Source organism: Paenibacillus sp. FSL R7-0273, from assembly GCF_000758625.1.
Lineage (GTDB): Bacteria > Bacillota > Bacilli > Paenibacillales > Paenibacillaceae > Paenibacillus_AQ.
In genome coordinates this window covers 540475-637500 of record NZ_CP009283.1, presented here as the reverse complement: position 1 = coordinate 637500, position 97026 = coordinate 540475, and the positions used below count along the sequence as shown (strand labels likewise).

Below are 97026 nucleotides of genomic sequence, written 5' to 3'. Positions count from 1 at the left end.
TCTCGTGGTGTGACGGGCGGTGTGTACAAGACCCGGGAACGTATTCACCGCGGCATGCTGATCCGCGATTACTAGCAATTCCGACTTCATGCAGGCGAGTTGCAGCCTGCAATCCGAACTGAGACCAGCTTTGCTGGGATTGGCTCCACCTCGCGGCTTCGCTTCCCGTTGTACTGGCCATTGTAGTACGTGTGTAGCCCAGGTCATAAGGGGCATGATGATTTGACGTCATCCCCACCTTCCTCCGGTTTGTCACCGGCAGTCACTCTAGAGTGCCCAGCTTAACCTGCTGGCAACTAAAGTCAAGGGTTGCGCTCGTTGCGGGACTTAACCCAACATCTCACGACACGAGCTGACGACAACCATGCACCACCTGTCTCCGATGCTCCGAAGAGGGGCACTATCTCTAATGCTTTCATCGGGATGTCAAGACCTGGTAAGGTTCTTCGCGTTGCTTCGAATTAAACCACATACTCCACTGCTTGTGCGGGTCCCCGTCAATTCCTTTGAGTTTCAGTCTTGCGACCGTACTCCCCAGGCGGAGTGCTTACTGTGTTAACTTCGGCACCAAGGGTATCGAAACCCCTAACACCTAGCACTCATCGTTTACGGCGTGGACTACCAGGGTATCTAATCCTGTTTGCTCCCCACGCTTTCGCGCCTCAGCGTCAGTTACAGCCCAGAAAGTCGCCTTCGCCACTGGTGTTCCTCCACATCTCTACGCATTTCACCGCTACACGTGGAATTCCACTTTCCTCTTCTGTACTCAAGCCACCCAGTTTCCAGTGCGACCTCAGGTTGAGCCCAAGGTTTAAACACCAGACTTAAATAGCCGCCTGCGCGCGCTTTACGCCCAATAATTCCGGACAACGCTTGCCCCCTACGTATTACCGCGGCTGCTGGCACGTAGTTAGCCGGGGCTTTCTTCTCAGGTACCGTCACTCCGGTAGCAGTTACTCTACCGGACGTTCTTCCCTGGCAACAGAGCTTTACGATCCGAAAACCTTCATCACTCACGCGGCGTTGCTCCGTCAGGCTTTCGCCCATTGCGGAAGATTCCCTACTGCTGCCTCCCGTAGGAGTCTGGGCCGTGTCTCAGTCCCAGTGTGGCCGTTCACCCTCTCAGGTCGGCTACGCATCGTCGCCTTGGTGAGCCGTTACCCCACCAACTAGCTAATGCGCCGCAGGCCCATCCCTTAATGACAGATTGCTCCGCCTTTCATTCTCCCTTCATGAGAAAAAAGAAATTATCCGGTATTAGCTACCGTTTCCGGTAGTTATCCCAGGCTAAGGGGCAGGTTGCCTACGTGTTACTCACCCGTCCGCCGCTAAGCTTACCCCGAAGGATAAACTCCGCTCGACTTGCATGTATTAGGCACGCCGCCAGCGTTCGTCCTGAGCCAGGATCAAACTCTCCAAATTGGTATTTAGAAAGAGCGATTGCTCATTTTGAAACATCTGACGAGAATTTACATTCTCTACTTTTGGATCTCACCGAAGTGATTTCCGATACTCACTCGTTGTTCAGTTTTCAAAGATCAAGCTCGTCGTCGCTAATGATTATCTCATCAGCAGCAACTCTTATAATATATCACGTTTGTTTCAGAAGCGCAAGCTTTTTTTGAAATTTCTTATTCGGTCAATTTCAGCTAAACTTTGACGCGCTCTAACAACGCTTACCTATAATACCCCACATCTCTTACAAAAAGCAACCCCCCTCGGCAAAAAAAGACCCCTCGCTTAAAAATCTAAGCGGGGGGTCTTGATAAGACTATATATCTTTCGTTATTAATAGAACTTAGCAGCGCTATATTTGCTTGCTACTTTTGTAAGGCCAGCATCTTTGCTGTTCTTAGCCAATCCAGCGTCTACTGTAGTATCAATTGTTACCCATTTACCGTTAAGCAAAACTTCATTCCAGGCATGGTAGGTCGATACATAGCTGGTGTTACCCATAACCAGTTTAGTTGGAATACCTTCACTGCGCAGCATTGTTGCGAATAGTGAAGCATAATCGTAGCAGATGCCCTTCTTAGTCAGCAGTGTGTTGTCATTGCTAGGGATATAGTCCTGTGCTACTGTAGCAGCCAATGTGTTGTCATACTTAACGTTGGCTACGATGTAATTATAAATTGCTTTAACCTTAGCTTCATCAGTAGTCAGGCCCTGTGTAAGCTGCTTAGCTTTCAGTACTGCCTTATCGGAAGAGGTCCATTTAACATTCTGCACGGAACTCAGGTATACAGCGTTAGTATTGCTGAGCTTAAGCTCTACATTCTCTGAGGATACTACTTTGTATTTGTTGCCGGTTGTGTTCTCCAGAACAGATACTTTATATGTGCCGTTGCCTTGCTGCAGCGGGAAGGATTCTGTCGATTGGGAAGCGTACAGGTTGTAAGTGTAGCTGTTGCCGTCTTTAGTGATCATGAGTTTGATGCGTTTATCAGCAGGTACATCATAGGATACTGCAACAACACCTTGGTCTAGCTTCGATGTATTCAACCAGCTTGAGTCTGCAGTTGCAGCAGAAGCTGTGCTTGTCTGAACGGAAGTAACCACTACGAACAATGTTAACAGCATGAAATAGAATTTTTTCATGGATAAAACTCCTTTCGGTAGCTGGCTGCCATCCTTACGGGAAGGCCCTTTAGCTTTGCGTCCCTACCTTTCGATAGGTTTGCCGTTATCGTGTGCAGCTTTATCTATTCTCTCAATCTTCCAAATATACTAGATTCTGGATTAGATAGCCAACAAAAAAAGCCCTTCATTCGGTAGCTGGCTGCCATCCTTGCGGGAAGGCCCTTTAGCTTTGCGTCCCTACCTTTCGATAGGTTTGCCGTTATCGTGCGTGCTTTTATAGTTATATACTACCATATTCCTGCCCAGATACAATACCTAAATTACTAGATTTTCAACATTTTTTATTAAAATTCTTTCTATTATGTGAAAAATCTGTTTGCATATCCGGTCTCAAGTCAATTTAGCATGGATAATCAGCCGGTGCGTAGGGTTAACAAGCGGATCACAGGTAATCAGAGTGAGGATAGAGTCCGTATCATTGCCATTCAGCACCGATACATCTGTCGGCTCCACAATAGAAATATCATATACCTCGTACTCATAAGCCTCTGTACTTGTCTTAATTCTGATAGTATCCCCGATCTTCACTTCATCCAACCTGTTAAAAAGCCTGCCTGCCGTTCTGGATCTGTGCGCAGCAATGGCTGCATTCCCCACCTCACCCAGCGGAGCCGTCTCCTTCATATGAGCAGCAGCATGCTTCAGATTAGCCTTAGTTGCTCCTTCAAGAACAGGCAGCTTCAGCTCAATCCGGTCGATTTCGATAATTCCGGTGATTTTGCCGCCCACTGTAATCTCCTCAGACGGCTTTTCTGACGGCGGTGCCTCTTCCTCCTGTGCCGACTCATCAGCCAGCAGCTGGGTTACCTCAGCATAAGGCTTCTGCAAATCCGGTCCAGGCGCCGGGGCCAGCTCACTGTAAGCCTGCTCTGCTTCCTCCAGCAGCTTGGCCTGCTGCCGGTCGTTGTACCACTCGCTTGCTTTTGGATACAGCATGATAAGGACGCCTGCCAATATGATCAAATAGGACAGCTTGCGCATGAAGATCCCTCCGTTAGTCCGGGACAAGGTCCCCCTTGCCCTGATAATTGCCTAGAACACCCACATACGGCTTCCAATAAAATTAATAATTACGGTAACGCCGGTAACCAGCACCTTTGCAAACAGCACCTGAATCCCGAAGCTGACCGTCAGCATATGCATCAGCAGCACCGAAATTCCCAGCACCGCCAGATTGAGGATGATGAACCTCACCAGCTGCAGCCGGTCAGAGCCGCTCTTACCAGCATCGCGGTCGCGGAAGGTCACTTTTTTGTTCCAGAAAAAGCTGTTGGCTGTACCCGCGCTATAGGAGATAACCTGCGCAGGCGCATTCATCAGCCCCAGTGAATGGAGCAATGTAAATACTGCAAAATCGATTAATGTATTGAGCAATCCTACGGCGTTAAATTTAAGGAACTGGATAAACCCCGCATTCAGCTTTTTATTTTTCATAACGTCTGCCTTCCCGCTTGTCAGGATATTCACCGTCCTCATACCCCCGGGTCTCCCGTACAATATACAGCGGCCGGTCCTTCGACTCATCGTAGATCCGCCCGATATATTCGCCGATCACCCCGAGCAGCATCAGCACGATCCCGTTAAACAGCAGATTGACGCCTACAATGGAGGTCCAGCCGGGAACCGCCCAGGTGGTAAACAGCTTTTGGAACAGGATGAAGAACAGATATAAGAAACTGGAAAAGGCCAGAAAGAAGCCGACATAGGATGCGATTTTGAGCGGTTTATGAGAGAAGGAGGTGATGCCGTCCAGGGCAAACCGGACCATTTTCTTCAGCGGATACTTGGTTTCTCCGGCAAAGCGCTCCTCACGCACATATTCAACCATCGTCTGGCGGAAGCCTACCCAGCTTACCAGCCCCCGGACATAACGGTTTTTCTCCTTCAGGCCGCGCAGCACATCGCATACCTTGCGGTCAATCAGCCGGAAATCACCGGTATCGGTAGGAATCTCCACGCTTGTCATGCTGCTCAGCAGACGGTAGAAGAGCTTGGCGGTCACTTTTTTGAACAGAGTCTCCCCGTGGCGCTTAAGCCGCTTGGCGTAGACCACCTCATAGCCCTCCTTCCACTTCGCAATCATCTGCAGGATAACCTCAGGCGGGTCCTGAAGATCGGCATCAATAACAACCACCGCCTGCCCTTCAGCATAATCCATCCCGGCGGTAATCGCGACCTGATGGCCGAAATTGCGCGAGAAGTCAATCAGCTTGACATTCCCGTCACGGCTGCTGATCCCGCGCATAATCTCAGCCGTACGGTCACGGCTGCCATCGTTAACGAAGACCAGCTCGTAGGAGTCGCCGCATTCGTCCATAACCTTTTTGAGGCGCTCATACGTATGCTGGATGACCTCCTCCTCATTGTACATCGGGACAATTACACTGTATCTGGCTTTCACCTTTGTTCCTCCTAAAAGTTTTATGGAGCTTTACTTCATTGAGATGCTTCGCAATAAAACTCGCTCCGGAAGCATACACTTTGTTTTGTGAGCATGAGCTTCCCTGTATTACTTCGTACAAAACTCGCTTCGAAAGCATACGCCTTAGTTTTATGGAGCTTTACTTCATTAGGGCTGGCTCCTCCCTAGAATACCCAGGAAGGGAACCAGCGCAGCACGATATTTACATAGTCGGCACTAACCTGCATTCCTGACAGCACCGGATAGAACATAATGAAGAGTATAGCCGCCGCAGCCACATAAGCATAACGGATTTTGGAGGCTCCGGGAACCCTGCTGTCCAGCTGTTTCATTACATATACAATAGCCAGGATGATAAACGGCACCATTGCAAAATAGTGATACAGGAACGTCTCGCGCGGAACGAGCATCCATGGCACATATTGCGACAAAAAGGCGATCCAGAGCATGTACAGGTGCTTCTCTTTGTTCCTGATGGTAAGCCACACTGCGCCAAGCATTGCAAAAATCCCGGTCCACCAGATCAGCGGATTACCCATAGTAACAATACTGCTCACCTGGCCCTCCGGCAGTCCTTCACCGCCGCTGAAGAACCAGACCGGACGTTTCATAAACGGCCATTCCCACCAGGAGGAGGAAAACGGATGCGTGGCTACCAGCTGGCTGTGATAGTTATACATGTTCTTCTGGGCATCAATCAGCCCTTTTATAGTATAGCCTTCTGTAGTAACGGACAGCACCGGAATAAAGGACAGGCTATAGACTATTACCGGAATAATGACAAAGAAGCCGACACAGCTGGCAAGTGTAATGATAGTGTTCTTCCAGAAGGATCTGTCGGCTGTCCGGCAGGCGGTCTTGATCTCCTGGTCACCCAGCTTTCCTTCTGCAAGCATACGCCCTGCTGCCTTGTATTCCCTATAGCGGTCGAACAGCGATAACGCGAGCATAACTGCCAGCCCGGCTCCCCCATACAGAACGATCCACTTGGACGCAACCCCTATACCGAAGAAGAGGCCTGCCCAAAACAGCGGAACCAGGGTTTTGCGCAGCGGAACACGGTAAAAGTTCATTGTAAAATAGCGCTGCATGAAATAGAACATCAGCATGATGAAGAATACGCCGTACACATCAATGGTGGAAATACGCGTCTGGGTAAAATGCATGAAATCCAGCGCGAACAATCCGGCTGCCAGCGCAGCGTAACGGGTTCTGCCGAACAGCCGTAGGCCCATCATATAAATCAGCGGCAGCATCGCCGCCCCGAACAGGGTGCCGATAATCCGCCAGCCGAACGGATTGACGCCGAACAGCTCCATCCCGGCTCCGATCAGAATTTTGCCGAGCGGCGGGTGAGTATTTTCGTAAGCTACAATGCCGTGGAAATGCTCATATGCAGTACGGGCATGGTAGATCTCGTCAAAATAAGTGCTGTTCATAAAATTTGAGTGTGCCGGAACTAGCGACTGCTCATCAAACAGATTGGCAGGCTCGCCTCTTTTGGCAGCTGCACCGGCATCCGGAGTTACACCGGCTACAGGCAGCGGGGTTTTGTTCCCTCCCTGCTCATAGAAAGCAATTTCATTCAGAGTGAATCCAGGCGAAGTTACAGTAAGCTTCACATACCTTGCTGCTACGTTCAGCGGCTGGCTTTTCCAGATGAAGACATTGCCGACATCCTCGCTTACATCCAGCGGGCTTCCCCACACGTCCGGCGTTTCGCTGAATTCGAGCTTAAACTTACCGGTACCTACACCGCCGAATATCTTTACATTCTCCAGCTGTCTGCTCTGGCCAAGATCAGCATAGAAGCTCTCGCCGATGGCTGCAGGCTCCCATAACGTTTCCGGCGCCTTAGTTGAACCGAGATTAACCAGGGCAATGACTGTATAAACTGCCGTAATGGCAAGCATCCAGATCCAGTCCTTACGCTGCAGCCTGAACTTGGACTTGCCTGCGGCTTCGAGCGGCCGGATGCTTTCAGCTAGCGCCAGATCAGCTGCATAATGCTCAGCGGCTGTAGCCGGAGGGGCAAGCGGCTTGATTTGTTTGCGGATATATACCATATACCCGGTATACAGCGTATAGACCAGCAATCCGAGATTGGCTATAGATGTAACAATAACAATCCCGTCTGTCGGCGGGTTGCCGCCGGCATTGAGATGAGCCAGGGTATAGCCGACATTAATATATTGCGTCAGCGTAAAGCCCAGGAACATCGTCAGAAACCGCCGGTCCTTGCTCTCCATATAACTGAAGAGGCAGAGAATGAGAGCCGGATAGATATAACGCTCATGCATTTTGGTGCCGAGCACGAAGACGACGGCAATTAGTACGATCGCTATAAAATAAGACTTGGACAGCTCCTTGCGGTCTTTGCGGAATGAATAATAGGCTGCTGCTGCAACTGCGGCCAGGATAAAAATAAAACCCCAGACACGGTAAGTGATGCCCAGCCAGGTTACATCCATCGCTGACCACATCGGCCCGGTGAGGGCATACAGGTTGAACGCATTAACCGTCGAATACGGATATGATGACAAAGTACTCTTATACAGATCGATCAGCCCGATGAAGCCGCCGTTATTCCAGAAGAATGGAGCTGCCAGCAGGATAAAGGCCCCGAGGCCGTACAGCGCGCCGTAGGCCAGCTGCTTCCAGGCCCGGTGATGATAAAAGGCGAACATCAGCACAGGTGTAAAGATCAGCGCCTGGGGCTTAACAAGCACAGCAATAGCAAAGAAGATGGCTGAACGGATAAAGGTTTTGTCCGCTGCCCCCATAATGCTGAGCAGCAGGAAGATCATAAAGAAGGAATCAGCCTGCCCCCAGGCGGAGGAATCCATCAATACAGCCGGATTGAACAAGTACAGCAGCATCAGGCCCATAGCCATTCCGCCGCCCAGCTTCTTGCTACCAATCTTGTAAATGAGCACGCCCAGTACAAGATCCGAAAGAATAGCCGGCATTTTAAACAGCAGCATCTCTCCCGCCGAGCCGTGCGTCAGGCCGAACAGTCCGCGGAGGGCGCTCAGCAGATATAATATGTACAAATAGCCGGGCGGGTAGTCCGCGAAATAGCCTTCCTCGTAGAAGCCGCCCGGCCCCTTGTCAACCAGACGCTGGCCCCAGGCAATGAAGGTGTTCATATCATTTTCGTAGCCTTGTGCAGTAATGCCGATCCAGATACGCAGAATAAAGGCGCCCGCGAATGCCACATACAGCCATCTTGTGTAAACAATGTCCGTCTGGCCAAGCAGCTTGCTGCTGCGCAGCCCTCTATTGTACATCAGGGCAAAAAACACGCTGAATGCTGCCGAGATGAGCAGGATCTTAGCCGGTGAGACCTTATGGGGTACAGTTTCAGTACCACTGTTATCGGCAGGAACGGCTGTCCCGGTATCTAGAGAAATGAAGCCTGCTCCCTCCGGAAGGGTCTCCAGCTGTTCTACAGACAGATCATCGAAATAGGCTTTCCCTTGAATAAGGTTGGCATAGCCGCCTAGGGCTGCTCCAACGGCAAGCTCGGTCTGCTCGCTTCCGGTCTGGCCGATAAACTCAAGATATTGCCAAGCCCCGCCAGTATCCGTTGTGGCGGGGTATCCGCCGCCGATGCCGACCGGAAATATATTGGCGCCGAAGCCTTCGCCGGCAATGCTGGCAACTTTGATATATCCGGAAATCCTGTAGTAGCTGCCCGGTGTGACGGTAAGGGTCTGAACCCATTTCAGGTGATTCGGTTCAAAATTCTCGATAACAGCCGATTTGCTGCCCGAATGAACCTCCTCAGACTGGACGGACAGAATACCTGCGCCATCCCCGGCAATCCAGGCATCCTTCGTCCAGCCGGACGGCGCTCCCTCCTCCCCGTCCTCAAACCCGGGATTCTGCAGCAGATTCCCTTCTGCATAAATACTGGTTACCGGAAGTACGAACATCAGCAGCATAAGCATAAAGACTGCGGCCGCGCGTAGATTTTTCATCGTTCCAACCTCACCTCATCAATGTTAATCCAGCCGTTCCCGCCGGTTATAATAACCTCAGCCAGGTCTCCCTGACTAAGGTTAACAGCCGGAAGCCGTATCTCATGATACGCATCTCCCGCTGTCACTTCCGCCTCAGCCTGCAGATTACCGTTCACAAGCAGACTGATCCTTCCTCCGCTGCCGCCGGCGCTTGCCATAACGGCCAGCGTATATTCTCCCGGCTCCGGCTGGACCGTGAAGCTCTGGGCAACGGTTTTGTCCGCCCCTGCATCCAGATAGGCTAGCAGGCTTCCCGAGTACGGATTATTGCCGGCAACTCCCGTTCCCGCTGAAAACACCCAGCCGGCCGCGCCCTCCTCAAAGCCTCCGTTCAGCAGCCCGCTGCTATCCGGCAGGCCCGGGGAGGAGGCACCCCCTTCATAATCACCGGTAATAAGGACCGTATAATGGGCAAATTCCTTCAAGGTATATTCTCCGTTAAATGCTGCCGGAAGCCCGGAATAGTTACTAATCACATAGGCAGAGTTCGCTTCCAGCACTGCCGGCTTGCCGAAGCTGTACCTGCCAAACTCCGTGACCTGCTGAAATGCGCCGCCGGGGTTACTGTAAACGACAGTATCCTGAAAGTCATGAGGATTAATCCGCTCATAGAACAGCACATAAATATAAGGCATGTTGATATCATCGGTTACGAATATGTTCCATCCGGTGTTCCGGGATGCATAACGGATCGCCTCCCCTGCAGATTCATGGAAGGACGGACCGATTTGTCCGGGATAATCACGGAAATAAACAGTTGCAAAGGAGCCAAACATGACGGCAAAGACAGCAGCGGCCAGAATGCCGGCCGGCTTTATTCTGGAATAGAGCCAGATGAAGCCGGCTGCCGCCAGCATAATCAGCGGATAAAACACAATGTTGATCCGGTTAATATTTACCGTTGTAATAAAGGCCATCAGCACCGCTGACAGCAGCCAGATAAGCAGAACCCCTCTGCCCGCCTCCTTGCGCGGGTGCTTCCGGATTGCCCGGATCATGACAATCAGCCCAAGGAGCGCGAAGGGCAGGGCAAGCGGGTATGCATAACCGTACCAGGATATGGAGTTCCACGGCAGACCGTCGCTTCCGCTCCACAGGATAGACAGAAACTCATGAAAATTCCCTGCTGCAGTCTTAAACAGCTGTCCGCCGAATACAGAAGAAATCTCCTCCACCCGCGGCATCGTAAGCTTCGGAACAGTGAACAGCGGCGTTGTGACCGCCTGCAGTGCATTATAATGATTGATTATTATAAATAATAATATGGGGAGGGACAGCAACACAAACAGCAGGGCATTCCAGAGCAATGTCCGGACTTTAATTGCTTTGCAGTATAATAGAAGAATTGCAGATCCCGCAGCAAACACAGGAACAAAGAAATAGGCCGTTCCGTAGGCATATAAAGATAGGGCCAGCACAGCGGTAAAAGCATAGGTCCAGCGTGAATCCGCAGACTGGACAGACCGCAGCAGGCAGTAGAATGCAATCAAAATCAGGGTGGGGAACAGGTTGGATTCCAAAGCCCATCTCGACATCATAATATGCCAAGGGTTAACGGCTATAAAGAACATGGCAGCGATACCTGCCGTCCGGGAAGGAAATAGCCGTTTCATTATTAAATAGAAGAAAATCATTCCCGCCAGCCCCATAAATACACTGAGTGCCCGCACAGACAGCGGAGTCAGCCCGAACAGCAGAATAAAAGGCATGGACAGGTATGCATAAAGCGCATTTTGCCCGCTGCCCCAGGCTATAAGATGAACTGGCAGATGAACGCCGTTGCGGTCGATCCCGTAATGAAGAATAGCGTAGGCATCATAGCCGATGGATGCCTCATCCTGATTCAAGCCCGGCGGAACCGAGCCTATGTACACAATCCGAACAATTGCCCCGAGCACGAACAGCAGCAGCGGCCAGGGGTTGTTTTTGCAGGAGTTATATATCCTGGACAAGATGCCGGACAACTCACATCACCTCTTCAACAATATAATCTAAATACCGGATGATGGAAAGACCAAGCTGGGCTCAATATTCAGGAAGTGGCAGAAATTGGGCCGGAGTCCGGAAAATAAAAAAGCAGCCCCTTCATCTCTGAAGGAGCCGCCGTGTTGTACTATATAAGGCATTAGCCTGCGCTGCCGAAAAATACATAACGCAGAACAATCAGAACCGCCAGCACCCACATCATCCAGTGGATATCATATTTCTTTTTGCCGGCAATGTTGGCTACACCAGCCAGAATAACATAAGTAACGATACCGAACGAAATCCCGTTAGCGATGTTGTAAGTGAAAGGCATAATCGCAAAGGTCAGGAAGGCCGGAATAGCGTAAACCATATCCTGAAAATCAATTTCACGGATGGATTGGGCCATAAGTACACCAACAACAATCAGAGCAGCTGCAGTAGCCGAACCCGGAATCAGGGCAACTACCGGAGCAAGGAATAATGCGAGCAGGAAGCATACACCTGTAGTTACGGCAGTAAGACCTGTACGTCCGCCTTCAGCAACACCGGCAGCACTTTCTACATAAGCAGTAGTAGTGGAAGTACCGAGCATTGCACCGCCTGTTACAGCGATCGCATCTACAAACATTGCGTTACCAACACGTCTCTTGCCTTCTTCTTTGTTCTTCATAATACCCGCACGTTCAGCAGTACCAACCAGTGTGCCGAAGGTATCAAACAGCTCTACAAAGGTAAAGGTCGCGATTGCCGATACGATACCGGTGTGCATGATGCCGTCCCAGTCAAATTCCAGGAAGTTCAGCTGGGTGAAATCCGGAATCCATGGCGTCTGCGGGCTGCTCAGCGAGCTGAAATCAACCGCGCCCATCAGAATAGCCACGAGCGTTGTACCAAGAATACCGAACAGGATTGCGCCGCGTACCTGCAGCACCATCAGAATGGCAATCAGCAGGAGGCCGATGATAACGAGCTGGACACTGGTGTTCTCCAGGCTGCCCATATGGATTACTGTCTCAAAGGACAGTACGTCTGTAAATTTGTTAGCAGGAATGTCGCTGCCGGCTTCAACGCCGATGGTCATCAGTCCGCTATTTTTAAGACCGATAATAGTGATGAACATCCCGATACCAACTGTAATTGCATGCTTAAGGCTGTCCGGAATTGCGGTAAGCAGGAGCTGCCGGACTCTGGTTACCGTTAACAGAATGAAGATCAGACCGGAAATGAATACGGCGGTCAGACCCATTTGCCAGGTGAACTCATGCTCAGTTGTCTGTGAAGCCAGTATTACGGAAGCGAAATATGCATTAAGGCCCATACCAGGCGCCAGAGCTACCGGGAAGTTGATGAACAAACCCATGGCAATCGTGAATATCCCTGCAGCAAGCGCTGTAGCCAGGAATACGGAATACCAGCCCATGTCGATACGGCCGAAAGCTGTAAGCGTACTTGGGTTAACGGACAGAATGTACGCCATTGCCATAAAGGTGGTGATACCGGCCATGATCTCTGTACGTACGGTAGTGCCGTTTTCTTTCAATTTGAAAAAGCGGTTCAATTGTTTCTCCCCCTAAGGTATGTGTTTGTGTATGAGCGCATAGAAAAGCCGGCATCTGATCGACACCGGCCCGAAAAAAGAGAAGCTCCCTCATCTCCCCTCAGCCTTACGAGCCGAAGGTTTCCATGGAATCGCTCTTTTTAATCGTAGCCAGGTCATTACGGTGACCTCGTAGAGACTTCCAGGCCGATCCCTGAAATTATACGAATAATTTTGCTGCTCAACGCTTTTTTATTTTAGGTGTAACTAACATGACTTGTCAATGGTAAATACGAACATTGTACGTGATGTTTTCGTTATTGTTCGTAAATGAGGCGTTTTTATGAATATGATGAACCATGGGGCTACCGTTTTTTACAACTGCTAAATTACACAATTCATAAAAGGTGTCATATATATTTGACATATTGGATGAATGCAGTTAAGATGTCATTATAAAAGTCACATATATATGACTTTCTAGGAGGGGCTTATGAATAGGGTCGCAGAGTATAGAAAGCTGTCCGGCTTGTCACAGCTTGCCCTGTCAAAAGAGATTGGAGTTGCCAGGCAAACGGTGAACCTAATCGAAAATGACAAATATAATCCTTCTTTGGATTTATGCATTAAGCTGGCACGGGCTCTAAACACTGATCTAAACACACTTTTTTGGGAGGAATCATCATGCTGAACCATTTGGAGAAAAGAATGCTGAAGCCCTTTATCGGCTATTTGGAGGAGAGAGATGAATATCAGCAGGGGGAGATCTATAAGATCCTTGCCGGCGCCTGTATGTATGCCTTCTATCTGACGACCGGTCTTATGCTGATCAGCCTGATAGCCGATACGATAAATCATACTTTTACATTTGGCACTATCGCCTTATTTATGGTGAACCAGTTTTTAGCCTACTACATTCATATCAGGCTCAGAAAAACGGGAATTGCGGAAACGGAGTATGACGCAGAAGCGGATTATGAACAAACGGTTAAGGCCTTGAAGAAGAAGTTCATCTTCGCAGGCGCCCAGTTTGGCTTGACCATGCTGGTTCTAATGGAGTTTCTCCTGCCGACTCTGGCCGGTGAGAAGCTGGATATCCAGCTGGTCCCCATTCTTATCTGGCTCCTTGCCGGTGCAGCCTTTGGGATATGTACATACTTTCTTCAGAAAAGAAATATAAAAATGTTCAAGGAAAAGGGCTGAAAACAGCCGTAAAAAAAACTCTCTTCAATCTGCAGAGCGCAGACTGAAGAGAGTTTGTATTTTCTAAATTGCTTACTATTCCCACTCGATAGTCGCTGGCGGCTTGGAGGTTACGTCGTAGACGATACGGTTAACGTTGTCGACTTCGTTGACGATGCGGACGGAGATTTTCTCGAGCACATCCCATGGGATACGTGCCCAGTCTGCGGTCATTCCGTCGATGGATGTAACGGCACGGATGCCTACGGTGTAGGAATAAGTACGCTCATCCCCCATTACACCCACGCTCTTCATGTTCGGGAGTGCGGTAAAGTACTGCCAGATTTCGCGGTCCAGACCGGCTTTGGCGATTTCCTCGCGCAGAATGTAGTCAGAATCACGAACGATCTGCAGCTTCTCTTCGGTAACCTCACCCAGCACACGGATAGCAAGTCCGGGACCAGGGAAAGGCTGACGCCATACGATCGCATGCGGCATGCCCAGCTCTTCGCCAAGCTTGCGGACTTCGTCCTTGAACAAGGTATTCAGCGGCTCGATCAGGCTGAACTTCATGTCCTCCGGCAGTCCGCCGACATTGTGATGCGATTTGATGGTCTGTGCTGTTGCTGTTCCGCTCTCTACGATATCGGTGTACAGCGTACCTTGAGCCAGGAAGGCGAAATCACCCAGCTTGGCCGACTCTTCGTCGAAGCAGTAGATGAATTCGTTACCGATGATTTTGCGCTTTTGCTCAGGATCGGACACGCCGGCCAGCTTGCCGAGGAATCGGTCGCGTGCATCAATCTTGATCACGTTAATATCAAATTTGCCGACAAAGGTCTCCATTACGCTCTCGGCTTCACCTTTGCGGAGCAGGCCGTGGTCGATAAACATACAGGTCAGCTGATCGCCGATCGCCCGGTGAATCAGCATAGCTACAACGGAGGAGTCCACGCCGCCGCTTAGTGCGCAGAGGACATTTTTGTCGCCGACCTTGTCACGGATATCCTTGATTGCATCCTCGATGAACGATTCCATTGTCCAGTTGCCGTCGCAGCCGCACACCTCGTACAGGAAGTTCGAAATCATCTCGTTGCCGTTCACGGAGTGGCGTACTTCCGGATGGAACTGTACCGCATAGAACTTCTTCTCGTCATTGCTCATTGCCGCAATCGGAGCACTCTCGGTGCCGGCATCCAGCTTAAAGCCGCCCGGAAGCTCAACTACGTGGTCCCCGTGGCTCATCCATACGGTTTGGCTACCGTCAAGACCTGCTGCAAGCACAGAGCCCGGCTGGAAGTCTACGTCCGCTTTGCCGTATTCGCGCTTGGCTGCGCGTTCCACCTTGCCGCCCTGCTGCTGCGCCATAAGCTGCATTCCGTAGCAAATCCCGAAAATGGGCAGGCCAAGCTCATACACAGCCGGATCTACATGCGGTGCATCCTCAGCATACACACTGCTTGGACCGCCGGAGAAAACAATCCCCTTTGGTGAAAGCTCTTTAATCTTCTCTACTGGCGTATTGTACGGCAGAAGCTCGCTGTATACCCCCAGGTCCCGAATTCTGCGCGCGATAAGTTGGTTATATTGTCCTCCAAAATCGAGAACGACGATTATTTCATTTGGCTTGTTCATTACGTGCCTCCCTTGATTATTGGATTCATTATACTCATGGTTAATTCTTACCGTCAAGGAAAGGCGGACTGGCAATTTGTAAGCTTTTGGACCAGAAAAGCCCGGCTCCTCAAGGAAGCCGGACTTCAGCGGATATCCCTGAAAACCTGTTGGAAAAGCTGACCATTTCCGCCTCTGCTCAGGCCAGCCGGAAGGAAATGGTCAGGCACAGGCTGATGAAGGCGGCTGGGCTCTCGGGCGGATCGGACGGCTCCTCGCGGACGGCGGGCGCAGGCGGGACGGACGCCTCCTCGCGGGCGGCGGGCGCAGGCGGGACGGGAGTGCCGTACGCCAGGGCCTCCCACTGGCGTACGAACTGCCGGACCGCGGTGCGCAGCCGCGCGTCCCCGATGGCCAGGGAGGCTGCGTACTCCCTGGCCGTCACGCCTGGCGGCGGCGGGCCGTACCGCGCCGCCAGGCCCCGCCAGGCCAGCGCGGCTGCGCGCAGCTGCCGCTCACGGCCCCTGCTGCCGCCGCGCAGCGCCGCCGGCAGCAGGGCCAGGCTCCGCCGCCAGCGCCAGGCGGCGGCGAGCCCCAGCGCCGCCGCGGCAGCGGGCGGCGCCGGGGTTCCGCCCGCCTGCGGCAGGGCGGGCAGGGCGTCCGCGGCGCTGCGCGCGGACGCCTCCTGCGGCGCGGGGGCCAGCGCCGCTGCATCAGCCGCCGCCGGGCCTGCGGCGGCGAAGGCCGTCCCCGGCGTGGGGTCGAAGGGCACCCAGCCCGCGCCGGGGAAGTAGACCTCCACCCAGGCGTGGGCATCCGCCTGGGTGACAAGAAAGCGCGCAGGCCGGGTGCCGCCGCGCTCGGGAGTGCCCGGCCCGTAGCCCTGCACGTACCGGGCCGGGATGCCGCTGCTGCGCAGCAGGACGGTCATCGCCGAAGCGAAGTGGACGCAGTAGCCCTGCTTCGCGGTAAACAGGAAATCATCCACAAAATCCGTAGCCCCCGGCGGAATCCGGGTATCCAGCGTATACGGATAGGAGCTGCGGAGATAGCTCTGGACAGCAGCAACGGCAGCATACCTGTTCACGGCCCCCGCAGTAAGCTCGGCGGAAAGTGCGCTAACCCGTCCGGGAAGCGCGGCCGGCAGCTGCAGATACTGGCCGGAAATTTCGCGGGGATCTTCCATCCCCAGGCTGCCCAGTACCGCCGGATTATTCTCCGGCAGCAATGATTCCACTTCATAAGCCGTAATTGCAGCGGAGCCGGAGGATTCGGGCAGGCGGAGGCGGCTTTTCTGCGGATCCGCCAGCACATAGCCAAGCTTGCTCCCGTCTGCAAGCTCCACCCGGCTTACATCGGCTACCGCCCCCGCGCTGAAAAGCGGCAGTCCGCCGGAAGCAGGCTCAGCAAGCTCTATCCGCTGCTTCAGTATCCGGCTGCTGTCCGGCCCGGCAGCCGCAAGCTCCCCGGCCATTTCCTCCGAGGGAAGTCCTGTCAGGCTGAGCGGCTCATACATAATCCCTTCCCGGATCCAGCGGCGGCCGTCATAATAGGCCAGGCTCTCGCCCCTCCAGTACACCGGCCGGCTTACGGAAGCGGTAAAGACAGGTGCAGTACCGGGCGTCAGCGGTGCGCCAAGCTCGCCTTCCCCGGTCCCGTAGCCTGTTGTACCGGCATTGCCGGACCCGGCTTCCTCCGCACTGCTTGAGGCCTTATCCGCCAAGTGCTCCAGCCGCTCCATGACCGGCCGCAGGTTGAGCTGACCGGCCGGACGCGCCCCGTACAGCATGCTGCCCGTCACCGCCGCTGCCACCAGCAGAACAGCAGTAAGAAGGGAAAAGCCGGCCCAGCGGTAATACGGCAGGCTGCGCTGCCCTGAATACTCTTTGAGCCGCTGCAGGCCGGTCAGCCCGTGCATCCAGAGAATAAGCAGGGAGGCAGTCATTACATAGCGGGTAGTACTGATTCCAAAGGCAATATCGAGCACAAGCAGATAGCCGGCGGTTACCGCTGTAAAGAGCGAGGTGCTCCCCCGGTACAGTGCGAGCTGCTGCACAGAGGCAACCAGCAGCCCCCAGCCCAGTATAAGGATAAGCAGGCGGCTGTCCTCGCTCAGCTCCGATACCCGGCCTGTAACAAGCCTCGCGGCATCCAGCGGAATCCCTGACACATACGCCCTGACCCAGTCGGGTCCTTCATTCCGGTCACAAGCCCAATACCAGGTCAGCCCGATCATTGCAGACTGCAGCCCGAATTGTATGACTGCAGGAGCCCGGAAGCTGCCCCACAGGAGCAGTGCCCCTGCCGCAAGCATCAGAAGCTCCAGCAGCTCTGCCGTCTCAGGCGCCGGCACTGACTGCTGCAGCGGCATCAGCCAGCTGATAAAGATCCCCATAATAGCCAAAGAGAACAGCAGACGGTAATACAGTGGGGCCCCGGCCCCGCTGTCTGTCTCACTGTTCTCTGCTTGCTCTGCGTCTTGCCGGTATATGCGTACAGGCGGGTTCTGAGGAATCAGGCTGTCCCTCCCTGAAATGGAAGAAGGGGCGCCAGCTCCCTTGCCTTCCGGCGGACTATCCCATTGTGGGTCTCCCCGGAAATTCATGAGCCTCCGCCTCCTTGTTCCGTTCTGACGCATCCGGATAATCCAGACAGTATACCCTCGCACCGAGCCGGGCCAGGCTGGCGCTGACAGTTCCGGCTGTCCGCGGCTTGCATTCACCCGGCCTGCGGTCAGCTGCAGCCGGGCTCTGCAGCTTTGCTGCCGCTGCGCCGCCTGGAAGAGGAGCAGCCTGATCCCACACGTAGTACAGCTCTACCTTCACTCCCTGCACCAGAAACCGGGCAATCACCCGGGCCGCCTCCTCCTCCAGCCTTCCCGTAATGACGGCTACCGTCATGCCGGGAATCCATTGCTGTGAAGCATCCTCCAGCAGCCGGCTTAGGCTTCTTGTCCCCCCGGGCCTGATCTCGGTAAGCAGCTCCTGCACTCTGCCGGGAATTTTGCCGAGCCCTTCATGTCTGGCCATGCCCTCAGGCCAGCCTCCGGTGAACAGCTGCACATAAGCGCCGCTGCGCTCAGCATAGAGCATCAGCCCCATTGCCGCGGATACAGCCCGTTCGAAGGCCGGCTCCGAATGATTCCGCCGGCTGCGCGGAGACAGGGAGCTGAATGGAACTTCATAATCTTCGGCACTGTTAGCCAGCACAATACAGGACATGCGGGCCTCTTCCTTCTCAGGCACCCGGCTCTGCAGCATTCCTTTGCTGGCGCTGCTCTTCCAGTGGATACGGTTCAGCGGATCACCCGGCATATAATTACGGATATCCGCAGCCTCGCTGCTCCCCCGGCCCCGTCGCACCAGGACATCACCGGTGTGTCTGCCGCTCTCCGGCCGGTCTGTACCGATAAAGAGGGGTCTCGGGAGCACCTTCAGGCTATCCTGTCCCTCAAGCCGGCTTTCCCCCGTAAACAGCCCCGCCGGATCTCCCCATGTAATGCGGCTGCCGTGCAGCTGATAAACACCGCGGGGCAGCTCGTGGAGCCTGTAGGAATACCGGAAGGAACGCCGGAAGCCTGGAAACAGCAGCTCCCGGTGCCAGCTGCCGCCCCAATAATCGGTGATGATCATCCAAGGCAGCGGGAGCCTGGCAGCAAAGCTGACCTGCACCTCCACCAGCAGACTGTCTCCCGCTACCGGGCGCACCGGTGTAATACTGCGGGTGATCCGGAACCGCCGTGGTCCAAAAGCCTGCAGCAGAAAGCCGCCGGCCATCAGCAGCCCGCATACCGTCAGCAGGAACAGCAGCGAAGCCCCGCCTCTCCAGATATACAGGCCGCCAAGCAGAAGGGTAACCGCCAGCATCCGTATCCACTCCGCCGCCATGCTGCGGCCCCTGCGAAAAAGCAGCCCCGTCACGTCCGGCGAGCGCTCAGGCAGCTCCCCCTTTTCCGTTGTTTGCTGATTGATTAATGATGAAGAGGACAAATGGCATTCTCCCTTTGTGGGCATAGACTAGCTCCGCTGTACGCAAAGTAGCTTGTACGCAAGAGCCTACTACTGTCTATTCTTGCCACGAACAAGAGCACCCAAACCCTAAATATCCCCTTCATGCCTGTATCACGCCCGGCTTAAAGCGCTTTTATCCGGCGCTCCGCCGCCGTTACCTTAACCTCCAGCAGCGGGTGCCCCGCCTCTTCCAGCAGGTCGCGCAAGGGAAGCCACAGGGAGGAGCCGATCAGCTCCACATCCGACTTTCTCGTTATGAGGGTACCGTCATCCGAGACCAGGGTCAGGCGTTGATTGCCCGCATCAGCCCTAACCTCACGCCCGTTCCACCAGACGCTTCCGCTCCGGCTGGCCGTATCCCAGCCTACCCTGCCGCCCAGGCGCTCAATAACTGCACGCAGCGGAACCTTATACTGGCCTTTGCTGATTTTAAACTCACCGGGATCCAGCTTTATCTCCTGCTTGCCCACTTCCAGAATAAGCGGCTTGCCCGGGCCGAACAGATCCGCATTCGGTAAAATATTCGATGCTATCCAAGCTTCGGACGGTGTATTCCTTCCTGCTGTCTGTGCGTTGGCAGACACTCTGAATTGCACCGGCTCCTGTGCTGCATCCAGAACACCAAACCGGTATCCGGCAGCCTTATACCGGGAGATGATCTGCGGGAGAGCCTTGGCGCTTTCCGCATGCCCGGCCCCGTCATGGAGCAGCAGAATGACCTGTTCCGCCTGCGAGGACACCGACTCCTGCAGGATTTCTGCCGCCGGTACACCCTTGCGCCTGGAGTCTCCGCTGTCCACGTTCCAGTCCACGACAGAATAGCCCGCCTCTTTTAGCAGCTCAAAGTAAGTAGCATCAAAGTGCCCGTAGGTTCCGCCGGGAGCACGCACCAGCCGGGGACGGATGCCGGTTATCTCCCGCAGCACCTCCTCGGTCTGCTTGATCTGCTTCCAGAAGGCCGTGAAGCCGCTGTACAGCTCCTTATAATTATGATTATAGGTATGATTACCGATAGCATGCCCCTGCTCCCAAATCGTGTTAATCAGCTCAGGATGACTTGCGGCCTGCTGTCCCAGCACAAAAAAAGTCGCCTTTACGTTCTCCTTGCGCAGCACCTTAAGCACAGCGGGCGTTACATTGCTGGGACCGTCATCAAAGGTTAGATAAACCGTCTTCTGGCCTGACTTTTGCTCTTTCTTTTGCTCGGTCTTTTGCACCGCAGCAGCGGCTGCTGCCGCATTGGTCCCATTCTGCTGTGCAGCTATAACCGTGCCCTTGACGGAGGACACCGTCTCCCTACGGACATCTTGGGCAATACTATTCTGGGTTACAGCCGGAGTCGCCCTATCTTGCGCCGCGCCAGCCGGAAGTTTATTCTTAAGAGGTACAGGCGCAGCAGCCAAGGCCTGCTGAGAACCCTCTTTCCGTTCAATCAGAGACTGTATGACTCCTAAACCGGCCAAAACCGTTACTGCAACAGCCATAGTGAGCAACCCGCGGACGGCAATCCGGCGGATACGGGTTCTTTTGCTACCCTTCATCTTCTCTACCTCCAGCATTCTATTGGCTTACGACACCATCTGATTGGTAGATTGTATGAAGACAAGCTTTGAAATAGAATTAGGCGCATTGCCTTTGGAGAGTGACTTTATTATGGAAATGCTGAAGTGGATACAGGAGCTGTTCGCCGAATATGGCTATAATGTGCTGTTCTTCGGGCTTCTTCTGGAATTTATAGCGCTGCCCTTTCCGGGAGAAACGACGATGGCGTTTGCGGGATTTCTCTCCTATACCGGAAGACTGGATTTTTTGACGCTGGTTGTGGTGGCTTTTGCCGGAACAACTGCGGGGATGACGATCACTTACTTTATCGGGCTGAAGGCAGGCCTGCCCTTTATCCAGCGCTACGGCAAATGGTTTCTGTTCTCGCCGGCCAAGCTGGACAAAACACAGCGCTGGTTCGAGCGGTATGGCAGCTTTCTGATTTCTATCGGCTATTTTATTCCGGGGGTCCGGCATTTCACCGGCTATTTCGCCGGCATTACCGCGCTGCCCTTCCGTAAATTCGCAATGTACGCCTATGGCGGTGCTCTGATCTGGGTCATCCTGTTTCTGGGCATCGGCAGAGTTTTCGGTCCGCAATGGATGGGCATCTTTCACCTGTTCGAGGTTTATGCCCTCTGGATTGTCAGCGGTGTCGCCGCCCTTGCCGCACTGATTGCCGTATTCCGCTACCGGCGCTTTCTCGCCCTCCATCTGCTGCGCCGTAAGCCGGAGCTTAAGCTGAAAGCCAAGCTGAAAGAAACGTCCAAAGAACGTTAGCTCAGCCTCCCCGTCCTGACAAAACAGCCCCCGCGCCCGGGAAGCTCCCGGAATACACGGCGGCTGTTTTATTGCCGATTACTTTCCATCCCTCTGGCGTTAATGCATCCTCTTCCTCAGCATCCCCCCCCCGCACTGCAGCATATCCGGCCAGCAGCAGCGCAATTAATGTGAACCCGGCCCCCCCGGCCCAGCCAAGCAGCCTCGGCTCTACATAATCCAGCATCCAGCCTGCCCCGAGCATGGAAAGGCCCAGCAATGTGCCGCTTGCCGCGGACAGCATCCCAAAGATCACCGGCTGCAGCCGGGAGGGTGTCTCCCGCATCACCAGCGTATCCAGACAGGCATTGCCCACGCCTCCAGCCAGGGAAAGCAGAATATACAGCATAAATGCCTGTATGAAGCTGCCGCTCGTACTGATTGCCATCAGCAGCACGCCCTCCAGCATAAGCCCGGCCAATGCGGCTGCCAGCAGCCGCTTTTTCAGCAGCCTGTCTGCAAAAAAGCTGAGGCTGAGGCCGATCCCCAGCGCAGCATAAAAGGCGCCCACACCCACATCTCCGGCATGAAATTCCTGCACCGCATACACACTGATCAGCACATTGTCCCAGCCGTTAATCACGGGCACCAGCAGCTCATAGGCAATTACAATCTGCAGAACCAGGCTCCCTTTGGCCAGATGCCTTAGCGTCTGCAGCCGCCCTCCGGTGAGCTGCGCTGCTGCCCGTGGCTCTCCGGCCGCTCCCGCTCCCGGCACATTCTGCGCTTCTAACGGTTCCTGTCCCGTATCCGCAGACTTACGGACTGCCTCCCCCGCCTCCCGCCCTGTGCCGCCAGTCTGCGGAAAACGAATCCCCCACAGCAGCAAAGCTGCCACAAGAAAGGACAATGCATTCACAATAAATGAAGTTTCCGGTCCGAACCACAGCGATACAATGCCTCCGGTAAACGCCCCGAGGATCAATACACTTCCGTTCATCAGCTGCTCCAGAGCGTTTATTCTGAGTAGCGCCGATGAGTCAGCCAAAAGCGGGATTGAGGACTTGCGCACAGGGCTGTAAACGGCCTCTCCCGCAGCCATTATGAAGCTGCCTGTGTACAGCAGCCACAGCCGGTCTTCTCCGTCCACCAGTAAAAAGGATAACGCAACCGGCACCCGCAGCAGATCAACTGCAATCATAATAGCCTTACGCGGCAGCCGGGTTGCCAGCATTCCCCCTAGGGGAGCCATGAACAGATAAGGCAGCACCCTGACACCCAGGGAGATGCCCACCGCCATGCCCGATCCGGTCATTTGCAGGACGAGCGCCAGCATGGCAACACTGCTGAAGCGGTCACCGATTCCGTTGACCAGTCCGGCTGCAAACAATTTTGAATATCCTCCCGGCAGCCTGCCGCCTATACCGGATGTTTCTTTACCCATTAACGTGTACCCCGCAATATAATTAATATAATATCTAATTAGATATTAATCGAATTACTAGCATATAACAATGCTTTCTTTTCTTTCTTCCGTGAAAAATATAATATTAATGGTAATTGCCAATAACAAAGTAGGTGCTGACCCTTGAAAATAGACCGTCTGCTCTCCATCGTCATCCTGCTGATGAACCGCCCCCTGATCCAGGCCAAGGAGCTGGCCGATATGTTCGAGGTGTCTGTACGCACCATTTACCGGGATATTGAAAGCATTAACGGAGCCGGGATTCCCGTCGTGACCTACCAGGGGGCTGGCGGCGGAATCGGCCTGATGGAGGGCTACCGGCTTGACCGCAATATGCTGACCGAGCGCGAGCTCGCTGATATTTTTACTGCGCTGCAAAGTGTCTCCTCCTATGGGGGCACCGGGCACACACTCCTAATGGAAAAAATCAGCAGTGTCATTCCGCCCTCCCAGACCGCCGCCTTCCGCAGCAAAACCGCCCAGCTCATTGTCGACTTTTCACCATGGGGGCTGCAGGGTCCGCTGGAGGAACGGCTCGCCCTGATTAAGGAGGCGCTGGAGGAATCCGCTGCTGTCGCCTTTGAATATGTTGCGGCCAGCGGTGCTGCAAGCCGGCGTTCTGTTGAGCCCTATACACTTGTATTAAAGGGACAGTCCTGGTATCTGTACGGCTTCTGCACCGGGCGCGGTGATTTCAGGCTGTTTAAGCTGCTGCGTATGAAGTCGCTGGTCAAGGAGGACCGCCGCTACGTAAGGCAGGACATCCCTGTGGGTGAGCTGCCCTGGAGCCGCGGCTGGGCAGATCCGGCAGGAACGGTACCGGTTGTGCTGCGCTTCTCTGCTGCCGGCCGGCATCTTGCCGAGGATTACTTCGACTGCAGCGAGCTTCAGCCGGAGTCAGACGGCGGCTATACTGTGACTGTCTATTACCCGGAGGACAACTGGCTGTACGGCTTTCTCCTCAGCTTCGGGCCTGCAGCAGAAGTACTGGAGCCGGAGCACATCCGCCGCAGACTCGGTGAGATTGCTGCCGGCATCGCCGCAGTCTATAGCGAACCCCCGACGCAGCCGGCAAACCGGTGATTACGCCCTGCTTACCTGCAGGGTAACGCATCTGACGCCGTATAACCAACAAAAGGGACATTTCCTGCAGCCGGAAGGCTGACGGAAATGTCCCTTTTGTTTTATTTATTTTACTGGCTGCGCTTTAATGCTCTTGGTTAATACAGGCTCGGCTTCCTCAGTCTTAATGAAGTCTGCCTGCGGCGAGGTCTTCCTGATGAACAGGGCCAGCACCAGAGCCACAGCCGTTACCCATGTAGCCACAGTAAATGCATGTGTAATTCCGTTGATCGTCGCCTCCTGCGTAAGCTTGAGCATAGCAGCCTTATCTGTCTGTGATACGGCTCCGCTTGCTACAGCATCGGCAATATTGCTCTTGGTGCGGTTGGTCATCAGGCTGACAAACAGCGCCATCCCCAGCGCCCCGCCTACCGTACGCAGTGTGTTCGACATTGCCGTACCGTGCGAGCTGAGGCGCTGCGGCAGCTGGTTAAGTCCTGCTGTCACAATCGGCATCATCAGCATCGACATTCCGAACATCCGGGCTGTATAGGTCAGGATCAGGTGAGTGTAAGTGGTGGTGGTGGAAATCTGACTGAACTCCCAGGTCGTAATCGTAGTAATCAGAAGTCCAATAACGGCCAGCCATCTAGCCCCGATTTTATCAAAAATAATGCCTGTGATCGGAGACATAATCCCCATCAGAATCGCACCCGGCAGCAGCATCAGACCCGATTCCATCGGCGTAAAGCCGCGGATGGTCTGCAGATAAATCGGCAGCAGGATCATACCGGCATACATCGCCATAGTAATGATAATATTAATTACAGTAGTCAGGGAATACATATTGTAACGGAAAATCCGGAACTCCAGCAGCGGTGTATCGGTTGTAAGCTCGCGCCATACAAACAGCACCAGCGAAAGGGCCCCCAGGATCAGGCAGGTAATCACGATCGCACTATCCCAGCCGTCGGTTCCGGCATCACTGAACCCGTACAGCAAGCCGCCAAAGCCAAGCGTTGACAGGATGATCCCGATTTTATCGAGCTTTGGAGAGGTCAGCTGCCCAACATTCTGCATCGCCTTCATCCCCAGCAACGTGGAGAATATAGCAAGCGGCAATACGATATAGAACAGCACCCGCCAGGAATAGTTCTGTACAACCCAGCCGGACAGCGTCGGGCCGACCGCCGGAGCGAAGATCATCGCTACTGCCATCAGCCCCATCGCCTTACCGCGTTCTTCAATCGGGAAAATGCGCAGGAACACAATGTTCATCAGCGGCATCAGAATGCCGGCGCCGACCGCCTGCACGACACGTCCGACCATAATCATCTCAAAGCCTGTTCCGACCGCACAAATCAGCGTCCCTATCGAAAACAGGACCATCGATGTTATAAACAGCTGGCGGGTCGTAAACTTCTCCACCAGGTAGGCGCTGATCGGGATCAGCACCCCGTTCACCAGCATGAAGCCGGTTGTCAGCCACTGCGCCGTATTGGCCACAATATTCAGATCCTCCATCATTTTCGGCAGGGCTACATTCATCAGCGTCTGATTCAGCAGCGCGACAAAAGCACCGATCAGCAGTGCGGCGATAATCGGCCCTCTGCGGATCGCTTTGGCTCCGCCCGCAGTATTCGCATGTATTGTACTCATAGTTACTTATTTTCTCTCCCTTGAACTAAAATATTAATAATTTCACCGTGCAGACGCAGCAGCTCTTTGACATCCTCAGCAGGAATATTCTCCAGGGGCTGCAAGTGCTTGCGTATGGACTGCTTGCTGCGCTCCCTGATTTCCAGCCCCTTCCCGGTTGCCGCCAGATGAACAACGCGCCTGTCTGTCTCCGACCGCTGTCTTGTAATCAGGCCTGCCTTAACCATCCGGTCCACTACTCCGCTTGCAGCGCTGTTTCCTAAATGAAGCAGATCAGCAAGCTCGGTAATCCCGATATCCGGATGCATAGCCAGCTTGCGCAGCACCATAAGCTGTGTGGATGTTACGTTAAGCTCTTCTGCATCCTTCCAGAGAAGCTGCTGATAATTATGGGTGATGCAGCGGAATGAAGACAGAATGTCATCCAGCTGCCGCTCTTTTTCCTCCAACCCGGCCACCACGCTTTTCGTTCAGAATAATACTTCGTATACGAACTATTTTACTCTTTACGTATTTTCTCGTCAACACTTTACTGAAAATTACTGAAAACAAAGCTCCATTTACTTGTTATTGCATGATGTATTTTCAAGCTTTAGCTTCACTGTCAGGCCGGGACTGGTGCTGATGCCGGCTACCCGCATAACTTCCTGCACCTGAACAAGTCGATGCAGTGAAGCTTAAGCTGCTGAAGCAGCCGTCTCCCCTCTAGCCGGAGCCGGCAACAAAAAAAGCGGGACAGGAAAATTCCTGCTCCGCTTTTTTGTGATATGTACTTCCTAAATCTATCCTCAACCAGCCCGGTTCCCTTATTCGCATAACTAAGTGGAAAAATGCAACCTAATTCATTCAAAAAGTTCACATGAGAGGATTTAGTTGAAAAAAGGCCACTTAAACATGCGATTTTGACCTCAAAACAGGTTGGCGTCCCAAAATAAATAACGTTTTTCTAACTAATCATTAGAAACTGGATACAATCGTGAATTTTATTGAAGAAAATCCAACTAAATATTATTAAAGCCCCGTCTTCCGATAAAGCCTCCCGGAACAAGACCGGCCGGGCTAAACCCCGCTGCTGAAGGTGCCCAGCTTAACCGGCTTGCTAATGCGGCCGGCCGGCTGCTTGGCCCTGGTGCTGCTGACCGTCTCGCTTGCGATGGACATCATCAGCTTGATCCGGTTCGCCTGATTGACCACGCTGACACCGGCATCATAATCAATCGCCGCAATATTAGCTCCCGGATACAGCTCCTTCAGCCCTTTGATGCTTCCCCGGCCGGTGATATGATTCGGCAGGCAGGCGAACGGCTGGATACAGACGATATTGTCCACTCCGTTGTCCAGCAGATCCATCATCTCCGCTGTCAGGAACCAGCCCTCGCCCATCTGATTGCCGACCGAGACAAGCCGGCTCGCCTTCTCGGCAAGCCCGTAAATGTTCTCACGGCTCTTCGCCAGCCCCGCTTCCTCCAGCGCTACCTTCACCGGCCTGCGGTAGATCTCCAGATAAGAGATCAGCATCGGGTTGATGTATCCAAGCCGTCTGCTTTTGCCGAACTGCTCTGCCTTATAGATCGGGTTATAAATGCAGTAGAAGATGAAGTCCAGGAAATCCGGCATCACCGCTTCGCCGCCCTCTGCCTCAATCATTTCTATAATCCGGTTGTTGGCATCCGGATGAAATTTAATCAGAATCTCACCGACAATACCTACCTTCGGCTTATCATAATCATATACCGGCAGGCGGCTGAAATCGGCGACAATCTCCCGGACCAGCCGTTTATATTCCCGGAAGGAGAAGGTCGACAGGCTGGCCTTGCAGCGCTCCATGCCTTTGCGGTAGAGCGCTTCTGCGCTGCCCGGAATCTGCTCATACGGCCGGAACCGGTGCAGCAGCCTCATCATCAGATCGCCGTAGCAGGCTGCTGCAACCAGCCGGTTCGCCAGCTTGAGGCTGATCTTGAAGCCCGGCTGATTCTCCATGCCCGAGGCATTCAGCGAGATGACCGGAATATGCCCCAGCCCCGAGTCCTTGAGCGCCTTGCGCAGCAGAGATATGTAATTGGTCGCCCGGCAGCCGCCGCCCGTCTGTGACATGATTACCGCTGTACGGCTCAGGTCATAGTCTCCGCCCTTTAGGGCTGACAGAATCTGCCCGATGGTGACTATTGCCGGATAGCAGGCATCATTATTGACGTATCGGAGTCCTTCCTCTGTCTCCTGCGGCCCGGTTGTCTCCAGAATCCTGAGCCGGTACCCGGCATCCTGGAAGACGCGTTCAAACAGCTCGAAATGGACCGGCGACATCTGCGGGGACAGAATGGTGTAGGTCTCCCTCATTTCCTTGGTGAAGGTGACATTGGCCTGCGTTTTGTATAGCAGCTGCGGCTGCACTTCGCCTTTCTCGCGCTCACGCATGGCCGCCAGCAGCGAACGCAGCCGGATGCGGGCTGCCCCCAGATTGCTGATCTCATCAATCTTGATCAGGGTGTACACCTTGTTGTGCCGCTCCATAATCTCCTGTACAGCATCACAGGTAATGGCATCAATGCCGCAGCCGAAGGAAGTGAGCTGTACCAGCTCCAGATCCTTACGGGTGGAGGCCAGCCGGGCGGCCCGGTACATGCGGGCATGATAGGTCCACTGGTTGACCACAGCCACATCCCCTTCGCTGCGGTCAAGATGGCAGACCGAGTCCTCGGTCAGCACCGCAAGACCCATGCCGGTAATCATATCGGCGATGCCGTGATTAATCTCGGGATCAGCATGATACGGATGTCCGCAGAGCAGAATGCCCTTGGTGCCTGTCGCGCTCAGGAACGCCAGCGTCTCCTCCCCTTTGGTCCGCACATCCTTTTTGGCATGCTCTGCTTCAGCCAGGCCGGCTTGAACAGCAGCAATGATTTCATCCTTCGGAATGTCTGTGAAGGTCTTCATCAGCCCTTTGGACAGGGCGGAAATATCATCAAAGGTCAGGAAGGGGCTGACGAGCGGGACTCCCCTTTCCTTCAGACTGTCCATATTATTGCGGATGACTTCAGGATATGAAGCGACCACCGGACAGTTGAAGTGGTTGGTAGCCGCCTCATCCTCCTTTTTCTCGTAGACCACCGCCGGATAAAAAATAAAATCCACACCCTTGCCGACCAGGCTCTGCACATGACCGTGGGCCATCTTCGCCGGATAGCAGATCGATTCGGAAGGAATGGTATCCATCCCGCTTTCGTACAGCTTTTTGCCTGATTTGGGTGACAGAACCGTACGGTAACGCAGCTTCGTGAAAAAAGCATGCCAGAACGGAAAATTCTCAAACATATTCATTGTCCGCGGAATGCCGACAACGCCCCGGCCTGCCTGTTCTTCCGGCAGCCCTTCGTAATCAAAGAACCGCTCGTATTTATACTGCATCAGATTAGGCAATGTATTCTTGGTCTTCTTGACTCCGGCGCCGCGTTCGCAGCGGTTGCCGGTTACGTGAAAGCTCTTATCCGGAAAGCGGCTGATCGTCAGCGCACAGTTGTTGACGCACAGGCTGCAGCGGCCCGGGGATACCTGATATGTAAAGGCCTCCAGCTCCTCCGGCCCGAGCAGAGTGCTGAGCCCGCCGGGAACGGCCTGCTCCTTGGCCAGCAGTGCGCAGCCGTAGGCCCCCATAACTCCGGCAATATCCGGCCTTACCACCGTTCTGCCGGTCAGCAGCTCGAATGCCCGCAGCACAGCCTCATTGTAGAAGGTTCCTCCCTGTACAATGATATTGCGCCCAAGATCGTCGCTATTTCGGATTTTGATCACCTTTTGCAGGGCATTCTTGATAACAGAGTAGGCCAGCCCGGCAGAAAGATCCGCCAGCGAAGCGCCTTCCTTCTGTACCTGCTTCACCTTGGAGTTCATGAATACCGTGCAGCGTGATCCAAGGTTAACCGGCTTGCTTGATTCCAGCGCAGCCTGGGCAAATTCGGCGATGCCCAGCTGCAGCGCAGAAGCAAAGCTCTCCAGGAAAGAGCCGCAGCCCGCCGAGCAGGCCTCGTTCAGCATCAGGCTGTCGATTGCTCCGCCGCGGATCTTGATGCACTTCATATCCTGGCCGCCGATATCGAGAATAAAATCAACCTCAGGCATGAACCTCGAGGCGGCTTTATAGTGCGCCACCGTCTCTACCTCTCCGCCGTCCGTCCGCAGTGCAGCCTTAATCAGGCCTTCACCGTATCCGGTAGCATAAGAGCCTGCAATATAGCAGTCTTCCGGCAGCAGCCTGTAGATTTCCTTAAGAGCATCGCTGACCGACTGCAGCGGATTCCCCTTGTTACTGCCGTAGGAGGTGTACAGGATCTGATCCCCGGCACCGGTTATGACCAGCTTCGTCGTCGTTGAGCCCGCATCGATTCCGAGATAACACGGCCCGCTGTAATCCGCCAGCTCCGCACGCTTGACCGCTGCCTTCCCGTGGCGCTGCCGGAATTCGGCAAGCTCTGCCGGTGTCCCGAATAAAGGCGGCAGCTCGGCGTCCTCGGCACGGTCGGCCCTGAAATCGACTGCGGCGATCCGGGAGATCCATTCTTCCAGCGGCAGTATAAGCGGCTCCGCCTGTGCCAGCGCCGAACCGATTGCCACAAAATACTGGGAGCGTTCCGGGAACAGCACCGCTCCTTCCTCAAGCCCCAGCGTCTTTGCGAACAATTCGCGCAGCACCTGAAGGAAGGTCAGCGGACCGCCCAAAAAAGCCACCCGTCCGCGGATCGGGCGTCCGCAGGCCAGCCCGCTGATCGTCTGGTTCACGATGCTCTGGAAGATAGAAGCGGCTATATCCTCACGCCGTGCCCCTTCATTAAGCAAGGGCTGCACATCGCTTTTGGCAAATACCCCGCAGCGGGAGGCAATCGGATAGATCCGCTCATGCTTCTCCGCGAGCGTGTTCAGACCGGCCGGATCTGTCTGCAGCAGCGCAGCCATCTGGTCGATAAACGCCCCGGTGCCCCCGGCACAGGCAGTGTTCATCCGCTGCTCAATTCCGCCGTTCAAATAAATAATCTTCGCATCCTCACCGCCAAGCTCAATCGCCGTATCACACTCTGGAATCAGCTCACTGATTGCTTTGGTGCAGGCGATAACCTCCTGGACAAACGGAACTCCGCCAAGCTTGGATAAGGACATGCCTGAGGAACCGCTTACAGCCAGCGCAGCCTTTCTGTCCGGAAATTTATCCCGGACAGCGGACAGCAGGGATAGTGCAGCTTTTTTTATATCGCTGAAATGTCTGACGTAATCCTGATAAACAATGGTATTCCGTTCCATAACAACCAATTTGGCCGTGGTTGATCCGACATCAAGCCCTATACGCATCATCATGCCATCCCCTTGCCTTGCTCCAAATTTGAAGTAATATGAGGCAACTATATCATGAGAGCGCCTTATAAAGGCTGTTAGAAATGTTACAGACAATTTCAAATCATTACCAGCATACTTATCTATTTCACCAGCTCTTCCAGTGTTGCTTCCACATGGCCTTTAACACGTACTTTCCGCCACTGCGCCGCCAGTTTCCCCTGTTCATCGATCAGGAAGGTCGAGCGTACAATCCCCATGAATTCCTTGCCGTACAGCTTTTTGAGCTGCCATACACCAAACATTTCGCATACCCTATGATCTTCGTCAGACAAAAGCGGAAACGGCAGGCTGTTCTTCTCAGTGAACTTGCCGTGTGAAGCCAGGCTGTCCATACTGATGCCCAGCACTGCCGCTCCCCGGGCGGAGATTTCATCATGGGCGTCACGGAATGCACAGGCTTCCTGTGTGCAGGCAGGCGTCATATTCTTCGGATAAAAATAGAGCAGCACCCTGCGCCCGCGGTAGTCGCTTAAGCTGATCTCCCCGCCAGTGGAGGCCGGAAGCGTAAAATCCGGGACTTCTTGCCCAATTTCGATGGTTTTCGTCATATGTGTATCACTCCTAATTAGTTACTTTCGGATTATTCTAAAGATTTTGGTGAAATATTCCGAAATTGCTTGTATTCCTAAAAGAAATTATAATGTAGAGAATGTGAATGCGAAAGGAAGAACGAAATGCCTCCAAGAAAGAACCGGCACGCAAAAGCCGGCAAGTCAAACAAGAAGACGCTGCTCTGGACTTTGGCTATTATATTTCTCCTGATTGCCGGCGGCGCCACTTACTACTTCACCAGCCTGTACACACAGCTGGACAACCTGCATAAGACCGGAGAGGATTCACCGTTTGCAGCCGTTCCTACACCTTCAGCTGAAGTCGTGCAGCCTCCTGAATGGGAAGGCACCGAGCCTGTTAACATCCTGCTTATGGGCGTCGATGCGCGCGGTGTGAAGAAAGGCGAAGTTCCCCGCTCGGATACGATGCTGGTTGCGTCCCTTGATCCGCTCAAGAAGAAGTTCTACGTATTCTCCATCCTTCGCGATACTTATGTGGACATTCCCGGGTACGATAAGGAACGCATTAACACAGCTATTACTCATGGTCCCGAGGTAGCAATGCAGACTGTAAGCGACTTGCTCGGTATTCCGGTTCAATATTATGTCTATACCGATTTCCAGGGCTTCATAGCACTGGTAGATGCGGTTGGAGGTGTTGATTATGAGGTCGAGAAGGACATGGTCTACAAGACTATAGCCGACGGACCCGAATACGACATCGATCTTAAAAAAGGCTTCCAGCATCTTGACGGCAGCATGGCGCTGCAGTACGTGCGCTTCCGTCACGACGCCACCTCCGATTTCACCCGGACAGAACGCCAGCGGGGCTTCCTGAAGGCCGTGGCGGATAAGGTGATCAGCACAACTTCGATTATCAAGCTGCCTTCCATTCTGGGCCAGGTAACTCCGTTTATTGATACCAACCTGGATATGAATGATATGTGGAAGCTCGGCACTGTCGGCTATGACAGCTCTATGGGCGGCAGCGTACAGATTCCGCCTATGGAGCTGCTGACAGAAGAAACGACCAGCGGCGGCGCTTCCGTAATTGGTTTCAAGAGCTCCGAGGAGCTGCAGCAGTTCGTGCAGGACACGCTGACCGGCCCAGAGCCGACAGCCACGCCGGAGGCCTCTCCGGAGAGCAGCCCGTCTGCAGCAGCAAATTAATTCACCACTCGGCCAATGGACGGGCGGACAGCGGTATTTCCCCGTTGTTCGCCCGTTCCCTTGCCCGGGGCTACATATGGCACTCCAAATAGCTTAAAATTCTCTATCAGTACGAAAGGATGATTAGAATGAACCGCAGTAATTCAGAGCAATTATATGAGGAAGCCCTTCAGCATATTGTCGGCGGAGTCAACAGCCCGTCCCGTTCCTTCAAGGCCGTCGGGGGAGGCGCTCCGGTATTCATGGAACGCGCTCAGGGCTCACGCTTCTGGGATGAGGACGGCAACGAATATATTGATTACCTCGCCGCCTATGGTCCGATCATTACCGGTCATGCCCATCCGCATATTACCGCAGCGATTACGGAAGCCGCGCAGAACGGTATTCTGTACGGAACGCCAACCAAGCTTGAGATCAAGCTCGCCAAGATGCTTAAGGAGGCCATCCCTTCGATGGATAAGGTCCGCTTCGTCAACTCCGGTACCGAGGCCGTAATGACCACCATCCGCGTGGCCCGCGCCTACACAAAGCGCAGCAAAATCGTAAAATTTGCCGGGTGCTATCACGGCCACTCCGACCTTGTGCTGGTTGCCGCCGGCTCCGGCCCTTCCACACTGGGCATACCGGACAGCGCAGGTGTTCCGGCCAGCATTGCCCAGGAAGTTATCACCGTTCCCTTCAATGACCTGGACGGGCTGCGTGAAGCGCTGGAGAAGTGGGGAGAAGATGTGGCAGCAGTAATGGTAGAGCCGATTGTCGGTAATTTCGGAATGGTTATGCCGGAGCCCGGCTTCTTGGAAGGGCTGTGCAAGCTGGCGCATGATAACGGCTCACTTGTCATCTATGACGAGGTTATTACCGCGTTCCGTTTCCACTACGGCTCCACCCAGACCTATGCCGGACTGGATAATCATGAGGATATTACTCCCGATTTGACCGCCCTGGGCAAAATCATCGGCGGCGGGCTGCCGATCGGCGCATACGGCGGCCGCAAGCATGTCATGGAGCAGGTAGCTCCGCTCGGACCGGCTTATCAGGCCGGAACGATGGCCGGCAACCCGGCTTCCATCTCGGCGGGAATCGCCTGTCTGGAGGTGCTTGGGGCTGAAGGCGTCTATGATGAAATGGAGCGCCTGGCCATCCGACTGACAGAAGGGCTGCTGGCCTCCGCCGGCCGGCACGGCATTCCGCTGACGATCAACCGCATCCGCGGCGCGTTCTCAACGCATTTCTGCGAGCATCCGATTACCAACTACGATGAGGCGCAGGATACGGACAGTGAGCTGTTCGCCAGCTTTTTCCGTCATATGCTGAGCCGCGGCATCAATCTTGCCCCGTCCAAATACGAGGCCTGGTTCCTGACCACAGCCCACACGGATGCTGACATCGATGCAACGCTGGAGGCGGCTGAGGCCTCCTTCCAGGCTATGGCGGCAGAGAAGTAAATCTGCGCTTTCAGCAAATAATGAACAAAAACCCCCGCTGCCGGTGGCAGCGGGGGTTTCCTTATTTCAGGTCATACAGGCTGCGGATTTCCACATCCTGCGGCAGCTTGAACGGATTCTCCTGATTGATCCGGTCATAGAACATAACACCGTCAAGGTGATCCATTTCATGCTGGATAATGATCGCCTGGTATCCTTTAAATTTTACGGTAACCGGCTTACCCTCCAGATCAAACCCCTTCACCTTCACTGTCTCATAACGGGGCACAAAGCCGTGCACCGGTCTGTCTACAGACAGGCAGCCTTCACTTTCAGGCAGGTATACCATGGAGACCGAATGGCTGATAATCCGCGGATTGATCCAGGCATGCTCGACGATTTTTCCTTTTTCATCCTTCGAGTACATCACGAACATCCGCTGCGGCAGGCCGATCTGGTTCGCGGACAGCCCTACGCCGGAACGCAGCTTGTATTTGGCGGACAGCTCCGGGTCCTGGCTGTTCTTAAGGAACTGCAGCATGCAGTTCAGCGCTTCACGATCCTGTGCTTCAAGCGGAAGCTTCACAGGCTCGGCAACCTGGCGGAGCACAGGATCGCCTTCCCTGATAATATCATCCATGGTTATGATATAGTCTGCCTTGAATTTTGTACTAGACAACGAGATTCATCCACCTTTGCTCTTTAAGCTGATTTGGCCGTTATTCGGTCAGGCAATACCTGTTATGGATTAATAAATGCAGTCCGCAGCTTGCTGCTGTAATTCACATCAAAGCCAAGTCCGGTAGCGAGCGCAGCGAGCGGCAGATAGGTTTTGTCCTCTTTGCCCACCTTTTGCAGAAATGCCGGGGTATCAATGGCCTGGTTCACCCCGTTAACCTTGATAAATTTGGAGCCGATCGTAATCACCACGGTTCGCCCGCCGTAAATGATGGTTGCGCTGGACGTTTTGTTGTCCCATTTACCGGTGGCGCCTACTGCATTCAGAATATCCTTCAGGGCCAGAAAATTCTGCCCGTTCTTCAGAATCGGCTTATTCGGGGTATTTAGCTCAACCCCTTTAACAACAATCGACATCGGAGCTGCTGCAGCCCCGGCGCCCGTCATTGCTACAGCTGATGGTGTACGGTACTCCCCCCACTCCAGCTCGGCAAACACCCGGGCAATCTTCTCATAGCCCAATTGGGTTGGGTGGAAATCAGGGTCGCCCGAACCAATAATATGGGTCAGCGATCCCTCTACTCCGGCGAACCTTGCAGCAACATGGGCAGTTAATACCGGTGCTGCCGCTGTATTCAGGCTGGCTGTAACGGTGTCCACAACTGCTGTAAACCGTTCTGCAGCGCTCATCAGAGCAGCATAGTTAGTCCCTAAGGCAATCTTGGGAGCCGGCTGGTACTGATCAGCCAGCAGTATGGTTGCAGCAGGATTGACAGCCCGGATGTTCTCCAGGGCGGCCTTTACATTGGTACCATAAGCCGCAAGGCGCTGTTCCAGCTGTGCTTCAAAATCAGCAGGAGCGATTTCCTTCACATTCAGGAAAAGGCTGCTGACATCATTGCCGCCGATCGTAATGGTAATCAGGTCAGCATCCGCAAGCTCAGTGTGGATAGCCGGCGCAAGTGCAGCGAACTGGCTGATCCGCGGATCCGGCAGCCCTGCCTGTATACCGTCAGGCGTAGTTACAGTGCCGGCCTTAATGGCTCCTGTATAATTAAGTAGTCCCGCCGAGGTTAATCCGAGGATTCCGTAATTGTTCAGAGCACTTCTTCCATGATACCAGCCCTGCTCCAGCAGCCGCTCTGCGTATCCGTATGGCTTTGTATTCGGGTCCGTCATCCCCGGCTCATATCCGGCAGTGACGGAATCCCCGAGTGCCACGATGCGAAAGACATCCTGCCCTGTTCCCGGTCCTGCAGCTGCCTCAGCGGCATCAGCCTGTTTCGTTCCCGGGCCAAGCAGCAGCGTGAACAGAAGCATGCCGCTTGTTCCGGCGGCCCATAGTTTTCTCCATGCCATCAGCATCGTCCTCCTCCTACATTATTATAATTCCATTCTATCATCTGGCCCGCCCGCAGCAAAGGAGCGGCTTCCCGTTAATTGAGAAACCGCTCCTTTGCTGAGAATCCGTTCTATTATGGTCCGCTTCTCGGCCCGCCTGCCGGGCTATCGCCTTTATCCGGCTGCAGCTGATCGCCGAAGCCGGCCCGTTTCAGATATTTATCATACCGGTCATCCAGCTCACTCGCGATTTTGCGGTATCGCAGGGTTTCTTCTACAATCGGATCATGCGTGGTCTGGATCCGGATTTCATATTTGGGTGAAATCTGGCGGACCTCCTTGGCTGTACGGTCACCCTGCTCCATTTCGCCTTCCTGGAGCATTTCACTCAGCATCTCACTCAGCTTACGCTCCAAATCATGATCTTCCATGCCGTACCTGCCTCCTTAAAGCTTAAATCCCGTTGCTTCCGCTGCCGAAAGCGATGAAACCAGGAAATCATGGATCTTGCCGTTGCTTGCCACGATATGCCGGGTCCCGATATCGTAAGGATTGCCGAGGGTGTCGGTTACCTTGCCGCCGGACTCAAGCACCAGCAGCACACCCGCCGCACAGTCCCACGGGCTTAGACCGACCTCCCAGTAGCCGTCAACCCGGCCTGCCGCAACATAGGCCAGATGCAGTGCAGCCGAGCCTCCGGCGCGGACGCCGCGAATCTGCGGCAGAATATGCTGCAGGCCGGCCATATTCACCGGCTGGGCAAAGGTCCGGTCCGGCGGGAATCCCATGGCTATAAGGCTGCAGCCGGGATCTGTCTCCTTGGATACTGCGGTTGGAATCCCGTGCATATAGGCGCCTTTTCCCTTCTCAGCCACGAACATCTCGTCACGGACCGGATCATATATGACACCGACTGCAAGCTCACCGTTGATGGCAAGAGCAATGGACACACAGTAAAAAGGAAACCCGTGCACATAATTGGTTGTCCCGTCTATCGGATCAACAATCCATAAATACTCTTGCTTGATACCTTCCTCCAGGGCAGCTGTAACGGCATCCGCTCCAGGGGTAACCCCCTCTTCTCCAAGGATGGCATGGTCGGGATAATGGGTCAGGATCAGCCGCCGGATCATCTGCTCCACACCTTTATCAACTTCAGTTACCAGATCCTGCGCCGACGTCTTGCTGCCCAGCTCCTTCACCTGTCCCTGTCTGCTCTTGATCCATTCCCCCGCTTTGGCCGCAGCGTTGATTGCCGCCGCCGTATAGCCCTTGCTGGTCACCACATAGGGCTCCCGTTCATTCCGCTTGTCAGAATTCAAAGGATTCATCTCTTCACTCCGCTTTCTTGAACTTGATCGCTCTCCCGTGAAACACTGCCGGTTAAGCAGGCACACTCCTGCTGCTTAAGTTGCATTCAACGTACCCTATTTCATAACACTTATCAAGTCAAACCTGCGGCTCGACATTGATACTGGCCCCGTTAAGGATGGTAATTCCGTTGTCGGCCTCCGCCAGCTCCTTCATGGCATCCATCAGGCTGAACAGTGCCCCGTCCTTGAGCTTCGCCTCGATCATTACATCTACAGCAGGCGTATCGGCAGCAATCCGCTTCAGAAAAGCAAGCAGCGGCGCCGGCTCCACCCCGTCTGCGTGGCTGCGCGGATCAGACGGGCTGCGCGGGCTGGAGACATGGATTTTGGGCGGCAGCACCTCACCGGGTGCAACATCGGTCAGTGCCAGCCTGCTTTTCCACGTATCCAGAATATCCGGCCACAGCTCCCACGGGAGCTCGCCTTCGTTGTTCACCCACTGGTGATGAATATCCAGCACCATCGGCAGGCCCAGGCTGCGGCACACCGCAAGCGTCTCCGCGGCATTGAACGTCTTGTCGTCATTCTCCAGCGTTATCCGCTCCTGCAGCCTCGCCGGCAGCCCGGCAAAATGCGACTTGAAGCGTTCCGCCGCAGTAGGCTTGTCCCCGTAGGCTCCGCCGATATGGATGTTATTCTTCGCAGCCGCCGTAAGCCCCAGGGCATCCAGCATGTCCGTATGATACTGCAGATCACGGATGGAGCTGGCCAGCACCTCCGGGCGGGGCGTGCTCAGCACCGTGAAATGATCCGGATGAAAGGAGACCCGGAGTCCGTGCTTTTTAATATATTCCCCGACTTCGGCAAACTCCCCGGCGAGCGCTGCAAAAGGGTTCCAGTCCTGCAAGTCGGGATGGGTCGAGAGCGGAATCAGCTTTGAGGTCAGCCGGTAGACCTTAATATCCGAGCCGACATTATGCTTAAGAAGACGCAGCGTGTTGTGCAGATTCATCCTGGCAATCTGCTCCAGCCGCCGCAGCCCTGCCTCGCGGTCGCCCAGCTTATTAAAGCTGGCCATGGTCATGGTCTTGGAGGGCGAGCAGTCTTTGATGACGGTTGACATGGCCACATAACCGAAGCGGACAATCATTTTTCTTCCCCGAAGAACATCTCATAGGCCAGTGCAGTCTGCACCCGCGACTCTTCCTCATTCAGCCTGCGCACCAGATCCATCTCCACCGCAGTAACCTCATTGCCCTGAAAATTAATCTCGGCGATGGAGGCTGAAATCTTTACAATCGCCACTGCCACGTTCTCCGGTGTATATGCAATAACCTTCTGGCCGGTCGGGTAGACGCGGAAGCCCTGCTTAACCATCTTGGTGCGTCCGTACTCCAGCAGTTCGTATAGCTCCTGCTCGTTCTTGAACTTGCAGACTGAATTGAATTCCGATAGAAATCCCATTGCTTACGATTCTCCTTCCCGGCCGGATCTGATCCGCCGTCACGCTTTAGATTTTATGATTCGTTGTCGTACTTGAGGCTCTGTCTGAACTGGTAGCGCTCCAGCGCCAGCTCAACCATACGGTCCAGCAGCGACTGATAAGAGACGCCTGTCTCACGCCATAGCAGCGGATACATGCTGAAGGGCGTAAAGCCCGGCATCGTATTCACTTCATTAATCAGAATCTTGTTGTCAGACCTGCGCAGGAAAAAGTCCGCACGCGTGATGCCGCTGCCTTCAATCGCCCGGAAGGCCTGGAGCGCCGCCTCGCGCAGACGGTCAGCCACCTCCGGGTCAAGCGGAGCGGGAATCAGCATCTGCGACTTGCCGTCGATGTACTTGGCTGCATAGTCATAATATTCACCGGAAGAGACGATTTCACCCGGAACCGATGCCTCGGGCTCTTCATTACCCAGTACGGCTACCTCCACCTCACGGGCATCCACGAACTCTTCAATAATCACCTTTGTATCATACCGGAGAGCGAACTCTACAGCCTTGATCAGGCTCTCCTTATCCGATGCTTTGGAGATGCCGACGCTTGATCCAAGATTGGCCGGCTTGACGAATACCGGGTAGCCCAGCTTATCCTCCACACCGACGATCAGCTCGTGGCTCTTGCGCTTCCAGGCTGCGGCGCTGAAATAGCAATACTCGCACTGCTCAAGCCCCGCTTCACCGAACAGCTTCTTCATTACAACCTTATCCATACCTGCGGCAGATGCCAGAACGCCCGCGCCGATATAAGGGATGTTAGCCATTTCGAACAGGCCCTGGATGGTGCCGTCTTCACCGTTCGTACCGTGGAGCAGCGGGAACATCACATCGACAATAGGACCTTCCCCGCTCAGCCCGCTGAATACGGTATTCAGCGCCATCCCCATATCGCCCGCCGGACCCTCCAGCTTAAGCTGCTCGATTCTGCTGTACGGGGCGCCGAGGGTCTCTCCGACCTTCCACAGTCCCTGTTTGGAAATATAAAAAGGAATAATCTCATATTTATCGTAGTCAAAAGCGTTCATGACCGCAAATGCCGTCTGCAGCGAAACCTCATGCTCACCGGATTTGCCCCCGTACACCAGTCCTACGGTACATTTCGTGTTCCCCATGCCCTAACCTCTTTCTGAATTATAAGTAGTCATTAATATGAAAAAAACGGTAGGCCGTTCTGTCGGTCCATGCATAGGAATCCCGATAATCCCAATAGCGGTGTCTGCTTGATACCGTCCTTGCGTTCACAAGCGGCATTCCATCCGCATCAAAGGCGGTGACAATGGTGCTGTGCTGAAAATGGCCGTTGCCGTCCCAGTCGTACAGGATGACATCCCCCAGGCTGAGCTGGTCCGGACGCTCCACCGCTTCGGCACGGAGTCCGCTGCTGCGCTGGCTGCTCAGATACCGCTCCAGGCTGTTCGACACAGCCCAGCTGAAGCTCCACCATTCCTGGGCCCCGTTATAGCCTTTGTACCACCAGCCCGTTTCTCTTTTACCAGTATAGTTGATAGGCGCTCCCCCTGCAAAGAGACATTGGGAGACGTAATTGGTGCAGTCAACGTCAAAAACCTCAAACTCCGGATTGCCGTCCTTCCACCACCGGTCAGCATAGGCAGCCGCCTCTTCGCGACGGTACCGCACCTCTCTCGAGCCGGCGGTTCCGCGCAGAATCCTGCGGTTCAGCAGCGGCTGTGACGGCTGCGGGGCCGGCAGCACCTCGCCCCATTTGGACAGCCGCAGCGCCGGCTCCGCCTCCCCCGTACGGCGCTGGGAGCTTCGCTCAGGCACACTGCGTTCAATATTTACGATTTCCCAGCCGGTCCCCGCCTGCACAAAGGTCAGCCGCTCGGATTCGATTTTATCCTCACGGTGCGTGATTCCGCCCTTTTCATAATAGAGTGCACTGTGCAGGGCCACATCTGCTACAATTTCACCCGGATTCTGCCGCACCGTCCGCAGCGTCCGGACACCGGTCTCGCCGCGCAGCGGGGTAATGCTGCGGCGTTCATACCATTGTGCAAGCCGGCGTGAACGCTCCCCCTGCAATTTGTGGAACCGGAGATCCTTTACGGTACCCTGGCCCTGTGCATATGCGGGAGCGACCCGGCCTTTATTCAGTAGATCAACATAAGCATACAGACTTTTTTTCCACGCCTGCTCCATCTCATAACCGCCTTTCCCTGTTTGGCTGCTGTCCTATATATATGTGCGGAAAGGTGATGCTATACAGGCGGAAACAGGCATATGACGGGTAAAATAGCACGGGGCAGGCCGGCTTCTGCTTCTGGTATTCCAGCCGGTTGCCGGCACTCCGGCAGACTCCTCTCATTGTGTGCAAATTCACATGCTGCAGGCCGGATAAATGAACCGTCCTGCAGGGAAAACTGGGCGAATTAAGCAGCAAAAAAAACTTTACTCTCATCTATGTAACCGTTATACTTTATTTATACGCAATATGAAATGGAGTTTCATCAGATGAAACAAGGAGGCGCATATATGCCAAGCAAGGACCATTTTTCACTGTCCAAGAGCCTGGAATCAGGCGGCAAATTCTACCGCTACTATGATCTGAATTCCCTAGAACAACAGGGCGTGGGCGACATATCCTCACTTCCCTTTTCCATTAAAGTGCTGCTGGAGGCTGCTGTCCGGCAGTATGACGGACGGGCAATTACCGAAGAGCATGTGAAGCAGCTGGCCGGCTGGGCCGGCGGCATTGACCGCAACAAGGAAATCCCGTTTATTCCGGCGCGCATCGTGCTGCAGGATTTCACCGGTGTCCCGGTGGTAGTCGATCTGGCGGCCATGCGCGATACCGTTAAGAAGGCCGGCGGAGATCCGAAGAAGATTAATCCGCTTGTTCCTGTAGATCTTGTTATTGACCATTCCGTCATGGTTGATGCATTCGGTACGGCCGATGCACTCGAATACAATATGAATGTAGAGTTTGAACGCAACGAGGAGCGCTACCGCTTCCTGCGCTGGGCACAGACTGCATTCAACAATTTCCGCGCCGTTCCTCCGGCAACGGGAATCGTCCACCAGGTCAACCTGGAGTACCTGGCTTCTGTCGCGGCCACTAAGACTGTTGATGGTGAAACTGTGGTTTATCCGGATTCCCTTGTCGGTACAGACTCCCACACCACCATGATCAACGGCCTTGGCGTTGTCGGCTGGGGTGTCGGCGGGATTGAGGCTGAAGCGGGGATGCTGGGGCAGCCGCTTTATTTTGTCACACCTGAGGTTGTAGGCTTCAAGCTTACCGGCAGCCTGATGGAAGGGGCTACGGCAACCGATTTGGCCCTGACTGTTACCCAGATGCTGCGTAAGAAGGGCGTAGTCGGCAAGTTCGTCGAATTCTACGGCCCGGGTCTGGCCAATATCAGTCTGGCTGACCGCGCTACAGTTGCTAACATGGCTCCTGAATACGGGGCAACCATCGGCTTCTTCCCTGTAGACGAAGAAACGCTGGCTTACCTGCGCAGCACCGGTCGTCCGGATGAGCTGGTTGAGCTGGTCGGTGATTACTATAAGGCACAGGGCATGTTCCGTACTGCAGATACACCTGATCCGCAGTTCAGCGACGTCATCGAGCTTGATCTGGCCTCGGTTGTTCCGAGCCTTGCCGGACCTAAGCGTCCGCAGGACCGTGTTGAGCTGTCGCATATGAAGGAGAATTTCGAAGGTATTATCCGCACACCGGTCGACAAAGGCGGCTATAGCCTGAGCGACGAGAAGATTGCAGAGGTTGTGGAGGTTCAGCATAAGAACGGCAGCACGAGCAAGATGGGCACCGGAGCCGTTGTTATTGCCGCCATCACCAGCTGTACGAACACCTCCAACCCAAGCGTTATGCTTGGTGCGGGACTGCTCGCCAAGAAGGCTGTTGAACGCGGTCTGACTAAACCGGGTTATGTAAAAAGCAGCTTGACTCCGGGTTCCCTTGTCGTTACCGAATACCTGGAGAAGGCGGATCTGCTGAAGCCGCTGGAAGCCCTGGGCTTCTATCTGGCCGGCTACGGCTGTGCGACCTGTATCGGCAACTCCGGCCCGCTGCCGGATGAGGTCAGCCAGGCCATCTCTGACAATGATATGACGGTAGCCGCTGTAATATCCGGCAACCGTAACTTTGAAGGCCGTGTGCATGCCCAGGTCAAAGCCAACTACCTGGCTTCACCGCCGCTTGTTGTGGCTTACGCTCTGGCCGGTACGGTTAACATCGACCTGCAGACTGAGCCGCTCGGCTACGATCCGCAGGGAGAGCCTGTCTTCCTGAAGGACATCTGGCCAACCTCCGCGGAGATCCGCGAAGCAATCGGCCTGTCGCTCAGTCCGGAAATGTTCCGCCGTAAATATGAGAATGTGTTCACTGCCAATGAGCGCTGGAACGCTATCCCAGTACCGGAAGGCGAGCTGTATGAGTGGGATGACAATTCCACCTACATCCAGAACCCGCCGTTCTTCGAGAATCTGGCAGACGGCATCGGCGACATCAAGGATGTTACCAATGCACGCGTGCTGGCACTGCTGGGCGATTCCGTTACAACGGACCACATCTCACCGGCAGGTAATATCTCCACATCCGGACCTGCCGGGGAATACCTGCGCAGCCACGGCGTGGAACGCGCTGACTTCAACTCCTACGGCTCACGCCGCGGGAATCATGAAGTGATGATGCGCGGTACATTCGCCAACATCCGTATCCGTAACGCGGTTGCTCCGGGAACAGAGGGCGGTGTGACCACCTTCCTGCCAAGTGAGGAGGTCATGTCCATCTATGATGCCTCCATGCTGTACCAGTCGGCCGGCCAGAATCTGGTCGTTATTGCCGGCAAGGAATACGGCACGGGCAGCTCGCGTGACTGGGCAGCCAAGGGCACGCTGCTGCTGGGAGTCAAGGCGGTTATCGCCGAGAGCTTCGAGCGGATTCACCGCAGTAACCTGGTCGGCATGGGCGTACTCCCGCTGCAGTTCCAGGAAGGCCACGGCTGGAGCAGCATGGGCCTGACCGGACGCGAGACCTTCAACATTACCGGTCTCGACAACTATGTGCTCCCGGGCCAGGAGCTTACCGTTACAGCTACCCGTGAAGACGGCACGCAGTTTGAATTCCCGGTAATTGCCCGTCTGGACAGCACAGTGGATATTGACTACTACCGCAATGGCGGTATTCTACAGACGGTGCTCCGCCAGATGCTGGCTGACGCTACTGCTTCAGAAACAGCGCTGCCTGTAGAATAATTCGTCTTGAATCCGGCCTGCCGGCCGGACCCAAATAAAAACAGCCCCCGCTGCTTCCAGAAGAAGCAGCGGGGGCTGTTTTATTTATCGGACCTGTCAAATCTCAATCCGCTCCGAATGAAGAATCCGCTTATATATAAGGGCAATAATCTGCGAGCGGTCGGTCACATTCATTTTGCTGAAAATACGGCTTAGATGGTTTTTGACAGTATGCTCGCTGATAAACAGGGCACCGGCAATTTCTTTATTTGTCTTGCCCTGTACAATCAGCTCAAGCACCTCTTCCTCGCGCCGCGAAATGCCCCATTCCTCTTTGGGCAGGGTCAGTGCGGCACTGTCCAGCAGCCTCGCTCCCGTAATTACCCGTTTCTTGGGGCGTAAATCCGTACGGCTCTGCAGGAACTGCTGAAAGGATGACTGCAGCTTGTCTTCAACAGCAGCAGCGCCTACATCAGGCTCCATTAAGAACCTGGCCGGATCAATCCATTTCTGCTGCTGGCCGGCAGGCTGATTGCGGTCCGCCTGTCCGCCCGTATGCTGCAGAACAAGCACAAGCAGCTTCGCTGGCCCCGGCAGCTCCGGCTTATCAAGCGCTAGCCGCTGTGACCGCAGCTGGTCCGCTGCCTCCAGCAGCTCAAGCTCCCTGTCAAAGAATCCATACTCAGCCAAAAGATCACTGCGGAACGGGGCAAGCAGACAGGCCCGCCGCAGCAAACCAGCCTCAGCCTCCGTGTGCTCCAGATAGCGGGCGAAGCCGCTTGCCAGCTCTGAGGCATCAAGGGAACAATAATAGAGCTGCGGACTATTTATTTGAAGAAATTCGCGGAAGTTAGTCAATAACACCTCTGACTGTCTGGAGTATCTGCTGTCTTTCTCGATCAGGCAGATGGACGCACCGGCCATTTCCGCAATCGTTTCCAGCAGGGTTAACCACTGCTCAGCTTCTCCCCGCTGCCTGAATCCCACCGCGAGCACACCCTTGAATCCATTTCCCGACAATAATGGACATTCTAGCAGCACCTGCCCGGCACCGTCCTCGTGTATTATAGCGGATGACAGAAAGGACTGGGGTGAATAACGGGCCTGCAGCTCCCTGACATAATAATCCTCCGGCTCAGCTGCCCAGCCTCTCGCGCAGTATGTATGGGCGGAATGCTCCCCGTTCTGAAAATGCACCAGTACCGAAGAAGGCGAAAGAGGCAGCCCTGTCACCACATCAAGCAGCACTGTCCCCAGCTCCCGGAGCGATCCGGCACGCTGAAGCTCCAATGCCGCTTCCTTGAGGCGCAGCGCGCCTTCCGCGCCAAGCTGTGCCCGGTGCAGCAGCTGCTCCCCCCGCCGGGATATGCCCAGCAGTGAGGCAATCATCTGCTCCTGCCGCTCTCCGCCTTCCCGCCGGCTTCCGGCCGCACCGGCTGCAAGCAGCAGAGCACGCTGTTCATTGCCGGTCTGAACCGGATAGCAGGATAAATAATCCGGAGGCTCCATGCCCAGTCCGGTAAAAAACAGGGTTCCCGGATCCTTGGATATCTCCCGCCAGTGCCGGGGCTCTTTGCCGAGAATAGCCTGGCCCATAAACCCTTCGCCCTGCCGGAAAACCGCATTCAGCAGCAGCTGCCCCTCTTTGCCTGCAGCGTGGTCAATTCTAAATATTCCTTTATCCGTCTCACGGGCAAAGGCATACAGGCCGTCTCCCGTTGCGGCAAGCAGCCGCAGCACAGCATCAATGTCCAGGAAATCCGTCTCCAGCTGCTCCAGGAGAGAGCTGATGAGCCGGTTATCCTGTTCCTTCTGCGGCTTCATCACCCATCCGGCCAGCAGCCTGCACATAATACGCGCAAGCGTGGTAAAGCTCTTCCTGATTTCAGCGATCCGCTCCCGGGAGAGTTCCGGAGTGGCACGCAGACCGGATATCAGCCGGCTGTAGGCAGGATGCTCCTGCATCCGTGCTTCAAACATGTCCAGCACCTGAGCTTTGGTTCCCTGCTCCATATAGAGCCCTGACCATAAATAGTAGACTTGGCCATAGCCTGCATCCAGCGGAGTAAGAACATACTTTAGTCCGGGAACCCACTCCATGACGGCAGAATCATCTAACTCCTCCAGCCGGTGCAGCAGCTGGTCAAAGCCGCGGGATGCGCTCTGCAGGAATTCCAGCAGCTCCTTGGAGAAGCTGGCCGGAGTTGTGGGGGAGGTAATCATTTTTCCCTCCCGGTCCGTAAGCACGATAGCCTGATCCGCAGCTGCACTGAACGTATCCTGCAGCTGCTGAATCTCTTCCATCAATGTGTCTGGCACTGCCGCAATCATAGAATCACCCCTTGCCCGGATTTAACAATGAACTTATATATGCGCAAATTTCCACTTCCTACTTTTCTATATATAGCTTTTTATCATAGTTCATTTTGGGCGCAGATACAATTTTTCAGTTAGTATAAAAAAACGCCAGCCCACTAAACCGATGGATATCATTTCCTTTTTCCATATCACTCCGGTTTTGACTGACGTTTACTTTTATATACCCTATTTAACCGCTTCCATAACGATTATAAGGGCAGTTTGCGCATTTCACCTCAGCCGATCATCAGACCCATTTCCGCAGCATTTTCCGCAAGAATGACAGCATATTGCTGCAGGGTCTCCTGTGACAGCCGGCTGACGGGCCCTGAAAGAGACAGCGCCGCTACCACCTTGCCGCTGCGTCCGACAATCGGCACCGCTACTGCAGCCGCGCCGGATTCCCGCTCCTCAAAGCTGGTTGCGTAGCCCCGGCGTGTAATCTCTCTCAGCTGCTCCAGATAAAGACTGCGGTCCACACTCTCCGGCCAGGAGGGGTCGGCCAGCAGGCGCACCTGAACCTCAGACGGCGCATAGGCAGCCAGTACCTTGCTGGAGGCACCGACGGACAACGGCAGCCGGGCGCCAATCTGCGCCACACGGCGGATTGCCTGATGACTCTGTACAGCCTGGATGCGCACACGCTCCAGATCATCACGCAGATACAGGCTGACTGTCTCTCCAAGCCGGTCGCGCAGCCGCTCCATTGCCGGAAGCAGCAGCACCGCCGGTTCATCAAGCGTCGGCAGATGGGTGGACAGCTCCCAGACCCGGATGCCAAGCCGGTATTTATCCGTCGCTTCATTGCGCAGCAGGAATCCTTTTTCCTCAAGTGTTGTCAGCAGACGGTGTACTGTACTTTTGTGCAGATTGATCCTTCCGGCAATCTCCGTAAGGCTTAGATCACTATCACGGGTAAAGCACAGCAATATATCGAGCGCCCTTTCCACAGCGCGGACAGTCAGTTTACGGTCCTCCACGTTATTCTCCCCTTACCTGTTTCATTAAATGAAACCCGGTTACATTATTCTACATAGTCAATTCTATCTTAGAGCAAAAGTCCAGGGAAAGTCCAGCATAATAAAGGGGCCGGAAAAGCCTGGGGCCCACTTTACATTTACATTACAAAAGCGGCGAATTCATTGACTTTGCAGGGTCTGCAACCTACGATTAAACATATGAATTATTTTTTTAGGAGTGGACAATATGGATCTGGCAACTCTCCGTACCGGCCCGCCGGTCTCACACAAGCCTGATAAGCACAAGCCGGATGCAGCACATCAGATTTCACTGCGGATGATCCGTTTTAAGCATATTGTTGTAGCATTGCTGCTATCGGTCTTTTTCTTCTTTGTTTTCTGTTTCATTGCACTGCATGCCTATATCGCCTGGGTGCTGTCCAATCCGACGGTAGCCCCGCTCTATTCTACGCCTATGATTGCCAAGGGGCTGGAATATGAGGATGTAAACTTCCCGGCGCTTGACGGCAGCCGCACGATGCAGGGCTGGTATATCCCGTCTGAAGGCTCAACCAAGACCATCGTGTTCAGCCACGGCTACGGGGCGAACCGCGAAGAGACCTGGGTGCCCATGTATGATCTGGCCCATTATGCGCATAGCCTGAACTTTAATGTCGTCATGTTCGATTACGGCTTCGCCGCGCAGGTTAACAAGGACATTGCTACCGGCGGCAAAAAGGAATCCCAGCAGCTGCTCGGCGCTATTAATTTTGCCAAGGAGCGGGGGGCCCGTGAGATTGTCGTATGGGGCTTCTCTATGGGTGCGGGCACTGCGCTTCAGGCCGGGCTTGTAACAGAGGACGTTGATGCCATGATTCTGGACAGCACGTTCCTGCTGGAGCCGGATACCCTTTATCATAATATCAAGCAGAATATTGATCTGCCGCGCCAGCCCTCCCTGGAAATTATGGAGCTTCTGTTCCCTGTGCTGAACGGAACGGGACTGAATCAGATTCCTTACAGCCAAGTTAAAAAGGAGGATTATTCCTTCCCGATCCTGTTCATGCACGGCACTAAGGATGACAAGGCGCCTTATCCGATTGCCGAGGAGCTGGCGGCCAACCAGAGCAATCCTTATTCCGGCTCCTGGATTATTGAGGACAGCCACCATGAGCTGCTGTTCCGCGAGCATCCCCGCGAATATCTGCGCCGTGTCTCTGCTTTTCTCGGCAATGTACAGCTCGCTGATTCGCAGGAGGAAGGCGGAATCCGGGCTGCAAGCAAATGAATAATCAGCATTAAGAGGAAACGTGCAGAGCCGGTATTCTACCGGCCTGCACGTTTTTTGTTCCTTCTCATATTCTCAATTCCCGGCTCATATAATGAACCGTTATTGAGCTAAGACAGGAGGTCTGCGAGCAATGCTGTATGTATACGGGCCGCTGCTGCCTGCGCGTATTCTTGAGGAGATTATATTCTGGAAAACCCAGGAGAAGGAGCATACCGAGGTTATCAAAGGGATTGTTCCTGCACTGGAGGAGCCCTACGTTAAGCTGCTGGACGAGTGGGCTGTCGTCTTCGGCGCCGCAGAGCAGGCTGCACGAAGGCTGCTGGAGGTCTCTCTGGGTCCACCCCCGGGCGGACACACCGGGCTTGCCGGCGATACCGGACAGCTTGTTCACACCGCCTGCGGCCAGTCCCGCGAATTCATCCGCCAGCTCTACGCTCTGCGGGAAGCCAGCCCTGCGGTTAAAGCCCAGCCCCTGGCCGGCATAGTTATCCTGCATATTATCCGGGAGTCTGAGTATTTTCTGGCTGTTCTAGGGTCGCTGAGCGCTCCGGGCCAAATTTCCGGAATGATGAGGGAAGCGGCTATTGACCACCCCGAGCTGCTGGAGCCTGCCAGCAGGGCTGAAGCCAGGGGAGCCCTTGAGCCTCCCGCCTTCGGAACTTCCTTGCCGGAGCTGCGTGAGCCGGGCTCGGTCCCGATCGGCGGCCATACCCTTCCCCCGCTTCCCTACCCCTATAATGCGCTGGAGCCTTACATTGACGAAAAGACGATGGTCATTCACCATGACAAACACCACCAGAGCTATGTAGACGGACTGAACAAGGCTGAGCTCAAGCTGGCTGAGGCCCGCAAGAGCGGCGATTTCGATCTGGTTAAGCACTGGGAGCGGGAGCTTGCCTTTAACGGGGCAGGCCATTACCTGCATACGATCTTCTGGAATGTCATGTCTCCACAGGGCGGGGGACGCCCGACGGGGGCCTTGCTGGATGCCATCGAACGCAGCTTCGGCAGCTACGATGCCTTCAAGAACCAGTTTACTGAGGCAGCCAATAAGGTGGAGGGCGGCGGCTGGGCCCTGCTGGTCTGGAGCCCGCGCAGCCGCAGGCTGGAAATCCTGACTGCCGAGAAGCATCAGAATCTGTCACAGTGGGATGTTGTCCCGCTGCTGGCGCTTGACGTCTGGGAGCATGCCTATTATCTTAAACACCAGAATAACCGGGCCGATTACATTAAAGACTGGTGGAAGGTTGTCAACTGGCCGTATGTCTCCGAGCGTTACGCCGCCGCCCGTAAGCTGATGTGGCAGCCTTATTAAGCTGCATGCACCGCAAATAGGCTTAAGCTGCCGGCTAGGCCAAGCAAAAACAAGCCCGTTCAACACCGGAGTGCTGAACGGGCTTGTTCTATGTCCGGAGCGGACCTGCAGCCTGCTCCATTCTATTCTTTGATCAAGGCCAGGAATTCTGCACGCGCTGCAGCATCTTCACGGAAGCTGCCTCTGGTCGCCATGGTCACCGTCTTGCTGCCGGGCTTCTTCACCCCGCGGGCGCACATGCACAGATGTTCTCCCTCTACCACAACCATCACGCCGTGCGGACTCAGCACCTCTGCCATAATGTCGGCAATTTGCGCTGTGATACGCTCCTGTACCTGCAGGCGCCGGCTCACCGCTTCCACCAGCCTGGCCAGCTTGCTAAGCCCGGCAATCCGGCCGCTTGGCACGTAGCCGATATGCACCTTGCCGAAGAAAGGGGCCATGTGATGCTCACACTGGCTGTAATAGACGATATCCTTTACAATAACCAGCTCTTCATGAGACTCATCAAATGTAACGCCGAGCGCCTCGCGGGGATCTATTGAATAACCGCCAAAGATCTCCTCGTACATCCGCGTGACACGTGCCGGCGTTTCCAGCAATCCTTCACGGCCGGTGTCTTCACCGATTAACTCCAATATTTTCGCAACGTGGTACTCGATCTGCTCACGGTTCACAGATACCTTACCGTTCACATATTCCTTGATGCCCCCCATGAAGCCTCCCCCTTTCGTCCCCGTATCTATAATTATTTATAACGAGAACCTATTATCTGCCCTTGCGGCCCGGTTTCTGTCTGGCTGCCGGAGCAGGCCGTCCCGGCTGTCCGCCGTTATTCTTCAGCATCTGCTGGGCACGCTGCATTTGTTTGCCGTTAAGGTTATAGCCCATTTGCTTAGCCACTTTCTGAAGCATTTCCGGATCATTCTGCATCGTTGTCATTTGTCTGCGCAGATAGAATACACCAATGGCAAATCCGCCGATCAGACCTACAACAAGCGTAATAATAGGCAACGCAATATCCATCTTTAATCCACCTTTATACTCAATTGTCCGCATTACCCGCTTGGGCACGCGATTCTATCATAGCATTTCAACATCAGCACAGCAATTGGTAAATCCCTTTAATTAAAAGAGATAAATACCGGCTCCATCACGGGCTGACTCCCCTGCCTCCAGCTCCAGCAGGCGGCGCTTGATCCCCAGCCCTCCGGCATAGCCGACGAGCGCACCAGCCGCTCCAATGACACGGTGACAGGGGACAATCACAGGAACCGGATTACGGTTATTGGCACCGCCGACTGCACGGACCGCCTTTACGTTCCCTACTGCCTGCGCGATATCCTTATAGGATGCAGACTCGCCGTAAGGAATACTGCGCAGCGCTGCCCATACCTGCAGCTGAAACGGGGTCCCGCGCATATCCAGCGGCAGAGAGAAGTCCCTGCGGTGTCCTTCAAAATACTCAGTAAGCTGTTGCCTCACCCCGGCAAGCTGCTCCTCACCCGGCAACAGCTCCACGCTGCCAAGCTGTGCAGCAAGCCACTGCTCTGCCTGCCCGCGCTTCTCTTCGAACGCGCCGAATTCGATCAGGCACAGCCCCCGTTCTGTTGCATACAGAGTCAGAGGGCCGATCAGCGATTCCATCCCGCTGTAATATACCGCCGCTGCAGTTCCTGCAGCTATACCGGGCTTATTCATTGCCTGTCTCCCCCTGCTTCTGCAGCCTGTCCAGCGCCCGGCCCAGCATCTCCCGCACCACACTGTCCTCTTCCCGCTCAAGCGCCTGCTCTACAGCCGCCAGCGCCTCAGCGCCGCCGATTTTGCCCAGGGCCCAGGCTGCCGTGCCGCGCATCTCCGGACGGGATTCACGCAGCACAATGTCTGTCAGCTTCGGTACAGCAGTTGTCTCCTTAAAATTCCCGAGGGCAATAACCGCGTTGCGCTGGATCGGCTTCTTGCCCCGCCAGGCTGCCGAGCTCAGGCCGAACTTCTCCTTGAACTCCCGGTTGCTCAGATCAAGAATCGGCATCAGCAGCGGCTTGACCACCTCAGGATCAGGCTGTAGCTCGGGACGGTGGTTCCAGTTCTTGCCCCGGTTCTTGGGACAGACAATCTGGCAGGTATCACAGCCGTACAGGCGGTTCCCGATCTTGGTCATATATTCCTCACTCAAAAAGCCCTTCGTCTGCGTAAGGAAAGAGATACACGCCTGCGCATTGAGCTGTCCCGGTCCCACAAGCGCCCCGGTAGGACAGGCATCAATACACTTAGTGCAGTCTCCGCAGCCGTCCTCTACAGGCTTATCGGGAGGAAACGGAATGTTCGTAATCATCTCTCCAAGATAAATCCATGAGCCCCATTCCGGGGAGATAATGGCACAGTTTTTTCCGCTGAAGCCGATTCCGGCCCGCTCCGCTACCGCACGGTCAACCAGTACACCGGTATCAACCATGCTCTCAAGCAATGCATCAGGCACGCGTTCACGGATAAAAGCTTCAAGCTTGGCCAGTGCTTCGCGGAGGACCATATGATAGTCCCTTCCCCAGGAGGCGCGGGCAAGTATGCCCCTACGCTCCCCCGGCTCTGACTTTGGCGGATTCTCCATTTTGGAAGGATAAGCTACCGCTATGGCAATGATGGACATAGCCGTACCATCCTTCAGGGCCGGTACCGTCCGCTTATCCAGATCCTGCTCCTCAAAGCCGGACTCATAGCCCTTATCCCGGTGATCCTGAAGAATATTCTTCAAATATAAAAAGGGCTCAGCCGTAGTGAACCCGACATCATCAATTCCTAGCTGCGGGGCAGCCGCTTTAATCTCAGTCTTCAGCTGCTCCCACCTGGAAGCCGGCGGGGCATATGCTGTACGGGCTTTGCTGTTCATTTCCGCCTTCTCCTTCTGCTCATTATTCATAATAGTCATCAATGCCGGATCCGCCGCTTACAGAGCGTTAAGCTTGGATAGCGGCCACCAGATATACATGGCCTTTCCGACAATAAAGGACTGAGGCACGGCCCCGAAATAGCGGCTGTCCTTGCTGGCTCCGGCATGACGGTTATCCCCCATCAAAAAGTAAGTACCGGCTTCAACCGTTAACGCCTGAAAATCCGAATCCTGAATAGCTGTATCCACATAAGGCTCATCAGCCGGGACGCCGTTGACGTACAGCTGATGCTCCTTCACTTCTATAATATCACCCGGGATGCCGATCACCCGTTTAACCAGATATTCCTTGCGGTCCGGGCCCAGACTCGGGTCATGCAGCACTACAATATCCCCCCGCCCGGGGTCGGCAAAGCTTAAGGTTATTTTGTTAATAATCAGCTTCTCGCCCTCATAGAGCGTAGGCTGCATGGACTGCCCGATTACGGTTGAAACATTGAACACAAACAGATTAAGCAGCGACATGATTACAAAAACGATTGCAGCAGTGAACAGCCAGTCCCGCAGCTCGCGCACCCAGCCCCGGCCCTGCCCTCTTCTGGTACCGTTATGGGTGACTGAACGGTATCTTTGCTTGCGGCTGCGCATAAATTCCTTATCCAATTCCCCGTTCATATGCCACCCTCTCGCCCTTATAATGAATAAGTGCCGCCGCCAGTGCTTCAGCCCATAACAATAGAAAAGCATATCTCCCGGCCATTTGCAACGGACAATGGGGAGATATGCTTTAGTATAAGGGAACGGACTATGCAAATCGTCATAGTTCTCTATTCTAGTAAATGTTTCCGCTTACGTTATGCCGGATGAACAGGCCTTAACCGACAATGCTAAGCTTGCGTACGGATTTGAAAATCTGGTTCTCGTTATAGCCCATAGCTTCATACAGCGGCAAAGCAAACGAGTTGTGCTCGTCAACGGCTACGTAAATACCGCTAACCTTACGTGCCGTAAATCTGTTCTCCATCGCCGATACCAGGCTTCTGCCGATTCCTCTGCGGCGGTATTCGGGATGAATGGCAATACGGAAATAACAGCCGTGATTCTTCTCAATCGTACCGATCAGTGCACCAACAATCTCACCATCTTCTTCAGCAACTACAATGAGATCGGAATCCCAGGAAAGCTGCCTGGAGAAGGGCTCCATCGTGCTCTCAAAACATTCTTCCGACAATGCGGTCTGCAGCAATTCAGTCACAGAGGTAACGTCACTTAATTGAAAGGAACGAACGTGCATTCTTTAAATCTCCCTTTTCTATGGCTTGGATTTTACAAAAAGAAGGAGTTCCCGCAACAGTAGACAAAGAAAAAAAGCATGGAAAAACGAATGGATACTATCTCGAAGAAGTCGCCGGATCCATCATGACATTGGAAGCTTTTCTCGTGGTCAAAGATGTATTAACCGGATGTAAACGGCAGATCACATCTTCAATGTTCAAAAACCGAGGAATACCTGCTTTTAACTCTATTAAAGCACACTTTTCTGGCGATATCACCATTTTTCTTTAGAAAGCGCTTTATATCAAACGCTTTCATTGAACAACTTTACACTTTTACATGTTTAAGGTAATTTAGTGCGTATAAAGTTTCTTTTCCGGGAGATTCTAATCTTTTAACATAGCCTTAACATATCCGGTGAGGTAGTCCCGCCCCGCACTTTTTAAACATTTATGTTTGTTTAATGTTGCATTCTTGTTCCAGATACGGTTTAATAATAGTATCTTATTGGTTACATACCCTATAGGGCACATTGGAAATAAGGGGTTTTGACGTCAAGACCGCCAAAATTCTTTATCTATACAAATTCTCATAAACTCAGGAGGGATTTTTCCATGGCATTTCAATTACCGGCACTTCCTTACCCGAACAACGCACTCGAACCGCACATCGACGCTTTGACGATGGAAATTCACCATGACAGACACCACAACACTTATGTGACGAACCTGAACGCTGCTCTGGAAAAGGCGCCTGAACTGCAGGACAAGAGCATCGAAGAGCTGCTCACTGACCTGAACGCAGTACCTGAAGCAATCCGCACTGCTGTACGTAACAACGGCGGCGGACATGCCAACCACACGCTGTTCTGGGAAGTTATCGGACCAAACGGCGGCGGCGCTCCGGCTGGTGCACTTGCTGCAGCAATCGACAGCGAGCTCGGCGGCTTCGACAAATTCAAGGAAGATTTTGCTGCGGCGGCAACTACCCGTTTCGGCAGCGGCTGGGCTTGGCTCGTTGTTAAAGACGGTAAGCTGGCTGTTACAAGCACACCTAACCAGGACAACCCGATCAGCGAGGGTGCTACACCTATCCTCGGCCTGGATGTATGGGAGCATGCTTACTACCTGAACTACCAGAACAAACGCCCTGATTACATCAAAGCGTTCTGGAACGTAGTCAACTGGGAAGAAGTCGGCAAACGCTACGAAAGCGCAAAATAATACTCCTGCCGCCTAAGCGGCCAGAGTGAACATAACGGATACTGCCCCCCGGGCGGTATCCGTTTTTGTATGCCGGAGACTGGGCGGGAGGGCTGGTTGGGGACTGGACGAGGACTGGTTGGTGGATGGTTGGGGGCTGGACGGCAGTTGGACAGGGGCCGGACGGGGGGAGGACGGGAGCGGGACGAGAGCCGGACGGGAGCTGGGCGGGGGCCGGACGGGAGCCGGACGGGAGCGGGACGAGAGCCGGACGAGAGCCGGACGGGAGCGGGGCGAGAGCCGGACGGGAGCCGGACGGGAGCGGGACATGAGCTGGGCGGGGGCGGGACGGGAGCGGGTTGCGTACGCCTTGCTTTAAGTGTAGATTGTGCAACTAAAACTCCCGTTTTTAGCCGCAGCTGTCAGTTAGCTGCACTCTGTGCAATTAAAAAACGGGTATTGCTGATTCTCAGCTGTTTCAGCCTGATTTAGTTGAACAAACTGCAGCTATACGGTTCAAAGACTGAGATACGCTGGTTTTAAGTGTAAAGAGTGCAGCTAAATTGATTAGCTAGTTAAGTAGTGCAGTTGCACACGCGCACGGATTAAGTTAAGTGTAAAAACATCATCTATTATTGGAAATCCCTCCCTTGAAGGAAGACTAGCTGGAAAAAAGACAACTAATTTTACTATTATCTGCCCTGTGGGAGGATTCCGCCTGTAATAACTGTCGATTTATCACCTAATGATCTAAAAAATCGAAAAACAGCAGAATTAGAGGACAAAAATCCAACTAAATCTTTGATGGTCACGAAGCCTCTGCAAACTTCTGGAGTACGATGGAAAACCCGGGGACAATCTGCGGCGCATTAGCTCGGCTACTTCCCGCTCTCCATAACTCCGCAAAAAAACAGCCTTGCCGGCAAATATACGGCAAGGCTGTTTTTTGAGGTGCAGGTGCAGCTACAGCTGCTCCTTCTCCGCTTCATCGAAGTAGCTGTTGAGCAGCTTGAGGAATACGTTGGGAAAGGCGTAGCCCGCCATGTCCTCACGGCGGATCCAGCGCACCGCGCCGGCGTCCTCCGGATGGTCCCCATCCGCGAAGGGCTCCGCCGGCAGCTTCCCGGCGGCCGGCTCAGCCGCCGCCCCATAGGACGCCCGCGCTTCTGCCGCCAGCGGCAGCGCAAGGGCGTCCTCCTCCCTGCAGATGTACACCTGCAGGGTCCAAACAATATGGCTGAACGTGTGCTCCGCAGCCGTCCAGTGCCCCTCAGGCCGGGCGGGGATCCCGGCCTGACGCAGGGACCGGCGCAGCCGGTCCAGCGCTGCCGCTTCCGGCAGCAGCGCTCCGGTGGCGCCGCCCTCCGCAGGCGGCGCCGGCCAGTGCGGCAGCTCCCACATGCGGGCTAACAGCCCGCTCTGTGGCCGCTGCCGGATCAGCACCTTACCGGCATGCTCGCCGCTGCCGGTAATGAGGGCCGCCAGCCGCTCCTCCGGGCGCGGCGGCTTGGCCTTGGTCTTGACGGGCAGCGAGGTCTCGCAGCCCGCCAGGCGCGCCGCGCAGTGCTCCATCACCGGGCAGATGAGGCAGCGCGGTGATTTCGGCGTGCAGACCAGCGCGCCAAGCTCCATCAGCGCCTGATTGAAATGCGAGGCTTCTCCCTCCGGGATCAGCTTTGCCGCCAGGCGCTCCATCTTTACACGGGTAGGCACCTTGGCGATGTCATCCTCCAGCAGGAAGTAGCGGGATAAGACCCGCATGACGTTGCCGTCTACTGCCGGCTCGGGCCGGTTGAAGGCAATGCTGAGGATGGCACCGGCCGTGTAAGGACCAACCCCCTTTAAGCCGAAGACCGCATCACGGTCATTCGGGACCTCGCCGCCGTACAGCTCCTTAACCTGCCGGGCCGCATGCTGCAGATTGCGGGCCCGCGAATAGTAGCCCAGCCCCTCCCAGCATTTCAGCACATCCTCCTCCGGAGCATCTGCGAGAGATTCTACCGTAGGGAATCGCTCAATGAACCGGTTAAAATAGGGAATAACCGTGTCCACTCTCGTCTGCTGCAGCATAATTTCCGAGATCCAGATGTAATACGGATTGCGGTGGCGGCGCCAAGGCAGATCCCGCCTCTGAACCATATACCACTCCAGCAGATTTGTGCTGAAAAACAACTCTACTTCCTGCTGCTGCTCTTGCTGTTTATCTGTTGTCATTCTTTGGCTCCTTACTTATATAATACCCTGCCTCTAATACCGTGGTCTTCCGCCCCTCTATGTCCCTTGGCCCTCACACCGCTCAGCCAATCCGCTCCAATACCGCAAAGGTTGAAGCCAGCTCCTGGCTGTGGGTAATAGTAAGATGAAGGATATGCGCTTCCCTGTCCAGACCCAGCCTCTGCCAGGCCCCCTCCGTGAGCTTCACACCCGGCTTGCCGGAGCTATCGGGCAGAATTTCTATATCCTGAAAGCCTACCTCACTGCCGATCCCGCAGCCCAGCGCCTTGACCACCGCTTCCTTCGCAGCAAACCGGCCGGAGACGAATTCAGGCAATCTGCCTGTCCGCCCTTCCGCCAGCTGCAGCTCCGCCGGGGTAAGAATACGCCGGATAAATTTGCCGCCGGATGCTTTGGCTAATATATCCTTCATGCGCCGGATCTCCAGCACATCATGTCCGATTCCATAAATCACAACTCCACACTCCTTATAAAAGTGCCGGCAGGTAATGCATGCTTTTAGTTTTCAATGTTTCATCTTCGATCTACAATCTCTAATCTTCAATCCTCAATCTGCTATCTTTCATTAAGCGCTTTACTAATGGTATTATCTTTATATACATTCTTGGTATTCTGGAATTATTATAGTCCGGGACTTATTTTCTGTCATATGATCTCTGATCAAAGAGAGGGGTTTCACCGATGAACCGTAACTTCGAATTGCCTGCCGGTGAGGATGCCGTACTGCGCTGCTCCCATTTCCCGGCCCGCAGCAAGGCTGCAAGCCTGATCGTCATCGCACACGGCTACAAGGGGTTCAAGGACTGGGGAATGTTTCCCCACCTCGCAGCCGAGCTGAGCCGTGAGCATGAAGTGATCTCCTTTAACTTCTCCCACGGCGGAATCGGCGAGGATCTGCAGAACTTTACCGAGCTCGAGAAATTTGCCCGCAATACTTACAGCCGGGAGCTCAGGGATCTGGAGATCCTGCTCTCCTATCTCAGCCAGCATCACAAATTCGGTGCGCTGCCCCTGTTCCTGCTGGGACACAGCCGCGGCGCCGGAGACAGTCTGCTCTACGCCCTGGATCATCCGGATGAAATTGCCGGTGTCATCTCCTGGAACGGGATCACTGACCTTGATCTGTTCACGGAGGAACAGAAGCAGGAGATGAGAACAGCCGGCCGCAGCCATGTTCTGAACGGGCGTACCGGTCAGCAGATGCCGCTTGATGCTGTAATTCTCGAGGACCTGGAACGCCAGGCCGAACGCTATAATATTCTTGAGCGGATGAAAGCGGCCCGTTTCCCGGCTGTCCTCATTCAGGGAACCGAAGACAGCGCCCGGCTGCGGGAGGGGTCCAGACAGTTGACCGGGCTCCGCCCCGATATCCGCTGGGTCCAGATCGAAGGCGGGGACCATACCTTTTGTACGGTTCACCCCTTTGCAGGAACTACCCCGCAGCTTGAGCAGGCTATATCCGCTTCGGACGCCTTTATCCATGAGACACTGGAGGGCCGGCGCAGCCCCCTGTAAACCGCACAGCAAAACCGCCGGAAAGACGGTGCTCCTCTTACTCCGGCGGTTGTTTTTGACCACTGATTATCCTTCACCCCCCGCTAGATCCCCGGGATGACGTTCCGTTTATGCGCAGTTCTCTTGTAATAACGCTCCAGCTTCTCCGCCGCTTCCGGACTGACCGGCTTGCCTTCCAGATAGTCACTGTTCTCATCATACGTTAAGCCAAGCTCGGTTTCATCCGTTTGTCCGGGCCACAGGCCTGCAGTCGGCGCTTTGGTCACAACCTCCTCCGGCACTCCCAGATAAACGGCGAGCTGGCGGACCTGGCGTTTGTTAAGCGTGCTAAGCGGGGTAATATCAACGGCTCCGTCGCCCCACTTGGTGTAGAAGCCGGTAATCGCCTCAGAGGCATGATCCGTACCCACTACGAGCAGATTATTCTCAAAAGCGAGCGCATACTGCATCACCATCCGGGTTCTGGCTTTTACATTCCCCTTGCCCTGATGCGTAATATGACGGTGCTGTCCCAGCGCCTTGAGGCTGTGCTCCACTTCCAGCGCAATCTCATTAACAGCTTCTTCAATATTGGTTTCAGCCTTATGGGTCAGCCCGAAAGCCTCCGCTACCGCATAGCTGTGCTCAATATCCTCCTGTTCACCGTAGGGCTGGAATACGCCGAGCGTAATAAAATCCTTGCCTTCCTCAGCAGTCAGCTCGTCCGTCGCCCGTTTGCACAGTCCTGCAGCAACCGCGCTGTCAACGCCCCCGCTGATGGCAATCAGCAGTCCCTGCGCACCGGCCTGGCGGACATAGGCCTTCAGAAAATCGACCCGTTTCTGCACCTCTGCCTCCACATTAATGGCCGGCTTGACTCCAAGGGCAGCAATAATCTCATTTTGCAGGCTCATTACTATTCCTCCGTTTCTGCATATCCTTCTATTCGAAAAAAAACCCCGCAGAGCCGGGCTTCCGGCCGCCGCGAGATTCCTCTGATTCATTACCCGTAATTTACTGGCAATAACGGTTAAATACTTCTTTCAGTTCAGCAGCAATTTCGCCCGCCGAGCGGTCCTCAACACCATGGCGCTCAATGAAATGAACGAGCTCCCCGTCCTTCATCAAAGCGATGGAAGGTGAAGACGGCGGATATGGAGCAAAATATTCACGCGCTTTGGCAGTGGCTTCCTTCTCCTGGCCTGCGAATACTGTATACAGGTGATCCGGCAGCAGTTCGTTCTGAAGAGCCTGGGCTACGCCGGGACGGCACTGCCCCGCTGCACAGCCGCACACAGAGTTAACAACAACAAGCGAAATTCCTTTTGCAGCTGGAAGTGCGGCTTCCACTTCTTCCGGAGTCAGCAGCTCCTGGAACCCGATACTTGTCAGGTCATCACGCATAGGCTGAATCGAATCCCGCATATATTGGCTAAACGACATGGACATTCTTCTGCACTCTCCTTTGCCTTTTCAGTGTTTAATTAGGCTGCTGTAACCGCAGCAATCACTAACTTTATTATACATACATACCCTGTGAAAGCAAGGAATACGGACTGGCTGCCCCCTTATCCGGCAAGGTTTTCTTCATTGGCTTCATAGGGCAGGGCGATCGTAAAAGCAGTCCCCTCCCCCACTACAGACTCCACGCTTATAGTGCCGTTATGCCGCTCTACAATACTCAGGCACAGCGGCAGACCGAGTCCTGTCCCCTGGCTCTTGGTTGTTAAGAAGGGGATAAATAAATCCGTGAGCTTATCCTGGGCAATTCCGCTTCCGGTATCCCTTACCGTCAGTTCAATTGTACCGCTGTTCATGCGCGTTTCCAGCGTCAGCACGCCTTTGGCATCCATTGCCTCCATCGCGTTGCGGGAGAGGTTCAGGATCAGCTGCTTGATCTCCCGGACATTCAGCTTGAGGAGCGGCAGCGCAGCGCATGTGTTCAGCTCAATGCTCTGGCCGCGCAGATTCGCGTCGGCCCAGAGCAGCGGAGACAGCTCTTCTATTATATGCTGAAGCTGAACCAGCTCTTTATCAGAGACCCTGCTCTGGGCCAAGGACAGGAAATCATTGATAATTCCGTTGGCACGGTCCAGCTCGTCCATTACAATCTGATAATACGAATCAAGCTCCCCCGGGCTTTTCTCCCGCATCAGCTGCAGGAAGCCGCGGACTACGGCCATCGGATTACGGATCTCATGCGTAATGCCTGCCGCCATCTGGCCTACCAGCGTCAGACGCTCCGCATGAACCAGTTCTGTCCGGATTTTCTCCTCCTCCGTTACGTCCTGGACAATCATCACGACCCCGTCCGGAGACACTGAGCCCTGCTGAACCGGGGTTGTGTAGATCTGATAGTTGTATTTACCGCAGATGATTTTGGCGTTGGAGCGCTGCTTGTTATCAATAACAGCCTTCAGCTGTATAAAGGTCTGTTCGTCCACGCTATCAGCGAACAGCACCGCGGCCGGCTTGGACAGAATCATTTCCCTTGTATAGTCAGGATAATGCCTCCGGATCAGCTTCAGCATAAATTCATTAAGCTCTGTGATATACCCGCTCTCATTCATGGACATAATATTCAGCTGTACGATGTCCGTAACCTGCTCAAGCTTTTTGGATTCCCACATGAACCGCTCCGACTGCCCCTTCATTTGCTCTTTAACCTGAACCTTATCCCAGGCGGTTTCAATACAAAAGACAAGCAGACCTCCGAGCAAAACAGTAACGAACAGATATATAATAACCAGTATCACCTCGGAAGTAAGCGTCCGGGCTTCCCGGATAATTTGCATATTAGGCAGCATAATTATAAAAAACATGCACGGAAACAGTACGGCCCACAGCAGCATAACCTTACCTGTCCTGCCGGCTTTATTAAATGACCGCGCCAGGCCGAAGAGCAGCGGATACAGCAGCACTCCGGAATTAATGATTATAGCCTGAAGTCCCGGCGGCTCCGAGAACAAAGCTGTGCAGGCCAGAAAATAGGCGGCCAGACCAAGCCCGGAACGGAAATTACCGTAGAGTATCCCGATAAAGGCTGGCAGCAGCGCCAGATTTAGATAGACCTCACCAGCCAGTGTGGAGGAAAGAATTGTACACAAGGCAATGCTGATTGTACAGCTGACAACGAGAAAGGACAGATCATCCGGGAGGCGCCGGTTTCTGCGGGTCATGTGCTGCCGGTCCAGCCACCACTGAAACAATAGTAAAAACGAGGAAGCTGCCGCTATCTGCAATAGAACATCCTTTATTTCCTCAATAATTGCAATCACTCCCTGAGTTAGGCAAAATACCCTTTCCAATAAAATTAAAGCATAGCCATGCATTTCTGACAACGAAATCCTGTATATACCGGTGACACTGCATTATCAGGCCCGCCGTGGTAAAATTAAAGCAAACAAACAGTTTGGGAGTTAATCAAATGAGATACGATGTAATCATAATCGGCGGAGGCTCCGCCGGACTAATGGCCGGTATTGCCGCAAGCAGCAAGGGCGGAAAGGTGCTTTTGCTGGAAAAAGGGGACAAGCTCGGACGCAAGCTGGGCATCTCCGGGGGCGGCAGATGTAATGTAACCAATAACAAAGAGATCGATGAGCTGATTAAATATATTCCGGGCAACGGCCGGTTTCTTCACAGCGCCTTTTCCCGGTTTAATAATAAGGATATTATCGCATTTTTTGAGAATTTGGGAATCCGGCTGAAGGAAGAGGACAATGGACGGATGTTTCCGGTCAGCGACAAAGCAAAAACCGTTGTGGACACCCTGGTCAATCAGGTGCGGAAGCAGGGTGTCCAGATCCGGCTGCATGCCCCGGTGCGTGAAATCCTCTATAAGGAGGCGCGGGTTAACGGTGTCCGGCTGCAGAACGGCGAGGTTATAGAGTCCCGCAGTGTAATCGTTGCCGCCGGCGGCAAATCTGTACCCCAGACCGGCTCAACAGGAGACGGATATCCCTGGGCGATGCAGGCTGGGCATACGATTACGGAGCTTTTCCCGACCGAGGTTCCGCTCACCTCCAATGAGCCTTTTATTCAAAGCAAGGAGCTGCAGGGTCTTTCCTTAAGAGAGGTATCTCTATCCGTTTGGAACCCCAAAGGCAAGAAGCTTGTTGAGCATCATGGAGATATGCTGTTTACCCACTTCGGCATTTCCGGGCCGATTGCCCTGCGCTGCAGCCAGTTTGTCGTTAAGGCGCTGAAGCAGTTTAGCAGCGGAAATATAGAAGTCTCAATTGATTTTTTACCGGAGAAGAGCAAGGAGCAGGTGTATGGCGAGACACTGAAGCTTGCTGAGCAGGAATCCAAAAAAGCAATCAAAAATGTGCTGAAGGGCTATCTGCCTGAGCGGATCATTCCGATCCTGCTGCAGAAGGCGGGGCTTCCCGATACGCTTACCTATGATAATATTCCTAAGCAGGACTGGCAGCAGCTTGCCCAGCTGGTCAAGCGTTTCCCGATCAGAGTGTACGGCACACTGTCGATTGAGGAGGCCTTTGTGACTGGCGGAGGCATTAATCTTAAAGAGGTTGATCCCAAAACGATGCAGTCGAAGCTGATGGAGGGACTCTATTTCTGCGGTGAAATTCTTGATATTCACGGCTACACCGGGGGCTACAATATTACAGCGGCTTTCTCAACGGGCTATATGGCCGGGGAAAATGCCGCCTCCCCGCAAGGATAATCAGTCGTTGCCAAAAAGCGTTGCCCGCAGTCCTGTGGGGCAACGCTTTTTGGTGCTTCTGAAATTCTAATGCTCCGTAAGCCGGATCGTGCTGTACATCCGGGCAACAAATGAGCCGATGCCGTAGCCGAGCGGGGCAAACAGCAGCAGCCCCCACCAGCCGTACAGCGGAATACATACCGCTGCCGAGCACAGCACTGCATATGGAACAGCCATAATCTGCATAGCCTTTGAGCCGGCCTCCGCCTTTTGCTTCTTGCTGAACGGGAGAATGCCGATGTAATCGTCTCCGGCAAAGAGCAGCCAGAAGGAGCTTAGCCAATAGCACATTAAGAGCGTTAGAACGGCTAGCAGGATCCACTTCAGAAAAGCAGGAGCAATAAGGAGTGCAGTCGTTGATACGCCTGTAAACGATAAATACAGCTTCAGATGACCCGGATTGCGGACCAGCGCCTTTATCCCTGCCGCCGTAAAACGGCCTTCAGGCTGCCTTGATGATAACAGCGGCTGTGATCTGCGGAAAATCCAAGGCTTGTACCTGGTCGGACGCGGCTTATCCAGCACACCGCGCAGCAGCAGGCCGGCGATTCTCATCCGTTGCTTATAATCCTCACGCACATCACTGAGAAAGGTCCCCTGCAGCAGGAGACGGTAACGGAGAGTCCAGACCGTTACTGCTGTATATAAGGCAGCTGCAGCCAGGAGCAGCAATGGCTTGTCCTTCCATTGCAGCGCCAGCCATACATATAGCCCGGACGGCACCGTAGCAGCCGGAAGCAGCCACAGCCAGCGGCGGAAGCCCTGGAGCTGCACCCTGACGATATGTCCCAGCAGCTTAATGCTCCAGCCGGCAGCAACCGTCAACAGCAGCAGCGCTCCGGCTGCTGACGGGCTAAGCCCGTAGCCGCGTATGATAAAAGGAAGCAGGACCGCATACACTGCGGCTATTTTGAGCGCTGTCACGGTCAGGCTGTAGATTACTCCGCGCAGCAGAATGCTTCTAATCCAGTTCTGCCGCTGCCTGAGAAACAGCAGATCCCCCTCCTGCAGCAGCAGGACCATCCCGCCGGTCAGCAGCAGTACTGCCAGCGCAAGCGGGATGAGTATAAACGGGATTACCGATACCCATCCAGGCATCTCCCCGGACCAGAAGCCGTAATAGAAGCGGCCGCCCAGCAGGCCTCCGGGAATGATTAAATAGAGCAGGACCGTCCAGTCCACCGCTGTCCGGATAATAGCCGTCTGCTCCCGCCAATGGGAGAACAGACGCCGGCGGAAGAGGCACGGTCCGGTAGGAAAGGCATAGCCGGTACCACCTGCACGGCCTTCATGATGCTTCGCAGCCATATGCTCACGCTCCCTCATGTCAGCTCGTCGAAGCAATCAAACAACGACCCCTCCGGCAAATCGGCGATATCCCGGATTTCCTCCAGCGTGCCTGTTGCCGCTATTTCACCGCCGGAGATCAGCACGAAGCTGTCGCAGATTTTCTCAGCCGTATCCAGTACATGTGTAGACATAAGCACACCTGCACCCCGCTGCCGCTCAGCTTCCAGCAGACGCAAAAAGTCCTTGGTAGCCCTGGGGTCCAGCCCGATAAACGGCTCGTCCACGATATAGACGTCAGGCTGAACAAGAAAGCCGAGCATCAGCATCATTTTTTGCTTCATGCCCTTGGAGAAGCCCGCCGGAAGGTCATCGCGCACATGTCCCATTCCGAACTGCACCAGCAGCTTCTCTGCAGCCGTTTCAAACTGCTCATAGGGCAGTCCATAGGCCGCAGCAGCCAGATCCAAATGCTCCCAAAGCGTCAGATCCTCATAAAATACCGGCTGCTCCGGCACATATGCATACGATTTATTCGCTCCGCCAATTGTCACTTTGGCTTTGGCATGCTTTAGCAGGCCGAGCAGGGTTTTAATGGTCGTGCTTTTACCGGCACCGTTCGGTCCGATCAGTCCCAGCAGCTCACCCCGCCGGACCTGAAAGGAAATATCAGCTATCCGCATATCCCCGGCCTCGTATCCGGCCTCCTCGATATCTACATCCAGAACGATCTCCCGTTCTTCCTCAATCTCCTGTAATTCTTCCATACTGCTTCCCATCTCCTAATGTTAAATACCTTTGTCCCGGAGATATTCCGGTCTTTTTACCATTATACGGATTATGGCCGGGAGACTTCAAACATTACTTGAGGCTCTATTCCGGCGGCCCTGTCCCTGGTCTCGATCCGCCCGCTCAGCAGCAGCATGGCAAGGCCAAGCAGTGCTGATAACACACCGGATAAGATAAAAGCAGGAACAGCCCCGGAAGCTGTTACAAGTGCCCCGCCCGCCACAGGTCCGAGAATAGCAGCAGCGCTGGTCAGGCTATTCACCGTTCCGAACACCCTCCCTGTATAAGCTTCCGGTGTCCGCCGCTGCAGCATTGCATAAAATGGAATAAACACAAGCCCCGCCCCTGCCCCCGCTGCCGCAAACGAGCTGAATAATATAATGTTCATCCACAATCCTGCCTCCCCGTGGGCAGTAACCAGTGCAGCGGCGGCAAATACAGAGCCCATAAGGATGGCGCCTGCGCTCATCGAGATTAGCGGCCGCCTGCCGGTGCGGCTTATGGCAAGCGCTGACAGCAGTGTTCCAAGTCCGCTGGCAGCCAGGCACCAGCCAAGCATATCGCCGCTGATGCCGGGAATGTCCCGGAACAGTGTTACCGTCTGGGAATCAGCCATCTGCAGCACCAGCAGTACTGTCACCAGCATGACAAGCCCGCCCAGTATAGCAGGCATTCCGGTAATCAGCCGGAGACCGGCGCCTGCCTCCAGAAGAAAGGGTGCGCGGTCCGGCAATTGCTGGGCTGCTTCCGTTGATCTGGCTGTCTTGTACTGTCCTGCGCGCGGCACCGCCAGCAGGATGGCGGCAGAGAGCAGATAGGTAGCTGAGTCCAGCAGATAGCAGGCTGAAATTCCGAACGCCGCAACAAGCAGGCCTCCGAAGGCCGGGCCGATGATCTTGGTGATCTGCTCAATTGATGAGCTCAAAGCAACAGCACGGTCCATTTGGCTGGAGGGAACAAGCTCCTTGAGCTTGCCGCTTTTCGCCGGAGAGAACAGGACATCCATCATGCCCTTGGCTATGAGCAGCAGGTAAACCTGCCACAGGGAGCCGGCAAATACAAGACAGGCTACAAGTCCGGCACGGATAAGGTCCGAACCGATCATGATAGCCTTTCGGTCAAGGGTATCGCTCAGATACCCTGCCAACGGTCCCCCAAGCAGCATGGGTACCGCCATACACATTGAAATCGCCGTAATCTCCCAAGGACTAGCCTGCCATTTCAGCCCGACCATAGTCAGCAGGGCAAGGAAATGCAGCCAATCGCCTATATTAGAAATCAGCTGTGCAGCAATCAGCAGCATAAACGGCCGGTTAGCGGTCAGCTTTTCATCCGCCGACGCTGCCTTGTTTGGTTCCATCATTATTTCGTCCTCCCGCATCTGCATTTTTGAATTAATAGTACGGGAAAACTGCCCAGTTCCTCATCAATCTGCAGCTGTAATTATCTGCAGTTCCCGGGACGGAAAGCCCTCTGCTGCCGGAGGCGGAGCGCAAATTTGACACTCTTTTGCCCAAAAAAGAGTCACCGTCAAAAAAAATGTTTGATTTTTAATAATTAAAAGTGTGCTCATTGTGACAAATCACATGTTCTTGAACCCTTGTTTGACGTATTGTAAGGATATCTTAAGGTTAACTGCGCTTTAATAGTGCAGCCGGATCAATGATTCCTTACGTACAGGGCGACCTGCACGACTAACGATAGAGGGTGGAGAAGCATGATACAATCCTATGAACGCGACACTCAGTTAACACTGCATTTGTACCGGGTATTTGCCAAGTCTTTCAAGAGTATTAACGAGCATGCCGTTACCGGAAGCAAGATTGAGGGATTTAATCCTACAGCCTTTGCCGTCATGGAGGTTCTATATTACAAGGGGCCTCAGCCGATTCAACAGATCGGAGCCAAGCTGCTGCTGCAGAGCGGCAATGTCACTTACGTCATTGATAAGCTTGAAGAACGCGGCTACCTGCAGCGCAAGCCTTGTGCCAATGACCGCCGTGTGATCTTTGCTGAATTAACAGCTGAAGGCGAGCAGCTAATGAGTGAAATGTATCCGAAATACTCGGAGCGCCTGCACCTGGCCTTCAGCGGACTGAATGATGAAGAGAAGGAACAGATGATTGTCCTGCTCAAGAAGATGGGCCTGCAGGCTGAGAAGCTCTCACCGCTGCCCCGTAAATAACTTACAGGCAAATCAATTATTGTGAATGAATTCACTAATTGTATCTGCATATAACCGATCTGCAGGTACGATGATACCGGAATTATCAGGAAACAACGGTACTTTTACTGTTGTTGCCTGTCATCACGCCGGATTCGCTCAATTTAACGGTACTTTTACCGTTGTTTCCTGCCAGCCCGCCGGATTCGCTTAATTTAACGGTACTTTTACCGTTGTTTGGGGTCATCACGCCAGTTGCAATGCATTTCAACGGTATTAATAACAAACGGCTGCACTATCCTGAGGGACAGTGCAGCCGTTTCTTTTAAGGCTCACTATATAATGTTTATGCCCTGCTCTATGCTTCCTTCACCTGTTTAATCTCCTCACCCAGCGAAGGCAGGCCCTGGCGCAAGCCCGAGGATATAATCAGTGACAGGACAGCCAATACAGCCATTATGATAAACAGGGAATGCAGGCCTCCCTCCAGCGCTCCGTGCAGGCTGTTCCAGGCATCGCCGGTCAGTGTGCTGCTGCCGTGCGGGTTCAGCAGGCTGCTGATATCAGCTCCGCTAACCTCAGTCCCCGGCTGAGCTGCCAGCTGCCTGGCGATGCTCAGATTCAGCCAGGAGCCGAACACCGCGACTCCGACCGTCTGACCGAGTGAGCGCGTGAAGGTATTCAGCGCTGTCGAGGCGCCGCGCTGCTCATGCCCGACGGAGGACTGGGCAATAATGGTGAATACAGTAGATGCATAACCGAATCCAACGCCGCAGAACAGCATGAGAACCACAAGCATCAGCTGTGAGGTACCTGCAGTCATGAACGCAAGTCCAACCGAACCTGCGGCAATAAGGGATAATCCCAGCATGCCTGTCCGGCGCGAGCCGGCGCGCAGAATCATCCGGCCTCCGGCAATGGAGCCAACCGTCCAGCCGACAGACATCGGGGCCAGCAGCAGACCGGAGAGCGCCGCGCTTTTGCCGAACACCCCCTGCACCCACAACGGTATATAGGTGGACAGGCCTATAATTAAAGTGCTGACCAGCAGATTGGCTCCCGTCGACACGGCAATATTACGGATGGAGAACAGGGACAGCGGAAGCATCGGCTCCGGTGCGCGGCGTTCCACAACGAGGAATATCCCCAGTAAAATAACCGCTGTAACCAGCAGGCCAATCAGCAGCGGAGAGGTCCATGCCAGATTCTGCCCGTCTGCAGTAAGGGCAAACAGCAGCGCACTTACACCTGCCGCGAACAGCAGCACCCCGGCCACATCAATCTTCGCCGTGCGTTTTACCTTTTCTTCCTTCAGGTAACGGGCGATAAATAGAATCGACAGCAGGCCAAAGGGGAGATTAAATACAAACACCCAGCGCCAGCTCAGATAATCAACCACATAACCGCCCAGCAGCGGACCCACAAGCGAGGAAATTCCCCAGACGGAGCTCAGCAGCCCCTGTGTCTTGGCACGCTCCTTAATGCTGTATATATCTCCGATAATCGTAAAGGTCACCGGAATAAGCGCGCCAGCCCCGATACCCTGAATGGCCCGGAACACGATCAGCTGCCCCATGCTCTGCGAAATCCCGCACAGCAGGGAACCCAGCAGGAAAACAGCCGCTCCCCCCATAAAGACCGGCTTACGGCCGATCAGATCGCTCAGCTTGCCGAATATCGGCGTTGTAACAGCCATCGTCAGCAAATAGGCAGTAAAAATCCAGCTTAGCCACTGGATGCCCTGAAAATCACCGACGATTGCCGGTCCGGCCGGGCCGGTAACGGTTCCCTCGATGGCAGCCAAAAAGGTGGCCAGCAGAACTCCTGTTAATATAAGCTTGCGCTCTCTTGCTCCTGGTGTACTCAATGAAATCCAGATCCCCTCTATGTATTATCACGCTAAATCCCTAAGCGGCTAATCGGTCTGTCACTGCGCAGCAGGGCAAACAATACCGCATCCTGAAAGCCGGTACCGGTATGCCTGTATTGGCGCAGCAGCCCTTCCTGCAAAAAGCCCAGCGCACTAAACAGCCCGGCTGCCCTTGTGTTGCCGGGATGGCATAACGCTTCAATCCGGTTTAACCCCATCGTGCGGAAGCCAAAATCGAGTATAAGCTCCAGTGCCTCCCTCATATAACCCTGTCCCCAACAATCTGGTGACAGCTCACAGCCGATTTCTCCCCGGTATGCTCCGGCCAGCTGCCACTGGTTATAGCCGCAGCTGCCGATGATCCTCCCGTCCGGAAGAACGATACTCCAGCGCAGGCTTTCTTCTTCCCTGGACATTTGCAGCAGCAGCCCGATCAGCTGCTCCGCATCAGCGGGCGAGGCCAGCGGCGGGGCTTCCAGCCAGCGGCCGACCGCCGGATGGGTCCAAATCTCATACAAGGCTGCTGCATGAGATACATCAATAGCGTGCAGCTCCATTCTGGCTCCGCGCAGTACCGGGGTTACCCCGCCGCTAATATACACGATTTTCCGCTCCCCTCTCTCTTCATATAATAAGTATACATCATATGTAAGGATTCCCCGAGCAAATGAAGAACAAGCCAGTCTGACATTCCCGGCCGGCCCAGGCACGACAAAAAGCGCCGCACGGGCGGAAGACCGCCCTGATACTGACGCTGCTCATAAATTGAATAATTCATTGCATTCTTTTACATAAACCAGCCAGCCGGCCTATACTTATCTTAAGCCTTTGCTGCCGCCTGAGCCGGAGTAAGCACCTCAGAGCATAACACCTGAAGCTTTTCCTGAATATGTTTGAACTCTTCCAATCCCGTACCGGTAATGCTGAAAGCATCGCCATGGGCAGTCAGGAAGTTTTCCTGGGTAAGCCGCTCCAGCTCCTGCTTCACTTCGCGTTCCGCAACCCGGTATCCCAGGTTCTCAAGCTCGGGCAGCATATCCGACAGTGTCAAATCCCTCTCATGTGCAATATAAAGCATATGGATTCCTATGAACAAATTCTGTACATCGGCGCGCATATTCCACTCCTTCCGGCCAAGAGCCTATGATATATTAAGCATTACCCTGGCAGAAGGATGCGGAAACACTGCCGCAGCTCCATATAAGTCTTCTATTGTGATTTATGCAAAATTACGGTAAAGCTTGACGGGCCGAGTCCGGCTGTACTATGGTGTTATTTACAGTTATATTTTCATTACTGATTCAAGGTACAGGAAGGTGATGCTTCATGTTTCAGGCAATGCCCTATGACGGCACACGCAGTGAACGGTTCGAAGCCGTACTGTCACAGCTTGCCGCACTGATCGAGGGTGAGCCGAGTGCAGTTGCCAATCTGGCAAATGCTTCGGCGCTGCTCAAATTCTCTATGCCGGATACCAACTGGGCCGGATTCTACTTATTTGACGGCAAGGAGCTTGTCCTCGGACCGTTTCAGGGGCTTCCGGCATGCATCCGTATACCGCTGGGCCGCGGAGTCTGCGGAACGTCTGCTGCAGAGCGCCGGACGCTTGTGGTTGACGATGTCCACGCCTTCCCGGGACATATCGCCTGCGATGCCGCATCGAACAGCGAGATTGTCGTCCCGCTGATCAAGGATGATCAGCTTCTCGGTGTGCTTGATATTGACAGCCCGCTCAAGCACCGGTTTGATGACGAGGAGCGGCGCTTTCTTGAGCGATTTGCAGCCAAGATTGCCGAAGTAATGTAAGCCGGCACCCACAGATAAGGCCGCCGCAGATTCAGGTACTCCCTGATCTGCTGCGGCCTCTTTGTTTCATACAGGCTGATTATCTGACCGGATTGATTCTCCAGATTTCAGCCGCATAGCGGCTGATCGTATTGTCGCTGGAGAATTTGCCGGAGTGCCCGATGTTGACAATCGACTTCTTCAGCCATTCACGCTGATTGCGGTAGGCAAGGTCGATTTTGACGTGTGTCTCTACATAGCCGGCAAAATCCTTAAGCACAAAAAATTCGTCATTATTATCGAGCAGCGACTGGTACAGTGTATCAAATTCCTGGGTATTGCAGCAGATTGGCCCAGGCGTTACCAGCTGGTCCAGCACTTCCTTAACACGCCCGTCGCCATAATAGATATCGCGGGAATGATAGCCGCCGAACTGATGATAATCCATGACCTGCTCCGCCCGCAGCCCGAACAGGAACATATTGCTGTCACCGACCATTTCATGCATCTCCACATTTGCCCCGTCCATCGTACCGATAGTCAGTGCACCGTTCATCATGAATTTCATATTCCCGGTACCGGAGGCTTCCTTACTTGCTGTAGAGATCTGTTCACTGACATCAGCTGCCGGAATAATCTTCTCTGCCAGCGAGACTGAATAGTTCTCCAGGAAGAAGATGCGGATCTTTCCTTTAATATCAGGGTCCTTGTTCACAACATCAGCTACCGTGTTAATCAGCTTGATGATCCGCTTCGCCAGATGATAGCTTGGCGCCGCCTTCGCCCCGAAGATAAAGGTACGCGGTACCATATCCATAGACGGGTTATCCTTCAGCTGGTTATACAGGTGCATAATATGCAGAATGTTCAGCAGCTGGCGCTTATAGGCATGCAGCCGCTTGACCTGCACGTCAAAGATTGAATCCGGGTCAACCTGAACGCCGTGCTTCTTCGTGATGTACTCGGCCAGCCGCAGCTTATTGCGCCGTTTGATCGCCGCAACCTGCTCCTGGAAGGAGGCATCCTCACTATATTTAATCAGCCCGATCATCTCCTGCGGCTGATGAATCCAGCGTGTACCGATCGAATCATTGATCAGACTGGTAAGCTCAGGATTGGCATGCATCAGCCAGCGGCGGTGTGTGATGCCATTTGTTTTGTTATTGAACCGGTGCGGATACATCTCATTGAACAAGCGCATTTCACGCTTCTGCAAAATTTCGGTATGCAGTGCGGCTACCCCGTTAACACTGTGGCTGGCCACAATCGCAAGGTTCGCCATCCGAACCTGATCATCATGAATGATCGCCATCTGGTTAATCCGGTTCTGGTCGCCGGGGTATTTGCTCATCAGCTCACCGCAAAACCGGGCATTGATCTCCTCGATAATCAGGAAAATCCGCGGCAGCAGCTCCTTGACCATATTCATCGGCCATTTCTCAAGCGCTTCGCTGAGGATCGTATGATTCGTATACGAAACCATACGGGTCGTCATATCCCAGGCTGTGTTCCAGCCGAGGCCGTGCTCATCCATCAGAATCCGCATCAGCTCGGGAATCAGCAGGGTCGGGTGGGTATCATTGATATGGAGCGCTACTTTGTCCGGCAATGCTTCAATCGGCGCTCCGGTCTTGCTGAAGGTGCGCAGAATACTCTGTACGCCTGCACTGCACAGGAAGTACTGCTGCTTCAGCCGGAGCAGCTTGCCCTCATACTGCGAGTCATCCGGGTACAGGAATTCAGAAATGGATTCCACGGAGCGTTTATACTCCAGGAACTTGTGATAATCCGAGCCGGCCAGCGAGCCGGACATCCGGGAAGCCGGGGTAATCGACTCGGCACTCCAGTTGCGCAGCGTATTAACATGCTTGCGGTCAGCGCCGATCACCGGAACATCGTAAGGCACTGCGCGTACCGCTTCATAATCCCTATGCTCAAATTTCAGCTCGCCGTTTTCTTCACGGGTCTCAATCCCGCCCCAGAAACGGACCTCCACCTGTTTGTCTTCCCGGCGCACTTCCCATACATTGTCGTTCTGCAGCCAGTAGTCAGGCAGCTCTACCTGATAGCCGTCTACGATCTTTTGCTCAAACAACCCGTATTTGTAACGGATGCCGCAGCCATGTCCCGCATACTGCAGGGAGGCGAGTGAATCGAGAAAACAGGCAGCCAGCCGGCCGAGGCCGCCATTGCCCAGCCCCGCATCCGCTTCTTCCTCCTCTACCTCGCGCAGATCGAAGCCCAGCTCCTGCAGACCATCGCGCACTACCTCCAGCACACCCATATTCAGCAGGTTATTGCCAAGCAGCCTGCCGATCAGAAATTCCATTGAGAAGTAATAGACCTGCTTCTCCTGGCTGATCTTGTATTTGTGGTTTGTATCAGCCCAGTTCTTCCCTGCATTCTCACGGATCATATTGCCCAAAATCTTGTACACTTCACCATTCGATGCTTCTTCCAGCGGCTTGCCGAGTTTACTGATCAGTGTCTCGCGGAATACCTTCTTGAAGCTTTCTTTGTCGTTAAACAACAGCAGGTTCCTCCAGTCGGATGTGTATTTGTATGAGATACATGGCCTCTATGGAAAGTCAGGACCAGCCGGGCTGTGCTTACATAGCCCGGCTGATCCTGGGGTTAAATTTTGCTGCTCTTGGCGATGACAAACGGACGCTTGCTATCCCCGACGAGTATCCGGTCCTTGCTGAGATGCACGTCCTTATCCATAATTACATTTTCAATTACCGCATTCGCTTCAATCACACATTTCTGCATAATGACCGAATTGACGATTCTCGCACCCTCACGGATCTGCACGCCCCGGAAAATCACGCTGTTCTCGACGGTTCCGCCGATAATACAGCCGTTGGCCACCAGGGAATTAGTGACGTTCGCGCTGTCCAGATAGCGGGTGGGCGCTTCATATTTGATCTTGGTCTGCACCGGGTTTTCTTTGAACAGACCCAGATAATTCTCCTGTTTAAGAAGCTCAAGACTATTCTTGTAATAGCTCTCCAGTGAATTGATAACGGCATGATAGCCCTTATATTCATAGCCGGCAATTTTGAAGTTGGCCCGGTTCTTCTGAATCACATCACGGAAGAAGAAGCTCTCCCCGTGCGCAATGCAGTACTCCACCTGCTCCAGGAATAATTTCTTTTCCATGATGAAAATATCAAGATACACATTGGGATGATGCTTCTCCTGATGAATCTCGGTAACGATATTATCCTCATTTAATTCAAGCCGCAGGCAGGGGTCATGCTCAGGCTGAAGCTGATCGGTCGCCTTGTAGACGAGCGTGACATCAGCCCCCTTTTCCAGATGGTACTGGAAGACATCCTGCAGATCAACCGTATTAATATGCTGGCTTCCCGAGAAAACAATGTATTTGGCGGATGCTCTTTTGAAAAAATCGAGGTTATTGTGATAATGCTGCAGGTCGCCGATAGATGTATCCGTCGGATCGTTCCAGTCAGGCGGCAGAATGAACAGCCCCCCGTGCTTGCGGTTCATATCCCAGGACTTGCCGTCACCGAGATGGTCCATCAGCGAACGGTATTTGCGGCGGACAAACAGCCCGACACTCTCCAGCTCCGCTCTCATCATATTCGACAGCACGAAATCGATCAGCCGGTAACGGCTGGCAAAAGGCACGGCCGCCCCGCAGCGGAAATAGGTTAATTCGTTCAATTTGTCCAGTTCATGATCAAGATTAATTACGCCCATAAGCTCTTTCATCGCGGTCACCGTCCTCTAAAATTATATGGTTTTGGCTGCAACTGTTTTGCGTTTTTTGCTACGATTGTCGATCAGCAGAATCTCATCCTCATTCTCCCGGTCAGCGCCGATCTCCATATAATCCTCGATTACTGTATTCTCGCTGATGATTGCCTTATGAATTCTTACGTTCTTGCCGATCTTCACCTTGGGCATAATAACAGAGTCGGTAATGACACTGCCTTCGCCCACCTCCACGCCGTAGAACAGCACGGAATGCTTCACTTCCCCGCGCACAATGCAGCCCTCATTAATAATGCAGCTCGACACTTTGGCTTCCGGAGCCACATATTGAGCAGGCTGGTTCGGGTTGCGGGTGAAGATACGCCAGTTCGGATCATTCAGATTCAGCGGCGGGTGATCGCTCAGCAGATCCATGTTGGCTTCCCAAAGGCTGGTTACCGTACCAACGTCTCTCCAGTATCCTTCAAATGGATAGGCATACAGGGAATTGCCGTCCGCCAGCATGAGCGGAATAATGTCCTTCCCGAAGTCATGAGAGGAATCCGGCTTCTCGCCGTCCTCCAGCAGGTGCTTGCGAAGAACCTCCCATTTAAAAATATATACACCCATCGAAGCCAGTGTGCTCTTCGGTTTAGGGGGTTTTTCTTCAAATTCGTAAATCTTCAGGTCTTCCTCGGTATTGAGAATGCCGAAACGGCTTGCCTCCTCAAGAGGAACATCAATGACAGAGATGGTGCAGTCCGCATTTCTGGACTTGTGATACTGCAGCATAGCGTTGTAATCCATTTTGTAAATATGGTCGCCCGATAAAATAAGCACATGCTCGGGGTCGAACTGGTCAACAAATTTCAGATTACGGTAAATCGCATCAGCCGTCCCGCGGTACCAGCTGCTTCCGTTTTCCCGTTCATGCGGAGGCAGTACGAATACACCGCCATCCTTACGGTTCAAATCCCAGTCACCGCCTACTCCGATGTATGAGTGCAGGACCAGCGGCTCATACTGCGTCAGCACGCCAACCGTATCGATTCCCGAATTCGAGCAGTTGCTCAGCGGAAAGTCAATAATCCGGTAGGTTCCTCCAAAATATACAGCCGGCTTGGCAAGTGATTTGGTCAATCCCTTCAGCCTTTTCCCTTGGCCTCCCGCCAATAGCATGGCTACCATTTCTTTTTTCTTCATGGAAGAGCCTCCTTGACATATGGATAAAAAATGGAATAAATGAGGTTAAATGAATCTAGCTCCAGAAAGAAATGTATCCAAAGAAGTAAAATGAAAAGAAAAGGTGCTTGATAGGAAATTTGATAAGATGACAAACGGGGAAAACAAAAGGATATGTATTGCGCAGCCGGAACCCTAAACATTTGTTAAAGCCTCCGGTTTTAGTATCCTTATTGTAAAGTGTTCTAGGCCCGCCGTCAAAACCCTTTTTATACCCTGCAAAAGTTAAATTTCCCGCTAATTTCCTTAAGTAATATCATTTACTGCTTATATAAATAGATTAACCATTATGATTAACCATGAACTACAATTTCGAATCGCTGACGGAGGAGTTGTTCAGCAAACGTTCAACCTGGTGTGTCATAATATAGCTACCTATTACTGCAATTGGAGGAATTGATGATGAAAGCTGCCCAGGGCGTACGCCTTTTGCTCGTTGATGATGAGCCCCATATACTCCAGTTTCTGGAGCTCGGCCTGACCAATGAAGGCTTTGAAGTAAGAACCGCACCGGACGGGGCAAGCGCCATCGCCGCCGCTGCCGATTTCAAGCCGCATGTGGCGATTCTCGATGTAATGATGCCCGGAATGGACGGCTTCGAGGTATGCCGCTACCTCCGTACGGAGGAAACCGAAATCGCCGTCATTATGCTCACAGCCAAGGATGAGGTCGATGACCGGGTTAAGGGCCTCTCCATCGGTGCTGATGATTACATGGTCAAGCCGTTCAGCTTCGATGAGCTGCTGGCCCGGATTCAGGCCCGGCTGCGCAACCATTTCCCCGGCCTGCTCGGCGAGGTCCGCTGCGGCCCGTTCCGGATTGACGGCAGACGCAAGGAAATCCGCTTCAGGAATGAGGTGCTGGAGCTCTCCCCGACTGAATATGAGCTGCTGCAGTACATGGTAATTAACCATGGACTGGTGCTGAGCAAGCCGATGATTCTGGACAAGGTGTGGGGCTACGATTTCGGCGGTGAGGAAAATATCGTCGAGGTCTATATCCGCTCCCTCCGCGAAAAGCTCGGCGATAAGGAGCACCGGATCATCCGCACATTGCGCGGTGCAGGCTACCGGGTGGATCTGTTATGATCCCCCGTCTCCTGCGCAGGCTGCACGCCCCGCGTTCCCTGCGCAAGCAGCTGCTGGCAACCTCGCTGCTTATTCTTTCGGGCCTGCTGCTGCTCATCGGAGTACTGCAGTATGTGCTGATGCGCAACTTTATCTACAGCAACCGGGCTGAAACCATGGAGGCTCAGCTGCGGTCCGTGCCGCGTGATTTTTTTTTCAAGCTGATTTACGGGGATTCCAACAATCCTATTAACGGAAATATCGGCGGCGGCTTGCCGGGTAACCTCCCGTCAGGCCAGCGCAACGTCGAGGGAGGCCGCCCGCTGCTGCTGGATGCGCATACGACCATTGCCGTCTACAGCTCGGATGGCACCTTTACCGATCTGCAGAAGGATACGCTGGCTGACTCCGCCGCCCCGCAGCTGACCGATGAGCAGTATAATCAACTGCTTGTCCACACAACAGAGAAGGCTACCGGAAGCTACAGGCTGATTACGGCCACGGACGGCAGCCAGCATCTGGCGGTCTTCATGGATATGGGCCGGCCCGGCGGAAAGAAAATCCTGCTGCAGATGAGTGCCCAAACCGGGCCGCTGAAGGATGTGATCCTGCAGCAGCTGCTGATTTTTGCCGTGCTTGCCGTGGCCGCGCTGCTGGCCGGCCTGTTTCTCTACCTGCCTGCGCTGCGTAAAACGCTGGTTCCGCTATCTAATATGGGCGAAGCCGCCCAGAGCATAGATGCCGGTAATCTGGATGTCCGCTTTCCGGTTGACCAGGGGCAGATGGAGATCGACAAGCTCTCCCATTCCTTCAACGGGATGCTGGAGCGGCTGGAAATCTCCTTCCGGGGTGAGCGTGAGGCCAAGGAGCAGATGCGGCGGTTCGCTGCCGACGCTTCACATGAGCTGCGGACACCGCTCACCTCGATACACGGCTTCCTGGAGGTGCTGCTGCGCGGAGCTGCCGATAATAAGGAGCAGCTGTACAATGCGCTGAACAGCATGCACGGGGAGTCGAAGCGGATCAATAAGCTGGTGGAGGATCTGCTGCTGCTGGCCCGGATGGACGGAGCCCCCCAGCTCAGGGTCAAGGAACTGCTGCTCGGCGAGATCATTGAGGAGATGCAGCCGCAGCTGCGGGTGCTGGCCGGCAGCCGCCGGGTCACCTGTGATTTTTCATACGGCATCCGCGGAACCTATGATCCTGACAAAATCAAGCAGGTTGTGCTCAACCTGTTTCATAATGCCGTACAGCATACGGACAGTGAACAAGGGGCTATTCATCTGGCCCTGCATGCCCGGAACCATATAGCTGAGCTAACCGTGAGCGATAACGGCTCAGGTATTTCAGCCGAGCATCTGCCGCATGTCTTTGACCGTTTCTACCGGAGCGATTCCTCCCGCACACGCAAATACGGCGGCTCAGGACTCGGCTTATCCATTACCAAATCGCTTGTAGAGGCCCACGGTGGAGAGATCCTTGCAGAGAGTGTCCCCGGAAAAGGGACTACCTTCAGAATCACGTTGCCCTGTCTGGCTGTCTAGTAGCTTGTAAGCCGTAATTAACGTTATAATAGTAAGCATAACTTAACTTTCAGGAGGTTATCGCTATGTATGAAGTTGCTGTTATCGGAGCCGGCCCTGCCGGTGCAAGCGCCGCCTTGTTCACTGCCAAGGCAGGCAAAAAAACACTGTTGATTGATAATGATAAAGGCATGACCCGCAGAGGCTGGTATGAGAACTATTATGGAATCGCTGAAATCGGCGGCCCGGACCTGGTTGAAACCGGCCACAAGCAGGCGGTTAAATTCGGAGCTGAGCTTGTTGCCGGTCAGGCGGTAAACCTCACAGCCGGCAGCGAAGGTATTACCGTTGAAACCGAAGACGGTGCAACCTACGAAGCGAAGCATGTTATCCTGGCAACAGGCGTGCTGACCGACCTTGCCGCCAAAGCCGGTGTAGAGACGAAGGATGGCACCGAGCCAAGAATCAAAACCGTAGTAGCTGTTAATGCGGAGGGCAAAACCAATGTTGACCGCATCTGGGCAGCCGGAACGGTTGCCGGTGTGAGCGTGCACGCCATTATCACTGCCGGAGACGGTGCAAAGGTAGCCATTAATATCATCAGTGAGCTGAACGGTGCCAGATATGTGGACCATGATTTGCTGAAGGCATAATACGAGACACATCTATACAGCTCAGTAATTTAGAGCAGCAAAAAGCTATCCCGGTTGATCGGCCTGAGGCCTTTCTTCCGGGATAGCTTTTTTAGAGTCAATGGATATCAGACTTGCTGCACAGAATAGAGTTAAAGCCTCTTTCGCTCAATATTCAGCCGTTTTAATTGCAGCAGACTTCTCCGTCCTGCCTTCGTAGAAGTCCTGTACAATATACAGCGGTCGGCCCTTGGTCTCATCATAAATCCGGCCGACATATTCGCCGAGAATCCCCAGCATAATCAGCACGAACCCGTTGAACGTTAAGGTGATGCCGATCATCGATGCCCAGCCTTTGACAGCCTCATCCGTAAAAAGCGCCAGGTAGAGCACATACATAAGGTACAGAAATCCGCTGGCTGACAGCAGCCCTCCCAGATAACCCGCCAGCTTCAGCGGCTTGTATGAAAAGGAGGTAATGCCGTCCAGCGACAGCTTGATCATGCGCTTCAGCGGATACTTGGTCTCCCCGGCCAGCCGTTCGTCGCGCTCATATTCAATCGCCTTCTGCCGGAAGCCGACCCAGCTGACCAGTCCGCGGACAAACCGGTTTTTCTCCGGCAGCCGTTTCAGCTCCTCGCACACCTTGCGGTCAATCAGCCGGAAGTCGCCGGTGTCCACCGGGATGGAGATATCAGTGGAGTAGCGCAGGATGCGGTAAAAGGCGCTGGCCGTCCACCTTTTGAACAGGGATTCGCCGTTCCGCTTGATACGCTTGGCATACACAACCTCGTAGCCATTCTTCCATTCCTCGATCATCTTCAGAATCAGCTCCGGCGGGTCCTGCAGATCAGCGTCGATAATGATGACAGCATCGCCGAGTGCATAATCCATCCCCGCAGTTATAGCGATCTGGTGCCCGAAATTGCGGGACAGGTCGATCAGCTTCACACTCTCATCCCAGTAGCTGTACTCCTCTATCATCTGTGCGCAGCTATCTGTACTGCCGTCATTTACAAACAGCAGCTCGTAGTCCTCGCCTGTCGTTCCCATTACTTTTTTGATCCGCCGGTAGGTTTCCTGAATCACAGCTTCTTCATTGTACATCGGTATTATGACGGAATAGCGCACGCTGATGCTCATGGGCAGCTCCTCCTTAAATGAAATTGAATTAGTCCAAATTGACCTCATACAGGGTCCCGCCGGCTCCGCCGGTTGCGGTGCCCTGCCAGTCTGCTGACGGCACCTCTGTCCCATACTCCGTAATCCAGCTTGTAATCTCGGAATTGCCGCCCCGTCCGCCGCCCATACCACCGCTGGTAACGAGGAAATATTTCACCTTGCCGCTTGCTACAAATGCCTGCAGGGATTCGGCCGTGTACGGTTCATCCGAGCTGTTGAAGCCGTTCAAAATAACTACCTTCTCGCCCTCGTCGATAATATAAGGACCCGCTGTCCCGTAATCCATGGCTGCAAATAAATATTCTTCACCGGTGTTATGCTCCTTCAGATAAGCCAGCAGCGCTTCGTTCACTCCGGAGCTGCTGTTTGGTCCGCCGCCTCCACCAAAGCCACCGCTTTCGCTGCTGTCCGGACCTGCGGCCGGAGTCATGCTGTTAAGCCCGTAAGTGATCGGCGTAAACGCCCAGTACAGCGGGCCGATCAGCAGCACCAGCAGTCCGGCTACAGCTGCTGTGTGGACAAGGGCCGGCTTCGCCCGGTCTTTTAGAAGCCGCTGCACAATCAGAAAGAAGGCCGCTGCAATTCCTGCGGCAAGAACTCCGGTTGACCAGCCGCTGCCGATGGTATCGTCATAAGGATGAATAATGTACCACTGGAAGGCTGCTGTAGCCGGAACAGCCACGGGCAGCAGCCAGGACAGCCAGCCTGAACGCTCTTTATAGTAGTGCCAGAGCTTATACCAGCCTGCTCCAGCCAGCGCCGCAACCGGCGGCGCCATCATAATGAGATAATACTGGTGGAAGAATCCGGCGATGCTGAAGAATGCCATTGCCGGCACCAGCCAGGCCAGCCAGAACAGGGCTTCTTTGTGCTGCATCGTAAAGCTCCTGCGGCGCAGGCCGGCAAAAATACCGATTACGCCGAATAACACAAAGGGCAGCAGCCAGCTGGCCTGGCCGGACAGCTCCTGCTGGAACAGCCGCAGCGGACCGGCAGTGCCGGTGTTGAACATGCCGCCGCCGTTCATCCCGCCGCGCCCGCCCTGGCCTCCGTCTGCGCCGCCGAACTGCCGGCCTCCGCCGTCGGGCCGGGTACCCTGCATCCCGCCGTCTGCCGAGCCCCGACCGCCGTCTTGCCCTGGAGGCATACTGCCGTCCGCCGCACCCTGGCTTTGCCCTGCAGGCATCCCGCCGCCCTCTGCGTCCGTGCCGCTTTGGCTCTGTGCTGCGCCGCCGGTGCCGTCCCGGCCGTCCGGCATGCCCTGCCCGCCGGCTCCATCCGTTGCCGGCAGCTCACCATCGGCGCCTGGCATGCCGCCGCCAAACGACGGCATCCCGCCGTTCATATCCGGCATCTGGCCGCCGCCGAAGCCGCCTCCGGGCATACCGCCACCGCCGCCGGTGCTGCGGTCACCGGTCAGCCGGGATACCCCGTTGTACCCGAAGGCCAGATTCAGCACCGAGTTGGTGCCGCTGCTGCCCATATACGGCCGCTTGTCTGCCGGAATGGAATCTACGATTACTGCCCAGGAGAGCGAGACCACCAGCATTACAGCAGTGCAGGCTGCCAGCACGCCGGTTTTCTTCTTCCAGTTCACTTTGGCTGCAAGAATATAGAACAGATAGAAGGCGGGTACGACCATATAGGCCTGCAGCATCTTCTCGTTAAACGCAACTCCTATCAGGCCGAAGGCCGTGAGCAGGCTGCCCGTTTTGTGCGCTTTGGTCCCTTTGAACAAAAACCAGGCCGCCAGCAGCAGCGTAAACACCAGCATAGCGTCAATGTTATTGGTGCGGCTGACGGCCGCTGCAACAGGTGTGGCAGCCATCGCCAGTGCCGCCAGGCGCGCAGCCGTTCTGCCGAAGCTCGGCTTAACCAGCAGGTACACAAGCAGGACCGACCCTACGCCTCCCAAGGCCTGGGGCAAAATCACACTCCAGCCGTGTAATCCGAAGATCCAGGCGCTGACCGCCTGAATCCAGAAGGTCACCGGCGGCTTATCCACGGTTACGGAGCCAGCAGAATCCAGCGAAACGAAGAAGAAATTGTGAAGGCTCTGCAGCATGCTTCCGACCGCGGTGGTATAGTACGTATTCACATAATGGTCATTCCAGATTCCGAATCCGTATAGAAAGGCCGCCAACAGCAGAATAAACAGCAGTACTACATCAGTGCCGATTTTTTTAATAAATGATTTCAATTTGTTCCACTCCCATTCTCCAATACCTATCCCCAGTGTCAGGCTTTGCATAGTGGTATTATTGCATCCCTACCTTAACCGTCAATGAGTCCAGGCTGAAAGTTAGCTGAACGTTTTTGGGCTGAGGCAAGGATATTTAAGGGACCAATCCCGCCACTCCCCGGGACACAAAGCGGACATTGATATCTAGCTATAGGAGATGCCTACAGGTTAAAGCGCCATAGAACAAACAAGGTCATTTCAGTCCGCTAGCGGTTCATGGCTCATGAATTCAACAAAAAAGGCCAGCCAGAAGCTCTGGCTGACCGTTCAACTTAATCGTCTTTTCCCGGAAGGGTTAGGATTTCTGCAAAGCTCTCAGACGTCTGCGGATTTCTTTGGCCAGATTCTCCTTCTCCCCCGCCGGAACCCCTTCGGTTAATCTGGCTGCAGCTACGGGCAGAATCCATGCCTTAATCTCAGCATAGCTGTAACCCGATAAGCTGAGATATTCGCGGATGTAGATCTTCGTAAGCTTCTGCCGGATAAAGCCGGTGACCACCCGTGCGGCCAGTGAGCTGCCCGGAGGCATCGCCCCCATGCTGAACAGCAGAACCGATCTTGCCGCATCTGCCGCAGGGTTACCGGAAATGCCGTTCATCCAGTCGATGATCCAGGCCCCTTCGGCATCAATCAATACATTGTCCGGATGAAAATCCCCATGACACAGCCTGTTGCCTTCCGGCAGCTGCCGCAGATGCTCCAGTACAGCTGTTTTCTCCTCCATGGTAAGCATTGGTGCGGCAACAATCTGTCTCTCCAGCAGCTCCTTGTGCCTGCCGGTCTCCGGGCTGCCCTCCAGCTGATGCAGCTGATGATGCAGGGCGGCCAGCTGACTGGCATACACGGGCAAGCGCCAGGGCTGCCCGCTGATCAGGCTCAGCATCGAACGTCCGTTGACCTGCTGATAGACAATGCCGCTGCGCCCCTCCGATACTATCTGCTCCACCGGTCTGGGAGTGCGGACACTGCCCTGATTATACACATATGTACTTGCCTTGAATTCCTGCTCAACGGCCGCTGCCGGAAAATCCTCCAGATACAGCTTAACAACCGTACCCTCTCCGTACTCCCATACCTCTGCAGTCCGGCCTGTCCCGATCTGCTTCCCCATCATGCCCTTCCCCCCGCCTATTCCAGATTAACACTGGTGAAATGCTCTACTGCCGGGAACGGGTCGTAGTATCTATGAAGTAAGGCCTTCCATTCCTGGTACTGGGCTGATTCTCTGAATCCTATAGTGTGATCCTCAAGCGCCCGCCACTTTACAAGCAGCAGATATTTATGGTCATCCTCCAGACAATGCTGGAGCTCATGCCCCAGGTAGCCTTCAATGGAGGCTATCAGCGGAGACGCCTGTCTGAAGCTGGCTTCAAAATCCGCCGTCAGCCCCGGCTTAATCTGCAGCATAGCCGCTTCCAATATCATCTCATCCCCGCCTTTTCTGTATTAAGCGCTACGCATCAAGCGCATCGCGGAAAAACTCATGATAAAAGTTGATAATGACCAGCAGCACAGCCAGCGATTCATTGACGCTGCCCACTTCAAGCGCATGGTTGGCATCATCGATCCGGTACACCCTGACATTCGGCAGTCCGCTGATTTCGGCGGGATGCTGCCCGCTGAACATCGGATCGCTGCCGCCGTAGATCACACTGCCCCTGCTTTGGCGGATCCAGGGAACCGCATCGGCGGTAGGCGTCAGGTACAGATGCGCCGTCTTCTGCTGGATACCCAGCTCTGCTGCCACCCGGCCGGCAATGACGGTGCCCATACTTTTGCTGATAAAGAGCAGCTGTTCATATTCGGCAACAGCCCCAATGGCCGCTTTGCATTCTTCTACGACAATGTCCAGCTCTTCCCGCTTGAAGCCCGCCCGTGCGCTCTGGTAGCCGTACTCCAGAAACAGCAGGTCGCAGCCGTGCTCAGCCGCCGCTTTGCCGGCATAGTCCAGCAAAGAGCGCTCAGCCGAATAATTCTGTCCGGGAAAAATAACAGCCAGCGCCTTAGAGCCCTGCGCGGCATACTTATGTCTGACCTCTCTGCCCCAATGGGAGGACATCATGATACTTGTAACGCTCATAAGCTTCCTCCTGTTCTAACATACCTCTCAATTACCGCCTGCGAGGGCGTTTTCTATGACTCTCATTATAACGATCTTCTCTAACAGTTGGAAATAACTAAAAACTCCCGTCTTTAAAGAACGGGAATTCATCCTTTCGTACAAATCCCTCACTCTACCTGCTCCTCCCTGCCGCCGCCTCTACGTGCCATTATCTCGGCTGTAATCCAGAGCAGCAGCGGAATAAACATCTGAAAGGGAAGCGCGTATATCTTGTAAATATGGTAGGCAAAATACTGCATTTGCGTAATATCCTTATAGATAAAATCCGCCATGCAGACCATAATCAGCCCCGTCTGCAGCACCACCGAGCGGTAGCTCTGCAGCTTGAACACTGTGGCAATGCCCTGACAGGCTACATACAGGCAGAGACTTACCTTAATGAACAGCGAGGCTATAAAAATAATCGCCGACGAGCCCTCGATCCGGGTCAGAAAATCACCGATATTGATCCGGCTGACCGCCACATAGGAAGGAAAATAGAGAGAGGAGAGAATTTCCGGGCCCAGCACAAGCAGATTCCGCACAGAGACGCCTATAATGATGATTCCGGCAATAACTACACCGCTGATCAGCACCCGTGCCGCCGACCCTTTTCGCGGAAGAACAGAAAAGGCTCCCAGGAATACTACAATCTCGGCAAAAGGAAACGTAAAGGCGCCCGCCACATCCTGAAACACAGGTCCCCATCCGCTGTCCAGCAGCGGCTTCATATGCTCAAATTCAAATTTGGGGATAGACAGAAGCTGCACCACAACGATTACAGCAAAAGTAAAAAGCATCAGAAATTTCGCACTACGCCCGACCACCTCCATCCCCGCATTGACCACCCAGACGCAGAGCAGGCCGACAATCAGCATCGGAGCAAGCATGGGCGTAGACGTCAGGGCAACCGTCTTGCTAAACTCCCCGTAGTTACGCAGCACCAGCGAGCCCAGATGGAGGGTGTACCAGATATAAAGACACGAGAAGATACGGCCGACGAAGCCGCCAAATGCGGCAATGAGCATATCATACAGATTTTTGCCCGGAAAAAGCGTGTGCAGCCGCGCGTAAATCAGCATCAGCGGAATAGTCAGCAGAACGGCCAGAATAAGCGCAATCCAGCTGCTGTTGCCTGATACGCCTGCAGTGCCCATGAACAGCGAGCTGCCGATGATGAACAGGATGATGATGCTGATCGACTGGCCGGCCGGAACAATCTCTTTGCCCATAACCTCCCTCCTTTCCTGCACAGACTTAGAACAGCTGTTTAATGAAATAGACGATCGGCACGGACGGACTGGGAATTTCCCAGTGCATCGCCAGGCTGAAGGCCAGAGAGAAGGAGATCAGGCATAGCGCCGAGCATACATAGAAATCCCGTTTCTTCCCCTGCTTCAGCAGGCCATAGGGATCCATCCACACGATAAACGCATAAATCAGCACAATGTAAATGGGCACGTTCTTTAATCTCCTAACTTGATCGTTCTCGAGGACTTGGCTGTGCTCTGGATTATGACCTTAGAGGTGACCTTCACCTCCAGATTTTTGAATTCCTGCGGCCATTTCTGCTCCAGCCCGTGCCAGATCTGCGGCATATCATCATGGACTACCTTGCCGAATCCAAATATATCCGCCTGATACTCCCGCTGCACCTTATGGATCACGGCGAGAATCTGCGCCTGCAGGTCCGCGCTTGCCCGGTCCTCAATGGCCTGGATGCTTTCCTTGCCGCTAAGCTCCACTGTACTCATTACCTCATCAAGCCCTGTATGGGTGATGGTATGAATCTGAATCTGCAGCTTGCCGTCCACCCTTGCAGTTTTCACCTTTGTCCGGCTCGATAATATCTCCAGCGAATAGGTAGGGACTCCTCGCTCGTTGTCTACATTCAGCACCCCGCCCTTCACGTCATTTTTAGCAAAAAGAGCATATTTAGTTTCCTCTCCGTTCAGCTTGCCGACCATCCGGTCCTTAACAAAAACGGCTGTCCCGGCAACACGCCCGTTCTTCTGCCCGTTCACTTCGCTGATATTAATCAGCGGTGCTATCGCACTTTTCCCCGGAGTCTCCAGCTTGTCGATAAAATCCCAGATTTCCACCACCGGTGCAGTGCTCGTAAACGGCTCATCCTTCATCATCTGGGCCAGCTCAAAGGACATGATCGTCTTAGTCGTGTTGTTCAAGTTAAGCACATTACGGGCATTTTTTTCGCCTGATATAAAGATGAATACATCGGCCCGGGTCTCCGTATCCCTGCTGTACCAGTCAATAACCTTTACCAGCCCCTCCCGGGCCAGCTCCTCGCTGATAATAATGACCTTGGCATGGCTCCAGAACAGCTTGCGCCCGGTCAGTGAAATCATGCTGCGGGCAATATTAAAAATGGTATCTCCGGTCAGGCTCATTAACTTGAAGCCGGTCTGATTGTCCTGCAGCCCGCCCTGCGTATCGACCATCTCTACAGTCATCTGGATATTGTTGTCCGCTTTGTTTTTATCAATAGCAACACCGGCCACAATCGACATGTCATCAATCTCTGAATAGTTCCAGCAGCCGGAAAGGCTGACCAGCATACAGCCAGCCAGCAGGACAGAGAACAGCCGGGAGGCTGCCCCTCTCATCGTCTGCTCCGCTTCTGCGGGGCCTTCCGCCTCATATTGCGTGCCCCGATTACAGCCGGACGGAGATACATATCCCACCAGGGTGCACGGACCGCCGTATCCTTAATATCCTGCGGCCGGATCGAGCCTACACCGAGCATATAGGGCACGCCGAAGGAGCGCAGGCTCATCAGATGGATAACCAGTCCGAGCAGCCCGAAGAAATACCCGAAAATGCCGAAGACAAAGGCGCTCAGCAGCAGAAGTATCCTAACGATAATCAAAGGCCCGGTGAGCCGGGGATTAAGCAGGGTGGTGATTCCCGTCAGCCCTACGACAATTACCATCGGAGCACTGACGATCCGGGCATCCACCGCAGCCTGGCCCAGCACCAGTGCGCCCACAATACTGACCGCCTGACCGATAGAATTGGGAATTCTCGCTCCCGCTTCACGCAGAATCTCAAAGATCGTCAGCATGATCACTGCCTCAACCACTGTAGGGAACGGCACTGATAACCGGGCGGTCGCGATGCTGAGCAGCAGCAGTGTCGGCACCATCTCCTGGCTGTAAGTAACGAGCGCCAGATAGACAGCGGGGATACTGATAGACAATAAAGCACCCAGCACTCTGAGCAGCCGGTTAAAGGTAGCATAATAGTAATTGATGTAGTAATCCTCGCTGGCCTGAAAATTCTCCACAAATACATAAGGCAGAGTCAGGGCAAACGGGCTTCCTTCGATTAGGACGGCAATGCGGCCCTCCATTATTTTGCCGACTACTGAATCCGGACGTTCCGTGCTCCCGATCATTTCAAAGGGCGAATACGGTTCATCACGGATCAGCTCCGCCAGGTAGCCTGTATCCAGCAGATGGTCGATCTCGACCCGGTCCAGCCTGCCCTGCAGCTCCTTCAGAATATCCGGTGAGGCGAGGCTTTCCATGTAACAGATACACGTCTGGGTTTTTGTCCGGGTACCAATATCAGTGAATACAAATTTCAGGTCAGAATTCTGCACCCTGCGGCGGATCAGGGTCAGATTGGTCAGCAGGGATTCATTAAAGCCGTCCCGCGGGCCGCGGACTGCCTTCTCGGTCATTGGCTCTTCTATCGAGCGCGTCTCCCAGCTCTGGGCATTGATATTGAGGGAGCCGGCATAGCCATCCAGCAAAAAGACGGTTTTACCGCCGACAACAGCACTTATCAGCTCGTCCAGCTGCTCCGAAACGGTCACGTCGCTGATCGTAATAATTCTCGTGCGGATCAGCTCCATCAGTCTGTCGGGGTGCCCGGCCGTCCCGTCCGTAAATTCATATTCCATGAACGGCTTCATCACACCGGTCTGAATCAGCTCCCGGTCAATCATTCCGTCAACGTAGACCATTGCACAGCGGATATGCCGGTCATGGGCATTTTCTATCACCCGTATTCTAAGTGTGCCGTCATTATTGAAAATTTGCCGGAACAGCGCCAGCGTGTCATCCATAGAGCAGCTCAGGGGCCGGGAGGAATCTATTTTCAGGGCAGAATGTTCGCTGTTATCCGTTATTCCCGCATTCGTCACAGCCGTCACTCCTGTCTATTCTTCTTTTGAGTTGATTATCCCCCGCCGCCTGCACTCCTATTCGTCAACAAAAAAAGCCGCGGCTGCGGCTTTCTGCATTTTAATACGGATTCAATTAACAAAGGTATTACGCACTCTCTTAGAGCGCAGAATGTAGGCAGTCCAGATAAGATTGGTCAGCAGGCTTCGCGCAAGGTTCGACAGCAGGCCGCTGTTGTCAGCCAGTTCCGCTGAATCCGGGAGATTGGAGACCAGAGCAATCAGAACAACCTGCAGCAGCAAACCAATGATATAGAAAAATATCAGCCAGCGCGGAAAAACAGCCTGTTTGTTATACAGCAGTGTGAGCAGATACACGGAAAGCAGGATTACAACCGCATTAGCGCTTACTTCAAAAATCAATGTAGGCTTCCATAGCGCATGGTAAGCCGCTGAATCAGGGTTAGTTAGAGCATACCAGCTTTCACTAACCCGGGTATTGATGAAGAAATCATAGACCATGAGAAAGGATCTGATCAGCGTAACATACAGTCCGATCTGGATAAGCACCAGCCAGCCGCCCAGGCCTTTGGGGTGATCCGGCGATAGCCTCATGCCTTTTTTTCCGGGAGTAAGAGATCCCAAATACAGCACATCCTCTGTTATAATTTGGCTAATACATCCTAAGGAGAATCTATGACACCATTTACTGCTAAGGTTATTGCCGTCATCCAAGCCATCCCTGAAGGAAGGGTCATGACCTATGGAGGCGTGGCCCGGGCTGCCGGAAGCCCAAGGGCGGCCAGACAGGTTGTGCGGATTCTGCATTCCATGAGCCAAAAGCACAAGCTTCCCTGGCACAGGGTTATCAACGCCAAAGGAAGGGTCGCCCTGGAGGACGAATCCGGCTCGGTCCAGAAGCTGTACCTGCTCGGTGAGGGGATAACATTTGAAGCGGACGGGTCGGTAAATCTTGAGCTGTTCCAGTTTATGCCGGAGCCGGAGCAGGAACCGGAGGACTACTTCCTGCCTCCCCTGGAATAGCTTCTCCCGCCTCCGCTGATTAGCCCGTTCAACAAAAAGTATAGTGTAGCATAGATCACAAGCAGCACAACCGCTACGAACAGGCTGAAAAACAGCGACTGCTGGTTCAGGCTGTCAGTAACCAGCTGAACCAGCTGATGCCAGTCTGTCAGCACATCCCAGCTGTTCAGCCGGTAGACCCGGCCCAGCAGCACTCCGTAGCCCCCCAGTGCACAGGCGGCGAGCACGAAGATCCAGGAGAAGAACAGATTGCTTTTGCGGGAGATGACATTCTGGAACTGGTACAGCGAGAAAAAGCCTGTCAGCCAGCCGCTCCAGGTGAACAGCAGCAGCGTAACAAGATCATACCAGAACCGGCTCTGGACCTCGCCGCTAAGGATATAGATGCTTTTGCGTGCGGTCAGATGCAGCAGATCGGTCATCAGATACGGCGCATTCGGAAAAAACAGCAGCCAGGCGATGCCCAGCGGCAGCAGCAGCATACTGCTGTATTTCTGCTTATCCAGCATGCAGGCAATACTTGAGATCAAAAAAGGAACCCAGGCCAGAAACAAATTCCACAGCAGAAATTTAAAGTATGTATCGGTCCGCAGTGAAACAACATGGTACACCCCAAGCGTAGCCAGTGACAGTCCGGCTAACAGTATAAACACTTTCGTATAATTCAGTTCCTTCATCAGGGTATGTTCTCCTTATCCTAAGAATTGAACAACCATAAATAAATATAACAGCCCGGGCGTCAGGATGCACCCGGGCTGTTATATTTATTTATGATGCCGGAGCTAAGGAGCAGCCCTGTTAGATACCGCTGCTGAGCTTGCCGGCAATAGCAGGCTTGTGGCTCTTGAAGCCTGCTTTGCCCGGCGCTTCCTGGAGTCCGGCCAATGCGGCGCATTCCCGGAAGGCAGCGTGCTTACAGCCTGCGCAGCGCCCGGTCTGAATCATGGAGAGTGCAGCATTTATTGCATCTCCCGTGTGCTCGTAGAAATGCTCTGCTCCAATGGTGCCGTACAGGCCTGTTCGTTTCAGCAGCTCCAGCGGCTGCGGCTCTATGCCGGATATCAGCAGCCGGCCCCCATCAGCCTGGAGCTGCTTCACAAGCTCTGAAAGATTCTCCTCACCGGTCGTATCGATGAACGGCACTTTGCCCAGCCGCAGAATAATCAGCTTAGGCTTGCCGGGCCCTGATTCAGGCATCGTATTATCGAACCGGTAAGCGGCGCCGAAGAAGAGCGGGCCTTCCACGTTATAAATTCCGATCTGCGGGCAGTCATGGCTGTCTGTAACCATATGGGCGGCCACCTTAACAGACTCCGGATCGGGCAGTACCTTGGCAACCAGATGAGTCTCGCCCATCCGTTTGACAAACAGGATGACAGCAAGCACCAGTCCGGCCTCCACAGCAACCGTCAGATCAGCAAAGATGGTCAACAGGAAGGTAATGAACATGACCAGGGAGTCTCCCGTTTTAAGCTTCAGCAGCTTCAGAAACTGCTTGCGCTCACTCATATTCCAGGCGACAACCATCAGGATCGGCGCCATGGCCGCAAGCGGAATGCTGGAAGCATACGGGGCAAAGAGCAGCAGAATCAGGAATACCACGACACCGTGAATGACACCTGACAGCGGGGAAGCCGCGCCGCTGCGGATATTCGTTGCCGTTCTGGCAATGGCTCCCGTAGCCGGTATACCCCCGAACAGCGGGGCCGCAATATTGGCAATTCCCTGCCCGACCAGCTCACGGTTGCTGTTATGCCGGCTGCCGGACATACCGTCCGCTACAACCGCCGACAGGAGCGACTCAATGGCCCCCAGCATGGCAATGACAAAAGCCGGACGCAGCAGCAGCCTGATCCGCTCCCAGGTGATAACCGGAAAGTGAAAGCTGGGCAGCGTGTTCGGTATGTCGCCGTATGCGGAGCCGATTGTTGTCACCTTGCCGCTGAAGAACAGTGCCGCAGCCAGTGTGGCGCATAGCAGTCCGATCAGTGAACCTGGAATCTTGGGAGCAAACCGCAGGCCCAGTATAACGACAGCCAGGCAGATAACAGCCGTCAGCACACTGTACAGGTTCACTGTGGAGAGATGCAGGCCAAGCTCTCTCATATTGTCGATGAACGCCTCATGGCGTTTAACCCCCTGCAGTCCGAGGAAATTCCCGATCTGCCCGGTAAAGATGATAACCGCTATGCCGGCGGTGAAGCCGATGGTTACGGGCTTGGGAATAAATTTAATCAGTACTCCCAGCCTTAGCAGGCCCATAGCCACCAGAATAACTCCGGCCATCATTCCGGCAATCAGCAGATTCTCATACCCGTACTCCATCGCAATGGCGAACAGAATAGGAATGAACGCGCCGGTCGGCCCGCCGATCTGAAATTTGGAGCCGCCGAACAGAGAAATGAGAATGCCCGCGACAATAGTTGTATAAATCCCGTACTCCGGCTTCACACCGGAGGCAATAGCAAATGCCATCCCGAGCGGGATGGCAATCACACCGACGATTGTCCCTGAAATAATATCCTTACGCAGCGAAGCAATGCTGTAGCCTTGAAAACGGCCCCACCCTGTCATCATATAACCTTCTTTTCTTTGAATATCTGATTATTTGAATATATGACAAACATTACTCCTGCCTGCTGCTCTTGTCAACGGGTAATCCGCCCTGATGAGGGCGGATTTTATTCGCTGCGGATGCCTTCAAGAATGGAAATTGCACTTACAAGGTGATTATCGAATATCTGTCTGGCTACTGCCAGAAGATCCTTGATCAGGGGATCGCGGAGAGAGTAGATTACAGTGGTGCCCTCTTTGACGCTGGCAACCACATTTTTGGCGCGGAGGACAGCGAGCTGCTGGGAGACCGCAGAGCCTTCCGACCCGAGAATGGCCTGAAGCTCGTTCACATTCTTCTCGCCTTCGCTCAGCAGTTCCAGGATGCGGATCCGCATCGGATGAGCCAGCGCCTTGAAAAACTCCGTCTTGAATTGCTGAATATCGCTGTTCATTGGACTTCTGCTCCTTATAGCTTTACTTCAATTCTAACCTTATCTTAGCATTAATTGTTCGGGAGTGGCTACGGATATCCCGGTTCCTTCTCCTTCGGCAGATGAATCCTAAAGATTCACAGGATAGATCATCAGCTCCCGTGTTCTCAGCTCTACCAGCCCGCCAAGCGCCATCGGCTCACCAAGGCATTCGAACATGATCAGGTCGGCCCCCAGCCGCAGACAGGCTGTTCCGTCTTCTTCAATATTCTCCAGTGTACCGGTCAGGACCAGCTGCTCCCCGTCCATGCGGATTCCGCAGCTGTCCCCGGCCGCCGGAACAATATCCACCCAGCGCATAAGCAGCGCAGGCAGCTCGAATTCCGCCTCATGCCCCTCTCCGGGCAGCGCCGGAGTACCGCCGCACCAGATTCCCTTCCCCTCGCCGCAGCCGGCGGCAAAGTATATCTCGTTTGTTCTGATGCCCTGCCTTACAATCGTTATCCTCATCTCTAATCCCCGCTATTCTCTTAACTTTAAGTGCTAAACAGCTTCAGTCGGGCAATCCGCCTGACTGCTTCTGCCAGCCTCGCCTCGTCGCTCACAAGCCCGACCCGTACATAGCCTTCACCGTAAACGCCGAAGCCGGTTCCCGGAGCGACGACCACATGCGCCTCGTCCAGCAGCAGACCGGCAAAGCTCTGTGAAGTGAACCCTGCAGGTACAGGCAGCCAGGCGAAAAAGGAGCCGCGGGGCGCCTCCGCCTGCCAGCCGATTTCCCTTAGCCCGGAGATTAGCGTATTGCGCCGGGCTTCATAGCGCGCCACATTCGCCCGGACGGCATCCTGAGGACCGGTCAGGGCAGCCGCTGCCGCCTCCTGGACAGCTCCGAACAGGCTGACATACATATGATCCTGCAGCAGATTCAGGCTCTCGATTACACTGGCATTCCCAGCGGCAAACGCTACCCGCCAGCCGGCCATATTATAGGTCTTTGACAGGGTGTAGATCTCGATACCGGTCTCCTTGGCCCCTGGTGTCTGCAGATAACTTACCGGACGCAGCCCCTCATACCCGATCGCCGCATAGGCAAAATCATGCACCACACAAATGCCGTGCGCTGCAGCAAATTCAACCGTCTTGCAGAAGAAAGCTGCATCAGCGACCGCCCCGGTCGGATTGTTAGGATAGTTAAGGAACATCAGCTTGGCCTTATCTGCAGTGTCCGAACTTATAGCCCCATAGTCCGGCAGAAAGCCGCGGGCTTCCCTGAGCGGCATCAGCTCCATAACCGCCCGGGCCAGCTCGATTCCCGACCAGTAATCCGGATAGCCCGGGTCCGGCACAAGCGCGGTATCACCGGGATTCAGCAGGCACTGCACCACCTCAACCAGTCCGGTCTTGCCTCCGGGCAGAATGGCGATTTCGCGCTGCGGGTCCAGCTCTACCCCATACTCTCTGCTGTAAAAGGCTGCTGCTGCCTCCTTAAGATAACCGTAGCCGCGGAACGGAGGGTATTTATGATTCAGCGGATCGGATGCCGCATGACGCAGCGCCTCCACAATATGGGCCGGAGTCGGCATATCCGGGTTGCCTTGTCCAAGATTTATAACATCATGCCCCTCTGCTGCCGCCTGTGCAGCCCTGGCAACCAATGCAGCAAAAAACTGCTTGGGCAAAGCATTCAACAATTGCGACGGTTCAAAAATAGTCACTGCCCGGCTCATCCTCTCCGCTTATCCTTCTGTTATATTGCATATTGCATTTATTCTAGCCGTTCAATAGTGGTCCGGCAACTCCTGTAAACAAGTAGAAACGGTTTCGCCGTCCTTCAGGGAAGGCGGTAACCGTTTCTGCGAGAAATATAAGGATTATTAATAGCGTAGAACATATAAATTCTTATATTTCAAAAAAAGAGCCATCCCTGTACAGGATGACCCTTGCTCTCATGCAGGCCGATTGCTGCTGAACGTGTTATTTGCCCAGCGGTTCGCCCTGGTATACCTTAACCTCAAGCGGTGCAGTCAGGAATTCGCCAGCCTTGCCGGCAAAGCCGGTAAAGTGCGGGCTTGCGTTATGGCCGGCTACAGCCTCGGCATCACGCCATTCCTCAACCATAATGAATACGTTGCTGCGGGAGGTATGTCTGTACAGCTCGTAGGAAACATTGCCCTCCTCCTGGTGTGTAGCCGCAAGCAATGCTTCAGCCTCAGCCAAGAACTGTTCTTCGCGCTCGGGATTAACTTGCAGTGTAGCATGAATAATAATCATGGTTCATCCTCCTGGGATATGAATTATATTATTTATTTCCACTCGGCAATCTTATCGACCGGCAGGCGTACCGACTGGTAGCCTTCTGCTGCAGCCTTACCGATAGAAATCAGCATAACCGGAATATAGCGCTCTTTGTCCATGCCGAACAGCTCGGCAATCTGGTCTTTCTCGAAGCCGCCGATAGCATTGGTGTCATAGCCGTGGGCACGGGCAGCCAGCATCAGCTGCATCGATACGAGACCGGCGTCAATCATTACAGTCTCCCGGTTAACATCAGCGGGAAGATTGGCAAAATGCACAGCCAGACGGGACAGCTGGCCTTCCTTAACTTCCTGCGGCATAAGACCGCGTTCTACAGCAGTACCGTAAATTTCTTCAGCATAATCGAAGTTGTTCAGATCCCCGAAGACGGCAATCATGGCAGCGGAGGTTTCTACCTGCACCTGATTGAACTTGGCGATGGTTGCCAGCTTGGATTTGGCCTCAGGGCTCTCAATGACAAGGAAACGCCAAGGCTGCATGTTAACAGAAGATGGAGCAAGTGTAGCTTCGGTAAGTATCTCTGTCATTTCCTCTTTGCTGATCTTTACGCTGGTATCGTACTGGCGCACTGAGCGGCGGCCGCTGATGATGGAGTTGAAATCGTTGGTTTTTGCAGTAGTCATGGTAAAATAGGCTCCTTTATTGGTTATTGTATAGTTTAAGGCTACATTGCATTGGTGTTATGCTGCAGCCGGATAAGCATATCCGCCAGCATCTTCCG

General features: G+C 54.0%; 80 protein-coding genes, 1 rRNA gene, 3 pseudogenes and 3 riboswitches (2 of these 87 cut by a window edge). Of the genes and pseudogenes, 19 read left to right on the top strand and 65 right to left on the bottom strand.

Going from position 1 to position 97026, the window contains the following annotated elements:
* The 8 genes from R70723_RS02805 to R70723_RS02770 form a co-directional block, all read right to left on the bottom strand.
* Positions 1 to 1422: ribosomal RNA gene (locus R70723_RS02805) — 16S ribosomal RNA — on the bottom strand; it reaches 126 nt to the left of the window's first position.
* Positions 1423 to 1788: 366 nt separating this feature from the next.
* The gene (locus tag R70723_RS02800) at positions 1789 to 2598 is read right to left on the bottom strand and encodes a transglutaminase-like domain-containing protein (RefSeq protein WP_039869608.1); all 810 of its coding nucleotides are present in this window, start codon (positions 2596 to 2598) and stop codon (positions 1789 to 1791) included.
* A 13-nt stretch (positions 2599 to 2611) separates the two neighbouring features.
* A riboswitch (cyclic di-GMP riboswitch) is annotated at positions 2612 to 2692 on the bottom strand.
* A gap of 75 nt (positions 2693 to 2767) precedes the next feature.
* Positions 2768 to 2848: riboswitch (cyclic di-GMP riboswitch) on the bottom strand.
* Positions 2849 to 2970: 122 nt separating this feature from the next.
* Positions 2971 to 3621 (bottom strand): class D sortase, encoded by a 651-nt coding sequence (locus R70723_RS02795; protein ID WP_039869606.1) that lies wholly within the window; start codon positions 3619 to 3621, stop codon positions 2971 to 2973.
* Between the two features lie 51 nt (positions 3622 to 3672).
* Complete coding sequence (locus R70723_RS02790) at positions 3673 to 4074, bottom strand: GtrA family protein (protein ID WP_039869603.1); 402 nt, start codon at positions 4072 to 4074, stop codon at positions 3673 to 3675.
* Complete coding sequence (locus R70723_RS02785; protein WP_039869599.1) at positions 4064 to 5041, bottom strand: glycosyltransferase family 2 protein; 978 nt, start codon at positions 5039 to 5041, stop codon at positions 4064 to 4066. Before R70723_RS02785 ends, R70723_RS02790 begins: the two co-directional genes overlap by 11 nt.
* Before the next feature lie 185 nt (positions 5042 to 5226).
* A complete protein-coding gene (locus R70723_RS02780) occupies positions 5227 to 9045 on the bottom strand; it encodes a phospholipid carrier-dependent glycosyltransferase (protein WP_052421167.1) in 3819 nt (1272 codons plus the stop codon).
* Entirely contained in the window at positions 9042 to 11051 is a 2010-nt protein-coding gene (locus R70723_RS02775) for a glycosyltransferase family 39 protein (RefSeq protein ID WP_039869597.1), read from the bottom strand. The genes R70723_RS02780 and R70723_RS02775 overlap by 4 nt, the downstream gene beginning before the upstream one ends.
* 161 nt (positions 11052 to 11212) lie before the next feature.
* Positions 11213 to 12613: an NCS2 family permease gene (locus tag R70723_RS02770; RefSeq protein ID WP_039869596.1), complete on the bottom strand. Its 1401-nt coding sequence runs from the start codon at positions 12611 to 12613 to the stop codon at positions 11213 to 11215.
* A gap of 127 nt (positions 12614 to 12740) precedes the next feature.
* Positions 12741 to 12840: riboswitch (purine riboswitch) on the bottom strand.
* A 245-nt stretch (positions 12841 to 13085) separates the two neighbouring features.
* On the opposite strand from R70723_RS02770, the gene R70723_RS02765 reads away from it, so the two are divergent.
* Positions 13086 to 13283: a helix-turn-helix transcriptional regulator gene (locus R70723_RS02765; protein ID WP_039869595.1), complete on the top strand. Its 198-nt coding sequence runs from the start codon at positions 13086 to 13088 to the stop codon at positions 13281 to 13283.
* Positions 13277 to 13795 (top strand): DUF3278 domain-containing protein, encoded by a 519-nt coding sequence (locus tag R70723_RS02760; RefSeq protein WP_052421166.1) that lies wholly within the window; start codon positions 13277 to 13279, stop codon positions 13793 to 13795. Before R70723_RS02765 ends, R70723_RS02760 begins: the two co-directional genes overlap by 7 nt.
* A 75-nt stretch (positions 13796 to 13870) precedes the next feature.
* Here the strand turns inward: R70723_RS02760 and guaA are convergent, their stop codons facing one another.
* The 4 genes from guaA to R70723_RS02740 all read right to left on the bottom strand — a co-directional run bounded on the left by guaA (position 13871) and on the right by R70723_RS02740 (position 20939).
* Complete coding sequence (gene guaA / locus R70723_RS02755; RefSeq protein ID WP_039869593.1) at positions 13871 to 15409, bottom strand: glutamine-hydrolyzing GMP synthase; 1539 nt, start codon at positions 15407 to 15409, stop codon at positions 13871 to 13873.
* A 178-nt stretch (positions 15410 to 15587) separates the two neighbouring features.
* On the bottom strand, positions 15588 to 17993 hold the full coding sequence (locus R70723_RS02750; protein ID WP_039869592.1) for a transglutaminase domain-containing protein: 2406 nt from the start codon (positions 17991 to 17993) through the stop codon (positions 15588 to 15590).
* Complete coding sequence (locus R70723_RS31840; protein WP_052421165.1) at positions 17962 to 19377, bottom strand: DUF58 domain-containing protein; 1416 nt, start codon at positions 19375 to 19377, stop codon at positions 17962 to 17964. Before R70723_RS31840 ends, R70723_RS02750 begins: the two co-directional genes overlap by 32 nt.
* A 143-nt stretch (positions 19378 to 19520) precedes the next feature.
* On the bottom strand, positions 19521 to 20939 hold the full coding sequence (locus R70723_RS02740; RefSeq protein ID WP_039869591.1) for a polysaccharide deacetylase family protein: 1419 nt from the start codon (positions 20937 to 20939) through the stop codon (positions 19521 to 19523).
* A gap of 112 nt (positions 20940 to 21051) precedes the next feature.
* On the opposite strand from R70723_RS02740, the gene R70723_RS02735 reads away from it, so the two are divergent.
* Positions 21052 to 21720, top strand: a complete 669-nt coding sequence (locus R70723_RS02735; RefSeq protein WP_039869590.1) for a DedA family protein — start codon at positions 21052 to 21054, stop codon at positions 21718 to 21720.
* 1 nt (position 21721) lies between these two features.
* Here the strand turns inward: R70723_RS02735 and R70723_RS02730 are convergent, their stop codons facing one another.
* Complete coding sequence (locus tag R70723_RS02730) at positions 21722 to 23143, bottom strand: MFS transporter (protein ID WP_052421164.1); 1422 nt, start codon at positions 23141 to 23143, stop codon at positions 21722 to 21724.
* A 144-nt stretch (positions 23144 to 23287) separates the two neighbouring features.
* Between R70723_RS02730 and R70723_RS02725 the strand changes: the two genes are divergently transcribed.
* Positions 23288 to 24247, top strand: coding sequence for a helix-turn-helix transcriptional regulator (locus R70723_RS02725; RefSeq protein ID WP_039869589.1), 960 nt, complete (start codon positions 23288 to 23290; stop codon positions 24245 to 24247).
* Positions 24248 to 24352: 105 nt separating this feature from the next.
* On the opposite strand, the gene R70723_RS02720 is transcribed toward R70723_RS02725, so the two are convergent.
* From R70723_RS02720 to bcp, 4 genes are all read right to left on the bottom strand, one after another.
* Positions 24353 to 25885 (bottom strand): DHA2 family efflux MFS transporter permease subunit, encoded by a 1533-nt coding sequence (locus R70723_RS02720; RefSeq protein ID WP_047171006.1) that lies wholly within the window; start codon positions 25883 to 25885, stop codon positions 24353 to 24355.
* A gap of 2 nt (positions 25886 to 25887) precedes the next feature.
* Complete coding sequence (locus tag R70723_RS02715; RefSeq protein WP_052421163.1) at positions 25888 to 26334, bottom strand: MarR family winged helix-turn-helix transcriptional regulator; 447 nt, start codon at positions 26332 to 26334, stop codon at positions 25888 to 25890.
* 610 nt (positions 26335 to 26944) lie between these two features.
* The gene (locus tag R70723_RS02710) at positions 26945 to 31228 is read right to left on the bottom strand and encodes a 2-hydroxyacyl-CoA dehydratase (protein ID WP_052421162.1); all 4284 of its coding nucleotides are present in this window, start codon (positions 31226 to 31228) and stop codon (positions 26945 to 26947) included.
* 119 nt (positions 31229 to 31347) lie between these two features.
* Positions 31348 to 31815: a thioredoxin-dependent thiol peroxidase gene (gene bcp / locus R70723_RS02705; RefSeq protein ID WP_039869583.1), complete on the bottom strand. Its 468-nt coding sequence runs from the start codon at positions 31813 to 31815 to the stop codon at positions 31348 to 31350.
* A 126-nt stretch (positions 31816 to 31941) separates the two neighbouring features.
* On the opposite strand from bcp, the gene R70723_RS02700 reads away from it, so the two are divergent.
* On the top strand, positions 31942 to 32988 hold the full coding sequence (locus tag R70723_RS02700) for an LCP family protein (RefSeq protein ID WP_047171005.1): 1047 nt from the start codon (positions 31942 to 31944) through the stop codon (positions 32986 to 32988).
* A 128-nt stretch (positions 32989 to 33116) separates the two neighbouring features.
* Positions 33117 to 34433: a glutamate-1-semialdehyde 2,1-aminomutase gene (locus R70723_RS02695; protein ID WP_039869582.1), complete on the top strand. Its 1317-nt coding sequence runs from the start codon at positions 33117 to 33119 to the stop codon at positions 34431 to 34433.
* Positions 34434 to 34494: 61 nt separating this feature from the next.
* Here R70723_RS02695 and def read toward each other — a convergent pair whose 3' ends face one another.
* The 8 genes from def to R70723_RS02655 form a co-directional block, all read right to left on the bottom strand.
* On the bottom strand, positions 34495 to 35052 hold the full coding sequence (def, locus tag R70723_RS02690; RefSeq protein WP_039878169.1) for a peptide deformylase: 558 nt from the start codon (positions 35050 to 35052) through the stop codon (positions 34495 to 34497).
* Positions 35053 to 35153: 101 nt separating this feature from the next.
* Positions 35154 to 36449, bottom strand: coding sequence for a stalk domain-containing protein (locus R70723_RS02685; RefSeq protein WP_231574814.1), 1296 nt, complete (start codon positions 36447 to 36449; stop codon positions 35154 to 35156).
* 116 nt (positions 36450 to 36565) lie between these two features.
* Positions 36566 to 36862 carry a hypothetical protein gene (locus R70723_RS02680; RefSeq protein ID WP_039869578.1) on the bottom strand — a complete coding sequence of 99 codons (297 nt, stop codon included), beginning with the start codon at positions 36860 to 36862 and terminating at the stop codon, positions 36566 to 36568.
* Positions 36863 to 36877: 15 nt separating this feature from the next.
* Positions 36878 to 37762, bottom strand: coding sequence for an inositol monophosphatase family protein (locus tag R70723_RS02675; RefSeq protein WP_039869575.1), 885 nt, complete (start codon positions 37760 to 37762; stop codon positions 36878 to 36880).
* Positions 37763 to 37880: 118 nt separating this feature from the next.
* Complete coding sequence (gene uvsE / locus R70723_RS02670) at positions 37881 to 38894, bottom strand: UV DNA damage repair endonuclease UvsE (RefSeq protein WP_039869573.1); 1014 nt, start codon at positions 38892 to 38894, stop codon at positions 37881 to 37883.
* A complete protein-coding gene (locus R70723_RS02665) occupies positions 38891 to 39208 on the bottom strand; it encodes a hypothetical protein (protein ID WP_039869572.1) in 318 nt (105 codons plus the stop codon). Before R70723_RS02665 ends, uvsE begins: the two co-directional genes overlap by 4 nt.
* Positions 39209 to 39261: 53 nt before the next feature.
* Positions 39262 to 40356 (bottom strand): D-alanine--D-alanine ligase, encoded by a 1095-nt coding sequence (locus R70723_RS02660; protein ID WP_039869570.1) that lies wholly within the window; start codon positions 40354 to 40356, stop codon positions 39262 to 39264.
* A gap of 19 nt (positions 40357 to 40375) precedes the next feature.
* Positions 40376 to 41404, bottom strand: a complete 1029-nt coding sequence (locus R70723_RS02655) for an amidase domain-containing protein (protein WP_039869567.1) — start codon at positions 41402 to 41404, stop codon at positions 40376 to 40378.
* Between the two features lie 333 nt (positions 41405 to 41737).
* On the opposite strand from R70723_RS02655, the gene acnA reads away from it, so the two are divergent.
* Positions 41738 to 44482, top strand: a complete 2745-nt coding sequence (gene acnA / locus R70723_RS02650; protein ID WP_039869565.1) for an aconitate hydratase AcnA — start codon at positions 41738 to 41740, stop codon at positions 44480 to 44482.
* Positions 44483 to 44578: 96 nt separating this feature from the next.
* Here acnA and R70723_RS34350 read toward each other — a convergent pair.
* From R70723_RS34350 to R70723_RS02640, 3 genes and pseudogenes are all read right to left on the bottom strand, one after another.
* A pseudogene (locus R70723_RS34350) lies at positions 44579 to 44779 on the bottom strand (response regulator transcription factor); the annotation flags it as partial.
* A gap of 1539 nt (positions 44780 to 46318) precedes the next feature.
* Positions 46319 to 46765, bottom strand: a pseudogene (locus R70723_RS34345) (PocR ligand-binding domain-containing protein); the annotation flags it as partial.
* A 290-nt stretch (positions 46766 to 47055) separates the two neighbouring features.
* On the bottom strand, positions 47056 to 47799 hold the full coding sequence (locus tag R70723_RS02640) for an IclR family transcriptional regulator (RefSeq protein ID WP_039869563.1): 744 nt from the start codon (positions 47797 to 47799) through the stop codon (positions 47056 to 47058).
* 226 nt (positions 47800 to 48025) lie between these two features.
* On the opposite strand from R70723_RS02640, the gene R70723_RS02635 reads away from it, so the two are divergent.
* Together R70723_RS02635 and R70723_RS02630 are read left to right on the top strand one after the other, a co-directional pair.
* Positions 48026 to 49066, top strand: a complete 1041-nt coding sequence (locus tag R70723_RS02635) for an alpha/beta hydrolase (protein ID WP_039869561.1) — start codon at positions 48026 to 48028, stop codon at positions 49064 to 49066.
* Between the two features lie 133 nt (positions 49067 to 49199).
* Positions 49200 to 50384: a Fe-Mn family superoxide dismutase gene (locus R70723_RS02630; protein WP_039869560.1), complete on the top strand. Its 1185-nt coding sequence runs from the start codon at positions 49200 to 49202 to the stop codon at positions 50382 to 50384.
* 122 nt (positions 50385 to 50506) lie between these two features.
* Here R70723_RS02630 and folE read toward each other — a convergent pair whose 3' ends face one another.
* The 5 genes and pseudogenes from folE to R70723_RS02600 all read right to left on the bottom strand — a co-directional run bounded on the left by folE (position 50507) and on the right by R70723_RS02600 (position 54565).
* Entirely contained in the window at positions 50507 to 51100 is a 594-nt protein-coding gene (gene folE, locus R70723_RS02625) for a GTP cyclohydrolase I FolE (RefSeq protein WP_039869558.1), read from the bottom strand.
* A 52-nt stretch (positions 51101 to 51152) separates the two neighbouring features.
* Entirely contained in the window at positions 51153 to 51410 is a 258-nt protein-coding gene (locus R70723_RS02620; protein ID WP_039869556.1) for a YneF family protein, read from the bottom strand.
* Positions 51411 to 51512: 102 nt separating this feature from the next.
* Positions 51513 to 53271, bottom strand: a pseudogene (gene queG, locus R70723_RS02610) (tRNA epoxyqueuosine(34) reductase QueG).
* A 57-nt stretch (positions 53272 to 53328) separates the two neighbouring features.
* Positions 53329 to 53946 (bottom strand): signal peptidase I, encoded by a 618-nt coding sequence (gene lepB, locus R70723_RS02605; RefSeq protein WP_039869554.1) that lies wholly within the window; start codon positions 53944 to 53946, stop codon positions 53329 to 53331.
* A gap of 199 nt (positions 53947 to 54145) precedes the next feature.
* A complete protein-coding gene (locus R70723_RS02600) occupies positions 54146 to 54565 on the bottom strand; it encodes a GNAT family N-acetyltransferase (protein ID WP_039869552.1) in 420 nt (139 codons plus the stop codon).
* 595 nt (positions 54566 to 55160) lie between these two features.
* On the opposite strand from R70723_RS02600, the gene R70723_RS02590 reads away from it, so the two are divergent.
* Positions 55161 to 55769 (top strand): superoxide dismutase, encoded by a 609-nt coding sequence (locus tag R70723_RS02590; RefSeq protein WP_039869549.1) that lies wholly within the window; start codon positions 55161 to 55163, stop codon positions 55767 to 55769.
* 121 nt (positions 55770 to 55890) lie between these two features.
* Positions 55891 to 56127, top strand: a complete 237-nt coding sequence (locus R70723_RS02585; RefSeq protein ID WP_039869548.1) for a hypothetical protein — start codon at positions 55891 to 55893, stop codon at positions 56125 to 56127.
* A gap of 584 nt (positions 56128 to 56711) precedes the next feature.
* On the opposite strand, the gene mutY is transcribed toward R70723_RS02585, so the two are convergent.
* Both mutY and acpS read right to left on the bottom strand, forming a co-directional pair.
* Positions 56712 to 57962, bottom strand: a complete 1251-nt coding sequence (gene mutY, locus R70723_RS02580) for an A/G-specific adenine glycosylase (protein ID WP_039869545.1) — start codon at positions 57960 to 57962, stop codon at positions 56712 to 56714.
* 82 nt (positions 57963 to 58044) lie between these two features.
* Complete coding sequence (gene acpS / locus R70723_RS02575) at positions 58045 to 58437, bottom strand: holo-ACP synthase (protein ID WP_039869542.1); 393 nt, start codon at positions 58435 to 58437, stop codon at positions 58045 to 58047.
* 227 nt (positions 58438 to 58664) lie between these two features.
* Between acpS and R70723_RS02570 the strand changes: the two genes are divergently transcribed.
* Positions 58665 to 59498 carry an alpha/beta hydrolase family protein gene (locus tag R70723_RS02570; RefSeq protein WP_039869541.1) on the top strand — a complete coding sequence of 278 codons (834 nt, stop codon included), beginning with the start codon at positions 58665 to 58667 and terminating at the stop codon, positions 59496 to 59498.
* 83 nt (positions 59499 to 59581) lie between these two features.
* Here the strand turns inward: R70723_RS02570 and nadE are convergent, their stop codons facing one another.
* From nadE to R70723_RS02555, 3 genes are all read right to left on the bottom strand, one after another.
* Positions 59582 to 60391, bottom strand: a complete 810-nt coding sequence (nadE, locus tag R70723_RS02565) for an NAD(+) synthase (RefSeq protein WP_039869536.1) — start codon at positions 60389 to 60391, stop codon at positions 59582 to 59584.
* 100 nt (positions 60392 to 60491) lie between these two features.
* Positions 60492 to 60926 carry a BrxA/BrxB family bacilliredoxin gene (locus R70723_RS02560; RefSeq protein WP_039869533.1) on the bottom strand — a complete coding sequence of 145 codons (435 nt, stop codon included), beginning with the start codon at positions 60924 to 60926 and terminating at the stop codon, positions 60492 to 60494.
* A gap of 119 nt (positions 60927 to 61045) precedes the next feature.
* Complete coding sequence (locus R70723_RS02555; protein ID WP_052421160.1) at positions 61046 to 62719, bottom strand: ATP-binding protein; 1674 nt, start codon at positions 62717 to 62719, stop codon at positions 61046 to 61048.
* A 185-nt stretch (positions 62720 to 62904) separates the two neighbouring features.
* Here R70723_RS02555 and R70723_RS02550 point away from each other — a divergent pair, with 185 nt between their 5' ends.
* Entirely contained in the window at positions 62905 to 64167 is a 1263-nt protein-coding gene (locus R70723_RS02550; RefSeq protein ID WP_039869530.1) for a BaiN/RdsA family NAD(P)/FAD-dependent oxidoreductase, read from the top strand.
* A 66-nt stretch (positions 64168 to 64233) separates the two neighbouring features.
* Here the strand turns inward: R70723_RS02550 and R70723_RS02545 are convergent, their stop codons facing one another.
* The 3 genes from R70723_RS02545 to R70723_RS02535 form a co-directional block, all read right to left on the bottom strand.
* A complete protein-coding gene (locus tag R70723_RS02545) occupies positions 64234 to 65514 on the bottom strand; it encodes an ABC transporter permease (RefSeq protein WP_179088032.1) in 1281 nt (426 codons plus the stop codon).
* Between the two features lie 14 nt (positions 65515 to 65528).
* Positions 65529 to 66260: an ABC transporter ATP-binding protein gene (locus tag R70723_RS02540; protein WP_039869525.1), complete on the bottom strand. Its 732-nt coding sequence runs from the start codon at positions 66258 to 66260 to the stop codon at positions 65529 to 65531.
* A gap of 71 nt (positions 66261 to 66331) precedes the next feature.
* The gene (locus R70723_RS02535) at positions 66332 to 67645 is read right to left on the bottom strand and encodes an MFS transporter (RefSeq protein ID WP_144027050.1); all 1314 of its coding nucleotides are present in this window, start codon (positions 67643 to 67645) and stop codon (positions 66332 to 66334) included.
* Positions 67646 to 67999: 354 nt separating this feature from the next.
* On the opposite strand from R70723_RS02535, the gene R70723_RS02530 reads away from it, so the two are divergent.
* Positions 68000 to 68467, top strand: a complete 468-nt coding sequence (locus tag R70723_RS02530) for a MarR family winged helix-turn-helix transcriptional regulator (RefSeq protein ID WP_039869523.1) — start codon at positions 68000 to 68002, stop codon at positions 68465 to 68467.
* A gap of 337 nt (positions 68468 to 68804) precedes the next feature.
* On the opposite strand, the gene R70723_RS02525 is transcribed toward R70723_RS02530, so the two are convergent.
* The 3 genes from R70723_RS02525 to R70723_RS02515 form a co-directional block, all read right to left on the bottom strand.
* Positions 68805 to 70313, bottom strand: a complete 1509-nt coding sequence (locus R70723_RS02525) for an MDR family MFS transporter (protein ID WP_039869520.1) — start codon at positions 70311 to 70313, stop codon at positions 68805 to 68807.
* A gap of 32 nt (positions 70314 to 70345) precedes the next feature.
* Entirely contained in the window at positions 70346 to 70918 is a 573-nt protein-coding gene (locus R70723_RS02520; RefSeq protein WP_039869516.1) for a GNAT family N-acetyltransferase, read from the bottom strand.
* A gap of 218 nt (positions 70919 to 71136) precedes the next feature.
* The gene (locus R70723_RS02515; protein ID WP_039869513.1) at positions 71137 to 71433 is read right to left on the bottom strand and encodes a hypothetical protein; all 297 of its coding nucleotides are present in this window, start codon (positions 71431 to 71433) and stop codon (positions 71137 to 71139) included.
* A 209-nt stretch (positions 71434 to 71642) separates the two neighbouring features.
* Between R70723_RS02515 and R70723_RS02510 the strand changes: the two genes are divergently transcribed.
* Positions 71643 to 72122, top strand: a complete 480-nt coding sequence (locus R70723_RS02510; RefSeq protein ID WP_039869512.1) for a GAF domain-containing protein — start codon at positions 71643 to 71645, stop codon at positions 72120 to 72122.
* A 79-nt stretch (positions 72123 to 72201) separates the two neighbouring features.
* Here the strand turns inward: R70723_RS02510 and R70723_RS02505 are convergent, their stop codons facing one another.
* From R70723_RS02505 to R70723_RS02495, 3 genes are all read right to left on the bottom strand, one after another.
* Positions 72202 to 74631 carry a glycogen/starch/alpha-glucan phosphorylase gene (locus R70723_RS02505; protein ID WP_039869509.1) on the bottom strand — a complete coding sequence of 810 codons (2430 nt, stop codon included), beginning with the start codon at positions 74629 to 74631 and terminating at the stop codon, positions 72202 to 72204.
* 104 nt (positions 74632 to 74735) lie between these two features.
* On the bottom strand, positions 74736 to 75839 hold the full coding sequence (glgD, locus tag R70723_RS02500) for a glucose-1-phosphate adenylyltransferase subunit GlgD (protein ID WP_039869507.1): 1104 nt from the start codon (positions 75837 to 75839) through the stop codon (positions 74736 to 74738).
* A 21-nt stretch (positions 75840 to 75860) separates the two neighbouring features.
* Positions 75861 to 77024 carry a glucose-1-phosphate adenylyltransferase gene (locus tag R70723_RS02495; protein ID WP_039869505.1) on the bottom strand — a complete coding sequence of 388 codons (1164 nt, stop codon included), beginning with the start codon at positions 77022 to 77024 and terminating at the stop codon, positions 75861 to 75863.
* Between the two features lie 441 nt (positions 77025 to 77465).
* Between R70723_RS02495 and R70723_RS02485 the strand changes: the two genes are divergently transcribed.
* The 3 genes from R70723_RS02485 to R70723_RS02475 all read left to right on the top strand — a co-directional run bounded on the left by R70723_RS02485 (position 77466) and on the right by R70723_RS02475 (position 80307).
* Complete coding sequence (locus tag R70723_RS02485; protein WP_039869501.1) at positions 77466 to 78152, top strand: response regulator transcription factor; 687 nt, start codon at positions 77466 to 77468, stop codon at positions 78150 to 78152.
* Positions 78149 to 79675, top strand: coding sequence for a sensor histidine kinase (locus R70723_RS02480; RefSeq protein WP_039869498.1), 1527 nt, complete (start codon positions 78149 to 78151; stop codon positions 79673 to 79675). The genes R70723_RS02485 and R70723_RS02480 overlap by 4 nt, the downstream gene beginning before the upstream one ends.
* Before the next feature lie 65 nt (positions 79676 to 79740).
* Positions 79741 to 80307, top strand: a complete 567-nt coding sequence (locus R70723_RS02475; RefSeq protein ID WP_039869496.1) for an FAD-dependent oxidoreductase — start codon at positions 79741 to 79743, stop codon at positions 80305 to 80307.
* 147 nt (positions 80308 to 80454) lie between these two features.
* Here R70723_RS02475 and R70723_RS02470 read toward each other — a convergent pair whose 3' ends face one another.
* The 10 genes from R70723_RS02470 to R70723_RS02425 all read right to left on the bottom strand — a co-directional run bounded on the left by R70723_RS02470 (position 80455) and on the right by R70723_RS02425 (position 90603).
* The gene (locus tag R70723_RS02470; RefSeq protein ID WP_039869493.1) at positions 80455 to 81429 is read right to left on the bottom strand and encodes a glycosyltransferase family 2 protein; all 975 of its coding nucleotides are present in this window, start codon (positions 81427 to 81429) and stop codon (positions 80455 to 80457) included.
* 28 nt (positions 81430 to 81457) lie between these two features.
* Positions 81458 to 83719, bottom strand: coding sequence for a glycosyltransferase family 39 protein (locus R70723_RS02465; protein ID WP_081957155.1), 2262 nt, complete (start codon positions 83717 to 83719; stop codon positions 81458 to 81460).
* A 286-nt stretch (positions 83720 to 84005) separates the two neighbouring features.
* On the bottom strand, positions 84006 to 84824 hold the full coding sequence (locus R70723_RS02460; RefSeq protein WP_081957154.1) for a phosphotransferase family protein: 819 nt from the start codon (positions 84822 to 84824) through the stop codon (positions 84006 to 84008).
* 14 nt (positions 84825 to 84838) lie between these two features.
* Positions 84839 to 85135 (bottom strand): antibiotic biosynthesis monooxygenase family protein, encoded by a 297-nt coding sequence (locus tag R70723_RS02455; RefSeq protein WP_039869489.1) that lies wholly within the window; start codon positions 85133 to 85135, stop codon positions 84839 to 84841.
* A 28-nt stretch (positions 85136 to 85163) separates the two neighbouring features.
* Positions 85164 to 85790 (bottom strand): alpha/beta hydrolase, encoded by a 627-nt coding sequence (locus R70723_RS02450; RefSeq protein ID WP_039869488.1) that lies wholly within the window; start codon positions 85788 to 85790, stop codon positions 85164 to 85166.
* A 149-nt stretch (positions 85791 to 85939) separates the two neighbouring features.
* Positions 85940 to 87043: a GerAB/ArcD/ProY family transporter gene (locus R70723_RS02445; protein WP_039869487.1), complete on the bottom strand. Its 1104-nt coding sequence runs from the start codon at positions 87041 to 87043 to the stop codon at positions 85940 to 85942.
* Positions 87044 to 87068: 25 nt separating this feature from the next.
* Positions 87069 to 87272 (bottom strand): hypothetical protein, encoded by a 204-nt coding sequence (locus R70723_RS02440; RefSeq protein ID WP_039869486.1) that lies wholly within the window; start codon positions 87270 to 87272, stop codon positions 87069 to 87071.
* A 5-nt stretch (positions 87273 to 87277) separates the two neighbouring features.
* Positions 87278 to 88435 carry a Ger(x)C family spore germination protein gene (locus tag R70723_RS02435; protein WP_039869484.1) on the bottom strand — a complete coding sequence of 386 codons (1158 nt, stop codon included), beginning with the start codon at positions 88433 to 88435 and terminating at the stop codon, positions 87278 to 87280.
* Positions 88432 to 89979, bottom strand: coding sequence for a spore germination protein (locus R70723_RS02430; RefSeq protein WP_047171003.1), 1548 nt, complete (start codon positions 89977 to 89979; stop codon positions 88432 to 88434). The genes R70723_RS02435 and R70723_RS02430 overlap by 4 nt, the downstream gene beginning before the upstream one ends.
* Positions 89980 to 90090: 111 nt before the next feature.
* Complete coding sequence (locus R70723_RS02425) at positions 90091 to 90603, bottom strand: DUF2569 domain-containing protein (RefSeq protein ID WP_039869483.1); 513 nt, start codon at positions 90601 to 90603, stop codon at positions 90091 to 90093.
* Positions 90604 to 90654: 51 nt separating this feature from the next.
* On the opposite strand from R70723_RS02425, the gene R70723_RS02420 reads away from it, so the two are divergent.
* Positions 90655 to 91002: an MGMT family protein gene (locus tag R70723_RS02420; protein ID WP_039869481.1), complete on the top strand. Its 348-nt coding sequence runs from the start codon at positions 90655 to 90657 to the stop codon at positions 91000 to 91002.
* Here R70723_RS02420 and R70723_RS02415 read toward each other — a convergent pair.
* The 8 genes from R70723_RS02415 to R70723_RS02380 all read right to left on the bottom strand — a co-directional run.
* Positions 90978 to 91679 (bottom strand): DUF1361 domain-containing protein, encoded by a 702-nt coding sequence (locus tag R70723_RS02415; RefSeq protein WP_039869479.1) that lies wholly within the window; start codon positions 91677 to 91679, stop codon positions 90978 to 90980. The two genes, R70723_RS02420 and R70723_RS02415, sit on opposite strands and share 25 nt — an antisense overlap.
* 121 nt (positions 91680 to 91800) lie before the next feature.
* Complete coding sequence (locus tag R70723_RS02410; protein ID WP_039869477.1) at positions 91801 to 93576, bottom strand: SulP family inorganic anion transporter; 1776 nt, start codon at positions 93574 to 93576, stop codon at positions 91801 to 91803.
* 107 nt (positions 93577 to 93683) lie between these two features.
* Positions 93684 to 94010, bottom strand: a complete 327-nt coding sequence (locus R70723_RS02405) for an ArsR/SmtB family transcription factor (protein ID WP_039869475.1) — start codon at positions 94008 to 94010, stop codon at positions 93684 to 93686.
* Between the two features lie 108 nt (positions 94011 to 94118).
* Positions 94119 to 94499 (bottom strand): hypothetical protein, encoded by a 381-nt coding sequence (locus R70723_RS02400; RefSeq protein WP_039869472.1) that lies wholly within the window; start codon positions 94497 to 94499, stop codon positions 94119 to 94121.
* A 26-nt stretch (positions 94500 to 94525) separates the two neighbouring features.
* Positions 94526 to 95704 (bottom strand): pyridoxal phosphate-dependent aminotransferase, encoded by a 1179-nt coding sequence (locus R70723_RS02395; protein ID WP_144027053.1) that lies wholly within the window; start codon positions 95702 to 95704, stop codon positions 94526 to 94528.
* A gap of 259 nt (positions 95705 to 95963) precedes the next feature.
* Positions 95964 to 96260 (bottom strand): putative quinol monooxygenase, encoded by a 297-nt coding sequence (locus tag R70723_RS02390; protein ID WP_039869468.1) that lies wholly within the window; start codon positions 96258 to 96260, stop codon positions 95964 to 95966.
* 32 nt (positions 96261 to 96292) lie between these two features.
* Complete coding sequence (locus R70723_RS02385) at positions 96293 to 96928, bottom strand: nitroreductase family protein (RefSeq protein ID WP_039869465.1); 636 nt, start codon at positions 96926 to 96928, stop codon at positions 96293 to 96295.
* Positions 96929 to 96969: 41 nt separating this feature from the next.
* On the bottom strand, positions 96970 to 97026 hold the end of the coding sequence (locus R70723_RS02380) for a MarR family winged helix-turn-helix transcriptional regulator (RefSeq protein ID WP_039869463.1). The gene runs 372 nt beyond the window's last position; only the last 57 of its 429 coding nucleotides appear in the window; its start codon lies beyond the right edge, outside the window; it ends in the stop codon at positions 96970 to 96972.

Excerpts from the sequence above, each read along its gene's own strand:
- R70723_RS02800 (WP_039869608.1), bottom strand. The coding sequence starts at position 2,598 with ATGAAAAAATTCTATTTCATGCTGTTAACATTGTTCGTAGTGGTTACT.
- R70723_RS02795 (WP_039869606.1), bottom strand. The coding sequence starts at position 3,621 with ATGCGCAAGCTGTCCTATTTGATCATATTGGCAGGCGTCCTTATCATG.
- R70723_RS02790 (WP_039869603.1), bottom strand. The coding sequence starts at position 4,074 with ATGAAAAATAAAAAGCTGAATGCGGGGTTTATCCAGTTCCTTAAATTT.
- R70723_RS02780 (WP_052421167.1), bottom strand. The coding sequence starts at position 9,045 with ATGAAAAATCTACGCGCGGCCGCAGTCTTTATGCTTATGCTGCTGATG.
- R70723_RS02765 (WP_039869595.1), top strand. The coding sequence starts at position 13,086 with ATGAATAGGGTCGCAGAGTATAGAAAGCTGTCCGGCTTGTCACAGCTT.
- R70723_RS02760 (WP_052421166.1), top strand. The coding sequence starts at position 13,277 with ATGCTGAACCATTTGGAGAAAAGAATGCTGAAGCCCTTTATCGGCTAT.
- guaA (WP_039869593.1), bottom strand. The coding sequence starts at position 15,409 with ATGAACAAGCCAAATGAAATAATCGTCGTTCTCGATTTTGGAGGACAA.
- R70723_RS02750 (WP_039869592.1), bottom strand. The coding sequence starts at position 17,993 with ATGAATTTCCGGGGAGACCCACAATGGGATAGTCCGCCGGAAGGCAAG.
- R70723_RS02740 (WP_039869591.1), bottom strand. The coding sequence starts at position 20,939 with ATGAAGGGTAGCAAAAGAACCCGTATCCGCCGGATTGCCGTCCGCGGG.
- R70723_RS02735 (WP_039869590.1), top strand. The coding sequence starts at position 21,052 with ATGGAAATGCTGAAGTGGATACAGGAGCTGTTCGCCGAATATGGCTAT.
- R70723_RS02730 (WP_052421164.1), bottom strand. The coding sequence starts at position 23,143 with ATGGGTAAAGAAACATCCGGTATAGGCGGCAGGCTGCCGGGAGGATAT.
- R70723_RS02720 (WP_047171006.1), bottom strand. The coding sequence starts at position 25,885 with ATGAGTACAATACATGCGAATACTGCGGGCGGAGCCAAAGCGATCCGC.
- R70723_RS02710 (WP_052421162.1), bottom strand. The coding sequence starts at position 31,228 with ATGATGATGCGTATAGGGCTTGATGTCGGATCAACCACGGCCAAATTG.
- bcp (WP_039869583.1), bottom strand. The coding sequence starts at position 31,815 with ATGACGAAAACCATCGAAATTGGGCAAGAAGTCCCGGATTTTACGCTT.
- R70723_RS02700 (WP_047171005.1), top strand. The coding sequence starts at position 31,942 with ATGCCTCCAAGAAAGAACCGGCACGCAAAAGCCGGCAAGTCAAACAAG.
- R70723_RS02695 (WP_039869582.1), top strand. The coding sequence starts at position 33,117 with ATGAACCGCAGTAATTCAGAGCAATTATATGAGGAAGCCCTTCAGCAT.
- def (WP_039878169.1), bottom strand. The coding sequence starts at position 35,052 with ATGGATGATATTATCAGGGAAGGCGATCCTGTGCTCCGCCAGGTTGCC.
- R70723_RS02685 (WP_231574814.1), bottom strand. The coding sequence starts at position 36,449 with ATGGCATGGAGAAAACTATGGGCCGCCGGAACAAGCGGCATGCTTCTG.
- R70723_RS02680 (WP_039869578.1), bottom strand. The coding sequence starts at position 36,862 with ATGGAAGATCATGATTTGGAGCGTAAGCTGAGTGAGATGCTGAGTGAA.
- R70723_RS02675 (WP_039869575.1), bottom strand. The coding sequence starts at position 37,762 with ATGAATCCTTTGAATTCTGACAAGCGGAATGAACGGGAGCCCTATGTG.
- uvsE (WP_039869573.1), bottom strand. The coding sequence starts at position 38,894 with ATGATTGTCCGCTTCGGTTATGTGGCCATGTCAACCGTCATCAAAGAC.
- R70723_RS02665 (WP_039869572.1), bottom strand. The coding sequence starts at position 39,208 with ATGGGATTTCTATCGGAATTCAATTCAGTCTGCAAGTTCAAGAACGAG.
- R70723_RS02660 (WP_039869570.1), bottom strand. The coding sequence starts at position 40,356 with ATGGGGAACACGAAATGTACCGTAGGACTGGTGTACGGGGGCAAATCC.
- R70723_RS02655 (WP_039869567.1), bottom strand. The coding sequence starts at position 41,404 with ATGGAGCAGGCGTGGAAAAAAAGTCTGTATGCTTATGTTGATCTACTG.
- acnA (WP_039869565.1), top strand. The coding sequence starts at position 41,738 with ATGCCAAGCAAGGACCATTTTTCACTGTCCAAGAGCCTGGAATCAGGC.
- R70723_RS02635 (WP_039869561.1), top strand. The coding sequence starts at position 48,026 with ATGGATCTGGCAACTCTCCGTACCGGCCCGCCGGTCTCACACAAGCCT.
- R70723_RS02630 (WP_039869560.1), top strand. The coding sequence starts at position 49,200 with ATGCTGTATGTATACGGGCCGCTGCTGCCTGCGCGTATTCTTGAGGAG.
- folE (WP_039869558.1), bottom strand. The coding sequence starts at position 51,100 with ATGGGGGGCATCAAGGAATATGTGAACGGTAAGGTATCTGTGAACCGT.
- R70723_RS02620 (WP_039869556.1), bottom strand. The coding sequence starts at position 51,410 with ATGGATATTGCGTTGCCTATTATTACGCTTGTTGTAGGTCTGATCGGC.
- lepB (WP_039869554.1), bottom strand. The coding sequence starts at position 53,946 with ATGAACGGGGAATTGGATAAGGAATTTATGCGCAGCCGCAAGCAAAGA.
- R70723_RS02600 (WP_039869552.1), bottom strand. The coding sequence starts at position 54,565 with ATGCACGTTCGTTCCTTTCAATTAAGTGACGTTACCTCTGTGACTGAA.
- R70723_RS02590 (WP_039869549.1), top strand. The coding sequence starts at position 55,161 with ATGGCATTTCAATTACCGGCACTTCCTTACCCGAACAACGCACTCGAA.
- mutY (WP_039869545.1), bottom strand. The coding sequence starts at position 57,962 with ATGACAACAGATAAACAGCAAGAGCAGCAGCAGGAAGTAGAGTTGTTT.
- R70723_RS02570 (WP_039869541.1), top strand. The coding sequence starts at position 58,665 with ATGAACCGTAACTTCGAATTGCCTGCCGGTGAGGATGCCGTACTGCGC.
- nadE (WP_039869536.1), bottom strand. The coding sequence starts at position 60,391 with ATGAGCCTGCAAAATGAGATTATTGCTGCCCTTGGAGTCAAGCCGGCC.
- R70723_RS02560 (WP_039869533.1), bottom strand. The coding sequence starts at position 60,926 with ATGTCCATGTCGTTTAGCCAATATATGCGGGATTCGATTCAGCCTATG.
- R70723_RS02550 (WP_039869530.1), top strand. The coding sequence starts at position 62,905 with ATGAGATACGATGTAATCATAATCGGCGGAGGCTCCGCCGGACTAATG.
- R70723_RS02545 (WP_179088032.1), bottom strand. The coding sequence starts at position 65,514 with ATGGCTGCGAAGCATCATGAAGGCCGTGCAGGTGGTACCGGCTATGCC.
- R70723_RS02540 (WP_039869525.1), bottom strand. The coding sequence starts at position 66,260 with ATGGAAGAATTACAGGAGATTGAGGAAGAACGGGAGATCGTTCTGGAT.
- R70723_RS02535 (WP_144027050.1), bottom strand. The coding sequence starts at position 67,645 with ATGATGGAACCAAACAAGGCAGCGTCGGCGGATGAAAAGCTGACCGCT.
- R70723_RS02530 (WP_039869523.1), top strand. The coding sequence starts at position 68,000 with ATGATACAATCCTATGAACGCGACACTCAGTTAACACTGCATTTGTAC.
- R70723_RS02515 (WP_039869513.1), bottom strand. The coding sequence starts at position 71,433 with ATGCGCGCCGATGTACAGAATTTGTTCATAGGAATCCATATGCTTTAT.
- R70723_RS02510 (WP_039869512.1), top strand. The coding sequence starts at position 71,643 with ATGTTTCAGGCAATGCCCTATGACGGCACACGCAGTGAACGGTTCGAA.
- glgD (WP_039869507.1), bottom strand. The coding sequence starts at position 75,839 with ATGAAAGAGCTTATGGGCGTAATTAATCTTGATCATGAACTGGACAAA.
- R70723_RS02495 (WP_039869505.1), bottom strand. The coding sequence starts at position 77,024 with ATGAAGAAAAAAGAAATGGTAGCCATGCTATTGGCGGGAGGCCAAGGG.
- R70723_RS02485 (WP_039869501.1), top strand. The coding sequence starts at position 77,466 with ATGAAAGCTGCCCAGGGCGTACGCCTTTTGCTCGTTGATGATGAGCCC.
- R70723_RS02480 (WP_039869498.1), top strand. The coding sequence starts at position 78,149 with ATGATCCCCCGTCTCCTGCGCAGGCTGCACGCCCCGCGTTCCCTGCGC.
- R70723_RS02475 (WP_039869496.1), top strand. The coding sequence starts at position 79,741 with ATGTATGAAGTTGCTGTTATCGGAGCCGGCCCTGCCGGTGCAAGCGCC.
- R70723_RS02470 (WP_039869493.1), bottom strand. The coding sequence starts at position 81,429 with ATGAGCATCAGCGTGCGCTATTCCGTCATAATACCGATGTACAATGAA.
- R70723_RS02465 (WP_081957155.1), bottom strand. The coding sequence starts at position 83,719 with ATGCAAAGCCTGACACTGGGGATAGGTATTGGAGAATGGGAGTGGAAC.
- R70723_RS02460 (WP_081957154.1), bottom strand. The coding sequence starts at position 84,824 with ATGATGGGGAAGCAGATCGGGACAGGCCGGACTGCAGAGGTATGGGAG.
- R70723_RS02455 (WP_039869489.1), bottom strand. The coding sequence starts at position 85,135 with ATGATATTGGAAGCGGCTATGCTGCAGATTAAGCCGGGGCTGACGGCG.
- R70723_RS02450 (WP_039869488.1), bottom strand. The coding sequence starts at position 85,790 with ATGAGCGTTACAAGTATCATGATGTCCTCCCATTGGGGCAGAGAGGTC.
- R70723_RS02445 (WP_039869487.1), bottom strand. The coding sequence starts at position 87,043 with ATGGGCAAAGAGATTGTTCCGGCCGGCCAGTCGATCAGCATCATCATC.
- R70723_RS02435 (WP_039869484.1), bottom strand. The coding sequence starts at position 88,435 with ATGAGAGGGGCAGCCTCCCGGCTGTTCTCTGTCCTGCTGGCTGGCTGT.
- R70723_RS02420 (WP_039869481.1), top strand. The coding sequence starts at position 90,655 with ATGACACCATTTACTGCTAAGGTTATTGCCGTCATCCAAGCCATCCCT.
- R70723_RS02415 (WP_039869479.1), bottom strand. The coding sequence starts at position 91,679 with ATGAAGGAACTGAATTATACGAAAGTGTTTATACTGTTAGCCGGACTG.
- R70723_RS02410 (WP_039869477.1), bottom strand. The coding sequence starts at position 93,576 with ATGACAGGGTGGGGCCGTTTTCAAGGCTACAGCATTGCTTCGCTGCGT.
- R70723_RS02405 (WP_039869475.1), bottom strand. The coding sequence starts at position 94,010 with ATGAACAGCGATATTCAGCAATTCAAGACGGAGTTTTTCAAGGCGCTG.
- R70723_RS02400 (WP_039869472.1), bottom strand. The coding sequence starts at position 94,499 with ATGAGGATAACGATTGTAAGGCAGGGCATCAGAACAAACGAGATATAC.
- R70723_RS02390 (WP_039869468.1), bottom strand. The coding sequence starts at position 96,260 with ATGATTATTATTCATGCTACACTGCAAGTTAATCCCGAGCGCGAAGAA.
- R70723_RS02385 (WP_039869465.1), bottom strand. The coding sequence starts at position 96,928 with ATGACTACTGCAAAAACCAACGATTTCAACTCCATCATCAGCGGCCGC.